106 protein-coding genes and 3 pseudogenes (1 of these 109 running past the window's edge) are annotated in these 88,582 nt (G+C 37.3%); 37 read left to right on the forward strand and 72 right to left on the reverse strand.

From position 1 onward, the window contains the following. Positions 1-835, reverse strand: the 5' portion of a protein-coding gene (locus AC07YC_RS17150) for a helix-turn-helix domain-containing protein (protein WP_494919962.1). Its footprint begins 35 nt before the window's first position; 835 of the gene's 870 nt are visible here — the first part of the coding sequence; its start codon is at positions 833-835; its stop codon lies beyond the left edge, outside the window. Between the two features lie 694 nt (positions 836-1,529). On the opposite strand from AC07YC_RS17150, the gene AC07YC_RS17155 reads away from it, so the two are divergent. Continuing rightward, positions 1,530-2,072, forward strand: coding sequence for a sigma-70 family RNA polymerase sigma factor (locus tag AC07YC_RS17155; protein ID WP_336634868.1), 543 nt, complete (start codon positions 1,530-1,532; stop codon positions 2,070-2,072). Further along, positions 2,056-2,736, forward strand: a complete 681-nt coding sequence (locus AC07YC_RS17160; protein ID WP_336634869.1) for a DUF4179 domain-containing protein — start codon at positions 2,056-2,058, stop codon at positions 2,734-2,736. Before AC07YC_RS17155 ends, AC07YC_RS17160 begins: the two co-directional genes overlap by 17 nt. A gap of 334 nt (positions 2,737-3,070) precedes the next feature. Here AC07YC_RS17160 and AC07YC_RS17165 read toward each other — a convergent pair. The 3 genes and pseudogenes from AC07YC_RS17165 to AC07YC_RS17175 form a co-directional block, all read right to left on the reverse strand. Then, positions 3,071-3,265, reverse strand: a pseudogene (locus AC07YC_RS17165) (aminoglycoside phosphotransferase family protein); the annotation flags it as partial. 9 nt (positions 3,266-3,274) lie between these two features. Further along, positions 3,275-3,667, reverse strand: coding sequence for a glyoxalase superfamily protein (locus tag AC07YC_RS17170; RefSeq protein WP_494919963.1), 393 nt, complete (start codon positions 3,665-3,667; stop codon positions 3,275-3,277). A 91-nt stretch (positions 3,668-3,758) separates the two neighbouring features. Then, positions 3,759-4,202: an Lrp/AsnC family transcriptional regulator gene (locus tag AC07YC_RS17175; protein ID WP_494919964.1), complete on the reverse strand. Its 444-nt coding sequence runs from the start codon at positions 4,200-4,202 to the stop codon at positions 3,759-3,761. Between the two features lie 239 nt (positions 4,203-4,441). Between AC07YC_RS17175 and AC07YC_RS17180 the strand changes: the two genes are divergently transcribed. Beyond that, the gene (locus AC07YC_RS17180; RefSeq protein WP_494919965.1) at positions 4,442-5,653 is read left to right on the forward strand and encodes an MFS transporter; all 1,212 of its coding nucleotides are present in this window, start codon (positions 4,442-4,444) and stop codon (positions 5,651-5,653) included. Between the two features lie 476 nt (positions 5,654-6,129). Here the strand turns inward: AC07YC_RS17180 and AC07YC_RS17185 are convergent, their stop codons facing one another. Continuing rightward, entirely contained in the window at positions 6,130-6,753 is a 624-nt protein-coding gene (locus tag AC07YC_RS17185; RefSeq protein WP_336634873.1) for a flavin reductase family protein, read from the reverse strand. 163 nt (positions 6,754-6,916) lie between these two features. Between AC07YC_RS17185 and AC07YC_RS17190 the strand changes: the two genes are divergently transcribed. Further along, the gene (locus tag AC07YC_RS17190) at positions 6,917-7,258 is read left to right on the forward strand and encodes a winged helix-turn-helix transcriptional regulator (protein WP_051998194.1); all 342 of its coding nucleotides are present in this window, start codon (positions 6,917-6,919) and stop codon (positions 7,256-7,258) included. Positions 7,259-8,419: 1,161 nt separating this feature from the next. Here AC07YC_RS17190 and lpdA read toward each other — a convergent pair. The 11 genes from lpdA to AC07YC_RS17245 form a co-directional block, all read right to left on the reverse strand. Then, positions 8,420-9,814, reverse strand: coding sequence for a dihydrolipoyl dehydrogenase (lpdA, locus tag AC07YC_RS17195; protein WP_494919966.1), 1,395 nt, complete (start codon positions 9,812-9,814; stop codon positions 8,420-8,422). Further along, positions 9,801-10,673: an alpha/beta hydrolase gene (locus AC07YC_RS17200; RefSeq protein WP_494919967.1), complete on the reverse strand. Its 873-nt coding sequence runs from the start codon at positions 10,671-10,673 to the stop codon at positions 9,801-9,803. The genes lpdA and AC07YC_RS17200 overlap by 14 nt, the downstream gene beginning before the upstream one ends. Positions 10,674-10,740: 67 nt before the next feature. Continuing rightward, complete coding sequence (locus AC07YC_RS17205) at positions 10,741-11,334, reverse strand: TetR/AcrR family transcriptional regulator (protein ID WP_336634877.1); 594 nt, start codon at positions 11,332-11,334, stop codon at positions 10,741-10,743. Positions 11,335-11,508: 174 nt separating this feature from the next. Further along, complete coding sequence (locus AC07YC_RS17210) at positions 11,509-11,676, reverse strand: TnsA endonuclease C-terminal domain-containing protein (RefSeq protein ID WP_494919968.1); 168 nt, start codon at positions 11,674-11,676, stop codon at positions 11,509-11,511. A gap of 340 nt (positions 11,677-12,016) precedes the next feature. Further along, positions 12,017-12,913: a hydroxymethylglutaryl-CoA lyase gene (locus AC07YC_RS17215; RefSeq protein ID WP_494919969.1), complete on the reverse strand. Its 897-nt coding sequence runs from the start codon at positions 12,911-12,913 to the stop codon at positions 12,017-12,019. Positions 12,914-12,932: 19 nt separating this feature from the next. Further along, positions 12,933-14,288: a tripartite tricarboxylate transporter permease gene (locus tag AC07YC_RS17220; RefSeq protein WP_008175065.1), complete on the reverse strand. Its 1,356-nt coding sequence runs from the start codon at positions 14,286-14,288 to the stop codon at positions 12,933-12,935. Then, a complete protein-coding gene (locus tag AC07YC_RS17225; protein WP_336634880.1) occupies positions 14,285-14,725 on the reverse strand; it encodes a hypothetical protein in 441 nt (146 codons plus the stop codon). The genes AC07YC_RS17220 and AC07YC_RS17225 overlap by 4 nt, the downstream gene beginning before the upstream one ends. A gap of 1 nt (position 14,726) precedes the next feature. After that, positions 14,727-15,983: a hydroxymethylglutaryl-CoA reductase, degradative gene (locus tag AC07YC_RS17230; RefSeq protein WP_494919970.1), complete on the reverse strand. Its 1,257-nt coding sequence runs from the start codon at positions 15,981-15,983 to the stop codon at positions 14,727-14,729. A gap of 138 nt (positions 15,984-16,121) precedes the next feature. After that, on the reverse strand, positions 16,122-16,670 hold the full coding sequence (locus tag AC07YC_RS17235; protein WP_336634882.1) for a helix-turn-helix domain-containing protein: 549 nt from the start codon (positions 16,668-16,670) through the stop codon (positions 16,122-16,124). Between the two features lie 293 nt (positions 16,671-16,963). Continuing rightward, positions 16,964-17,848 carry a ribokinase gene (locus AC07YC_RS17240; protein ID WP_494919971.1) on the reverse strand — a complete coding sequence of 295 codons (885 nt, stop codon included), beginning with the start codon at positions 17,846-17,848 and terminating at the stop codon, positions 16,964-16,966. A 17-nt stretch (positions 17,849-17,865) separates the two neighbouring features. Then, the gene (locus tag AC07YC_RS17245; RefSeq protein WP_494919972.1) at positions 17,866-18,819 is read right to left on the reverse strand and encodes a nucleoside hydrolase; all 954 of its coding nucleotides are present in this window, start codon (positions 18,817-18,819) and stop codon (positions 17,866-17,868) included. 92 nt (positions 18,820-18,911) lie between these two features. Here AC07YC_RS17245 and AC07YC_RS17250 point away from each other — a divergent pair, with 92 nt between their 5' ends. Beyond that, on the forward strand, positions 18,912-19,544 hold the full coding sequence (locus tag AC07YC_RS17250) for a Crp/Fnr family transcriptional regulator (protein ID WP_494919973.1): 633 nt from the start codon (positions 18,912-18,914) through the stop codon (positions 19,542-19,544). A 152-nt stretch (positions 19,545-19,696) separates the two neighbouring features. Here the strand turns inward: AC07YC_RS17250 and AC07YC_RS17255 are convergent, their stop codons facing one another. The 7 genes from AC07YC_RS17255 to AC07YC_RS17285 form a co-directional block, all read right to left on the reverse strand. After that, complete coding sequence (locus AC07YC_RS17255) at positions 19,697-20,239, reverse strand: histidine phosphatase family protein (protein WP_494920021.1); 543 nt, start codon at positions 20,237-20,239, stop codon at positions 19,697-19,699. A 377-nt stretch (positions 20,240-20,616) separates the two neighbouring features. Continuing rightward, the gene (locus AC07YC_RS17260) at positions 20,617-24,054 is read right to left on the reverse strand and encodes an immunoglobulin-like domain-containing protein (RefSeq protein WP_494919974.1); all 3,438 of its coding nucleotides are present in this window, start codon (positions 24,052-24,054) and stop codon (positions 20,617-20,619) included. Between the two features lie 541 nt (positions 24,055-24,595). Next, positions 24,596-25,387: a nucleotidyl transferase AbiEii/AbiGii toxin family protein gene (locus tag AC07YC_RS17265; RefSeq protein WP_494919975.1), complete on the reverse strand. Its 792-nt coding sequence runs from the start codon at positions 25,385-25,387 to the stop codon at positions 24,596-24,598. Further along, positions 25,366-25,746: a hypothetical protein gene (locus AC07YC_RS17270; RefSeq protein ID WP_494919976.1), complete on the reverse strand. Its 381-nt coding sequence runs from the start codon at positions 25,744-25,746 to the stop codon at positions 25,366-25,368. Before AC07YC_RS17270 ends, AC07YC_RS17265 begins: the two co-directional genes overlap by 22 nt. A gap of 214 nt (positions 25,747-25,960) precedes the next feature. Next, entirely contained in the window at positions 25,961-26,521 is a 561-nt protein-coding gene (locus AC07YC_RS17275) for a hypothetical protein (RefSeq protein ID WP_494919977.1), read from the reverse strand. Positions 26,522-26,585: 64 nt separating this feature from the next. After that, positions 26,586-27,374 carry a class I SAM-dependent methyltransferase gene (locus tag AC07YC_RS17280; protein WP_144787881.1) on the reverse strand — a complete coding sequence of 263 codons (789 nt, stop codon included), beginning with the start codon at positions 27,372-27,374 and terminating at the stop codon, positions 26,586-26,588. After that, complete coding sequence (locus AC07YC_RS17285; RefSeq protein WP_144787882.1) at positions 27,362-27,793, reverse strand: BrxA/BrxB family bacilliredoxin; 432 nt, start codon at positions 27,791-27,793, stop codon at positions 27,362-27,364. The genes AC07YC_RS17280 and AC07YC_RS17285 overlap by 13 nt, the downstream gene beginning before the upstream one ends. Positions 27,794-28,707: 914 nt before the next feature. Between AC07YC_RS17285 and AC07YC_RS17290 the strand changes: the two genes are divergently transcribed. Both AC07YC_RS17290 and AC07YC_RS17295 read left to right on the forward strand, forming a co-directional pair. Beyond that, entirely contained in the window at positions 28,708-29,238 is a 531-nt protein-coding gene (locus tag AC07YC_RS17290) for a GNAT family N-acetyltransferase (protein WP_494919978.1), read from the forward strand. Between the two features lie 1,441 nt (positions 29,239-30,679). Continuing rightward, positions 30,680-30,802: a YjcZ family sporulation protein gene (locus AC07YC_RS17295; protein WP_080709324.1), complete on the forward strand. Its 123-nt coding sequence runs from the start codon at positions 30,680-30,682 to the stop codon at positions 30,800-30,802. A 201-nt stretch (positions 30,803-31,003) separates the two neighbouring features. On the opposite strand, the gene AC07YC_RS17300 is transcribed toward AC07YC_RS17295, so the two are convergent. The 5 genes from AC07YC_RS17300 to AC07YC_RS17320 form a co-directional block, all read right to left on the reverse strand. Then, positions 31,004-31,231 (reverse strand): hypothetical protein, encoded by a 228-nt coding sequence (locus tag AC07YC_RS17300; RefSeq protein WP_036125478.1) that lies wholly within the window; start codon positions 31,229-31,231, stop codon positions 31,004-31,006. A gap of 193 nt (positions 31,232-31,424) precedes the next feature. After that, positions 31,425-31,625: a cold-shock protein gene (locus AC07YC_RS17305; RefSeq protein ID WP_008175097.1), complete on the reverse strand. Its 201-nt coding sequence runs from the start codon at positions 31,623-31,625 to the stop codon at positions 31,425-31,427. A gap of 303 nt (positions 31,626-31,928) precedes the next feature. After that, a complete protein-coding gene (locus tag AC07YC_RS17310) occupies positions 31,929-32,489 on the reverse strand; it encodes a DUF4256 domain-containing protein (protein ID WP_494919979.1) in 561 nt (186 codons plus the stop codon). Between the two features lies 1 nt (position 32,490). Continuing rightward, entirely contained in the window at positions 32,491-32,793 is a 303-nt protein-coding gene (locus tag AC07YC_RS17315; protein ID WP_025117081.1) for an RNA polymerase alpha subunit C-terminal domain-containing protein, read from the reverse strand. Between the two features lie 91 nt (positions 32,794-32,884). Next, positions 32,885-34,321: a hypothetical protein gene (locus AC07YC_RS17320; RefSeq protein WP_494919980.1), complete on the reverse strand. Its 1,437-nt coding sequence runs from the start codon at positions 34,319-34,321 to the stop codon at positions 32,885-32,887. 434 nt (positions 34,322-34,755) lie between these two features. On the opposite strand from AC07YC_RS17320, the gene AC07YC_RS17325 reads away from it, so the two are divergent. Both AC07YC_RS17325 and AC07YC_RS17330 read left to right on the forward strand, forming a co-directional pair. Next, a complete protein-coding gene (locus tag AC07YC_RS17325) occupies positions 34,756-35,739 on the forward strand; it encodes an AraC family transcriptional regulator (protein WP_494920022.1) in 984 nt (327 codons plus the stop codon). Between the two features lie 30 nt (positions 35,740-35,769). Beyond that, positions 35,770-36,564 (forward strand): SDR family NAD(P)-dependent oxidoreductase, encoded by a 795-nt coding sequence (locus AC07YC_RS17330; RefSeq protein WP_217580989.1) that lies wholly within the window; start codon positions 35,770-35,772, stop codon positions 36,562-36,564. A gap of 166 nt (positions 36,565-36,730) precedes the next feature. On the opposite strand, the gene AC07YC_RS17335 is transcribed toward AC07YC_RS17330, so the two are convergent. Next, on the reverse strand, positions 36,731-39,949 hold the full coding sequence (locus tag AC07YC_RS17335; RefSeq protein ID WP_494919981.1) for a collagenase: 3,219 nt from the start codon (positions 39,947-39,949) through the stop codon (positions 36,731-36,733). Positions 39,950-40,353: 404 nt separating this feature from the next. On the opposite strand from AC07YC_RS17335, the gene AC07YC_RS17340 reads away from it, so the two are divergent. Together AC07YC_RS17340 and AC07YC_RS17345 are read left to right on the forward strand one after the other, a co-directional pair. After that, a complete protein-coding gene (locus tag AC07YC_RS17340; protein WP_175423118.1) occupies positions 40,354-40,485 on the forward strand; it encodes a YjcZ family sporulation protein in 132 nt (43 codons plus the stop codon). Between the two features lie 102 nt (positions 40,486-40,587). Continuing rightward, positions 40,588-40,815 carry a hypothetical protein gene (locus AC07YC_RS17345; RefSeq protein ID WP_336634934.1) on the forward strand — a complete coding sequence of 76 codons (228 nt, stop codon included), beginning with the start codon at positions 40,588-40,590 and terminating at the stop codon, positions 40,813-40,815. A gap of 556 nt (positions 40,816-41,371) precedes the next feature. Here the strand turns inward: AC07YC_RS17345 and AC07YC_RS17350 are convergent. The 3 genes from AC07YC_RS17350 to AC07YC_RS17360 form a co-directional block, all read right to left on the reverse strand. Continuing rightward, entirely contained in the window at positions 41,372-41,497 is a 126-nt protein-coding gene (locus tag AC07YC_RS17350) for a hypothetical protein (RefSeq protein WP_494919982.1), read from the reverse strand. Between the two features lie 66 nt (positions 41,498-41,563). Further along, a complete protein-coding gene (locus tag AC07YC_RS17355; protein ID WP_031419964.1) occupies positions 41,564-41,761 on the reverse strand; it encodes a hypothetical protein in 198 nt (65 codons plus the stop codon). A gap of 9 nt (positions 41,762-41,770) precedes the next feature. Beyond that, entirely contained in the window at positions 41,771-42,466 is a 696-nt protein-coding gene (locus tag AC07YC_RS17360; protein WP_336634935.1) for a hypothetical protein, read from the reverse strand. A gap of 329 nt (positions 42,467-42,795) precedes the next feature. Between AC07YC_RS17360 and AC07YC_RS17365 the strand changes: the two genes are divergently transcribed. Then, positions 42,796-43,266 carry a DinB family protein gene (locus AC07YC_RS17365; RefSeq protein WP_494919983.1) on the forward strand — a complete coding sequence of 157 codons (471 nt, stop codon included), beginning with the start codon at positions 42,796-42,798 and terminating at the stop codon, positions 43,264-43,266. A 35-nt stretch (positions 43,267-43,301) separates the two neighbouring features. On the opposite strand, the gene AC07YC_RS17370 is transcribed toward AC07YC_RS17365, so the two are convergent. After that, positions 43,302-43,922 (reverse strand): HAD family hydrolase, encoded by a 621-nt coding sequence (locus tag AC07YC_RS17370; RefSeq protein ID WP_494920023.1) that lies wholly within the window; start codon positions 43,920-43,922, stop codon positions 43,302-43,304. A 16-nt stretch (positions 43,923-43,938) separates the two neighbouring features. Continuing rightward, the gene (locus AC07YC_RS17375; RefSeq protein ID WP_494919984.1) at positions 43,939-44,337 is read right to left on the reverse strand and encodes a pyrimidine dimer DNA glycosylase/endonuclease V; all 399 of its coding nucleotides are present in this window, start codon (positions 44,335-44,337) and stop codon (positions 43,939-43,941) included. Positions 44,338-44,415: 78 nt separating this feature from the next. Here AC07YC_RS17375 and AC07YC_RS17380 point away from each other — a divergent pair, with 78 nt between their 5' ends. Next, positions 44,416-44,877, forward strand: a complete 462-nt coding sequence (locus tag AC07YC_RS17380; RefSeq protein ID WP_402797569.1) for a GNAT family N-acetyltransferase — start codon at positions 44,416-44,418, stop codon at positions 44,875-44,877. A gap of 101 nt (positions 44,878-44,978) precedes the next feature. Here AC07YC_RS17380 and AC07YC_RS17385 read toward each other — a convergent pair whose 3' ends face one another. From AC07YC_RS17385 to AC07YC_RS17395, 3 genes are all read right to left on the reverse strand, one after another. After that, the gene (locus AC07YC_RS17385) at positions 44,979-45,746 is read right to left on the reverse strand and encodes a copper amine oxidase N-terminal domain-containing protein (protein WP_494919985.1); all 768 of its coding nucleotides are present in this window, start codon (positions 45,744-45,746) and stop codon (positions 44,979-44,981) included. A gap of 177 nt (positions 45,747-45,923) precedes the next feature. After that, a complete protein-coding gene (locus tag AC07YC_RS17390) occupies positions 45,924-47,696 on the reverse strand; it encodes an oleate hydratase (RefSeq protein ID WP_494919986.1) in 1,773 nt (590 codons plus the stop codon). Between the two features lie 302 nt (positions 47,697-47,998). Then, positions 47,999-48,253, reverse strand: a complete 255-nt coding sequence (locus tag AC07YC_RS17395; RefSeq protein WP_336634940.1) for a hypothetical protein — start codon at positions 48,251-48,253, stop codon at positions 47,999-48,001. A gap of 200 nt (positions 48,254-48,453) precedes the next feature. On the opposite strand from AC07YC_RS17395, the gene AC07YC_RS17400 reads away from it, so the two are divergent. The 5 genes from AC07YC_RS17400 to AC07YC_RS17420 all read left to right on the forward strand — a co-directional run bounded on the left by AC07YC_RS17400 (position 48,454) and on the right by AC07YC_RS17420 (position 50,933). Beyond that, positions 48,454-48,855 (forward strand): CBO0543 family protein, encoded by a 402-nt coding sequence (locus AC07YC_RS17400; protein WP_336634941.1) that lies wholly within the window; start codon positions 48,454-48,456, stop codon positions 48,853-48,855. A 263-nt stretch (positions 48,856-49,118) separates the two neighbouring features. Beyond that, positions 49,119-49,427, forward strand: coding sequence for a hypothetical protein (locus AC07YC_RS17405; protein ID WP_494919987.1), 309 nt, complete (start codon positions 49,119-49,121; stop codon positions 49,425-49,427). A gap of 107 nt (positions 49,428-49,534) precedes the next feature. Next, a complete protein-coding gene (locus AC07YC_RS17410; protein WP_336634943.1) occupies positions 49,535-49,729 on the forward strand; it encodes a hypothetical protein in 195 nt (64 codons plus the stop codon). A 110-nt stretch (positions 49,730-49,839) separates the two neighbouring features. Beyond that, positions 49,840-50,469, forward strand: a complete 630-nt coding sequence (locus AC07YC_RS17415) for a LysE family translocator (RefSeq protein WP_336634944.1) — start codon at positions 49,840-49,842, stop codon at positions 50,467-50,469. A gap of 233 nt (positions 50,470-50,702) precedes the next feature. After that, entirely contained in the window at positions 50,703-50,933 is a 231-nt protein-coding gene (locus tag AC07YC_RS17420) for a hypothetical protein (RefSeq protein ID WP_494919988.1), read from the forward strand. A gap of 68 nt (positions 50,934-51,001) precedes the next feature. On the opposite strand, the gene AC07YC_RS17425 is transcribed toward AC07YC_RS17420, so the two are convergent. Beyond that, a complete protein-coding gene (locus AC07YC_RS17425) occupies positions 51,002-51,430 on the reverse strand; it encodes a HEAT repeat domain-containing protein (RefSeq protein ID WP_336634946.1) in 429 nt (142 codons plus the stop codon). A 337-nt stretch (positions 51,431-51,767) separates the two neighbouring features. On the opposite strand from AC07YC_RS17425, the gene AC07YC_RS17430 reads away from it, so the two are divergent. The 4 genes and pseudogenes from AC07YC_RS17430 to AC07YC_RS17445 all read left to right on the forward strand — a co-directional run bounded on the left by AC07YC_RS17430 (position 51,768) and on the right by AC07YC_RS17445 (position 54,941). Next, a complete protein-coding gene (locus AC07YC_RS17430) occupies positions 51,768-52,727 on the forward strand; it encodes a bile acid:sodium symporter family protein (protein WP_494919989.1) in 960 nt (319 codons plus the stop codon). A 63-nt stretch (positions 52,728-52,790) separates the two neighbouring features. Continuing rightward, positions 52,791-52,979, forward strand: a complete 189-nt coding sequence (locus tag AC07YC_RS17435) for a hypothetical protein (protein ID WP_336634948.1) — start codon at positions 52,791-52,793, stop codon at positions 52,977-52,979. Between the two features lie 203 nt (positions 52,980-53,182). Beyond that, entirely contained in the window at positions 53,183-54,055 is an 873-nt protein-coding gene (locus tag AC07YC_RS17440; RefSeq protein WP_336634949.1) for a DMT family transporter, read from the forward strand. Positions 54,056-54,439: 384 nt separating this feature from the next. Then, positions 54,440-54,941: pseudogene (locus tag AC07YC_RS17445) on the forward strand (DinB family protein). Between the two features lie 66 nt (positions 54,942-55,007). On the opposite strand, the gene AC07YC_RS17450 reads toward AC07YC_RS17445, so the two are convergent. Further along, positions 55,008-55,811, reverse strand: coding sequence for an SDR family NAD(P)-dependent oxidoreductase (locus AC07YC_RS17450; protein ID WP_336634951.1), 804 nt, complete (start codon positions 55,809-55,811; stop codon positions 55,008-55,010). A gap of 163 nt (positions 55,812-55,974) precedes the next feature. On the opposite strand from AC07YC_RS17450, the gene AC07YC_RS17455 reads away from it, so the two are divergent. Beyond that, on the forward strand, positions 55,975-56,175 hold the full coding sequence (locus AC07YC_RS17455) for a hypothetical protein (RefSeq protein WP_336634952.1): 201 nt from the start codon (positions 55,975-55,977) through the stop codon (positions 56,173-56,175). A 492-nt stretch (positions 56,176-56,667) separates the two neighbouring features. Here the strand turns inward: AC07YC_RS17455 and AC07YC_RS17460 are convergent, their stop codons facing one another. Together AC07YC_RS17460 and AC07YC_RS17465 are read right to left on the reverse strand one after the other, a co-directional pair. Further along, positions 56,668-57,216, reverse strand: coding sequence for a DUF1697 domain-containing protein (locus AC07YC_RS17460; RefSeq protein ID WP_336634953.1), 549 nt, complete (start codon positions 57,214-57,216; stop codon positions 56,668-56,670). A 96-nt stretch (positions 57,217-57,312) separates the two neighbouring features. Then, a complete protein-coding gene (locus AC07YC_RS17465) occupies positions 57,313-58,350 on the reverse strand; it encodes a threonine aldolase family protein (protein WP_494919990.1) in 1,038 nt (345 codons plus the stop codon). Positions 58,351-58,752: 402 nt separating this feature from the next. On the opposite strand from AC07YC_RS17465, the gene AC07YC_RS17470 reads away from it, so the two are divergent. Next, positions 58,753-59,250 carry a DUF2798 domain-containing protein gene (locus AC07YC_RS17470; protein WP_336634955.1) on the forward strand — a complete coding sequence of 166 codons (498 nt, stop codon included), beginning with the start codon at positions 58,753-58,755 and terminating at the stop codon, positions 59,248-59,250. 69 nt (positions 59,251-59,319) lie between these two features. Here the strand turns inward: AC07YC_RS17470 and AC07YC_RS17475 are convergent, their stop codons facing one another. The 4 genes from AC07YC_RS17475 to AC07YC_RS17490 form a co-directional block, all read right to left on the reverse strand. Then, a complete protein-coding gene (locus tag AC07YC_RS17475) occupies positions 59,320-59,538 on the reverse strand; it encodes a hypothetical protein (protein WP_427417668.1) in 219 nt (72 codons plus the stop codon). Between the two features lie 248 nt (positions 59,539-59,786). Then, complete coding sequence (locus tag AC07YC_RS17480) at positions 59,787-59,969, reverse strand: hypothetical protein (RefSeq protein WP_230584799.1); 183 nt, start codon at positions 59,967-59,969, stop codon at positions 59,787-59,789. A gap of 72 nt (positions 59,970-60,041) precedes the next feature. Continuing rightward, positions 60,042-60,599 (reverse strand): integrase, encoded by a 558-nt coding sequence (locus AC07YC_RS17485; protein WP_494919991.1) that lies wholly within the window; start codon positions 60,597-60,599, stop codon positions 60,042-60,044. Positions 60,600-60,790: 191 nt separating this feature from the next. Next, positions 60,791-61,075: a KGG domain-containing protein gene (locus AC07YC_RS17490; RefSeq protein ID WP_371861927.1), complete on the reverse strand. Its 285-nt coding sequence runs from the start codon at positions 61,073-61,075 to the stop codon at positions 60,791-60,793. A gap of 271 nt (positions 61,076-61,346) precedes the next feature. Between AC07YC_RS17490 and AC07YC_RS17495 the strand changes: the two genes are divergently transcribed. From AC07YC_RS17495 to AC07YC_RS17505, 3 genes are all read left to right on the forward strand, one after another. Beyond that, positions 61,347-61,967: a hypothetical protein gene (locus tag AC07YC_RS17495; RefSeq protein ID WP_336634959.1), complete on the forward strand. Its 621-nt coding sequence runs from the start codon at positions 61,347-61,349 to the stop codon at positions 61,965-61,967. A gap of 154 nt (positions 61,968-62,121) precedes the next feature. Further along, on the forward strand, positions 62,122-62,829 hold the full coding sequence (locus AC07YC_RS17500) for a DNA alkylation repair protein (RefSeq protein WP_494919992.1): 708 nt from the start codon (positions 62,122-62,124) through the stop codon (positions 62,827-62,829). 277 nt (positions 62,830-63,106) lie between these two features. Further along, positions 63,107-63,709, forward strand: a complete 603-nt coding sequence (locus tag AC07YC_RS17505) for a copper amine oxidase N-terminal domain-containing protein (protein WP_494919993.1) — start codon at positions 63,107-63,109, stop codon at positions 63,707-63,709. Positions 63,710-63,751: 42 nt separating this feature from the next. On the opposite strand, the gene AC07YC_RS17510 is transcribed toward AC07YC_RS17505, so the two are convergent. Next, positions 63,752-64,036 (reverse strand): hypothetical protein, encoded by a 285-nt coding sequence (locus tag AC07YC_RS17510; protein ID WP_336635010.1) that lies wholly within the window; start codon positions 64,034-64,036, stop codon positions 63,752-63,754. Positions 64,037-64,147: 111 nt separating this feature from the next. After that, the gene (locus AC07YC_RS17515; protein WP_494919994.1) at positions 64,148-64,927 is read right to left on the reverse strand and encodes an N-acetylmuramoyl-L-alanine amidase; all 780 of its coding nucleotides are present in this window, start codon (positions 64,925-64,927) and stop codon (positions 64,148-64,150) included. 398 nt (positions 64,928-65,325) lie between these two features. Here AC07YC_RS17515 and AC07YC_RS17520 point away from each other — a divergent pair, with 398 nt between their 5' ends. Then, a complete protein-coding gene (locus AC07YC_RS17520; RefSeq protein WP_494919995.1) occupies positions 65,326-66,216 on the forward strand; it encodes a phosphotransferase family protein in 891 nt (296 codons plus the stop codon). 5 nt (positions 66,217-66,221) lie between these two features. Here AC07YC_RS17520 and AC07YC_RS17525 read toward each other — a convergent pair. The 6 genes and pseudogenes from AC07YC_RS17525 to AC07YC_RS17550 form a co-directional block, all read right to left on the reverse strand. After that, positions 66,222-66,596 (reverse strand): annotated as a pseudogene (locus AC07YC_RS17525) (DnaD domain-containing protein); the annotation flags it as partial. Positions 66,597-66,623: 27 nt separating this feature from the next. Further along, positions 66,624-67,034, reverse strand: a complete 411-nt coding sequence (locus tag AC07YC_RS17530) for a helix-turn-helix domain-containing protein (RefSeq protein WP_494919996.1) — start codon at positions 67,032-67,034, stop codon at positions 66,624-66,626. 200 nt (positions 67,035-67,234) lie between these two features. Continuing rightward, positions 67,235-67,654 (reverse strand): hypothetical protein, encoded by a 420-nt coding sequence (locus tag AC07YC_RS17535; protein WP_025117043.1) that lies wholly within the window; start codon positions 67,652-67,654, stop codon positions 67,235-67,237. 108 nt (positions 67,655-67,762) lie between these two features. Next, complete coding sequence (locus AC07YC_RS17540) at positions 67,763-68,071, reverse strand: hypothetical protein (protein WP_494919997.1); 309 nt, start codon at positions 68,069-68,071, stop codon at positions 67,763-67,765. 107 nt (positions 68,072-68,178) lie between these two features. Continuing rightward, the gene (locus AC07YC_RS17545; RefSeq protein ID WP_336634965.1) at positions 68,179-68,385 is read right to left on the reverse strand and encodes a hypothetical protein; all 207 of its coding nucleotides are present in this window, start codon (positions 68,383-68,385) and stop codon (positions 68,179-68,181) included. Positions 68,386-68,419: 34 nt separating this feature from the next. After that, positions 68,420-68,704, reverse strand: coding sequence for a DUF5316 domain-containing protein (locus tag AC07YC_RS17550; RefSeq protein ID WP_336634966.1), 285 nt, complete (start codon positions 68,702-68,704; stop codon positions 68,420-68,422). A gap of 196 nt (positions 68,705-68,900) precedes the next feature. Between AC07YC_RS17550 and AC07YC_RS17555 the strand changes: the two genes are divergently transcribed. The 3 genes from AC07YC_RS17555 to csaA all read left to right on the forward strand — a co-directional run bounded on the left by AC07YC_RS17555 (position 68,901) and on the right by csaA (position 70,328). Then, positions 68,901-69,422 (forward strand): hypothetical protein, encoded by a 522-nt coding sequence (locus tag AC07YC_RS17555; protein WP_494919998.1) that lies wholly within the window; start codon positions 68,901-68,903, stop codon positions 69,420-69,422. A 297-nt stretch (positions 69,423-69,719) separates the two neighbouring features. After that, the gene (locus tag AC07YC_RS17560; RefSeq protein ID WP_008179752.1) at positions 69,720-69,896 is read left to right on the forward strand and encodes a hypothetical protein; all 177 of its coding nucleotides are present in this window, start codon (positions 69,720-69,722) and stop codon (positions 69,894-69,896) included. 99 nt (positions 69,897-69,995) lie between these two features. Further along, a complete protein-coding gene (gene csaA, locus AC07YC_RS17565; RefSeq protein ID WP_036125406.1) occupies positions 69,996-70,328 on the forward strand; it encodes a chaperone CsaA in 333 nt (110 codons plus the stop codon). A gap of 11 nt (positions 70,329-70,339) precedes the next feature. Here csaA and AC07YC_RS17570 read toward each other — a convergent pair whose 3' ends face one another. From AC07YC_RS17570 to AC07YC_RS17585, 4 genes are all read right to left on the reverse strand, one after another. Beyond that, positions 70,340-71,224: an AraC family transcriptional regulator gene (locus AC07YC_RS17570; RefSeq protein WP_494919999.1), complete on the reverse strand. Its 885-nt coding sequence runs from the start codon at positions 71,222-71,224 to the stop codon at positions 70,340-70,342. Between the two features lie 407 nt (positions 71,225-71,631). Next, positions 71,632-72,189 carry an isochorismatase family protein gene (locus tag AC07YC_RS17575; RefSeq protein WP_494920000.1) on the reverse strand — a complete coding sequence of 186 codons (558 nt, stop codon included), beginning with the start codon at positions 72,187-72,189 and terminating at the stop codon, positions 71,632-71,634. A 61-nt stretch (positions 72,190-72,250) separates the two neighbouring features. Continuing rightward, a complete protein-coding gene (locus tag AC07YC_RS17580) occupies positions 72,251-72,889 on the reverse strand; it encodes an O-methyltransferase (RefSeq protein WP_494920001.1) in 639 nt (212 codons plus the stop codon). Next, positions 72,873-73,220, reverse strand: a complete 348-nt coding sequence (locus AC07YC_RS17585; RefSeq protein ID WP_336634970.1) for a hypothetical protein — start codon at positions 73,218-73,220, stop codon at positions 72,873-72,875. Before AC07YC_RS17585 ends, AC07YC_RS17580 begins: the two co-directional genes overlap by 17 nt. Positions 73,221-73,367: 147 nt before the next feature. Between AC07YC_RS17585 and AC07YC_RS17590 the strand changes: the two genes are divergently transcribed. Together AC07YC_RS17590 and AC07YC_RS17595 are read left to right on the forward strand one after the other, a co-directional pair. Further along, the gene (locus AC07YC_RS17590; RefSeq protein ID WP_036125393.1) at positions 73,368-73,568 is read left to right on the forward strand and encodes a hypothetical protein; all 201 of its coding nucleotides are present in this window, start codon (positions 73,368-73,370) and stop codon (positions 73,566-73,568) included. 81 nt (positions 73,569-73,649) lie between these two features. After that, complete coding sequence (locus AC07YC_RS17595) at positions 73,650-73,781, forward strand: hypothetical protein (RefSeq protein WP_494920002.1); 132 nt, start codon at positions 73,650-73,652, stop codon at positions 73,779-73,781. Between the two features lie 633 nt (positions 73,782-74,414). On the opposite strand, the gene AC07YC_RS17600 is transcribed toward AC07YC_RS17595, so the two are convergent. From AC07YC_RS17600 to AC07YC_RS17620, 5 genes are all read right to left on the reverse strand, one after another. Beyond that, the gene (locus tag AC07YC_RS17600) at positions 74,415-74,951 is read right to left on the reverse strand and encodes a CueP family metal-binding protein (RefSeq protein WP_494920003.1); all 537 of its coding nucleotides are present in this window, start codon (positions 74,949-74,951) and stop codon (positions 74,415-74,417) included. Between the two features lie 311 nt (positions 74,952-75,262). Continuing rightward, positions 75,263-76,096, reverse strand: a complete 834-nt coding sequence (locus tag AC07YC_RS17605) for a GNAT family N-acetyltransferase (RefSeq protein ID WP_494920004.1) — start codon at positions 76,094-76,096, stop codon at positions 75,263-75,265. 466 nt (positions 76,097-76,562) lie between these two features. Beyond that, positions 76,563-76,718 carry a hypothetical protein gene (locus AC07YC_RS17610; protein ID WP_336634975.1) on the reverse strand — a complete coding sequence of 52 codons (156 nt, stop codon included), beginning with the start codon at positions 76,716-76,718 and terminating at the stop codon, positions 76,563-76,565. Positions 76,719-77,060: 342 nt separating this feature from the next. After that, complete coding sequence (locus tag AC07YC_RS17615) at positions 77,061-77,681, reverse strand: NAD(P)-dependent oxidoreductase (RefSeq protein ID WP_494920005.1); 621 nt, start codon at positions 77,679-77,681, stop codon at positions 77,061-77,063. A gap of 79 nt (positions 77,682-77,760) precedes the next feature. Further along, the gene (locus AC07YC_RS17620) at positions 77,761-78,147 is read right to left on the reverse strand and encodes a hypothetical protein (protein WP_036146115.1); all 387 of its coding nucleotides are present in this window, start codon (positions 78,145-78,147) and stop codon (positions 77,761-77,763) included. Positions 78,148-78,427: 280 nt separating this feature from the next. Between AC07YC_RS17620 and AC07YC_RS17625 the strand changes: the two genes are divergently transcribed. Both AC07YC_RS17625 and AC07YC_RS17630 read left to right on the forward strand, forming a co-directional pair. Next, on the forward strand, positions 78,428-78,550 hold the full coding sequence (locus AC07YC_RS17625) for a hypothetical protein (RefSeq protein ID WP_494920006.1): 123 nt from the start codon (positions 78,428-78,430) through the stop codon (positions 78,548-78,550). 11 nt (positions 78,551-78,561) lie between these two features. Continuing rightward, positions 78,562-78,738: a hypothetical protein gene (locus AC07YC_RS17630; RefSeq protein ID WP_494920007.1), complete on the forward strand. Its 177-nt coding sequence runs from the start codon at positions 78,562-78,564 to the stop codon at positions 78,736-78,738. Between the two features lie 80 nt (positions 78,739-78,818). Here the strand turns inward: AC07YC_RS17630 and AC07YC_RS17635 are convergent, their stop codons facing one another. Both AC07YC_RS17635 and AC07YC_RS17640 read right to left on the reverse strand, forming a co-directional pair. Further along, positions 78,819-79,118, reverse strand: coding sequence for a hypothetical protein (locus AC07YC_RS17635; RefSeq protein ID WP_336634979.1), 300 nt, complete (start codon positions 79,116-79,118; stop codon positions 78,819-78,821). A 163-nt stretch (positions 79,119-79,281) separates the two neighbouring features. Beyond that, positions 79,282-79,482, reverse strand: coding sequence for a hypothetical protein (locus AC07YC_RS17640; protein WP_336634980.1), 201 nt, complete (start codon positions 79,480-79,482; stop codon positions 79,282-79,284). Positions 79,483-79,557: 75 nt separating this feature from the next. On the opposite strand from AC07YC_RS17640, the gene AC07YC_RS17645 reads away from it, so the two are divergent. Then, on the forward strand, positions 79,558-79,854 hold the full coding sequence (locus tag AC07YC_RS17645; protein ID WP_494920008.1) for a transposase: 297 nt from the start codon (positions 79,558-79,560) through the stop codon (positions 79,852-79,854). A 5-nt stretch (positions 79,855-79,859) separates the two neighbouring features. Here the strand turns inward: AC07YC_RS17645 and AC07YC_RS17650 are convergent, their stop codons facing one another. Genes AC07YC_RS17650 through AC07YC_RS17660 form a run of 3 tightly spaced genes read right to left on the reverse strand, consistent with a single transcriptional unit; the run spans position 79,860 to position 81,727 of the window. Further along, a complete protein-coding gene (locus tag AC07YC_RS17650; protein ID WP_494920009.1) occupies positions 79,860-80,543 on the reverse strand; it encodes a DUF1963 domain-containing protein in 684 nt (227 codons plus the stop codon). Beyond that, positions 80,540-81,106 (reverse strand): DNA-3-methyladenine glycosylase I, encoded by a 567-nt coding sequence (locus tag AC07YC_RS17655; protein ID WP_494920010.1) that lies wholly within the window; start codon positions 81,104-81,106, stop codon positions 80,540-80,542. Before AC07YC_RS17655 ends, AC07YC_RS17650 begins: the two co-directional genes overlap by 4 nt. A 24-nt stretch (positions 81,107-81,130) precedes the next feature. Then, complete coding sequence (locus AC07YC_RS17660) at positions 81,131-81,727, reverse strand: class I SAM-dependent methyltransferase (RefSeq protein ID WP_494920011.1); 597 nt, start codon at positions 81,725-81,727, stop codon at positions 81,131-81,133. A gap of 170 nt (positions 81,728-81,897) precedes the next feature. Here AC07YC_RS17660 and aac(6') point away from each other — a divergent pair, with 170 nt between their 5' ends. Next, positions 81,898-82,332: an aminoglycoside 6'-N-acetyltransferase gene (aac(6'), locus tag AC07YC_RS17665; RefSeq protein WP_494920012.1), complete on the forward strand. Its 435-nt coding sequence runs from the start codon at positions 81,898-81,900 to the stop codon at positions 82,330-82,332. 70 nt (positions 82,333-82,402) lie between these two features. On the opposite strand, the gene AC07YC_RS17670 is transcribed toward aac(6'), so the two are convergent. The 5 genes from AC07YC_RS17670 to AC07YC_RS17690 form a co-directional block, all read right to left on the reverse strand. After that, positions 82,403-82,594, reverse strand: coding sequence for a hypothetical protein (locus AC07YC_RS17670; protein WP_036125370.1), 192 nt, complete (start codon positions 82,592-82,594; stop codon positions 82,403-82,405). Positions 82,595-83,072: 478 nt separating this feature from the next. Next, on the reverse strand, positions 83,073-84,605 hold the full coding sequence (locus AC07YC_RS17675) for a right-handed parallel beta-helix repeat-containing protein (RefSeq protein ID WP_494920013.1): 1,533 nt from the start codon (positions 84,603-84,605) through the stop codon (positions 83,073-83,075). A 235-nt stretch (positions 84,606-84,840) separates the two neighbouring features. Then, positions 84,841-85,788, reverse strand: a complete 948-nt coding sequence (locus AC07YC_RS17680) for a hypothetical protein (RefSeq protein WP_494920014.1) — start codon at positions 85,786-85,788, stop codon at positions 84,841-84,843. A 73-nt stretch (positions 85,789-85,861) separates the two neighbouring features. Then, positions 85,862-87,544: a methyl-accepting chemotaxis protein gene (locus tag AC07YC_RS17685; protein ID WP_494920015.1), complete on the reverse strand. Its 1,683-nt coding sequence runs from the start codon at positions 87,542-87,544 to the stop codon at positions 85,862-85,864. A 160-nt stretch (positions 87,545-87,704) separates the two neighbouring features. Further along, positions 87,705-88,142 (reverse strand): hypothetical protein, encoded by a 438-nt coding sequence (locus tag AC07YC_RS17690; RefSeq protein WP_494920016.1) that lies wholly within the window; start codon positions 88,140-88,142, stop codon positions 87,705-87,707. Between the last annotated feature and the right edge of the window lie 440 nt (positions 88,143-88,582).

Genomic DNA, 88,582 nt, shown 5'->3' on the forward strand with positions numbered 1-88,582 from the left:
CGTCCAGCAGTTCACCATGCACCTCTAAATTAGTTGTTGGAATACTTTCATTCACTTCTTCAAAAGCAAATTGATCTGCCCATACAGTTCCTTGTCCAGACAGAATGATACCAAACGAAATAACAGCACTTTGGGTTGGAACATCTAAAATAATAGAATAATGGTTCCAGTTTGTTGTTCCTTTAATGGGGCGATTACTCATATTATCAAATTGAAGAACATCTTCCATTGTGTCGTCTACTCGCATCCACATCCCAGCGTACGTATCTACCTCTTCCGTACGGATGAAACAAGAGAGTCTAATGCGCTTTCCAACAAACTGATTAGCCTTAAATGTTTGCATCATGGTAGCGAATTCAGTTGAATCTAACACTGTTTGGGATTTTAAATAACCTGATGCTTTCCCCTGATGAACAACTTCATGGTCAATTCCCATTTCGTAATTAAATGGATTTAATCCACTTAAAAACCAACCTTTCACCTTTGTATCCATATTTGTTTCCTCCTTAATTTTAATCACGTCTGACATCATTCTGCGATATTTGCCAGGTGGTAGCTTATAAATCTCTTTAAATGCTCTTGTAAATGATTCTTGTGATTCAAACTGATAATATAATGCGATATCAAGAATGCGTTCACTGGTGTAAAGTAAGGTGGAAGAAGCATTAGCCAATCTTCTTAACCGAATATATTCAGTTACTGTCATGCCAATCGTGGATTGGAATATTCGATGAAAGTGATACTTTGAAAAATATGATTGTGCTGCTATATTTTGCAAAGTAAGTGGTTCATGTAGGTTTTCTTCCACATACAAAATGATTTTCTTAATTATCATTTCATGGTTATACAACAAAGGCACCTCCTTTAAATATAGGATATCAAGGTTCTTCATTCGTTTTTTGATATATCTTGCGAAGTAATCGCTGCATCCTAAAAATCATTAAAAAGAGGTTGATGTAATATCAACCTCTTTTTATATCTGCAACAATCTGGCCCTTTTCATGAATAAAGACGCATTCCTTATTACAGAAAAGCGCCCGATTGTAGAATAAGAAAAAAACCTTTATATATCAACCAAGGATTTTTCTAATCAAGCTTTATGACAAATTTTCAATTTTTATTTTAATAATCGCATTTTGTTTCAAATGATCAACCTTTTTTATAAAACTACATTTATCAACTGCATCCTTGTTTAAAAAATGTTTTACTAATCCAAATCCAATTGTTTTTTTATTGAATAAATAGTGTTCCTAGCAAAACCTGTTTCTCGATGAATATTCACTACTGATTCATTTTGAATTAATAATTGGACCCCTACATTTAGATAAGACGTCCATTTCCTTTGCTTCAGCATGATATTTTCTAGGCTTCCCTTTGAAAGCTCCACGCTCTTTTGCAATAGCGATGCCTTATGACTGTGCAGGTGACGGCGCACGCCCGAGTCACTTACTTTATTTTTAAAAAAATTTTTTCAAAGTGAAACTTTTTCATAGAATTATTGACTCTAAGTATCGAAAGGAGGGAACAGCGTGGAACATGACTTATCAATCGTAAAACAGGCTATTGCAGGTAATAAAGAATCGTTTGAACAGCTACTCATATTAGAGGAAGAAAAATTATTTTATACTGCTCTTTCTTATGTTGGTCAAAAAGAGGATGCACTAGATGCAATTCAAGAAGCAGCATGTAAAGCCTATCTAACTGTTCATCAGCTAAAGCATCCAGAATTTTTTTCTACATGGCTGTTTCGAATTTTAATACATGAGTGCTACCGATTACTTAAGAAAGGGCAGAAAATCATGCCCTATGAAGAAAGTGAATTAGTAAATCGTTTACAGGAGCAAGAAAATGTTATGGCGTATCCAATCGATTTATCGGATGCTATACAGCATTTAAATCATTCACAGCAAATGGCTATCATTTTATTTTATTATCACGATTTACCGATTAAAGACATTGCAGAAGTAATGGAAAAGCCAGTTAGTACTATTAAAACGTATTTACATCGTGGAAAAAAACAATTAAAGCGAGAATTAGAAAGGAGTGAAACATTTAATGAAAAAGCTATTTAATGAAAACGGACCCCTTCCAGAATTCCCTAGAGATGAGGTGCGATCAGCAATTACCAAAGGAATCAAACAAGCAGAGGAGCAAACACAAATGACTCAAACCCCTATTCAAATGAAAAGAAAAAGCAAACGTAAACTATTATTATATCTAGCAAGTACTGCAGCAGCATTTAGTATTATAGTTGGTTCGGCCGCTTATGTCTCACCAACATTCGCGAATACATTATCACAGCTACCAATTGTCGGTTCAGTATTCAGTAACTATGATTTTCTCGGGCTAAAACAAGCTAGTGAACAAGGGTTAACAAGCTTTATTGGAGAAAAGCAAACAATCAACGGTATATCTGTAACGATAGACGAAGTCCTTTATGACGAATCTAATATTTCGGTTGGATTTACAATTGATTCTGAAAAGGAATTAAGTATTGATTACTTCGGTGCAGGACTAAGCTTTACTATTAACGGTGCAAACCCTGAAGTGAATTATGAACGCTACGGTACAGTAGGTAGTCATACAGGTGTTGCAAGATTTCGTGTAAAGGACCAAATGCCGGATTCCTTTGAAATGGGCTTAATCTTAGAAAGTAAAAAAGGAGAGAAATGGGAATTTACGGTTCCTGTTAAAAAGGTCACAGATCCTCATTATGTTCCGGTTAAACGTAAGTAGCAATCAGAGGGCATTCAAATGGTCTAAAATTTCATTAAGTTCTACAGGTATTGCAGCTTTGTGATAAAGATGGATTAACAAATAGCTCTTAATCCTAATCTAATAGCAACATCAAAAACTCCATTTTGAAAAAAGATTAATCAAAATGGAGTTACTCGCTTTAGATAAGTATGAGATTTTTATAAAAAAGTTTGATCATTTTTCAGCTATGTTGTTCCACAATTGCGCTTAATGAAAGATCTTTATGCACACATACGCTTCGAAATCAATGCGTAAACTTGCCTTTAATAAAATATAAACATTTCCATTGCTTTTAATTAAGTTTATTTTGGGATTATTCTAATTCATAGTCCTGTTCGATTATTTTAATTACATTATAGGATGCTTCTGCTATTACTTTGTTAGAATTTATATTAGAATTGTAAGTAATTAAAGCCTTCCAAAGCCCACCTCTTGCTCGATTCGAAGTGCCTTCATCCATATTTAATGTATTCTTGAATACTTTTCTACTTGTATCATCAAAATAAGTCACCCAATGTTATTTTTGAAGGTTCTCAAAAAAGACAATTCTATTTCCAAATGGGTCTCCAATGCAAACTTCCTGAGAATTCCAAGGGGTTGTTTTGATGCCAGGACGCGTATATTTGTATTTCTTTGATATAAGGTTTGAATGGAGTAACTCTAGGTTTTCTACTTCAATTCTTATAGCACTTCCTGGACAGCAATCTCCATGATGTTCTGAAAGATGAATAATACAATTTCCATAAGAAATTTGCATGTATAAAGGTAGATCATCCTCAAATCGATGTTCCCAATCCAATGTAAACCCCAAAAATGTTAAATAAAATTCTTTCGCTTTCTCCTCATTAAAAATACGGAATATTGGTATGGTGCTTTTCATAAATATTTCAGATGTACTCATTACATACATCACCTTTCCTTAATCATGTTTCCTATTAAACTTTACATAAATAACTGTATCTAGATGATTCTTTTAATAAATGGTTATAAAAATTATATTATTAATTTTCAACACTTAAATTTGGTATCAACGGCTTGTCTTCAATAGGTGATGATAAGGAAATCAATGTAGTTGAATCACCATACTTCATACTAGCATTTTCAAATAATTCGAGTTCCTTTGTTGAATTTACTACTACTTTAATCAAATAATTGTATTCCCCGCTAATTCGATGACATTCTACTACTTGTGAAGCCTGCTTGCAATAATCAACGAAATTATTGCACTTTGTGGTACGGAAAAGGACAAAAGCAACAATGGATTTCCCAACTTTCTCATTCGATACTTTAGCTCTGTAGCTTTTTATCACGCCTTGTTCCTCTAGTCTTTTTACCCTCTCTGTTATTGCTGGTTGAGATAATCCTATAAGTTTTCCGAGTGCAGTCATTGACAACCGAGCATCTGATTGTAAATGCATTAATATATCTCCATCAATACTATCCATTTAAGCACCCCTTCATATAATATACTATACTAATATTTACCAGTTAATAGCTATTTTAACTAATCAAATTGTAAGACGAATATGATCCCCTAATCATTATATTATACTTCAAATGTAATATCCCTAAAATACATTGATTTTATAGGTAAATATGAAATTATTCCTTTAATATCAAATGTAAAATCTAAAATACAATTTGTATAATTAATCCTATCAACTAATCAGGGGGCCTTTTATAAATGGATTATAATATTGATTTAGATAACCAAAATGAAAAACCATATGAAATACCATCAGAACGTCTTCCTTGGGCAGGTTTAATTGCACTAGCTATGGCTGGGTTCATATGTATCCTTACCGAAACTATACCAGCTGGTTTATTAATAGAGATAAGTGAAGGACTCGATGTGTCAGAATCTCTTGCAGGTCAACTAGTTACAGCTTATGCCCTTGGTTCACTAATTGCAGCTATTCCAATAACAACTGCAACACAAGGGTGGCACAGGAAGCCCTTACTGCTTTTATGTATTATTGGGTTCCTTGTATTCAATACTATTACAGCCTTATCTTCTAGTTTGACCTTAACTATAATAGCTCGCTTCTTTGCGGGTGTAACCGCTGGAGTCCTGTGGGGAATGACCGCTGGATATGCACGACTAATGGCACCAGAGTCACTTAAGGGAAGAGCAATGGCAGTAGCCATGATTGGTACTCCTCTTGCATTAGCTTTTGGTGTTCCTGTAGGGACATTTCTCGGTTCCCTTGTTGGCTGGAGATTTGTCTTCGGAATAATGTCACTCTTAGCCTTATTTTTGATTTTATGGATTATCTGGAAAATCCCAGACTATCCTGGGCAAACATCTGAGAAGCGAATGACACTTCTGGAAGTTTTCAGTACCCCTGGAGTTCGCCCAATTTTGTTTGTTGTATTAGTTTGGATACTTTCTCATAACATACTTTATACTTATATTGCCCCATACCTTTCCGAAGCAGGTCTTGCTCAACGAGTTGATTTGGTTTTACTAGTTTTCGGTATTGCATCTTTAGTTGGAATCTGGGTTGTAGGTATATTCATTGAGCGTAGACTACGTACTTTAGTTTTAATGAGTCTAGCCGGATTTGGGTTAGCATCATTAGCACTAGGTATCGGAATTAGTCATCCTATTATCATTTATATTGCAGTAACTTTATGGGGCTTAACCTTTGGAGGAGCAGCAACACTGACGCAAACAGCAATAGCAGACAATGCTAAAAAAGGGGCGGATATTGCCCAATCTATGTTAGTTACTGTTTGGAATCTCGCTATTGGTGGAGGGAGTGCAATTGGAGCAATTCTGATAGAATCATTTGATGTGGGTTCTTTTCCAGGGGTAATGTTTATCCTCATTCTTCTTGGATTCCTAATAGCTTTTCGTGCAAATGTTTATGGGTTTCCTCAAAAAACTCAATGATTTTGTAAAGAATGTAGTCAGCCTCCTTAGAAAAATTTATCTAAGGAGGTTCTATTATTTGATATTTGCTAAATCATATACCATGTCGCTCAAGGTAGAAGTTGATCTTTTATCGCTATTTCAAAGACTTTCTCTATCTTTTTAATGTGCCTACTTCTATAGTTTCTGCAACTATTCTGCGTCTTTACTTAAGTACATTTTTTCACAATATCTTTGGTTTAAAGATTAATCGGTTATTCAAGAATATGGCCCTTTAAATGAAAAAGACGCGTTCCTAAATAAACGCGCCCGATTGAAGAGCAAAAAAGCCATAGTTAGTTGGAAGATCTAAAGGAGTTAAGATTGATTAACTCCTTTTATATCTCCAAAAGTAATTTTCATATTGGGAGCCTATAATAAAGTGGTATCCGAGCTAAAAACTTGTGAAAACAAGTTTTAGTAATTCAAAATAGAACCCTCTCAGCTAACAAAATGATTTATGTACCTTTTTGCCCGTATGAAAATGAGGGCATCAGTCCAGCAAAGTCTCCTGCCAAACTAGCGAGCGGCTTCCACTTATCGATAGCTATTTTATAGTTTCCTGCATATATTGCTTCATCTATTTGGATACATTCAACTTTTCCTAGCACTAGATAATCTCCACCGATAGGGATAATTTGATCTAACTTAAGTTCTATTGAGATTGGTGCTTCTCGGACTGCCGGTACATTCAAAACTTTACCGTTCTGGACAGTTACTCCTGCAAGTTCAAACTCATTTTTCTCAGCTTCTACACTTGCTGATGTACGATACATCGCTTCTCCAAGCTGCTCAGGTACCATATTAATTATATATTCCTTAACTTCACGAATGTTCGTTAACGTATCCTTAATACTTCCCATTCGTTCATTAACACCTGGTCCTATTGAAATCAAAAGTGTTGGTGGATTTCTAGATGCTACAGTAAAAAAGCTAAATGGTGCTAAATTTAAAATGCCGTCCTTACTTTTTGATGAAACCCATGCAATCGGTCTAGGTATCACAGAGCCAATTAACAATTTATACATCTCATCCTCTCTCAAATCAATTGTATTAAATATTAGTTTCTGTTCTTTAGACATCTATTCATTCTCCTTCAACTTATTTGATTAAGTAATATGTCCACTTTATAATTGAATTATTATTGACTTCTGAAATACTCATAATTCCATTCCAAATTATAAACTTGAATACAAATAAAACTAGTATGCACTTTTTTGTTAGGTACTTACTTAAAGGAGAGTGATGTTATTGCCTCAATTAGGTAATAATTCCATAAGTTGCAACATTCAAAGACCCTTTGACTTCACATTATCGTTAATCGGTGGCAAGTGGAAAATGAAAATAATGTATGAATTATCTTCCGATACGATATTACGTTATGGAGAGTTAAAGCAGAAAATTCCAACTATCACACACAAAATGTTAAGTTCTCAGTTAAAAGAACTAGAGAACTCTGGAATTGTTCACAGAAAAGAATACCCTCAAATTCCCCCAAAAGTGGAATACTCCTTAACACCAAAAGGAAAGAGTTTAATGCCAATATTAGAGGAAATGTGCAAATGGGGCGTAAAAAATCAAATATGAGAATCTTATAAGAGGTAAAAGCGTAGCACTATCCCGAGTGAAAATTGAATGAACTTTGCCGATATTGTTTTCCATTTATGAAATGCAGAGAGCGTGGAAATCGAGCAAGAGAAGTCCGTGCAGGTTATAACCTTCTACGTCACAGAATCACCTATGTTTTAACAAAAGATCAAGATAACTTGTTTATCTTGATCTTATAAATTTCAATTACTGTAAATTCATACTTTTGTATTAAATATAATTAGTGGTTATCTTCCATATATTAGCCTGAAGGATAAAGCAAGAAAATCAAGCCCTTAACACCTTAATGAAATCAATTAAGTAATAACTATTAACTCAATTAAAAAATTGCTAAGTGGTGTAGAATATAGAATTTATACATTAAAAAAGCTGCAGCGTCGAAAGAACAGGTATGGTTATTGGTGTGATTGGATGAAATATACTTCACTTTCCGCATTTTGTTGGTGGGGCCCCTATTACCATCAAGCTAAAACGCAATTTTGGGGCTTTATTGCGAAAAAAATATTTATGTTTTGGGATGACCTTTTTTCTTCGGTTGTTGGCAAAATGGTGCTACCCAAAATCACAAAATTCTCCTTCAAAAAAAGAAAGGAGCCTACGCCCTTTCTTTTGTAATTCAATTGTACTTCTTCAGCATCCAAAATTCCTTCTGAATCAAAAACTTCCAAATTGATTCGGAGGGTTTGGTGAACTTTGGAAATACCTCTGCTGCTACAATACCTTTAGCACGTTATATTGAAATACGTAAAGGAAAGTAAAAAAGGGGGATCGGGTTCTTATGTACGGATTTGGAAATGGCTTAGTTCACGCAGGACAACTTTTAGAAATAAATTTTGATGAGTAAGCTTAGATCTGAAGGAATACAAGACTACAAGTATAAATTTAAGTAGAGTTATAAGTATTAAAGATAGAAAATTCGAGAATTAAATATAACAATCAAAACTAGTTATTCAGCAATCGGGCGTTTTAATGGAACAACGAAATAGCCTAATTTCTTAATTTTAATAAGAAATTAGGTTTTTGTATTTACAAAGTGCAAAATAACTCTTAGAGTAACAGATTATTTTTTCAGAACAAACTTTTTTTGTTCAATTAGCAGGAATATTAGAATCGTTGATAAAACTTTCTATTAAAGCAAAATTATGCTTTCACAACATGAATTAGCCTCCCCATAATTACCTCAGCAGCTTCCATTGTCATTTCACCTAAAGTTGGGTGTGCATGAATTGTTAATGCTACATCTTCTGCAGTCATACCCGCTTCGATCGCAAGACTCAATTCAGCAATCATATCGGATGCACCAGTACCAACAATTTGAGCACCGATTAATATTCCATCATTTTTACGTACAACAAGTTTCACAAAACCTTCTGCTGCATTTAAAGCTAATGCACGACCATTTATTGCGAATGGGAATTTCGCCATTTTCACCTCAATACCTTCAGCTTTTGCTTGCTCTTCATTGTAACCAACAGTTGCAAGTTCTGGATCAGTGAAACATACAGCTGGGATCGCTAAGTAATCTACTATTGATTTTTCACCAGCAATTGCTTCTGCAGCTACTTTACCTTCATAAGATGCTTTATGGGCAAGTTGTGGACCAGATACGATATCACCAATGGCATAAATGTTTGGTACTGAAGTACGACATTGTTTGTCTACTTTTAGTAAGCCTCGTTCTGCGAATTCAATGCCTATTGCTTCAAGACCCATTTCATCTGTATTTGGGAGACGACCTACAGTTACTAATACATAGTTAGCTTCAACTGTTTTTTCTTCTCCGTCAGCTTCATACGTCACCACTACGCCTTTTTCATTTTCTACCACACCTTTAGCTGATGAGCCAACAACCACTTCTACGCCTTTTTTCTTCAAGCCTTTTTTCACAACTTGTGTCATTTGCTTTTCGAATCCAGCTAAAATGTCTTTGCCCCCTTCAATGATTGTTACTTGAGAGCCTAAGTTAGCGTAAGCAGAACCTAGCTCAGTGCCGATGTAACCCCCACCAATGACAACTAATTTTTCTGGTACTTCCGGTAAAGAAAGTGCATCAGTTGAGTTGATGACGCGCTTAGTAAATTTGAATGTTGGAATTTCAACCGGTCGAGACCCTGTTGCAAGGATAGCATTTTTGAATGAGTAAGTTTGTGCCTTGTCGCCATCTATTACACGCACAGTGTTTGCATCTATGAAATATGCTTCACCTTTCACAATGTCAATCTTGTTGCCTTTTAATAGACTTTCAACACCGCCGACTAATTTAGAAACTACGCCTTTTTTGAATTCTTGCACTTTTGTCCAGTCAAGTTTTACTTCTTGTGCGGCAACACCCATATCATCTGAATGCTTTGCTTGCTCAAAACGGTGACCTACTGAAATCAGCACTTTTGATGGGATACAGCCGACATTTGAGCAAACTCCTCCTAAATACTCTCGCTCTACAATTGTTACGTTTTGCTTCATTTGTGAAGCACGGATAGCTGCTACGTATCCTCCTGGACCTGCACCAATCACAAGTGTATCAATATACTTCATCTATTATTTCCCCCTTATTACTTGTTATAAAATGAAAAACATTATCCCAAAAAAATTCATCTTTCACGCAATTATTGTGACCTTTTGTTTCAACTATAATTACTTGTTTAAAATTGCTATCTTTTATTAAGACATCCACATTTGAAATCGGAACTTTTTTGTCCTTAATTGAGTGTATGGCAAGAGCTGGAGACTGTTGTTTTTTTAATATATTTTCTAGACACCATTCTCTTCTTGCCTTTAAAAAAACACCTCCCCGTAATAAAAACCAACTGACAAAAAGCCAACCAAATGGAATATACGGTATTTTTACTTTTTCTGCCATTGATTGGCTAATACTTTTTAATGATGTAGGCATTGAATCGGTAATAAGGGCTTGTAACCTCAAATCTATAGAATTCACAATACTTGCGGCAATCCCCCCCATTGAATGTCCTAAAACATAGATTGCATTACTATTAATATCAGGTCTCATGCATACATAATCTATCGTCGATGTTATACTTTGAACAAATGATGCAATACTTACTTGTTTTTGTTTTGACTCACTTTGCCCATGACCAATAACATCCACAATTATTACGTCATAACCGTTAGCTAATAAGGGATCGACATACCGCAACATGTCTGATTTATTAGAGCTCCACCCGTGAATTAATAGAAAACAACCTCTAGCCTGCTCACTTTTAATAAGCCATCCTCGAATTGTCCCAATGCCGAGTACTATTTCAATGTTTTCATAAGTCGAATTCGGATATTTTTTACACTCTTTCATTTTCGGTGTAAAAATAAAAAAAATGATATATCTCCTTAGAAAGAGAATAATTGCTATGAAAGCAACGAATAAGAAATATTTCATAAAAACACCTCCACAAAAGATACCATTTAGTCTCTTAGTGATTATAAAAAAGACGGCTTTATTGCCGCTAGTTAGAAATCATTGCAATATATTGCCTCAAATTATTTATTATGACATCTGTTAATTGTCCGTCATTCTTTAATCGATCTAATACGAGTCCACCTTCAAGTGTTGACACAATATAAATCGCAGTGTCGTATGGCTCCACTGACTGCTTCAACTCCTGGTGCTTAATTCCATCCTCTATAATATTCATTATCCACATTATCAACGTATCCATTGCTTCATTGATCGATGGCAGTAATGTATTCCCTTCTAAATCATCCATTTCTATAGCTGCGTTAAAAATAGGACACCCACCTACTATGGGTTTTCCTGACCTTAATTGTAAAAAGGCCTCCACAAATGCGATTAATTTATCTGTTGCATTTTCGTGTGTTGAAACACTCATCTTTAAATGCTCCTGCATGATTTCAGTAGCAAAAAGAAAAGACTCAACCATCAACTGCTCTTTATCCTTAAAGTGTCGATATATCCCCCCTTTCTGAATATTTGTTTCCTGAATAATGTCACTCATCGTTGTTGTCATGTAACCTTTTTTGTTAAAAATCGCAGAAGATTTTCGAATAATATTGCGCCTAGTTAATTCACCTTTTTTCATTTAAACCTCCAAAAAGATACTATTCGGTCTCTTTTAATGTAAATGAACTTGAATATAATTTCAACAACTATTTAACAAAATTTTATACAAAGTTCTATTTTCTTTTGCAAAGGGCAAATAGAAAGTATGCGCCTCCTTCAACTTGCTTTCATCAATTGACTAGATAACAATAGGTTATTCTACGTTTAACAGCTCAAGTATATCTACACGAATAATTTTCTGGGGAAGTAAATGATAAAATAGCTTCGTACCACTTCCCAAAGGCATATGTGTCTCTTTATCAAATACATTTGTAATTTCTCTAATACTTTGGCTTTCATTTAATATTCTAACAGCAATCATAATCTAGATTGCTGTATAAATTTTTGACTGAACGTTCTAAAAAAATGGTTGAATTGATCAATAGAACTTGATTTGTGCAAAAAAGTATTTTCGTCGGGATCGTAAAAGTAAAGGGCGGTCGAATTCCAACTTTCAAACGGAAATTCGTCTTGTCCATGGTGGATTAAAAGGACCTGTATATCAATGCGTAATCACCTACAAAATTAGGGCAATTAAAATAGGAATAGCGTATAACAGTTTGAGCTTTACCTAGCAGTATATTCCCTCAAAAAACTGCACCCCCAACTAGTAGCGTATAACTAACAATTGGGGGCGCTGATTGATTCCCATATTCTCTTTCCTATTTACTTTGCACTTTATAAACTTTACTATCAGGCTGTCTGTTCATTGCCTGTTGTAAAAATTGAGTTGCGGTAAATAATTTGTCTTCATCAATAGTTGTTTGTATGCCTAAGCGATGTAGGAAATTCACTAAATCATTCGTTGAGACATTGCCACTTGCACCAGGGGCATATGGGCAACCACCCAAGCCACCAATAGCACTGTCGTATTTTGTGATCCCGAGTTCAAGAGCAGTATAAATATTGGCTAAAGCGCGTCCATACGTATCATGAAAATGAAGGGCAAACAGATTACTGTCGTATTGCGTGAGTAGCTCTGTTAAAATAGCCTTCACTTGTACAGGGTCTGCTACACCGATTGTATCGCCCAGCGAAATCTCAGAAACGCCCATTTCTATATAGGCATCAATGATTCTCTTGACTGTTTGAATTTTTACCTCGTCCCCAAACGGACTGCCAAATACAGTTGAAATATAGCCTCTTAACGCTATACCTTCACGATTTGCCGCTTCCGCTACAGCCTTTAGGTTTTTCAAAGATTGGTCGATGGAAGCATTCAAATTACTTTGATTATGCTCTTCAGAGGCAGAAATGAATAATGCAATTTCATCAACTTTTTGTTGGATGGCCCCTTCTATCCCTTTTAAGTTAGGGACAAGCGCTGCATACGTTATCTTTTCATTACGTTTGATTTGCTCGAACACTTCATGATGATCGGCCAAGGCTGGTATCCATTTTGGACTAACGAACGAGGATACTTCAATATGGCGGACACCTGTTTCACTGATTAAGTTAATCCATTGCACTTTCAAATCAGTAGGAATAAATAAATTCTCATTTTGTAAGCCATCACGCGGGCCGACCTCTCTTATTTCCACTTCATTTGGTAAAGTCATAAAGATACACCTCCTTTAACTAAATGCCGAACAGCTGTAGCATAATCCAGCTTGATGCGTAGAATACCATGAATTGCACACCGGCCCCTACACCTAAAATACGATTTAATAAACCACCAACCGTTGCAACTGTAAATGTTAGAACTACCCCTAACAATTGTGCCTCGTTATAGGCAAGCAAAAACGCTAATCCTATGAACATGGCTACGATTGCTTCCTGGCTAATATATTTTAATACTAATACAGACGCTTTACGTGCATAATTCATCGCAAACGGATAAGCAATTAAAGCCGCCACACTAATACCAATTAACCCGAAAATGAAAAAGTCCCATGAAGACATTAACGTGTGTAGGTTGTTTACCGGATCCACAGTAAAAATCGGTGGTGCATTAAATAAAGGTGATGCTGGTCCAAGTGCTACTGGGCTTAACGGAATACCGAATGCAATTAATGGAATAATAGCTTCAGCGATATATGTCGATTCCGTTACTCCATTCATGACAGTAAGACTCGTTGTTGATTTTTTATAGGCACCTTTTGTGCGAGAACCTACAATTTCCCCCATTAAAGACGTCATCCCTACAGGACTAAAGACAAATGTTAAGGAAGAAAGGAACGTTGTAATGCTCGTGAAAATCGTCTGCCTTTTTGATAAAATTTTAAATGGATTTGGAAAATATCCTTTCCATGATTTCGTTTCAGGTGCAAGATTATATTGATTTTGCTTACTCCGCGTTAAATCATTTTTAGCCACAGGAGATGCAGCCATTAAAATATTACTAAACATTGGTCCAATGGCAATTCCTAAAAAGAATGTAATACTTAAATGTTTATCAAGCATCGCAAAGCTAACACTATCTAAAGCTTTAATGAAAAACGCAAATGGAATAATGATTAAAAGACTTGCCCATTTCCCTTTTGAAAAGAATGCGATTAAAATAGCGGCAAGTGTAAAAATAATGCCTGACGAAGATTTAAAGAAGTCGGCAAATTGACCTAAAAACTGACCTAATAGGACGGCAGTTGGTAAGGCGATAAATGCACCTATGACACCGCCTGAAATCATTTTACGTAGTGCAACGTGCGGCATACCTAAACGGCGTAATGTATTTGCATGGTCGATTAACGGTACAGCCGTTGTATCACCAGGAATACCTAATAGCGCAGTGGGTACAGCATGTGTTAAATGCTTAGCTAATACCCCCGCCATGAAAAATGCGAATACACCTTCAGGAGGCGCACCCAGTAAAATAACTAGCAATGTAATGGGTACCATAATGGCAGTTTCATCTGTACCTGAGATAAGACCAATGACAGTAAAGATAGCTGCACCTAGAAGAGCAAATAGCAGAGCAATTAAATAAATACTCATTTTTTATCCGCTCCCTTCAAGCCTTGTAAGCTAGCAAGAATACCAAATTCCTCGAGCTCTTTTTTTGTCACCGGATCTTCCTCAATTAAGCGTATTTCCTCATCGATATCGATTTGTAAATCTTCAAACGCTTCCTTTAAAGAATGACTAGATGTTTCATCCTCTACTAAAATACGCTTTGGTTTAAATAGAATGGTATTGATAACGACAACCATCAAAATACCTGCAATCCCTGTTAATAATGAATAGGAGTTAATCATTTGAGGGTCTGCAAACTTCGGAAATATCCACTGACCTAATTGATAGCCCAAAAAGCTGGCTGCAACGCTTAATATAATTGAAATGATTAACTGATTACCAGAAACCGTGTCACCTAAAATTTCGATAAACTTTTTTTCATCTACATTTTTTTGCTCATTATTTGGAGTATTCGCCAAGTTATTCACCTCGCAGAGAATTTGTAATCTCTAAAACACGATCATAACGGAAATCTTTCTCTTCAACTGCCTGCTGCACAACACGATCAATAATATCACCTGTTGCTCCTGCCATTACAGCCAAGTTTTTAGCATGCAGACGCATATGACCTGATTGAATACCTTCTGCGGAAAGCGCTCGTAAGCTAGCTAGGTTTTCTACTAATCCTACCGCGGCAATATAGCTGGCTAGTTCCTCTGCAGATTGCACATCCATAATTTTTAGCGCGGCTTTTGCAACAGGATGAGTCTTTGTAGCCCCTCCCACAATACCAACAGCTAACGGTAATTCCAATGTACCAACAAGATTGCCTTCTTTATTCAGCTCCCAAGTCGTTAAAGAACGATATCTGCCAGAGCGAGCAGCATAGGCATGAGCGCCTGCCTCAACAGCACGTGTATCGTTACCCGATGCTAATACTGCAGCAGTAATTCCATTCATAACTCCTTTATTATGGGTAGCAGCACGGTACGGATCAGCATCTGCAAATTCGTAAGCACTTACAATATTTTTCGCAATCTCTATTCCCCCAAGCATTTCTGTCGAGAATTCACCACGAGCACGAACAATACGCTTATCTGCTAAATTTGAAATTATTCGGAGCACAACTCGTCCATTTGTAATCCGTTCGATTAATGGTGACACCGATTCTGCCATCGTATTGACAGCATTTGCCCCCATCGCATCCTTCGTATCTACGATTAAATGCACAACAACCATTGTTTCTTTTGCTGTGTCGATTAAGTGCACCTCTACATCCTTTACTCCGCCGCCTAGCTTGACTAACGTCGGATCTTTTGCATTACAGTGTTCGATGATTTCATCTTTATGTTCAAAAATTTTCGCCCTTGCTGCATGAGGGTCATCAATATTTAATACTTGAATCTGTCCACGCATAACTGTTCCTGAGCTGGAAGTAAAAATTCCGCCTAACTCATATGCTGCACGTGCAGCGTTACTAGCTGCAGCAATCACAGACGGTTCTTCCGTCGCCATTGGTATAAATACCTCTTTACCATTTACTTTAAAATTGGCTGCTACCCCTAAAGGAATTGAAATGTGGCCAATAACATTTTCAACCATTGCATCTGCAAGCTCTAATGAAATTCCACTGTTTAAAGCTTCAACTTCCTCGTTTGTTAACTTTGATTTTTCAGCGATTAACTTAATTCGCTCTTCCACTGAAAGTAAATAAAATCCTTTAATTCGTGAAGTCATCCCCATACCCCCAAAAATATAAAAAGTGTAATAAAATTCAACTAAGTTGAATAGCATTACACCAATTGTAAATTGTCTGAATAGTATTGTAAACAAGAAAATTGTAATTTCGATCATATTGACGTTTAAAAGATAGATTTAATCCTCTACATAAATTGTTAATACTTTTGAGTTTTCCGTAGAGTTGTTAATAAAGATATGTTCTTTTTTTCCTGAAAAATACGCAGAGTCACCTTCTTCTAATTGGTAAAACTTATTATCGTATTTCAAGATGATACTACCCGAAATGATGTAAATGAATTCATCATTATCGTGTGTATAAAGGGCCAAATTTTCTGCCCCATTATGTACAGTGACAATTGAAGGATTGATATTGCTCATATAGCTCTTATTTGCTAACAGCTCGTATTGATAACCGAGCTGATTCGTTTCAACCGTCTCATTGCGCTCTCTCTTCGAAACAATAGAAATGCCATCAAATTGATCCTGAATAACAAACCAAGCCATAGGCACATCAAATATTTCCGCAATTTTGGACAATGTCACTAGGCTCGGTGTCGCTTTGCCATTTTCTATTTTAGAAATATGACTTTTTGTTAAATTGATCTGCGAAGCTAAATCATCCTGAGACATTTTATTTTTCTTTCGCATCTGTTTTATTTTTACTCCCACTTCTAGTAAGTTCATTCATTCCAGTCCCTTCGATCAGTTAGGCTTTTTACATAACTATACTATATTTTTAAATGAAGGATAGAAAATACGGAAAGTAGCTATTTAATGTCTTGAAATTAGAACAACTAAAGGGTGTGCAATGTTGTTCACTACACACCCTTTACTATGTTTTATGAGATCGATTTATTAGCAGTCTGTCCATGCATTGCGCCTGTTTTGTGAATAGCTAAAAAACGTAAAAGTTTGTAAAAAGAGCCCAAAAGAGTGGAGTCATAGCCATGATGAAATATCGGCAATTTCCCTATTTATTAGGCATCTTTACCAAGTACCTCCGCCAAAGTCGGGATAGAGGAAGAGGAGCCTTTTCTAGATACGGCAAGGGAAGCAGCTTTTGAGGCTATATTTAGTGCGGATTGAATGTCTGCTTTCTGAGAAATCATACTAAGGAAATAGCCTAAAAAAGTATCCCCTGCTGCTGTCGTATCCTTCACTTTCACCTTATAGATTTCTTGCTTATGTTCTTGAATATGGTCTCTATAAACGACGCCATTTGTACCTAAGGTCAACACAATTTTTAAATTGCTATTGTTTGATAGTAAATGATCGAGTATTTTGTTAGGTGATGTTTCTCCACTAATGGACTGTCCCTCAATCTCATTTAGTAGTAAAAAATCAATTTTCGAAAGGTCAACCTCCTTCATCGCATCACTTATTGGAGAAGGATTTAACGCAATGGTTAAACCCTTCCTATATGCCGCATTGATTAGATACTCTAGACCATTTATTTCGTTTTGTAGAACGAGGAAATCTTTCGCATTGAAGTTCTCTAGTACTTGATCAATTTGTTCGACAGTTATTTCTTTATTCGCTCCACCATAGAGGAAAATACAATTTTCACCTGTCGGCGTCACTTGAATAATGGCATGGCCTGTAATCAAACCGTCCTCAACTATTCCCTCAACATTAATTCCTTCTACGGCTAATGTTTGCTTGAGAAATAGACCATCTTTGCCAATTTTACCTGCATGAAACACTTGAGCGCCCGATTTTGAAAGGGCCATGGATTGATTTAATCCTTTTCCACCGGGATATTGTTCAAAGCTGTCCGAAGATAATGTTTCTCCTTCTTTCACAAAGTGAGGAATTGTATAAACCTTATCAATATTTAATGATCCGAAATTTAAAAATTTCATCTACCCACCCCATCCTATTAACTTATCAATAATGCTAATAGACGTTTCTTGAATAATGGATTGTCAATCGTCTTACATACTGTGGCATTAGGCGTGTGTCCTGCGAATCCATCCGAAATGGCAAGTTTACTACCGTCATTTAAGATTACTTGACCATAGGCAGCAGCTTCTGTCGTACACACATAGCAATAACATAATTTGTCCTCCAAAACGATTTCATCCCATAACACAACCCCCATTGCTACGGCATCTGGTAAATCAACAATATATTCATTACTTCTTTCTAAATTATACGCAAGCAAGGAACGGTTACATTGAACAGAGAACACAGCCTCTTCTTTACCACTTGCCAGTAATACATCCATATCTTCCTTATTCCATGCTGCTTCGCCTAAACATACATCAAATCCAATGATGGTAGTAGGTATACCCGAATGAAGCATAATACTATAGGCCTCTGCATCTACATACACATTAAATTCAGCAACAGGTGTTGTATTTCCAGGACCAAAGCCAGAAGTACCCATTGTGTAAATATGCTTGACCTTTTTCATTGTCTCTGGTGCTTTTAATAGAGCAAGGGCAATATTTGTAACGGGACCAATCGTTACAATTTCGATTTCTTCAGGGTTATTTTCAATCAATTCAAGAATCGCATCTACAGCATGCTTGCTTTCTGGCAAAAGTGTAGGATGTATTAACTGACAATCGCCCATTCCATCTTCACCATGAACATTCACAGCTGTAACTAAATCACGCATAAGTGGCTTGGCTGCTCCAACAAAAAGCGGTGGTTTTTGACCATTCGCAACCTCAATGGTCATTAGTGCATTTTTTGTCGCTAATTCAATCGGGACATTGCCACAAACAGTGGTGATCGCCTCTACTTTTAGATTAGATGATTTTAATGCCATAATTAAGGCTACCGCATCATCACTTCCAGTATCTGTATCAATAATTAATTTCCTCATATCAAAACCCCCATTCATATTTGCTCTGATTATATAATTCCATCTATAATGAAAAAAGGTCAAATGACCAAAACTAAAAAGATGGTGAATATATGGATTTTCAAGCTATTGTGAATGATGCACCAGCGCCGATTAAGAAAGAATTTATTTATAGAAAACATACAAAAGGCAGCCCTATCATTCACCCGCATGAACAAAATAATTATCTTTATATCCTAACTACAGGAACGGCAGAAGTGTATAGACAAAGCTATGAGGGAGCGATGCTGTCGCTTTATATTTATGATGCATATAGTTGTTTTGGGGAAATAGAAATTTTTAATGAAAAGATGAAAACACTCGGTGTAATCGCGAAACAAAATTGTGAAACGATAGCTATCCATAAAACAATCGTGTATGAATGGATGAAAATCGATTTTAATTTTAATGTTTATATCGTGAAACAACTTGCCTCCAAGTTAACATTAAGCTCAGATACTACAGCAAAATTATCATTGCTAACTGTTAAAGACCGTATTTTATTAAGCATACATAATCACTTTAAAATCGGTGATTTAGACCATCTTACAAAGCAAATTTTATCAAGCGAGGTCTGTGCCCCTATTAGAAGCCTAAATCGTTCAATCAGTCAGTGCATCAATGAGGGCCTTATACAGTATAAAAATAAAAAATTCTCTATTCATTCATTAGAAGAACTAGAAAAACACCTTAAACATTTTTTATAAAGTTTTCGATTTGTTTTCATTTGGCAACGGTAGATTATTCCAGCACATAAAAAAGTCAGTTTCCTGTGCGCTCAGGATACCGACTTTTTTTTGCTTCATCTAATTTGGTCCATTACCTAAGGAAACATGTATTAACCGTCCTTACTACATTCTTAGAGCCTTTTCACCCCTACTAATTCCTGTCGGTTAAATTCCATTTTGTATATATCGGGCTTGGTTGTTTGTAGCAAAAAATCTACATTGTACGCTTCATGATAGTATCCCATCATCAAGGTCATGACTAATGCGTGAGTTCCTATTACTACTTTTTGTCCCTCATAGGTATTTAATAGCTCTTTTAAAGCTTTTACAGCTCTTTTTTGACACTCGTTATTCGATTCTCCACCCTCTAATGCTAAATTGGGGTCCAAAAAGGATTTCTCTAATAGCGGAAATAACTCATTATCAGGTAATCGCCTTTCTTCTGATGAAAATATTCTCTCTTTTAATTCTTCATATACGATTACTTCTTGACTCAGTTGTTTAGCTAATGGCTCAACAGTTAAAATGGAACGAGTATACGGACTGGATATTATAGTATCAATTCCCTCACCCCTTAACACTTCAGCTATACTTTGAGCACCTAATTGGCCGTTCACAGTTAACCCTCTTGTCCGGTCAATTCCCTCATACGGAGATTCACCGTGCCTCACCATATAAATAAACGTCGTTTTCCCCTTAACAAATGCCACTAATCATTCACCTCATGTATTATTTAGCAGGAACAATATATTATAGGTATTTCAATGAAATTCCCAAAAATATATGGTTTATCCTTTTTTATGATCTATTTTATAGAACGAATCTGGATGAAATGAGTTTCAAAAAATGTAATTTAACACCAAATCAATTACCCTGCACTGATAATTCGATAAAGAAAAAAGAGTAGCCTACAAGACTCAAAATGTTCTCATTCAACATTAAAGAGCATCATTCTTTTTCAGGAATGATGCTCTTATAAAACCAAATTTACTGATGCTCGAGTGTCTTTCTACGTATAATTGACAATTGTTAAATGAAGCTCCAAGCGTATTTACATATATCCTAGCTTGTTAAGAAGACGGTTCATTATTATCGCCATTTCAGCACGGGTTGCAGTTTGATGTGGTTTAAAATCACCTTTATTATCACCTATCATAATACCGTTGGAAATGATTGTTTGTACTGCCTCAGTAGCCCAATTGGATACTTCTTTTGAATCATTGAGAGATATCGAATAGTTTACAGAAGCATTTGAAGAAGTGCTGCTACCATATTCAAGTACTCTCGAAAGGATGACCGCAAGTTCTTCCCTTGAAACAAATTCATTCGGTCGGAAACTACCGTCCTCATACCCATTCACCAATCCAGCTTCTGTTGCAGAGGAAATCGCCTCTTCGTACCATTGACCAGAAATATCGGTTAATGTTGCCGTATGCGCTGGCTCTGGGATGCCTATTGCCCTAACCAAAAGTGCTGCTGTCTCCGCACGCGTTAAGTGGGCATTCGGATCAAAGATTCCCTGTCCTTTTCCCTCAAAGATAAGCATTGAAGCCAACTTTTCCGCTTCTTTTTTGGCCCAATGTCTGTTCATATCAGCAAAAGTTTGTTGGCTATCCATATTTAAGTACAAGCCATCGCTGCTGGCGGGCAGCACCGCATAGACATGACCTCCGATATTTTCATAACGGACCGGAACATATTTCAGTTGCTTAAGCTGCTCATTCCATAACGCTACAATCGTATCTGTAGGGTTAGTGGAAACGGCAATGCGTCTTTCAACCTCGCTGCCTAATTGTGTGATAGCAATTCCAGCTTCGTCTCCAATACTCATAATAATTTTAAATTGAATAGGTCCAGACAATAATTTTGCACCTCGAGATTTTAGATTATTTAATAAAGGAACTGGAGCTTCCGTCTCTCCAACGTAAATTGAAAAGTTGATTTTATCGCTGTTTTTCCCTACAAATTGGTTATTTGCAGAAGCAATCAATTTAGAGACAGGCAGTTTCATTATGCCACCAGCCGTTGTTATTTGAAACGCAAACGAAGGATTCAACTTGAGTAATTTGTGTGCCGTTTCTCCGCTCACCTCGAAATATCCCTTTGCTGTCTTCTTATCGAGCTCAATAAAGCCAGATTTCACTTGAGACTGGGTAAGGTTCATTCTTTCCTTTTGATTATTCTGGTCAATGAAATCAATGTAAAATTCCGATTGTAGCTGTTCAGATTCCTTAGTAGGTTCCTGACTTGGTTCTTTAATAGGTTCTTTTGGCTCCTCAACATTTGTATTATTCCTTAAAACTATCAAATGAAACTGTCGACTGTCTGATTCCAGTCCTTTTGTTACCGTAGCTGTGAGGGTAACTGTTTGGTCTCCTGATGATGGCTGAGAAACTGAACCGTCGGCAGGATTAATCAGCTCTGCCCGACTAGAAGTCCATGTAATGGAAGAGCCATTCTTCCCTATAGCTGGAAGACTCAACCGATTTCGTACGTGCTTTTCATCATCACCAGCTGTGTAACCAATCGCAAGTAGCTTTATGTCTTGAGCCACAGCCTCTTTATCCATCATATCGGTAGCTAAAATCGTTAGGTTATATCGGATTTTATAAGTTGTCTGATTCGCATCAACCTCTGCCTCCAGCGTTATAGCTGAGTCGCCAGCTGGGTAAGCCGGCCGATGCACGGCTCCTGTTGTTGCATCAAGTAAGCTGTTGTCCGAAGACGTCCAGCGAATGGGACGACCTGCATCATCTGCACTTGGTAACCCAACATTTGACTTCACCGCATTGGACGTTTCTCCTGTGGCGAACACTGGTTTTGGAGCAGCATAAACGGTTAGCTGGCCTATGTCGTTTATCACCTCGTAATTGGACAAGCGGTTCAATGGATCAAGAAGCTGTGCAGTAATATCATAAACACCTTCAGCGCTATCTTCCCTCGCTACTGAATCATACTTTGCCGTAATGGAGTCATCGGCAACAGCGCCTGTAAGATTACCAGTGAATGGAGGATTTGCTTTACCTACCCAGCGTGATACTGAATCTGTCGCAACGTGAAGCTCAGCTTTTGTAACTGTTAGCACTCCCTCTTCCATCACAACCTGATAATTACTAAGCTTGTTTTCACGATCAGATAAGGACGAAACGATTTGATACAATCCTACTGAGCTTGATTCGGTTGCTGCTGTCGAATAGGACGCTAGAATTTCATCTCCATTCACAATTCCAGTAATTGAACCACTCAAAGGCGGATTGCTTTGTCCATATGCCCGGGATTGATTCGCAACCATGACGGTTAAAGGAGCTGGTGTCACAGTTAAAGTACCTGGTGAATAAGTGATTGTGTACTTCGTTGATGCCAAACCACTGGCTGTTATATTATAATTGCCGATTGAGCTTGAAGAATCAGCCGATGTGAAATATACTGGTTGCCCGATGGAGGCAGCTGTGTCCCATGGCATCAGGCCGTTATAATTCAGTGTAAAATTGTTATTCGATGCTCCATATTGTCTCGTCACATTGTTAGGCGATACAGTGAGCGGGGCTTTGTTGACCGTAAGTGTTGTTGTCTGTTCTGCCGCAGGATAAGGATACGAAGCTTCTGTCGATATTTTCAATTCATAGCTTCCCGCAGCTTGCCTAAGTGAATAGGAGCCCGAACCAATACCTGCTGAATTGGTTGTGATAAACCCTATAGTACTTCCATTAATGGAGACATTCATTCTTTTTCCTGCGATAGGCCCATCAGGTGTTGTCAGCAATGCCGAAATAACTACCGTTTGGCCGTATGTACCATTTAAAGGAGATACTGCAAGCGTAGTTGTATAATCTCTTGGTGATTGTCCGACATAGGTATTAAAGCCGAAGTCATAATTTGTCCAATTGTTTACCGTATAGGCTTTGCCTCCTCCATATACGTCGGAAGTATAAACCTTCCAAGACGTTTGCGGCGTATCACCGATTGAGGATGTTAACAGCATCGTATATTGCTGTCCCGCTTGTACTTGCGTCGGCTTATCGAATAATACGCTCACCCAGCCCCCTGGATTATAAGGGATATCAATGCTCTTAAATGTCGCAGTTGCCAAAGCGGCTCCGGTAACACTTTCACCATCATAAATACTAAGCGTAAAAACAATCCCTGAGCTTCCGTAATCTACCATATACAAATCGATTTTATTCAAATAACCGGACAAGCCGGCCGTAAAGCTTTGACCATTTCCGTGCGCACGATAGATGCTTCCTGGATCCCCTGCTCCGGACGTTTGGTCAAGCGTATCAGCAGCCGATGCAGAACGAAGACCATTAAGTCTTTCTGGAATGACCACATTTTCCTCTTGTCCAGTATCATCCGTTAACATGACATCCGAATCGATAGGTGTCACCACAGCATCGTCATCGTTTGTATCATTTGCATTGGCAGACATATCCCCCCAGGGTAAACCAAATAGTAATAAAATGATGAAGATGTTACTTATTTTTTTCAAATATAAACGCCCTCCTTACGTGATTTGTCGCTTTTCTCTATGTATCATTACAGAAATACATACATTTTCACTATACTATAGAAAAAAAAAGAGTAATACTGAATAATGTTAATGATTAGCAAATTAACATTCAAAATTAATAGATTTTTGTATAGCATCTAATGTAAAGTGGACTGTAAGTAATAATCCGTTACTTAAAACCCTAAAGAGGTTCATTCACACGACCACTGCAACTACTCCCAAGAAACCTACGAGAATAGTCACCTGCAAACCTATAAAAAAGGTAGCACCTGAAATTTTTCCTGATGCTACCGACAAATTATCATATTTCTATCGTTTTTAAAACGGGACTTAGTACAAATTCATATATTTACATACATAATTTATTGAAATTGCTCTATGCATATCTTTGTACAACTAGCGAGAAGATAGTGCAACGACCGCTCCCTAGCAAATGCGTTTATCATCTCCCTATCCCAGATACACGAAATCATTCTATGAAAAACCCCGCGAACTTTTATTGTTCGCAGGGTTTCTATCGCTATTGCCAAGCTTGCTCCGTACCATTCCACTGTTTAAAAAACTCTTCATCTGCCAATAGGACTTCAACTATTGGGTTGAAAAATTGTTTAACAATTCCTTTTTCTAGTATAGGCGTTGACTCCCATGTCAGGTGACGTTGGTCAGACAATTCCTCAAGATAAGCCTGTAATTTACGACCCTCTATGTTTTGTGTTTGTAATACCCTCTCAATATCTTCTACTATTTTTGAAGTCATAGAGGGATATTGGAAAATGTCAAGCAAGCCTTGGGCAACTACAAATTCGACTGAAGAGGTAGAGAGCTCCGCTGGCTTCATGTCAAGCATCGACGGGAAAGTAATGGTCATCGGCGCTATACAATTTTCTATAAAGGTTATTTTAACTTCTATGTATGTAGTGATGTTGTCCAATATTACCGGTATCTTTAAGTGAATATTCGTATCCGTTATTATACTTTCGATGTCATTTTCTAAAAATTGAACGCCGTCCTCTTGTATTTCGATCGAACAAATTTCTGTAAATGCCTGTTGGACTATGTCGTTTTGATTCGCGCTTTTTCGTGCTGTGAGTGTTAGTTCATTCGGCGGCATCCCTACCCCTTCAGCTAATGTAAAGAAGAAAAGATCCCCTTCTATGTAAAATTGATCATAATAGGATGATGTTGATAAACGGTAGAGAAGTCTTTCCTGACAATAAAATGCTACTAGTTGCTCAATGCTTACTTTCTTCATTTCTGCCATTTTTGTTAATTGCGTGATTACATCTGCTGTTATTGTATTGATTTTCTCCATAAACTTCCCTCACCTTTTTGATTTTTCAGATTTTTAATTACAGAATTTAGACTTTTACTAAAATTCTTGCTTTTATTATTACTTATTTTACTAACATAGTAAACGGCAATGTATACCAGCCTAATTTTGGCAACAAAAAAAACTGCCAGCAGCTCATGCGACAGCGTCCAACAATTAGACAAGGGGCAGCCTCGCTCATGCGAAACTACCCCTTTAGTATTTATAGGTAACATTTTCGTAAATTGTAAAAGTCTCAACCCAATCATCTGGGGAATATTATCTTGAAACAATAGTTGTTTCATCACCGCGGTAAAATTCCACTGTGTGCTCTCTAACTTAAGCAACGCAAACCCTACCATCTTTTGCGTCCTTGCAGCCCCAAAGCATGCGCCAGTGTGAATAAGTATCTACAAAAACAAAAAGCAGAATGCCAGATTACTGAAATATGCCACCTAAAATAGCACGTTTTTAATTATAGCACTCTATATTAAAATTGTAAAGCACTAATTATAAAATCTCTCAAACATCAACCAAATTATCGTTCAAAAATAAATAGAGTTATCAAATGGACTGTCATTCTTTTCTCGAATAGATTAAAGCACCACCTGATCCCATCATCATTAAATGTTTACCAGAAGGAGAAAATCCACATTTTATAGCACCATCCAAACGCTGTATATCAATAGCTGTAGCATTGCTTAAATAGCTATAACGGGGTGTAAATAGATAATCGAGGACTACGGTTACACGTGGCCACCATGGGTAAATGACGTCAACCTGCCAGCCATCTAATGTCACATGTATCCCATCCCCCGCTTCCAAGCCAAAAATGGCGATAGGTTTCTTTAATAATGGAGAATGAAAGGTTAAGCGGTCCTCACTGATACAGTCCTCCGTCCATTCCGCATCTCGTTCACGATGAAGGCAAAGACCCGTTATCGGTTCAGTAATACTATAGCCTGACCCACTTATGAGGATGATATTTTCATCTTGATCCCATCCACAGGCTAGTACACCATTGGCAGGAATGATCGTTTCATGCTCCCACGGACTCGGAGGTTTTGTAGCTTTCAATGATTGTGCTTTGGCTAATAAATCTAGTTCAAAAGCGGTTCTAATTTCGCTATTCGTCATATAGATTTGGAGCCTCCTTATTATTTCCCTATAATTAAATAGAGGCCTGTCTTAAAACAAGCCCCTACACTTCGAGAACACCATAATGAAACTTAGCTGTCACTCGCTCATATTGCTGAAAATGATACTTCGTAAACCATTCTGATCGAAAATGAGCCTTCAGCACCACACGCTTTTTCGCGACCCGCTTCGCTTCTTGCACCCATTCATCGGTTAAAGTAACATGCTCACCCGCTAAGCGCAATGCCTCGAAATTATTGGACTCTTCAATAACTTCCTCGAACATAGGATCCATATAAACGACATCAAACGCATTCGCTGGTAATGTTTTTAAATAATGAACTGCCTCGGACTGAACGACCTCGATTTGTCGCATACAGGCCGTTAACGGTAGCTCTGTTGTATCATAACTTTGCATGCCCTGCCGGACAATAAAGGCGACATTTGGATTTGCCTCTAGGCCTACAATGCGCCCAGTTTCCCCAACGATATAAGCGGCTAACATCGCATCCGCCGCTAGTCCAAGCGTACAATCCAGCACTGTGTCTCCTAGCTGAAGCTGCGCGGCCTCTAAAAATGGCTCTGCCTCACCTCGAGCAATCCGTTTTAAGCGAAATGCCGCAGAATTGGGATGGAAGAAAAACGGCTCCTCTGCCCCAAAAGCATAATAATCATAGCGATTTTTCCCCGCCACTATAATATTTGCCTGAAACGCCTGTGACATCTTCCGAACAGAGCGCTTTTTCCTCGGCTCAAATGCAGCCCCTAATGTTTGACACGCAAAAGCAGCGAGCGCCATCGATTCATCGTCTGGTCTGCCCGCTGTTGTTACAATCGTATTTATTGCTCGCATGTTTGTTCTAATACGCCAGCTAAATGGGAAACAATTTGCTCCACAGGGAAGCCTTCAATTTGTTCACGTGGAATAAAGTAAGCCAATTCCCCATCCTTTAAAATCGCCATGGAAGGTGAGCTTGGTGGTACTTCATCAAAATAACCGCGCATTGCTGCAGTCGCCTCTGGGTCCTGCCCCGCAAACACTGTCACAAGATGATCCGGCTTCACTGCCGCAATCGCCTCACGCGCTGCTGGACGAGCAAGCCCTGCCGCACAACCACACACAGAGTTAATGACTACTAACGAAGTCCCCTTCGTCTCTGCCATAAATTCATTTACCGCTTCAGCCGTCGTCAGCTCCGTAAACCCAGCTCCCACTAGCTCCTCACGCATCGGTTTCACAACCTGCTTCATATATTCATCATAAGCGTTCATGCTTTTACCCTCTTTCATATGTATTCGCAAACCTTATTATAGCAAGGTTTTGTGTGAATGTACAAAGACATGCTTTTTGTTTGATTTCGGGGGTTTTCGGGGGAAATGTGATTGTTTCGTAAAGAATCGTATTTTTTATTAGAGTTGTTACACAAAAAATGAAATTAGCAAAATCATAGTGACTTTTTTCATGGTAATAAAAAAAACCAGGCTCACAAAATTAATTGAGTCCTGAGTTTAAGTGCTTTAAATTATTTATTCTAATTCATGATAAATATTAGATAAAGTGTTTCCATCGATTGTAGCATTTTCAAAAAGTTCATCTATACTATTAAAATCCTGAGCAAAAGAATCTTTTACCTAGATAAATAATACTTTTTTAAATCCTGGCCCAATTGATATTTTTTTGCAATTCAATGTATTCTTCTAGACTCATTTTTAATAGCCCGCTCCTCTTTGTCCATTCAGCCAATCATGTCTATGCGAAACTTTAGGGTGTGCTTTGGGATTCCCATGGTCTGTATAATCGAAGTCCATATTAGCGTTTTTGCAGGTAAACTGCATCCTTAACTAGATGAAAGATTTTTTGCTTTTTCACCATCATTTTTTGCATTTCAGTAAGCTTTAGCTTCAAAAAAATCTACCATTTAATTATAAATCCATGCACCTGCTACTATTATAACACCAGCTACAGTCTAGACGTACTGCAACTTTAAGTTCCCGAAACGAGAGCCCTCCACTCTTCAACCATATATAATAGCTAGAACGTCGGTCTGTCCTCCCCCCAAACTTTCAATAAACATCAAAAGGTACAGGGTCATATTTTTTACTCATATGTAAGGTTTTCATTAAGCACCTGAACATTGTAGGTTTTGGTTAATTTTGTAGAATGAATGAAAGGGAGGCGAGCTAGCTTGGAATTCACAACAGAAAGATTAATAATTAGACCTTTCAAGAATACCGATTTACAGGATGTATTTGCGATTTATAATAATGAAGATACTTGTAAATTCCTATTACATAATCAATGGACACATGAAAATAAGGAGAAAAATTTTAATAAGAAACTAGCAAATATTTTACTCTCTCAAGAGTCAATGTTAAGTTTGGCAGTTGTCTATAAGAATAAAGTCATTGGTGATTTATCTGTATGGTATACAGATATGAAAGATACTGTTGAAATTGGATATAGCTTTTCCAATGAAGTGGCTGGGAAAGGTTTGGCAACCGAAGCAGTAAGTAGTTTAGTAGTTCAATTATTTGATGTTTTTAATATACATCGTCTACAAGCTATGCTGGATGCACGAAATATCGCTTCACAAAAATTATGTGAACGAATAGGCATGAGAAAAGAAGCCCATTTCACACAAGATTTTTGGAGTAAAAATGAATGGACGACCGATAGCATTGTGTATGGCATGTTAGCCTCTGATTTGAAGAAGTAGAATTAGTTATTTACTGTGCTAACGGAGGGCTCATACTTTACCATTTACCATTTGTTCAGCCCTCCAGTTAGATACATATTAAAAAGCATTCAAATTATCGGAGGATGCTTACTAAAAAAGATTATTCAGCTTTAAGCTTCGAAGTCTTCATCCAATTGACGCTTTACTGAATAATGTAGTGTCATCCCCTTCCCTTGCTTTTACTATTTATTTTGTAATCTGAAATAAAGAAAAAGAGGGAAAGCCCTAGTAAAATAACGGGGAGGAAAAAGAGTCCTGCATCATATTTGACGGAATGCTCCATTTTTATGCCAAACAAATAGATGAATAATGTAAATGAAAAACATAATGATAGTGTCCCTGCTAAACTTTTCATTCAAATCCTCCTTCTATCAATCAGATAAAATAAAACATGAATAAGTACCTGGCCCACTTCTAGTTATTTTCGTTTTACAGCCCCATCAATTGCAGCTATCCACTCCTTTCCACCATAACGACAATGGTGGTTTCCATACCTTCCCTATCAAACATCTTCATTCTTTGAGAGATAAAAAAGTTTAAATCAAGCACGGCTCATCTACGTCAGCCAGATGTATTCCACACTATAAATTTAGATTCAGATTCCATGCATGAGCGGAAAAATCAGACATTGGTGGGCTTGAATTTCGTTTAAAGGCATATTATGTAACTGCCACAGTACGCACATATAAAGCGTTGTGAATTATACGTTGCAACACAGTTTGCCAAATAAAAGCTTAACCACCTACCGTTTCATCGCCCCCATTGATTATTTACAGCACATTTTATAGTATACTTATCATTACTTAATATTCCAATATTAGGTTAATTGAAAGCCCTATGCTTCCTTTTGACATTCTTCATCAGCCTGTATTTTAGTGGTTCCCCAAATAAAATATAGTCCCATAAAAAATGAAAGAGGTGGTTAATCATTAGTGAGCATGACTATAAAAAGTATAAAATTTATCCAAAATCAGAAAGATATACGGCTGTGTTTTTATTAGCCTCTGTAATGGTTTGGGGAATTTATGATCGGATTACGACAGGGGAGATCGGGGCTCCTTGGTATATAATTATTTCCACTTCTGTATTTAATACCATCCTTAGAACATATTATGCAAGAAAAGAAAAAAGGCGAAACATGAATATGTAATGATGGTTCAAATAGGTGTAGTCTCTATCTGAAGCATGTGCTCGTGCGCTTGCATTTTTTGATCGTCGAATTTCATACAGTTCGTTAATCGCTTAGTCTCCGTTAAAAATATCCACACCGTTCCACTTTATCTGTTTCCTTTTGTATCCCATTCAATTTCTCCTTCATGAATTCAATTTTTAACTTTTTTCTGATGTGTCCTATGACATTTATCGCTAATCATCTGGTTAGGCATACATATTATAAATTATCGAAAGGAGGTTTATCATTATGTCTGGATACTATGGTGGTAACGGTGGAGGCTACGGGAATGGTACAGGGTTTGCACTTCTCGTTGTTCTATTCATACTTCTCATAATCGTTGGAGCTGCTTTCCTGTATAATTCATATTAATATCTTTATAAGGGAACACCCTATTAATCCGTCCCGTGAAAACAATAAATCCTCCAATACTGGTAATAACAATAATCCATGTACCTATCTATTTTTTGAGTCACTTTCGGGTGACTCTTTTAATTTTTTCCGCCTCCCTTTTCATTACGGACGACATGATAAAAAGCCACTCCGACATGGGATATGGCCTTCGACATAAAATTAATCAAATTGGATAGTCTGTTGCACGATGGATACCTTATAAACGTCTTTCGTATTAATTAATATCGATTTAAAATGTTCTGTTTCCGTAAAGGTATACCATGGTTTCTCGTTGAACCCATTAAAAACTTCTTCTGTAAAAGTTTCTTGTCCAATATTAGTTTTAATTTTATATTCTTCTTCGCGACTTTCGTTAAAGTGGAACTTCACTGTATATTCATAATCCATGAACCAACACCCCCCATCTATCTTTATCATGGGATAAATAGTGTAGAAGTAATCATAAGACATATAAATGTAATAAAATCCCACTCTATTGTAAGAGCTCTTATGTAATCCATAGAAAAAAACCAGGTACTCATTATAAATGAGCGCCTGGTTTTATTATTACCCGATAATGGGTATTGAAAGCATGCAAATATTAAAGTTTTACGATGTTTGCAGCTTGTGGTCCACGTTGACCATCTTCGATTGTGAATTCTACTTTTTGGCCTTCTTCAAGTGATTTGAAACCTTCACCTTGGATAGCTGAGAAGTGTGCGAATACGTCTTGTCCGCCTTCTACTTCGATGAATCCAAAACCTTTTTCTGAGTTAAACCATTTTACTGTACCTTGTGTCATTTGAATGACCTCCATTAATTGTATTAAATAAAATCTTACATCGTTCAAGAAAAAATTCACATATTGCAAAAAGTATCAAAAAAACACGATTACTCTTTGTAATATGTGAATTCATTGTTTCTTTAGGACCGATTTTATTAATATCATTGTATAATAAAAAACCATATTTGTCTAGTACTAAGTAAAAAAAACCATAAACAATTATTTGGCTCATTATATGTTTGCGTGTATTTCTAAAAAAACTCAGGTAATCAAGTCAATTGATTACCTAGAGAAAATTGTTTTTTCATGATTATTTTCCACTTAAACCTTCAGTGATCCTCGAAAACCTCTAGCTGCATAATAAGAATCTGCCCCATTATGATAGAGGAAGATTGTGTCGTAGCGACGATCACAGAAGATAGCCCCGCCCAGTTTACGGATTTTTTCAGGGGTTTGAATCCAGCTTGATGTTTTTAAATCGAATTTACCTAGTTGCTGTAACTCTCGATATTGTTCTTCCGTTAAAAGCTCAATCCCCATTTCTGCTGCCATATCCATTGCGGTCGTTTCGGGTTTATGATTTTTTCTTGCTTCCCATGCCTCTCGGTCATAGCATACACTTCTGCGACCTTTTGGACTTTCTGCCGAACAATCATAAAACATATATTCATCCGAATTTGGATGATAGTGAACGACATCCGGTTCTCCGCCAGTTGCTTCCATTTCATGGAGCGACCACAGTTTGTCTACATTCGCTTCCAGCTTAGCCTGTATATTTGTCCACAGAAGGCCTTCGTGGCGATTCATATTTTTCTCAAATCGAGCTTGCAATGTTTGCAATAGTTCCTCGCGTTGTTCAACTGATAGTTCTTTATTTGTCATTTTAGTTTTCTCCCTCACGCTTAAATGATAGTCCCTCTTCTTCCAATGAAGCCCTCATCATGGGGATTGACGCTGGTCCAATTCCATGAATTTTTAATAGATCTTTTTCGGTGTATTTGGATAGTTCATGCAAGGTATCAATCCCCTCGTGAACTAAGGCATTTCTTGCAGGAGAACTCAGTTTTGAAAGGAAACCACTCGTAGGCTTATTTTCTTTATCGCAGGTCGGGCAGCTTGGACAATCCGTGCTTTTGTAAAAACTATGTCCTTTTTCGCAAAACCTTAAACGTTTTTCTGCTTTCACTATTATCCCTCCAACATACATACTATTAGTTTATAGTATCATATTTCACCTGTCGGAATGATACGAAGAACTGTATCAAAATTTGTTTGATTTAAAACGTTTGTAATTGGTTATCTGTTAAATTTTGTACGCCCATATATTGAACTTTTGGTTCTCCATCCACATATTTAACCACCGCATATCTTTGTATATTTGGCTTTAGCAATTCCCGAGCATCCATTGGCCAACTTGCAATGTCCTTCTTGAACATTTCCTCAGAAGTGACCGTCACATCTTTTGTTAAGGAATAATCTAAGCTATTGAATTCAGAGTCAAGAAATGTTACATAATATACATCATTAGATACCTTATAGACATCTTGATAATTACGATGAATGGAATCGAAATAAAAGCCAGTGGGATAGATATAAAACTTACCTAACTCATAGGTTACAATGTCTTGGCTATCTCTCGATGGAAAATTCATACTATCTATAGCAAGTTCAACACCGAATGCTTCTTTATATTTCGCTTGAACGATAGCTCCATCGAAAACCATTTCGCCGTTTTCCGAATACTCATGATCAATATTGTACCTTTGGACAACGTCTAACACTAAAGACATGACAATTTGCAGGTCATGATGATTAATTTGTCTCATACTACTAAATTCATCTAATGCATCAACAATCTCTTTCTTTTTATCCTTCTCAAGTAATTCTTCTTTGCCTACAATATTATTTACACTCGGCGCAAGAGTTGCAAGGGTTTTTCCAACAATAGTGGCTGGACTTGAAGCGTCAAAGCCGTAATTTTTCTCAGCAAAATTACTAATCAGTATGGGGCGTTCCTCTCCATCATATCGTGCAAATTCTTCTTCGAACGTCATTCGATCTGTTTCCTCATCATTTAATGTATAAAAAAGGTCGCCTTCATTATTATGACCGAAATTACCGGACACAACTAAGTCCATCTCTGATTTTTTAGGATCCTTTGCGTAAACCCATATGTTGTTATTAGCAATACCTTGACTCATTTGATGGGAAAACATTTTAAGGAAAGTACGACCATCCTTCCCCTTTACTAAAGAAACATTCATGTCACAAGCGGAACATACTAATTTGTCAATTTCACTTGAAAAAGATAGCAACGCATCTTCTCCATTAGCATTTCCCGTCCAAATTTCTTGTATGTAATTATCTTTATTACGATGAGAATAGGCGGATAATGGGTAGTCAATTCCTTTCATGAATGTATAAACCTCGTTAACACCATCATTATCAAAATCGACTAATTCCGCATACAAAACTCCTCTATCATGTTCATTTTCTGCAAAAGTATGCATGTCATATGTATAACCTAATGTTTCAACTGCTTCAGAGAGTTTTTCGTATAATTGACGATTGACCACTTGCTTTTGCCTTTCTTGATCGTTTGTGACTATTTTTTCAGCATCCTCAGCTTTAGCAGTAGGTGTCTCCTTTACTCCGTTAGAACATCCATACATCAGTACAACTAAAAATAATAATAATAAAAAACTTTTTTTCATTTACAGCTACAACCTTTCAAACCTTAATAATATCTATATCAATTTCCTATATTTACTACTTTATACCAATATGACTAGGCTGTATCTAGTAAAATTTTGATTTTACGTAAACACTATAAGAAAATAACCAAAAGGATGTTTATAAAAATATGTTACACAATGTAATTCCGTTCCTAGTAGTAGAATAACTTGATGACAATTAAATTCTTTCTGATACTTCTATATATGTACCGGTTATTTTCGAAAAGTAATGCCCCGTTGTCATTCAAAAAAATTTGGCGCAATTTGCAAGTTGGTAGTCAGCGTTTGCTAGTTACATGGCGTGATGAAAAAGATACTATATATACTGTTCCGTTTAAACGAAACTTCTTAAAGACAATCAATGAATAAAGGAGCCTGATACATTGACGTTACATACCTCTACTCGTATTAAAATGCCGGTAGGATTTTGGGAGGGGCTCCGTCAATTAGGGATAGCCCCTCACGATGTCATGCGAAAAGCACAAGTACCTATCACTTTGATGACTGAACCAACTGTTTCGCTAGCACAATATTACGCGATTTGGCAGGCATATGCCGATCACATGGACGACATGGCTAAAGGAATCATCCAACTGGCAACTAGCTTTGATAGCAAGCATTACCCACCAACCGTCTTAGCAGCTTACCATGCTCGTGATTTCCGTGATGCTCTCAAGAGAATGGCACGCTACAAACAATTGTGCCCGCCTGAGAGCCTCCGTATTACGGAGGAGGGAGAGAATTGTACAATCGAGCTGCAATGGTCAGATAGGGAGCAGCCGGGTCCGCCGATGCTTGTTGGCCTCACACTGGCCTTTCTTCTTGAGCTTGGACGGCGAGGAACGGATAGTCCCTTGACAGTAAAATGCGTTGAATTTTCACATTCAATGGGTGATATACAAATACTTGAAGCCTATTTCGGTTGTCGTATCCAGATAGGTACAAAATGTACCCGGTTGACGTTACATCGAGCGGATTTAGACCGTCCCTTTTCTTCATATAATTTGGAGCTATTAGAGATGCTGACTCCGCTTCTAGATCAATCGTTGAGCGAGCACCAACAAAGCCGTTCGCTTACCGAGACGGTCAAGTGGATGATAAAACGTAGCTTAATGGGAGGACGCCCAGACATTCAGACGGTTGCCAGCGAGTTAGGGATGAGCGACCGTACTTTACAGCGTCGACTTTCAGACGAATGTACGAGCTTTAAGCATCTGTTAATGGAAGTTAGACAGGAGCAGGCGCAGGTTTATTTAGCAGACCCCTCTCTTGATATTAAAGAGGTCGCCTTTTTAATTGGCTATGAAGATCAAAACTCGTTCTATCGTGCCTTCCGCCTTTGGAAAGGTGATACACCAGCAAATTGGCGTACTAAACAGATAGAAACAAATGATTAAATTACTATAATAATAAAGGAGAAATAGCGTATGGATATGGGATTGAACAATAAAACAGCTTTAGTTACTGGATCAACGAGAGGTATAGGGAAAGCCATTGCTTTTGAGCTTGCCAAGGAAGGTGTTCATGTACTCATTAATGGGCGAAATTATAATGAGGTAGAACGCATTGTAAATGAAATAAAGTCAGCTTACCCATCTACGTCTCCTCAAAATGCCACAGCCGATCTTGCAGATACCCAGCAAAGAGAAGCTTTATTCGAAAAGTATCCCCATATAGATATACTCGTGAACAATATGGGTATTTATGAAATGATGTCCTATGAAGATGTTGACGATGAGATATGGGAAAAATACTTCCGTACGAATGTTTTGGCAGCTAATAGTCTATGTAAATTTTACTTACCTACAATGCTAGAAAATGAGTTCGGCCGCATTATTTTTATCGCCAGTGAAGAAGCCATTATGCCTTCTGGGCAAATGCCTCAATATTGTATGACAAAAACGATGCTCCTCTCTTTGTCAAAAAGCCTATCTCAATTAACCAAAGGAACAGAGGTTACTGTCAATACAATTATGCCTGGCCCAACACTTTCTGAGAATGTGTATGCAATCATTGATAGCATGTATGCTAATCAAGAGATGAGCTTTACCGAGAAAGAGCACAAATTTATGACTACAAACCTCCCTCAATCGGAAATACAACGATTCATCAAACCCATTGAAATTGGGCGAATCACGACCTTTATTTGTAGTCCCTATGCTTCCGCCTTTAAAGGCTCTCCGATTCGTATGGACGGAGGTATGATACCGACTATCTTTTAATATGTAGAGCTCAAAAACATATAGCCGATGATCACCACTACGGCGAGTCGAGCTGCCTATCTTATGTGTCGCTGCCCTTTAACTTATGCTATAAAAGCCATCAAGAGTGTGAACTCTCGATGGCTTTGTCATATTTTTAAACTGTTATTTACCTTCTATCCATTCATTACTGTACATGAACGGTATATGTTCCGTTCTCATTCTCAAATTTATAAACATATAAATAATACTTTCCAGGCTTTGCATTCAATTTACCGTTTATCATGTTTCCGTCTTCCTGTCCAAAAGACGCATAATTTTGACTATCAGATTCATGATATAGCACCCATGTCATGCCAATTTGATTTTCATTTACAACAGAAATATCTATTTCTTTAGGAGATGTAACATTGAATTCGTATACATCCGTATGATCATCCTCCATTAAACTACCGTTTAGTGGTGTATGAAATGGAAGCATAGTGGCTTCTTCTGGACGATTGTTTGGTTCAATCTCCGTTTTTGTACTATTTTGTACTTGAACAGTATATGTTCCATTTTCATCATCAAACTTATAAACGTATAAATAATACTTTCCTGGTTTCGCATTGTACTTACCTTGTATTGTCTGTCCATCTTCCTGTCCATACGCTACATAGTTTTGCTTATCAGATTCATGATAAAGCACCCATGTCATGCCAATTTGATTTTCATTTACAACAGAAATATCTATTTCTTCTGGCGATGTAATGTCAAATTGATAGATATTTGTATCATTATCAATCAAACTACCTTTTAGTGGTTTATTAAATGGAATGATCGTCGCATGTTCTTGCCCTGTCTGTCCTCCTTTCCGTATAGTGGCAGTTGTTTGCCCTTTACTTTCTTGTCCCTTATTATTTTTCACAGTTAACGTCACTTTGTAAGTTCCTTCATTTTCGTAAACATGCGTAGGGTTTGCTGCTTCACTTGTTGCGCCATCACCAAAATCCCAAAGATAAGAAACTATTTCTCCATCCGTATCCTTTGACCCATCACTGTTAAATTGAATTTTTTCATTGATTATGCCAGTATACGGACCATTTACCTGTACAATTGGTGCTTGCGTTTCTCCGTCATCAGTGGAAACGCCGTGGAATACTACATCATACTCGAACTGGTTTGCCGCATTTACTCGATAGTTGACAAAGTACGCAGTCATTGTTTTATAGCCGCTCCACTCTTTTTGAGACAGTTGCGCTAGCACTTGATTTACTTGCTCACTCATCGTTTTCCAATCTTGAGATTCACCCTGTGTAGCACCACCTACATATGTTCCCTCGAGTGTAAACGTATTAAAAAATTGAGACTGGTGTTTCGTCATATTTGCATCTTTCACATGTGCAATATCGACAATTTCTTGCTGTACTTCGGTTAACGCTTTTGGTTCATGCGGCATTAAATAATCCTCTGCTACTTGTGGTACCTCGTATGTTTCTTGGTTATCGATCAATTGCTGCATATACGCTTGGTATTCCATATTCAGCTGTGAATCTTTACTCAAAGTGTCACGATAGGCATCATAATTTTTCACATCGTTCGCGCGGATTAAATCTTGAATTCTATCAAACATATCGAATTGATGCGTATACATATAAGACTGTAATGCAAATGAATAATTATAAAAATCCCAGGAACCATATGTGGCAAACATTGTTTGTTCAGCAGTATAGCGTTGTGATGGATCCTGTGACAGCCCACTAATAATGCTCTTACGAGGCACAACATCATTTGTACGTGTTGACCCTGCAAAAAATTCTGCATTCCCTTCCTGGAACCATGTTAGTCGCTCATTTTGATACATATCCCCCGTCCCGAATAAACCAGGCACCTCAAATCTACCTTGTAAAAAGTGCGTATATTCATGACGGAACAGCTCTTCCAAGCTATAAATACTTTGCTCGGGTGTTCGTTCATATGTAAAGAATGTTCCAGTCTCTTCTATATAAATACCACCATTATTTGTTTCATATCCGTACAATTGACGGTTTAGTCGGTACTGATCAGGAGAGTTATAAATGACAACGGTTAAGATATCGTCAGCATTACCAGGCTCTAGTGCTTGATCATTCCCGATGACACGATGATATTGTGCCTTTACCTCTTTTGCAGCCCAGTATAATCTTTGAATTTTATCTTCTGTTACTTGATCTCCCGTTTTGAATACAATGGATCCATCATCAAATGTATATGTTTTCGGTAGATACTGTTTTTTTCCTTCTTCGCGTACTTTTTGTAAATCAACCGTATTTCCGTTTAAATCACGTCCACCATAATTTGTCGTAATTTGCTCTACTGCCACAAAATAAGCTTCACTTAAATAAGGATACATATGCATCGCTTGTGTAACCACTTCTAAACCTTTATTTGGATTGCTATGGAATTGCCCTAAACGTCCTGCATAATAAATGCCATTATTAATTAACCAACTATTGCTATCCGTCACATTATGTAGTAGAGCAATGTTATTAACTTCCTCTATGAAGCTATCAATCTTCCCATACCACATCGTTGTATTGGCCTCTTTACGAGTCTCATATAAATACGACTGCATATCATAATCAATGCCGTGTATTAAATCGTAAATAGCTTGTCCTTTTGAATTCTCACTTTCATAGGTAGAAAGATTTTCATTATATTGTTTTAAAATGTTCGTAGCATGTTGAACGGTTTCCACATCACTAGAAGCATTACCTATTAATTTTCCATAGGCAGATACAACTTTATCTTGCTCATCTGTACCAAGTTTAAAGTTTGGATTTTTGGCTATTTCATTTAAGGCTGGTAAACACTTATCTTGAAAACTTCTCTCATTTAAATAACCTAGTTCATCATTATAGAACGCTACATAAAAAGCAGAACGCAGTACCTCAACAAATGTTTCAATCCCCTTTGAATCATCCTTCGTAAATGAATTCCCTCTATTCCCTAATTCATTAATGATTACTTGCATACGCTCTTCATTTTGATAAAAAGCTTTTGTGTCATCATTAAATTGGAATAAGTCTGTAATTTGGTACCAACGGATACTGCCCAGCGTATGGATGAGGTCACGATCGCTCATTTTATTAAGCTCTGCCATCGAGTACTGCTCCTGCAATTGCTGTGTATCCATCTGTTCCATAATTGGTGCTGGATGTTGTGAAAAATCTCCAATTTCTAAACGTTCTTCATAGGATAATGTTTCTTCAGCCATTGTCGAATGCACCATTTCATCTTTCGACATTTCTATGCCAATGGGTTTCATTTGTAATACATTATACGGCGTTTTTTCTGCTGCCGATGCTTCCGCCTGTAGTCCACCTAACGAAATGGCCATTGTACTAACCCCAATTAACAACTGATTGAATGTAAATTTTTTCTTCATTCTATATCCTCCTATAGTCCTATTTATAATTTTCGTCAATATAGTTATTATTTGGTACTATATTACCTATATTAAAATAACATATTATGTAAAAATATCAACATCAAATGTTATATTTAGGAATATTTTCTTCCATATTTTGAACACTAAGACACATTTAGATCGTTTCCTTATTAAAAAAAGAACCCGAGATGCGGATTCTTTTTAGGCGTGATCATACAAGCGGAGAGAATACCCTTCTTTTCCTTTTGGCTCGCTAGATTTCCTTACATTATGATATTCTTGAAAATAAATAAGCTAGTACAGGGTAAATACCATTTCTCTGCCCTCCCCTCCTACATATTATAGGTTGTAGAAAGGGGGGATCTTCAATGGGATACGGATACGGCGGAAATGTAGGTAATATGAACAACGGCGGTTGTTATTATGGCGGCGACAATGGCGGCAGCTATAACGGTTCATCTTTTGTATTAATCGTAGTTCTTTTCATTCTTTTAATTATCGTTGGCGCTAGTTTTATGAGTGGTGGATACTAATACATCCCATTAGCACCTAAAAAAATCCCTTCAATATAATGAAAGGGTCACTTAAACCAGCCTAGTGATCCTTTTGCTTTTCACAAAGGAGCGATTCGTTTTTTGCAGCATTATAAACCGAGTATTTTTATGAGAATAATAAAAGGGCTCATTGGCTCTGCATTACTAACGATGGGTCTCATGTTCGTCGTAATCACTGTAGACGACAAGCAATTTCTCCAAAATGTATTAGTAAGAATTATCGGTGTCAGCAGTATTTTTATAGGCATCCAATTATTACATAAACAATTTCATCCTCATTCATACAATAAACCAGGTACGCCTAAATAAAGGGTACCTGGTTTATTTTTTTACATTTATCCTAAAGTCGATAAATAGATCCCTTTTTTATTGCGAAATCGTTATGATGGTCTATAAATCCTAGTTATCTTATCATATAAATAGTAATGTTAAGCGAAAAGCGTTTAACTAGGCATCTCCTGATTTGTTACTATGGGGTACTTCCTATGAGTGCCCCTCCCATTTTTCGGTCATTGAATATGCGAGATAAGAACGGTCTACTTCATTCATTTGGTTAATCGTTATTAACATTGAAAGTAAGCATAATAATATTGTTTTGCCATAACTAAAAAAAGTGAACATAATCAGTTGTAAATATAGTAGGTTTTTTGTTTTTGAGTAAATCCTCATCGATATAAACTTAGGAATTTTCCCAGAACCATCAATAATGAAGCACAATATAATACAAATAAACAAAAAATCCCCTTATTAAACCAAAATATTCTATTAATTCGCTACCAAAAGGAAAGCGAAAATGGTAGCTCTATTTACGAATACATGCACTCCTAATATTTTTTTGTGACTAGTGTTTAATTTATTATTGTTTTCATTGTTTTTGTTCTTTATTTCCTTCTTCGATATATAAAACATTATAAATCTTTAATTTCCATTTTCTAATAGCTTCAGATAAAAATTTAAAGCCTGTGAATTTTAACTGTTCGTCAAAATTCACAGGCTTTTTAAGTAGAGATTGTTTTTCCCAACCCCTTTTATTCTCTTTATTAATTTAATAAATATATTACTCTCTTTTTGCATCTAATCGCCGACGAAATACTAAAGCTGCAACAGCGAATATAATGAATGCTATTGTTGAAGCAGCTGTAACCATCAGTACCACATTTCCAATTGGAGATTTGAATAACAACGCGACCGAGATGATTAAAACGGCCCCAGTTATACCCATTCCCAAAATCGAGATTGCCAAAACCTTATGCATCTATTCACCTCACAGGTAATTGAAACAAGCTACCGCTCCGGCAATACCACCGGCACCAATAACTGCATATGCACCAATACATGCAGCACATATCGCAGCAGTCACTGGTGTCGGTGTTGCACACGAACCACCACACGCAACTGCAATAATATATGCCGCCGTAGCACCAATACCAAGTACTGCACCCAGACAACTTGCCACTGCTCCTACACCCGTCGCTTCCATAACTGGCTCCTCTGCAAGCATCTCTTCATCTGTAATATATGCAAGCTCAGTATCCACAGAATTACTACGTGATCCATCCAAATACGTCTCAACTCGGAAGTTTCCTAAATCATTCTTGGTAACCAACATTTCATTTGTTTGTAATACAGTATTATCCTCATCGAAGAATACTGTTATATTACTAGGAAGGCTATAATCCCCATGCAAAGGAACTGTAACAACCGTAACTCCACCACCAACAGTGTACACACTCGAACCTTCCAAATCAAAAGCAGACACAGGAGCTACATTCTCAACTTCACCCTCCTTGACTGCTCGGAGCGTCGCATTTACCAGTTCCTTAGCAAGTTTGCCAGAAACTACAACAACACTCGAAGAATCCTTAGCTTGCACGGACATATCTTGAGCTGGAGAAAAACCTAAACAAAAAATAGTAAAGATCATTAATACTGGCAAAATTATTTTTTTCGCCTTCGACATAATAAAACCTCCTATTTTTGGTATTTTGTTACACACTTTATTAATTCAACACCCAATTGGAATATACCTTCTATAAAAAGTAATTTTTTACATTTAATCTTAAAAAGAATTATCTGTTGCTACTCTCAATCCTTAAAGATTTGGGACAAAAAGAAAAAATGTTAGAATTGACGAGTCAATCAGATGATGAAGAAAAAAAGAGCGCAAGCCAAGTTTATAGATTTTTTACATAAACAATTGAAAAACCGTCCTCTAGATTGGTAGAAATAACTTCCAACGGAACATATATTCGTGTATAATTTTAGTATATTAGCGAATGGAGGAAGAATATGAACGCAATTGATCTACTTGTATTAAATTTCGAGGAAGTGCGGAGACGTAGTATTAAGCTATGGACATCTATCCCCCAAGAACAGTTACGTTGGAAGCCCGATCATGAGGCAATGTCTTGTATCGAGATGATACGACATGTGCTTGAAAGTGAACATTATTACCACCAGGCGATTAAAAATAAAGGCAGTCTAGCTACGTATGAATCTCCATTTGAAAACCGGCCTTACACCACTGTTGAAGCAGAACTATTATGGGCAGAGCCTTATCGACTTGAATTTATGGAAATGGTTCAATCATTCGCGAATGAGGATTTAACAAGGATTCAAATTGACCGCTCAGATGTAGGATACATAAGAGATTTGGGAGATATGTTGCTGAGGGTTGCCTACCATGAATCCGTTCATACGGGGCAATTACTGGATTATTTACGAACAGCAAAAGTGACGATCCCGAAAATTTGGGATTAATGATGAAAGGTGTATCACTAGTAGATACACCTTTTTTAAATGAGCGTTAAAATATCCTTCGGTTCCTGTAAAACATAATCCGCCTCTTCGTACCCCTTAGTCGTTTTGGCCCCCCACAGAGCAAGGGCAAATTTGGCTCCTGCTTGTTTTGCGCATTGCAAATCATATATCGAATCCCCAATATAAATAGCATCCTCAGGGGTTACCTGCAATAATTCCAGACAGGCTAAAAGAGGCTCTGGGTGAGGTTTATGTTGCTCCGTATCACTGGCACTAATAATTTGCGTGAAATAATTACTTAACCCAAAAGGATCAAACTCATCTGTTACTTCTTGTCTTGTTTTCGATGTAACAATGCCGAGCTGTATCGGTTTACTTGCTAAGGATTGGATGACCGCTTCCAATTTGGGAAAGACCGAAACCTCCTGTGAAAAATCAAGAACAGCTGTAGACCATTTTTGATGAACCGTCTCTATATTATCAACGTTTAGCTGTTGTAATGTGTCCTTCCCTGGAATGCCTAGGGCAAACCTTAATTCATCCAAAGCATACTCTTTTGCTGTTTCCTCACGCAATGTCCTTTGCAGCGATTGTAAAATCGCTTGTTCTGTATCCAAAATCGTTCCATCTACATCAAAAATAATCGCCTGTAGCATGACCATTCCACCTTCCTTATAAATGATTGCTTTTGACAAACATACATAATTGTTGGTACCTGTCCTCATCATAATCTTTCTGACCGCGTATAAACTTCTCTTTTAAATTATAAAAACAAATGTCAAGATATTCCTTATTATGATGCTGCTTGAAAGGTATTTTTTCCTCGACTGCCCCTAACTCCTCAAAGTATTTGTTCATCTTTTCAAATGTTCTAATTTGATAGCCACGCTTTTTCATTTCGCTAATGACCATTTCCGTATAAATAAACAAGTCGTCTTTAGGATATTCGTATAGATAATTAATGAGTATATGCTTATCTTCCTTGGCAAATATACTATTTAATTCTCGCCATTGTGAAAGTAGCTGCCCTTTTGGTAGGAAGGCTATTAAATCTACATGCCATAATCTCATGCTCTCTCCCCTTTCTATTACTCACCCAATCATGTAAAATATTCCATATTAGTAAAACACAAATGGAGGTATATTACTATGGAAATAAAAATTGCCACACTTGATGCCATTCCACAAATCGAGGTGTTATACCAAGAGCTCTTTTTAGAAATGTCCATTCTACAACCTAAATATATCAGACCTACTAAACAAGATGTCAATTTTATTCGCTTTACAATTATCGAGGAAGATTCCGATATTTTAATTGCTGAAAAAGATCATGAAATCGTTGGGTTTTTATTACTAAAGGAAATGACGACCCCTCGCTATACATGCATGGTTGAATACAAATACGCGTTTATTATTGATGTCATTGTTGGCAAGCGATATCAAAGTAAAGGAATTGGAACGGCCCTACTGCTAGAAGCGAAAAAATGGGCTGATACACGCAAATTGGATTATTTGGAGTTGAACGTTCTGTCTGGAAATAAAGGAGCTATCGCTTTATATGAAAAACTTGGGTTTCAGGATATGAACCATACGATGCGCTTTGAGTTGTAGAGAGCTCTCAAGCAATGAAAAACTTGCGCTCAGCCCTTAATATGCATATAATCAAAAAGTCGCCTATACGAAAGGGCGACTTTTTTGATGTTTATTTCGTTTTATGGCATAGGCTGATAAATATTTTCGCTCAAAGAACCTATTACCCATTGATTATTTCTCTTCGTTATTAAAATCTGCTGAGAAATTTCATTAGATTGATTAGGTAAACTCTCTCTACGATAAATATACAAATTTGTTTCTTTTGGATAATAATAATTATAACTTGTTGTATATGGAGCTAAATCTGTATAGGTTACATTTCTCATAATAATTAAATTAATCATTTCATCAGTAAAGTATGGCTTTAAGTATTGTCTTTTTTGCGCGACATTCGACAAATTCTTCACTTTGTTAATCGCCTCATCGAGTAGCTTATAGCCATCTCGATAAAACAGTGGTTGTGCATAAACAACGAATCTATTTTGCTCTGAATAGGAACTAGCCATCCGAGCTTTTTTATCCCAATACGTACTATGTCCTAATGCATCACCAATAAATCTAATGGGTAAAAAAATACTGCCATTTTCTAAAAGTAATGAGACATCCATTTGAATTTGCTCATTATTGACTTTTAATACCTTTGAGCCAAGTGTCATTTTCATCACCGTCTTGTCAGTGATGACCGTAGCCGTTTTTGTAGCATTATCCCAATTTACCTTGGCTTTTAGCTTTTCACCTACAGCTCGTATAGGCGCATACAGTCTAGCATTCACGACTTTACCATTGTAGATTTCATAATCCTTTTCACTGGCATAGGCAGTACTTTGGACAGTGCCTACCTGAAATAAAACGACCAGCGCCAGTAAACCACTCACTATTTTTTTCATGATTCCCACTCTTTCATCTTGTCATTATCCGTGTCTTAATATATCATATTTTTACTAAATTTAATAGTTTTATTAAATTCCGTTAAATCTTTCTAGGCTTTTAATAGAAAAAAATAGACAAAGTCCTATTCAAGACTTTGTCTATTTTCTGAGCTGATTTCAGCCAGTATCGCTTGTCTATATTAATTCACTTTCTTTCAGTAAGTCATAAATAATCGTATCTTTTGTTTTGTGAATTCCTAATTTACCAATTTGTTTTAAAATAAATGGTGCATCAATATCTGTTAATTTTTTGCCATCTAATAAGCGAGCAGTTGAAGCTAATAATGTGCGAACATCAAAAGAAGATGCGAATACTTCTGGAACTCCACGATCAATATTTAATAATTGATAGACTGCCTCCATCGCAGTTCTTACTGAATATTCAGTTGTAAAAACGGTATCTCTTACAGTTTCACTAAAGTTGCCAATGAAGGCTAAATTAGCAGACCCTTCTGGCACAACTAGTGGACGATCTCCCATGGCTCTTGGCATGAAGTAAGAGGTGATATAAGGCATATAGCACGGAATCGTATTACAGGAATTTTCGGCGATGTCTGGAATTTCATCAACCGGTACACCCATATGGTAGAGCCACTCTTGTGCTATCTCAATACCTGAACATTCCGTAATGCTTTTTTTAATAAAATCACCTGGTTTATTTGATAGTAAACCATAAATCCAAACGACTAATTGGTCTTTTGGTTGATGTTTAAAGTGAGGTTGTCGGTTTAACGTATAGCTTAGCATCCAATTAGAATCTGTAGCTGTGACAATCCCTCCAGTCACTACTTTGCCTGCATACGGGTCTCTTTTACTAATTTTTTCAATATAAGGTGCCACTCGATCGTCTAAAGTTGTTAGGGTGGCGGAAACAAACCAGCTTTCTTCTGGAAGATGATCACAGAATTTTTCTGGTCGTCCAAAGTCAGTATCCTGGGCAGCGATGTTTTTCCACAGTGACCAGCTTCCACCTAATTCTTTATTAACAGGGGCTGGTGTATAATTATCCCCGTATGTTGTACTCTCCGTAATACTACCATTTGTCACAAATACCAATTCATTTTCTGTAAGTTCAATATTCTTTTTCTCACCATTTTTTCTTAAAACTAATGTATGAGCTACTTTTTTGTCGCCCACTTTATCGACCAAAACATTCTCCACTACCGTATTATATTGAAAATCAACATCATGACCTTCTAAATATTTTATCATCGGCAGCACTAACGATTCATACTGGTTATATTTCGTAAATTTCAATGCTGATAAATCTGGTAATCCACCAATATGGTGAATGAAACGCATAATATAACGGCGCATTTCCATTGCTGAATGCCATTTTTCAAACGCAAACATAGTGGACCAATACAGCCAAAAGTTCGATTCAAAAAATTCCTCTGAGAAAACATCTGTAATTTTTTTATCCTCTAGCTTTTCCTCAGGTGTAAAGAATAATTTAATCATTTCCTCAGATGACTGATCCGATAAGGTGAACTTGCCATCATCCTCAAGTCTTTGACCTCTATCTTTTATTAAACGACATTTTGAATAATTAGGGTCCTCTTTGTTTAACCAATAAAATTCATCTAACACAGAAGCATTGTCTACCTCTAATGAAGGAATGGAACGGAATAAATCCCATAGGCATTCAAAATGATCTTCCATTTCTCGACCACCGCGAATAATAAATCCTCTCGTCGGATTAAGTATGCCATCAAGACTACCTCCTGAAATATCTAACTCTTCCAGAATATGAATGTTCTCACCTTTCATTTGGCCATCACGAATTAAAAAACATGCTGCTGACAGCGAGGCTAGGCCTGAACCAATGAGATAAGCAGATTTTTTATCTACTCCCTCCGGTTTTTTAGGACGTGCGAAAGCTTCATAGTTACCATTGCTGTAATACATATTACCGCCTCCATATTTATTATTCCAATATAGAATAACATGAATTACCACAGAAATGGTAAAATAAGCGAATGATTAACAAAATATTCAAATTCAAAAGAAAGCACTCCATTTGAAGTCCCCTATAATTGGACATAACAGTCGTTTGTATTTTTATAAGTGGATGATGAAGTATGAAAAATCACGATCTACGCCTAGCTCAATGCCTTAAAAAGGAAAATAGAATACAATAATTGGATGTTCAAATTGCATAAATATTATATCGAAAAATCATTCGTCACATAAATTTTGATTCTCCATCGCTAAAACTCTCTTTTATGTTGACCCATTTTTTCATTACCTCTTTTAAAATTGCCTGTCATTTTCGCTAATAATAATTGAACTTCTATTGTCTGTTGTTCCGCTTCATGGATTTTTGCTAAAAGACGCTCTGCCTCTTTTTCCTTAACCACTTTAATTTGTTTCCCCTCGTAATAAATAGCGACAGTCCCTTTTTTCGTAATTTGATATGTAAATGGCTCCTCGCTTAATCGATTTCGTTTATCAATTCCACTCACTTTGTCCAACTCCCGTCCTCATTATTGTCCACATCCATAAAATATTTTTGACGTCTTGTTATTTTCCACATCACCAACATCTGTATGTTTCTACGGTTCTGCAGTAATACTAATTAAGATTAGATTAGTTAGTAATGAAAGGGTAAAAGATGATTTTACATTTATTTTTAGTTTTTCTAATTCCTTGGACGATTTGTCTCATGCATCTATACAAAAAAGATAAAGTATTGCTTTTTTTAGTGGCTCCATTTTTTAGCGTCGTGGCTTATCTCATGAATGCTCTCGGCTTTTATTTCGATTTTTGGGAGGTGCTACCTTTTCCCGAACAAAAAAGTTTTGCTTCACTCCCTTTTGATGTTGGCATATACCCTGTCTTATCCTGCTACTGTATCTATTCCATAAAAATAACGAACAAACCTTTTTTGATTCTATTATTAATGACATTGCTCACCACTCTTTTAGAAGGGATATTTGTTTTCTTTGATAGGGTCATCTATCAAAACGGATGGAATATTTATTTTACCTTTTTCTCCTATTTGCTCCCTTATTTATTTTTGTATGGGTATTATAGATTTTTACTGAAAATACGCGTCCTCCAATAACTTATAGTTTTAATTTCTACTGAAGAGGCAATCAACTAGATATACTAAGCGAACTCAACATATATATAGTAGTAGTTAAGCTAAACTAGTTTAACAACCTCCTGATTTGTTACTTAGGGTCACTTCTAACCAAAGTGACCCTTCATATGTTTAATAGGATTTACATAAGTTATTAGGAAGATTTAGCAAACGTAAAATTTACAATATATTGAAACTTTTCCCTTCCTATTTTCGTTTTCAAATTAAAAAGGAGGAACTGTTCCATGATGAGTATGCTAAATGTGGGAAGCCTAGTCCTTGGATTAATAGCCATATTGTTACCCATTGCTAGTCTTTCAGCTACTTCGAAACTAAGCCAACATTATAGATTAATGTTAAGCATACTAAGTCTAAGTGCTTGTGCTATTTCGATTAGTTTCCAATTATTTTATAATTTCCATCTTGTGAAGATTGAGGATTGGAGTGCTCTTATGGATATTACAAGAAGTTCCGTACTGGCTGTCCTATTCTTATTAGTAAGTACGATTCTATTAAATATCCTCATTCTTATTTTTAAACGAAATGGAGTATAAGACCGAACACGTAGTAACGCTGTTATGAGGCTACTACGTATTTTGTATGATTTCCCTTCTCCACATTTCTATAAATTCAAATAGTTTTTATAAAAGGAGGTGGATGTATGTCAAAAATACCTATTTATATAAAGCTGCTCATTGGTATTGGGATGATTATTATCCTTACCTCACTGTTTCTGTTAAAGGAGCATCCCTATTATTTATGGCTAAGATGGACAGGCAATATTTTATTGATCGTCGGTATTGTACGAATTCCTTTTACAAGGGAAACTGATAAAAAACAAGTCAATATTCGATAAATCCCTTGGACTTTTAGGTAAATTTTCACATAAATAAATCCTTTTATTTCTAAGTCTTTTCCTTTATTATCAATAAGGGCACCCTAAAATAGAGAGATAGAGGTGCTGACATGTTTGGTATTATTCATTATGAAATGTTTTTATTAACAGGGATTTTATTAAATCTAGTTCCTGGCGCAGACACTATGTATATAATTGGACGAAGTATTGCCCAAGGGAAAAGAGCGGGTGTATATTCTGTTTTTGGAATTATTACTGGCTCCCTAATTCATACGTTATTGGTTTCTTTTGGTCTATCACTCATTCTGACAAAATCAATTGTATTATTTACAATCATTAAGGTAATGGGTGTTATATACCTCGCTTATTTAGGAATAAAGATGATACGCGATCAGTCAACGATCGATTTTGAGTCATCTACTAGGACACTAAACTTAAGAAAAATTTATATACAGGGCCTATTTACAAGTTTGACGAATCCAAAGGTTTCCTTATTTTTCATTGCGTTTCTTCCGCAATTTATTGATGTTCACGCATCTGGGCCCATTCCATTCCTCCTTTTAGGCCTTACTTTTACAGCAACTGGACTTGTCTGGTGTTTAGTTGTTGCTTACTTCTCCTCGTATATGACGACAAAATTACGAGGCAATCAAAAGTTTGGACGCCTTCTAAATAAGGCGACAGGAATACTATTTATTTATATGGGCTTCCAATTGCTGCAAACAAAAGCTCCGCATTAATACGAAATTTTACAACTATGCCCCCCACGAACAGCCCCTTCCATTTTGAAGAGGCTGTTTGACTATAAAGTAGGCAACTATCAAAAGAAATGATGCAAATGAGACAAGCGAATTGATCATTTATAAAGTTTACTTAATAATTCTGTGTTGATAGGCAGAATCTTTTCTTCTACAATCAGGTTAGAATGTTGAAGATCATTCTTTTAAGAAAAATTTTCAAAGGGAGAGTGAAAATGGACCTATTACTTTGGATAACTATTGGCTTCACACTAATTGGATTTGTTGTTCTCACTTCTATGAAAAAAGGGATGGAAAGTAAGATCACTTTTATAAAAGCAAATAGGGAAAACGAGGGAAACTCATCAAAAGCTACATCCGTAATTTGGTGGATATGGGGTTCCACTGCTTGGGGGATAGTGAGTATGTTTCTTGTAATTTGGTGGTTGCATAATCATTTTAGATGAACCGCAAAAAGCCATCCCCTCCACAAGCGGAGAGAATGACTTTCCTTCATAAAACGTATTACGACAAATTACAGCTTTGCCCAACGTTCCTCTAACCAGTTCATAAATTGTTCACCTTTGTCGCCTTCATACGCATCAAAGACATCTAAACGCATCCGTTTTAGTTTATCCGCAAAGTCTGCCACTGTATGGTCCTTCGGCAAGCTCTTTTTAACGCGCAGGAAAATTTTATCTGTCCCTTTGATAATATCAAAACGTGCTGGTGATGGCTTCTCTACGTCCTCGCCAAGCGCCGCAAGTGCTTCATAGGCTGCTACCTGCACCTTGTAGACAGTATCATGCTGCATACGATTTATTAATAAATCTATGATATTGTCATGTTGATAAGCCGATAACTTTTCGACTGCATCTAAACGCTCTCGCCAGCTAGATGTATAATTGGCCTGTTTTTTTAATGCTTCATACTGCTCAGGTAATGCTGTTTCAAACTGTTTCAAATAATTGCACCTCTTTTTTTAACTAGAGGAAAAATAAATTCTTTTTCTTCTGCTTCACTTATTATACGTTGTCTTGGTGAAAATAGCGATAATTCGTTAGTAAGGACACATACAGAAAGCTACATTAAGGTGAACCGTATTATAGGGTGCAATCGTTAAACAAGAAATATACTAATCATCTCCCATAATCGGGCGAAATTCTGTATGAAGGATTAGCGCTTGTTTTCATTTGACCGAGGGCTATCGGACCTTCTGCTTTTTTATTTGCTTATCCTCCTATTCTCCTTGTTATTCTTAACATAAAGTTATAAAATCAGATGAAAAAGAAGGTCTTTTGATGTTAGAAAAATTAAATGTATTTCTCCAAAAATACATTGCGATCTTGACACCATTAAGTTTAATTTTAGGTGTATTATTAGAAAGGATAGGACAAAGCTTATTATTCCTCGTATCATGGCTATTTGCTTTCATGACATTTTCAGGAAGCTTACATATGAAATTTAAAGATGTAAAAATCTTTGTGAAGCATCCCGGACTTATTATCTTCTCCATTATTTTTCTTCACCTATTCATGCCATTATGGGCGTATTTCTTATCTACTGTTATCTTTGACGACCATTTGTTAACGGTCGGATTTGTTTTAGCGGTTGCACTTCCAACAGGCGTTACAAGTGTTATTTGGATCAATATTTGCAAAGGAAACTTACCGTTAGGCTTATCGATCATTTTAATCGATACGCTCCTATCTCCATTTATTCTCCCTTTCATTCTTTTCTTTGTGTCGGGTGAAAAAATTGAATTAGACGTTCTCTCGCTTATACTTAGCTTACTCTTAATGATTGTCTTGCCGACGATTCTAGGTATATTCGTGAATGAATGGTCAAAGGGAGAAATACCAAAGAAAATTGGGAAGAAGCTTGCACCTTTTTCAAAGCTATGTTTATTTGCCGTTATTTTAATTAATAGCAGTGCGATCGCTCCATACTTGAAAGATTTTAATCTACACCTATTGTTCGTAATATTATTAGTGTTTCTGATTGCTGTTTCAGGCTATGTTTTCGCCTTTCTAATTGGTCGCTATCTGCTAAAAGACTATTCACATATGGCTACCTTTGTCTATACTGGCGGTATGAGAAATATTGCCGTTGGAGTCATTGTGGCCACAACATACTTCCCAGGTAAAGTAGCAATGCCTGTCGTGTTTGGGATGTTATTTCAACAAGTCCTTGCTTCAATTTTTAGTAAAATGGTGATAAAAAGAACCGCTGTAATGGCTGACAATCAAGTTTCACATTAGGTGGTGTTTTCATAAAAAAAGAATCAAGCTTCATTCGCTAATCTAATTTTTAGGGGGGATGTTATGACTGTTAAAAATAGGAATTTCATTTGTTTCATTAGTGGCTTAGCATTATTTTTAGTAGGAGCCTATAAAATCTTTACCGATCACTTGGAAGCTATGTCCCTACTGGTAGCTTATATATTCTTCGTTTGTGGATTCATAGGGTCTGTTTTTAGTATTCTATCGTTATTTAGAGCAGCTCGAAATTAGCGTGGCTATTCAATAGGAATGGCTTCTATGAAATCATAGACTTTTCCCTTATACTGATAAAAATATATGAATAGGATGGTGTGATCTAGATGATGTATGCTCCATTATTTGAACAGGACGTTCCAGCACTTCTTCTTCCTTAACGGTAGAAGCGCTTTTTCTCCGTTAAGGACATAGGTAACTATGAAAACGGAGGAAAAAACATGAGAAAACAATTAATCGGCGCCCTCTTTTTATCGCTTGCGGCGAGCATTTGGGGTGCTATGTATGTAGTTGTCAAAGTTGTGGTGGAGGTCGTGCCACCGTTAGAGCTTGTTTGGATTCGTTATGTAATTGCCGTCTTTGCACTTGGTTTGATTGGCATTATGACGAAACAATCTTGGAAAATCGCTAAAAAGGATTGGCTCCTTATTTTTCTTGTCGGTCTAATCGGGAATACGATTTCGATTGTTACTCAAGAAATGGGCACCATGCTTTCCACCGCACAAATGGGTGCGATTATTACGGCTACAACACCTGCTTTTATGGTTGTCTTTGCACGTGTCCTATTAAAGGAAGACATAACCGTGAAAAAATGCTTGTCTATTATCCTAGCAACGATTGGTGTTGGTGTCATTGTAGGCCATGGCGGAATTGATAGTACCCAGCAATTAGGTGGACTCTACTTATTGCTTGCTGCCTTAACATGGGCATTGATGTCTGTTCTAGTAAAAAAAGTTCCAAGTCATTACTCTCAAATTGTGGTGACAACCTATTCTTCCTTCATTGCCGTCATCCTATTGACGCCTTTTGTCATTCCAAGGTTAATAGAGATGAATCTATCCATTGTTGTGCAGCCAACGATTTCAGGTGGCTTGCTCTATTTAGGTATTGTTTCAACGGCTGGTGGTTTTTTATTGTGGAATAAAGGGCTTCAACTAATGAATGCTTCTAGTGGGGGCTTATTTTTCTTCTTTCAGCCCGTTGTCGGTACATTTTTAGGCTGGCTCCTTTTAGGGGAGACGATTGGTCTTTCGTTTTGGTTGGGCTCGCTTTTCATTTTTAGCGGTGTATTTATGGTCATTCGAGAAGAGTAAAAGAATGTGCGTTTCTATCTTGTATAGAGGCGCACTTTTTTTATTCAGCTACTGACGGTTATGCCGTGTTTGTAGTCATGTTCCTACAGCTCTCCTCATATATTGCAACAGTTTAAAGGAGCTGATGATTTGATTCCCCTTTTAGAATCCATAAAGGAACTATCATTTCTAGTTATACTTATTTCTAGTATGGTGTATTGCAGACATCTTAAATTAACAAAATGGAAAAGAAAACTGACGATTGGTGAATGGACAATGTATATCGTTACTTCCACCGCACTTTCTGTTTATGCCGTACTTTATTTTGCTTTTCTATTGGGAACAAAATAGAGGGAAAAATAATACTAGTTAACCTTAAAGACTTCATTTTAGGAGGGGTTTTTTATGTTTCAAACAGTAGAGCATTTTTTACAATCTTGGACATTTGAAGCTACTGCTACACAAAATTTACTTCACCAGCTTACCGATGAATCGCTTCATCAAGCAATAACGGCTGAACATTGGACCTTAGGACGTATCGCTTGGCATACTGTCACAGCTATTCGAATTATTTCCGCCAATACCAATCTAACATTCGAGGCACCAGCAGAGGATTTTCCTGCTCCCACTTCCTCAATTGATTGCAGATAGTTATCATCAAGCGAGTAATGCCTTTATTGAAGCAATAGAAACACAATGGACAGACCAAACCATGAATGAAATGATTGATTTTATTGGTCAATCCATCCCTAACGGCTCTCTTTTATTATTTTTATTGCAACATCAAAGTCATCATCGTGGACAAATAACTGTGCTCATGCGACAAGCCGGCTTAGCTGTTCCAGGCATTTATGGTCCCGCCAAAGAGGAATGGGCACAGTTTGGGTTACAAGCCCCCAAAATGTAAATGAAGCTAGACAGACACTATTCAAAGCGAGGTTGCCCATTAAAGGACAACCTCTTTTTTGAGAGCTTATTTAAGAGTAGCTAACCAATTATTTGTATCTGCAATAGTTGGGTTTGCTAAATAATGGCCACCTTCAATTTGCATTGTTTGACCTGTCATAAATTTTGATTCGTCCGAGGCTAAAAATACCACTGCGTGACCGATATCATCTGCTTCACCATGGTAGGGTAGGGCATTAAATTTAGAATAGATTGCTAGCAATTCATCTGGCATATTATTTTTGGCTGCTGGTGTTAAAATGAGACCTGGTGCGACCGCATTACAGCGAATTTTATCTTTGCCATATTGAGTGGCAATGTTCTTAGTCATATTGACCACGCCTGCCTTTGTAGCACCATAGGCTGTACGGATTTGGTCACTAGCGAATGCAGCCATGGAAGCTGTGTTAATAATAGAGCCCCCACCTGCCTTTTGCATATGTGGAATCGCAAAACGACTTCCAAGTAAAATGGATTTTAAGTTCACATTGACTAAACGATCCCATTCATCTAAGTCGATATTCACCACATCTAAATCCTTCTGCAAGTTTGTTAAACCAACATTGTTAAACAATACAGTTAATGTACCGTATTGTTCCACCGTGAAGTTCACTGCCGCTTCAATTGAAGAAGCATCCCCTGCATCAAGGAAAATCGCTGAAGCCTCGTAACCTTCTTTTACTAAAGAATGTGCCGCTTCTTGAGCACCCTCAATATTGAAATCAGCAATAACCACTTTTGCGCCTTCCTTGGCTAATAAGATTGCTGCTGATAAACCAATTCCTGATGCGCCACCTGTTACTAAAGCTACTTTATTTTGTACACGATTCATATTTAATTCCTCCTTATAACAAAAAAGAGCAACACACTCTTTCTTTCAGATAAATAGTTTAACACTAAACTATTTATTTTTAAACTAAAAAGACTAGCCCATTGATTACCTGTGCCATCTTTTTTATGTTATATTTACATAAATTACATAAAGAGGTGTTTATATGGAAAATGATAAAATGAATTGTAAAGCATGTGGAAACGATGCCTTTGCTTCAGGACAAATTGGCAGCTTCACGAGTGAAGGAAATATACGGCCTTTCGGTTCAATTATGGCTACTGGATCTCCACTTATTTTAACGTTTTGCACAAATTGTGGGGAAGCTGCATCCATTAAAGTAGCTAAGCCGGAGAAATTTAAGTAAGGTAGCGAGTAGGTGAATATATGCCTCATTGATAGACAGTTCATGGTGGAAAGTTGATGGCGTGTTACAATGCAAGACACCTCAATCCTCCCCCTTCTATGCAAGAAATAAATAATTATGCTATAATACATTGGAAAACCTCAAAGGGTCAACCAATTCTTGTCTGTAGCGAATAACCTCGCTACAGCTTTTTTATATGATCGCTTACTTATTTATTAACACAATTTAAAAAATAAAACGAGAGCATCCATCCTTTCAAAAGAAGTGAAAATTGCTCCCGTTTTTATGTTTCCTTATTATTTTTCTTCCCCCATTGATACGGCTTTTTCGACCAATTCCACAGAAAAATAAAGAGATATAGGATGACCATCGTAATTATCATCATTGTCACGTTTTCGCCCCATGTAATAGATGCTTGTTTCCTCCATTGATTGATTGTTCTTACGATGAAGTAGGTAATTGGATAAATGAAATAACTTAATTGAGCTCGTTTCATGATTCAAACATTGACGTAAGCTTCATGGTAGTTTTCCAATTACGAACCGTTGCGGGCATCTCGAGCTTGGGCAATTGTTGGCTCAGTTTAGCATTGCGGATGCTCTTGTAAAATAAAAGATAAACGTCTCTGCCAATGATGACGCAACGCTCTTGATCATTTTCATAGGATAAGTACTTATGACGAATCTCTTCTGTTGGGACAGCAGGTAAAAAGGCAACATGTAGGCTTTCCCCAACTGCTGTGGCACTTGCTTCAGCGATGTCTTGCTGAGAAAATGGGCAATTGTTGACGATATGCTGAAGTTCCTCAGCGCTTCTAATGATAACTGTGCTTGTAATATCAAAATTCATTTGGATTGTTTCATGAATTTGCTTCTGCAAAACTTCCTCTAATTCGGTCGATTCAAAAAGAATATTTCCACTTTGAATATAGGTACGAATGTTTTGCAATCCTAGCGGTATAAGAGCTTCTCTTAAGTCAGCCATTTTTATTTTATTATGTCCACCTACATTAATCCCTCTTAGTAATGCTACATAGTTCATGCTACACTCCCACCTTTCTCTCTACTCTCATTATAGCCATAATTAGGGAATAATAGGGGAAAACTGCACCTAGGAATTCTAAGTGCAGTTTAATCCTTATGCTAAACGCTCAATGTCCTTTATTAAACGCTCCACATTTTCTTTTTTTGTTGCCCAGCTTGTACAAAAGCGAACAACCGTATGTGTTTCATCGAATGTTTCCCAAACGGAGAATGAATATTTTTCGCCTAATGTTTTCAGTAAATCATTCGGCAAAATCGGGAATTGCTGATTGGTTTTCGAATCATAGCGTAATGCAAAGCCTTTATTGATAAATGCCTGTTGAATGAGCATCGCCATCTCTACTGCATGTTGGGCAATATCCAAATAAAGATGGTTCTCCAATAATGTTTCAAACTGAAGACCTAGTAATCTACCTTTTGCCAGTAGCCCACCTCTTTGCTTGATCATATAGCGAAAATCTCGTTGGTAGGCAGGATTTACGATTACGACCGCCTCGCCGAATAGTGCCCCCATTTTTGTACCACCTATATAAAATACATCGCAAAGCTGAGCAATATCTGCTAAAGATAAATCATTATCCTGTGCTACTAAACCATAGCCTAAACGGGCGCCATCTAGAAACAATGGCAATCCACAATCCCGGCAAACTTTACTTAATGCGGTTAATTCAGCTTTACTATAAGTTGTTCCATTTTCTGTTGGATGGGATATGTACACTAAGCCTGGCTGTACCATATGTTCATGTGTGCTGTCTTGCCAGTGTGCGTCATAGCATGCTTTAACCTGTGCGGCCGTTATTTTGCCATCATCACTAGGCAAAGTAAGCACTTTATGACCGGTCGCTTCAATTGCCCCCGTCTCATGGATAGCAATATGGCCTGTAGTTGCAGCAATAACGCCTTGATGAGGACGTAGGATGGAGGCGATTACAGTTGTATTTGTCTGCGTGCCACCAACTAAAAAATGAACGTCTGCCTGCTCGGCTGCTATCGCTTTTTTGATATACGCTCTAGCTTTTTCAGAATGCTCATCCATGCCATAGCCCGGTGATTGCTCTTCATTGGTTTCCACTAATTTTTGCAAAATTTGCGGATGGGCGCCTTCTGCATAATCATTTTCAAATCGTATCATATCTTTCCCTCCAAATTCTCTCTGTATCTATCCCTTATTTTACAACCTTATGATGGTAATAATCTATGGTTAGTTAGTCGGAAGGACTTATTTAGCTTTGGAGGCTGCTAACAGAAAGTTAATCCACATTCAACAACAAGGAAAAACTACGGGCATAGATAATACAGGACAATCGCTCTCAGCTTAATATATTGCTGTATATTCGCTATGCTCATTCCACCTCTATATCCTTTAATTCATAATTTTTATTTGTTTAACTGTAAACTAACTGATATACTTATTGTATCAATGCGCAGTAATGGGGCGAATTTATATCAAATTTTGCCCTCACGCATAGTGTACAAGCCGACTTGTTTCACAAATCTCTGCCATCTGAAAATATTGAAAATGGAGAGGATAAGTATGTACAAAGAAGATCGGCTACCACAAAACCAAAAAGAGGGTATTTTATTTTTATTGATTGTTTCAGTTATTTCTGTCAATACCATTGCACCCATTATTGTTGGGCTAGAACGAGGTTTTAGTATAGCTGTATATACGGAGACACTTAAAATTATTCCCATTATGTGGGTCATTGTCATTTTATTAGTGAGCGCTGTTGCGGGTCCCTTAGTTGGAAAAATAATGCCTGTTATAATAGGCCCAACAGATGGGTTCAATGCACGCGTGCTATTGGATACATTATTACATGTAACGGTATTGTCTATTTTTTTATCAATCATTGGTCCTTGGGTCGGAACCAAGCAAATTAGCTTAGAGCCCTTTCAACAATTTCTTCACATTTGGCCAAGGAATTTTGCTGTGGCTTTTTGGATTGAACTTTTATTAGCACAGCCTATTGCTCGATTTGTGATGAAAAAACTACATCAAAGACAGTCCATTCAAGCACATCAATTATAAATATGAATTTGCCTAATGAGTATTATTGATCATTAGGCTTTTTTAATCCTCTTCCATTCAACTGATTGATCAATCCCCTGAAGGACCGCATGACGAATCATGAGTTGTTGAACTATTGTCAGCACAATGATGGTTCTCCTGAATAGTAGTATGTGAATGATGCCCATGGAAATCGTTTGTTGCATGTAGATCATGTATTTGCTCATTGGATTCGTTAGATTTTTTGCTAACATTACTGATGATGCTGACGACTACGACAATGCCAATAAATATAATAAAAAATTCCATTTTTACCATACCTCCCTCTTCCATTATAAAGATTATAACATGGCGTTGATAAAAAAATGATAGTTATTCTTCTATGTAAATTTCCCCATTCCCCCTTTAGAGGACAGGTCGTTTTAGGAACCATTCTCAATGAATGGCTCTCTGTTATGTTATGAGACGATTTGATCCAACTTCTCTGGCTTTCGTCTATTTATGGTGAAATGACGGACAAAAATAATACCACAATCGAATGGATTGTGGTGTGTGAATTATGATTGAGATTTACGTGATGATGATTCGTTCGAACAATGAGTATCGTTTGAATTTTTCTTTTGTTCTTTTGTTAACGCATTATCTTCACGCACATCTAAATCATCTGGACTTAAATCTGTCGCTAATTCCGCCAACTCTGATTGACGTTTATATTGCTTGCCCTTTGTCAAAATGATCACCTCCAAGTAATATTACATTGCCCTAATTGGTTTGATCTCATTCTTGGAAAGGTATGAAATAATCATTTCTAGCTATGCTAATTGAGGGACAGGCTGGTTCAAAAGATGGTGATATGCCTGTAAATCTTGCTCATATATTTTTTTATAGGTCGCCAGGCTATGCTGCTTTATAAAATCAAAATCCTCATCACATACGAAGTGATGTTTACGATTAAGAGCCCGAGCATTTTCCCATGCTGTTTGCTCAAATTGAATATTCATGTCATGTTCCTCCAGCAACATCGTTAACAGATGCTTATGAAGATAAATTTCCTGTAAGGTATGTTGTTTTTTCATTGTAAAAATTTCAATAGTACGTGGAAGCGATGTTTGTAATGCTTCACGATCCACCGCATGACCCAGTTCATGTAAGGTCATCGTTTTTACATACACTTCTAGTGATAGTGGATATTGCAACTCATTCTTTGCCTCAATTAAACGTTCAGCATCAAAGCCTACATAATCCCCAATAAAGTTATAACTCATATTTACGCCTGAATGGTCCTGCTTTATAGTCATCGTCATGCCCACAGCCTGCACAACGGAGTTGATGATTTCATATAGGTCTTTCTCTTTACGTTGTTTTGTCATGAACCGTCCTCATTTCCTCTGCAAACATTCTCATGTAACGATACTAGAAACGGATTAAATATATACTACAATTCATATAAATTCAACCAATTCATCCTATACATATAGAGGAAATACTCAACAAAAAAAGGCGCTTGTAGTAAAAACTACAAACGCCTCGTGTGTGAAGGGTTTTATTTTATTTAACGTAATTAGCGATTATTGTTACTTCGGCGATTTTGGTTACTGTTGGTGTTAGTACTACGCTGTTTGCTGCGAGCCTCGCCGCCTTTACGACCTATTTCCTCATAAAATTCCTCGCCGTGGTTGTCAGCTGTAGCTTCTCCACCCTTTTGACCAATCTCTTGATAAAATTCATGTCCATGATTTTTAGACGTAGCCTCGCCGCCCTTACGTCCTATTTCTTCATAAAAATCACGATCATGATTTTTGGAGGTAGCTTCTCCGCCTTTACGTCCCGCTTCTTCGACAGTCATGTTTTCATTGTTGTTTCTGTTGCGATTGTTTTGCTTGTTAGCCATTTTCTATTCCTCCTAATTATTTTTTGAGCTATTGACTAGCTCGCTATTTATATTCCCAGCGCCATCCTATCTAAACATCCTTTTTTCAAAAAATTAATTTTTCTATAGTAGTAGAACCCCTCAATGCTAGCGTTCATCAGCCTTTGAGCAATCATATAAATTTAGCCATTCCAATATAATACTAATCTATAACATTGTAATTTTTTGAAGGAAGGGTGATGTGAAAATGACGATTTTGACAAAGCCATCTATTGGCTTAACACAATTTACGGACTTCACGATGAAGGGAAGTACCGCCAAGACGAAGTTTGTGAAAGATATTAAATATCAGGGTGATTATCATCCAATTAAGGATTATTGGAAAGCATTACGCGAGGGATTAAAAAAATACCATGAGCATCATTTTAATGACTCCTACCTTTTCGATATGATAGACAATGCCCTCCCTGCTCGGCAGAAAAATTATCAAGAAGCAATGAAAGCTTATTTAAAATTTTTTAAAAACAAAAATGTGCAGTGGTTTGAACCAGGTAAATCTAATTGGGTTTGTGGTGACTTAATCGTGCGTTCAAACCCAGAGCTTGGTTTAATCATCGATGACACCCCCTACCTTATAAAATTATATTTCAAAGGAAAAAATGAACGCATTGATAAACATAAATGTCGCTCTGCCCTGACACTCCTTAAGGATTCTCACTATTCCGTTGAACATCCCGATTCTGTTAAGCATGCCATTTTAAATGTTCAAAAGGGTCGCTTAATTACTGAGGATGAATCGACCGAGTATCACCAACTAGCTCTTGAAGCGGATGCAGCACAATTTATGTTTATTTGGAATAGGCTTTAATCATTCAACTATATTTGAATAGGGATTCTAATCGCACGGAAAGTATAAGCAGCCTCTCCTTCTCCAGATGAAACGAGTTCAACCATGACAAAAGGACATTCCATATAGGATAATAAGGGATGGCGTTGAAATTAGATAAAAAGGAAGTGCTTCTATGAATGCAGAAATGGTCATGCAGGAGCTGGAGGAGCTAGGCAAAGAACGTACGAAGAAAATGTATATGTCGAATGGGGCACATGAGCCGGTTTTTGGCGTGGCAACTGGAGCGATGAAGCCGATTGCTAAAAAAATTAAAATCGATCAGGCTTTAGCAGAAGAGCTTTATGCTACTGGCAATTATGATGCCATGTACTTTGCGGGTATCATTGCAGATCCAAAAACGATGACGGCGGCTGACTTTGATCGATGGATGGATTCTGCCTATTTTTATATGCTATCTGATTATGTAGTGGCAGTCACTTTAGCCGAATCCCCCATTGCACAAGAGGTGGCAGATGCTTGGATGGCAAGTGGTGAGGAACTGAAAATGTCAGCGGGCTGGAGCTGCTATTGCTGGCTTATAGGAAATCGCAAAGATAGCGAGTTTTCTGAGAGCAAATTAGCGAGCATGCTAGATGTTGTAAATCATACGATTCATACTGCCCCCGAACGAACAAAATCTGCGATGAATAATTTCCTTTACACAGTCGCGATTTCCTATGTACCCCTTCACGATAAGGCAGTGGCCACAGCACAGGCAGTTGGTCCTGTAGAAATGAAGCGTGACAATAAAAAAAGCACGACATTGAATGCGTATGAAAATATTCAAAAGGAACTCGATCGAGGGAAGCTTGGTTTTAAACGTAAGTATGTAAGATGTTAATGAATGCCTTTTTAAAATACAAAAATGGTTATGGATACATTTTGTTTTAGAAACTTTTCTGCTGTCCTCCATCACCTCTTACAAAAAAACAGGGAAGTTAAAATGAACTACTCCGTTTAAATCAAGTTGGCACTAATAATTGATCTGTTAGTGCCTTCTATTTTGTATATGTAACAGTTTCATTGTTGTTTTTCACGACTAATTTACTATAAAAACATTCCAAATTCCACTTTTTGATAGTATAATAATTACATATTTTGATAATAGGAGGATATATATGAAAAAAATGGTCTTGTTTTTAGCGATGGTTACACTATTCTTCACTACTACCTCGATTGCTGACGCGCATCCAGGGCGTCTCGATAGCAATGGTGGTCATAATTGTTCAGAGAAATCAAAGGCAAAGGGTCTTTGTACAGGCTATCATTATCATAATGGGAATAGCGGCGGTGGTTCGTCCTCAGGTGGTCAAAGCAACTATACACAGCCGACAACAGCAGTACAAGCACCGGCATTGACAAAAGTAGCCGTTTATTTGAATAATGTAAAACAAAGCTATACGCCAAGCGCCTACATGAAAAATGGCACAACATTGGTACCGATGAAACCGATTTTTGAAGCACTTGGTGCAACAGTTTCTTATGAGAGTGCTACTAAAAAAGTGACTGCGACGAAGGACAGCAAGAAAATTGTCATCGGCGTTGGTAACAAAACGGCTTATGTCGATGCAAATGGAACGACATCTACTATTAACCTTAGTCACCCAGCTGAAGTTTATCAAGGAACAACAATGGTCCCTTTACGTTTTGTAAGTCAAGCACTTGGCGCAGAGGTAACATTTGATGAAGCCAAATTAACGGTCTATATTACAACAAAATAATGGACAAGCAAAAAGCAGCTTCCCCTGAAGGATGCTGCTTTTTTAGTGTTGTTTTAACTCGAACTCATATTTTTTATTAATTTTATTAGCAATTTTCTCTAAAAATGCAGCAACAGTCATATTTTCAACTTCATTTGTATACCATGCCAGTTTAGCGCCATAATTTTTCTTATTATAATTTACTTCTAATGGCCAGAAGTTTTTAGTCTTATACGTATAATCAAATCTAACATATAATTGCTTTCCCTCTGGACATTCCATGACTACATTGTATAACGGATTTTTTCGTTCCTGCTCAAATTTTACTTTTCTAATTTTTGTTAACATCCTAACCCCCGCCTCTCTTCTATTTATTTCGACAAAAGTTCTAAAGATCTTAAAAAAAAAGATAAAGCACGCTGTTTCAACGAACTTTATCCTTTCTATATTATAGCATAGTTATTTATTATCGACAAATTTATCGTAATATCGTTTGAGCATAGTAGCCATTTGCTCCCGCGTGAGAGCGCCTGCTGGATTCATATTTTTACTACCATCTCCACGGATAATACCTTCTCGAACGGCCCAATCCCATGCTTCTTTGTAAGATGCGCCTACTTCTCTGTCGGATTGTAAACTGGGTTTAGTCGCTAATAGGTTTTTTAATGCCTCTATTTCCTGCTTCAACTCATTATATTGTGACACGGTTAACTCCTCCTCCAGGCCATTTTTTATATCTTGTTGGAACTGTGCTTCGGTAACACCCATACTCATTAAATAGGCAAACGGATCTTTGTGTGTGGTGCCGCCCAAATTATCGGCAATCCATCGATGGGATTTAATGCCGTTGCCGGTACCGTCTAAAATAGTTGGTACTCCTGCTTCTATAGCCATTTTGCGTAATAACCAAATATAAGCCGCATAATCCTTTTTAAATTGTTCCTTATCGGAAGTCCGCGCTAGCTCTACTTGGGCATAGCTATATGGATTCCCTTTTGGTCCACAGCCATATTGGACGCGGTTAACGGGTGCTACTTGCACAATACGTCCACCTCCCCCTACCCAGTGAGAAACGAAGGCATTGGCTTTATTTCTATTCATATAGGCAATTTCATTGTCTAATGCGTTTGGACCTGTGTTTGTGCTGTTACCTGATTCATGCGCTACCACGTACTTGATAGCGGTAAGCGGCTGATTCGGTAAACCTGACATTATTTGCATTTCAATAACAAAACTCATTATGCACCATCCTTTCCTACCATTTTTTTGCGAATGACAACCATGTTATTCATTAGTTAGTCGATTTTAGGGGAGAATCAACAACTAGTTATAGGGCGATATTCTAACTATTTGCCATGGTTGACTGATGGGGCTGAATGGGTGACTGCTCTATTTCACCTTTTTTTGCTGCTACACATGTCAAGCTAATGACCGTGAATGAAAGAACATTCACTTATTCTAGTAAATGCAAGCTACACCATTTTTTCTAGTTAGTTGTGCTCATGAATATTATTTAAAATGATGAATAAATGATCATTTCACTTCAACAGGTGCATTGACAAAAGACAGCTCCATATAGTATTTTGTATCTTCTAAACTGATGGAAGGAGAGCGATAAAATGGTTGTAGAAAATATCATGAATCGATTAACTAGCTTACAAGGTTACACGGCTATTGATAAAATCGACAATGGTTATTCCTCTGATACCAAATATGTTGTAACAGTTGATGATACACCTTATTTTGTACGGCTATCCGATCTCGCACATCACGACAAAAGATGGATTGAGTTTACTTTGCTACAGGACTTAGAGCTACAAGGAGTTCAAACACATAAGGCCATTGAATATATGGTCCTCCCTGACAACGATCTTTCAGCAATGGTTATGAGCTATTTAATAGGCACCCCTGCGGATGAAATCATTTCTCACCTTTCGGACACAGAGCAGTACCATCTCGGTCTCGCAGCTGGGAAAGAATTAAGAAAAATTCATCAGGTGAAAGCACCAAAAACTGTCCAATGGGAGACGTTACAAAAAGAGAAATTTACTAATTATTTACAAGCCTATCAACAGGATTCTTATCAAATTCCGCAAGAAGCTAAATTATTGAGCTTTATCGAAGAACATTGGCCGCTATTAAGACAACGCCCTATTACGCTTCTCCATGATGATTACCATCTTGGTCACATGATTTGTCACCAAAGCAGCTTCAATGGGGTTATTGATTTCAATGGCTATGATGTCGGTGATCCCTATCATGATTTTTATAATCTAGCGCTGTTTAGTAGACGGCATAGTGTCCCCTATTGCATCGGGCAAATAAATGGGTATTTCACAAAGCCACCAGATGATCAGTTTTGGCGCCTTTATGCCTTATATGCCGCGATGAATGTCATTGCAACTATTGCTTGGACACGCCAATATGATCCGCAATCCTTTGACGATGCATTAGCCAGAATTCAGCTAATTTTGGAGGATCATGCTTACTTTTCATCTGTGAAGCCTTTATGGTATGCCGAAAATTAGGTCGTTTAACCACTTTCAAGCAGCGCTAATATTTTTTGTCGTTCTGCTTCAAAATTAATGGTTGGCTGCTGTGGCCGTTCCTCTTCATGTCGATGATGAAACCACTGCGGAATAATCTCTTGTCGTCTATTGGCTGGAATGTCCGTCACTTTTACCTTCTTCGCCTGAAAACGCCTTTGATCTGAAGCAATAGCTGCCATGGTCTTTAGTTGTTTATGATGCCAATTACGCAATATCTTCTCAACATACCGCCAGCGCAATACATTGTGTTCTACAGCTAGCTTCATCGCATGAATGACGATTTCCTCTGAAAAAACGGTAAGCCAGGAATCAATTTTTGCCGTAATATACGCCGACAGTGAGCCAAAGCCTTGCTGTTCGTAAAAGTAGTAGACTGTATGTGATGGTTAATCATCATCTTTATTTTTTAGTAATTGGTTATTTAGTAATTTATTATTTAGTTGTGTAGGCTTTTCCGTTTGTGGTGCGGCCGTTGACGGATAACCCGTTGACGGCTGGGCAGCACGTTTTGATACTTCAAAAACGACAAACTCCACCTTGCTGAATTTCCCATCCTTTGTTCGCTCCTGCACCTTTTGAAGATAACCTGCCAAAATCAGTTCATTGATAATGCTAGCGGTTGCTTCACGTCCACATTTACTACGTGTCGCTAAATCAGTCAGACAAAAATCCCAATCATCTGGTAATGACAGCATATAGGCAAGTAACCCCTTCGCCTTCCAACTTAATTGATCATCATTTAAAAAGCCCTTGTCCAATACGACAAAATTTTCGTTCTTTACTACTCTGTAAATCATAGCTACCCCTCTCCCCTACAATTAATCTCTGTACCATCTATATAAACGGGCATGCTGTAAAAGGGGACAATTTTTCTAACTCACTAAAATTTTTGGTCGTTTTCAGAGAATGGCCCTCTGTATACATGTACAGAAAAAAGACACTTACCATTTAGTAAGTGCCTCTGCTAGGCTAAATGCCCAATTAGCGATTGCCTTGTTTATTCGTACAGTTCTTTATAAATTATCACTTTTAATGCAGCTATTTCTTCATCTGATAATTTTCCTTCTACCTGTTGCAATGCCTCTTCCTTTGTCATGGAGCCATCTTGTAATTTCACACGAATATCATTGAGCTCTGTAATACCAACCTTCTGAATGATTACTTTCGTAGCATCTTCTTTTGATGTAAACGGTAACGTACTACTATCAACCGTTTTCGCCTCTTCCATATAGGCCTTTAGCTCCGGATCATTTTCAATCGTATTTTTTATTTCTTCCATTTGTCCACTATTCTCTAATTCTGTTGAGAGTGTATTGACAATTTTTTCGGACGCAAATTTCGTGCCAAAATGTAATACGCCATAGCCAACTATACCAATGAAAATAATAAAAACAACTAACCATTTAATGAATCTCAAAATCGCTTCACTCCTTTATCCACGTTCATCATACTATAAGGAGTGGGATATTGAGAAACAATTCTCCCTAGAAATTATGTAAAAAAACCCCATTCAATGATGAGGCTTTTATTTGACGTATTTCAAATACTTGCGGACAAATTCTACAATATACAGTACTTCTTCATCCGTCATGCCTACAAGATTGCAAACACGTTGTAGTCTTGCGGGTGAAGTTAATTGTTGGCGAACTTGGTGGATATACATGTATTTGCATTTACGCGGATTGACCTTATCCCGTATTTGCTTGTATCGAAGATATGCATAGCGTGCAAAGACATTAAGCATCTCCCGCTCCTGCTCATCACGTTCCTTTTTTCTAGCAGCTTCATCAATTATATCCGTTTCAAACGTCCGTGTACCATCTGTTAATTGCATAGTACCACCTCTCTATTGCAAATGTACTCTTACTTATTAAATGCAATAAAAAAAACCACACCTAGGGTAGATGTGACACTTTTTTGATTATCTATGTAAAGATTATTTTAAGAGAGCTTTCGTTTTTGATCTCGTTTTTTCAAAAAAAAGCGTGTAATCCCAAGTGTGATAACAATTTCATTTATTAATAAAAATTGAAAACCATTGGGTGTTGCATTTCGCCAATCATAGATGCCCCAAATAATGAGTGTGAAGAGAACAACTGCAAGTGTATATCTAGATGCTTCTGAATAATAATCTTTTTCTTTCTCCAAGGTACACAACATCCTTTCCTTTGAGCTGGTATGTTCACATATAATACGCAAAGATAGCGACAATAATATTCGGTAATGCTAACAATAAAGCGTTATTCATGATATGATTGCGTTCGTCCCTATCTTCTTTTGTTTCTGTTGCAAAATTAGCCCGCATTCTATCCCCACTGCCCATTGAACCCGACATTAATAGACCGAATATTATGAATATTCCACCTACCAATCCAGAAAGTAAATGCGCTTTTTCTGTACCCCATATTAGGATTGAAAATACTACACCTAGGATGGACAATATTGTACCGATGCCTACATATTTCATTTCCGCACCCCCTTCCTTTACTATACGGTAGATGCTTCATTTTCGTTTCAATAAATCCAAAATTTTCATATTTACTACAACAACTATTTAATAGAAAGTGGAATTTGCTTTTTTTGCAAATTATTGTAATGTACGAAATCGTCTATTCATGATAAATACAGAGATTTTACAATGAATAAGAAAGGTGTAGATACGATTGAAAAAAGTATTTGTTCCATCGCTATTGCTACGTACAGTTATATTTTCAGGATGCCAATCAGATCAAAAAGAAGAACAAGTTTCGAAGGAAGCCCACAGCCCAACACATATGGATGCCACTTTAATTGGGGCCTCTGACAATCAGGAAGTAAAACTGTATAAGAAAGGAGATGGCGTAAAGCTAGAAATTAAAGGGCAGGTGAAGGACTTTAACTGGAACAACCCTAGTGATACAGAAACCGAACCACAAGTGTTTTACATAGATATGACGGAGGATGGCAAAGAAGAAGCTGTTATCATCATTCAAACTGACAGAGGAACAGGGCTAGATAATTATAATATTCATATAGTAAATCAGGACTTACAAGAAATAAAGGTCCCCCATTATGAGGAAATTGTTGCTCAACATATTGAGTCCAACGTTGTGAAAAAGGATTATGAAACATTAACGATTACGGGCCGAGCACTAGGCAAGAAATATCACGTTGACTATCATGTCGATCCAGAGATAGAATTGTAGCAGGATGAACTAGGCTTTGGTGGGATAACGATTTATTATGTAGAAAATCAAAAGATAAAATTGACCCTTGCGGCTAGTGTCTTTCCTATAAAGGTGGCTGATTTCCACATTACCTATCAATTCGATCATACGAAGAACGAATTGATGGTCGAGCAAATAGAAGTAGCACCTATTCAACAATAAATGACAGCCGTATATTTTCAACCTATTATTTATTCGTATAGGATACGCTACAAACGTTCATAGTAAGTATGGTATGAAACTTATACCGAATCATACGACGGAGGGATCAATTTTATGAATAATGTTCGTGAAGGTTTAATCCCAACTATTCTCGGGTCGGCTGTCACAGCGGCAGGATATGCCATGAAGCAAAAGCATGGCTCTAATAAAATGGTGGCCAACACCATTTTTGGCTTTGGTTTAGCTCATATTGTGTTAGGAGCTATTGACCTGGTAGAGCATCGTCGTTAAGAAAAGAAGGGCACTCTTTGTGCTCTTCTTTTTTATTTTGAATAATTTCCCACATAATGTTAGCATTGTTATATAGCTGAAATGAAGGAGAGTTGTATAATGGCCACATTTGAGGATTTTACAGCGCTTGATCTACGAGTGGGTACGGTCTTGGACGCACAGGAGCTACCAAAAGCGCGTGTTCCAGCAATAAAAATGAACATCGATTTTGGTGAGGAGCTCGGTATTAAACAGTCTTCCGCCCAAATTACAAAACGTTATACGCCAGAGGTAATGGTTGGAAAGCAAGTCGTAGCAATAGTTAATTTCCCCCCACGCCGCGTTGCCGGTTTTAAGTCAGAGGTGTTAGTCATTGGTGGAGTGCCCGGTGAGGGAGACGTCATCCTGTTAACACCTGATCAGCATGTACCCAATGGAACAAAAATACATTAAAGAGCCATGCATTACGCAAGAGGCTCTTTTTTGTGAATGGGTATCCATATTTCACTTGTAAAGGTTGGTGATGAAAAATCGGTGCTCGTATGACTGACAATTTCAGGGCCAGCAACCTGTTCATAGCTAGAAGATGGAAACCACTCAGCATAAATGCGGCCCCATGTCTCCTGAAGTGTTTGCGGGAAAGGTCCGACCACTGTAAAGACAGCCCATGTATTCGCTGGGACAGCAAGTTGGCAAAAGCGTTCAGGGGTTGTTGCTGTAGTAGCCACGCCAATAAAATGATCGAGTTCTCCCTTTTGCTCCATTCGCCCCTCCGAAAAATTTGTAGAAGCTTGGATGATGCCCTTTGGCTCCATATTAGACAGCTTTTTAAGCTGCTCAATATCTGTGGTTGTTAGGGATTGCGCCAATTTTACAATGTCCGGATTTTCTCCGTGAAAAATAATCGGTACGCGTTTCATCAAACCAACGATGTGAAAGGCTTCCCTTTGCTCGAGTCGGTAATTCATTTCAATTCCTCCTTGGATGGTCAATTGGAAGGTCATCCGTGGAAAAGCTTTGAATGTTTGGCCAGTTTGCCTCGCCTCTGACGGTGTAATCCCATGTAAATGCTGAAAGGCTCTTGTAAAAGCATCTGCTGAGCTATACCCATACATTACAGCTATATCGAGGATTCTCATTGAGGCGTTCGACAATTCAAGAGCGGCCAGTGTCAAACGTCTCCGACGAATGTATTCGGAGAGCGAGATACCTGCGAGAAATGAAAACATTCTTTTAAAGTGATACTCCGAACAATACGCTCTTCTTGCCACTTCCTTCATATCAATGTCATTGGTCAAATTGGCCTCAATATAGGCAATCGCTTCATTCAGTCGTGAACATGAATCCACTTGAATAACCTCCCTTTTCACAACAATAGCAAGAATAGAATTGAGTCATCCGACATATTGTGCCCGATTTAGTCGCCTTTCAAAAAAATAATCTATCGAACAGGCAGATAACTAACTTTCGAAGTTACTTTCACATACATATAATAGTGTAAAGCTAATTTTAGCCTTACACCTCCTGACTTGATACTTAGGGTCACTGCTCGCACAGTGACCCTGAATAAAAAGGATTAAGTATAGCTTGTATTCCAGTTTTTGGAGCAAAAAATGTGTTACTGATTTAGATTTCTGAAAAAACACTATCCTTTTGGACAAGCTTTTGCTCTATCATAACGTCTTCTATGTAGTAGTTTGAACATTAAGAACATAAAAGAAAAGACCAAGAACTAAAATTCTTGGTCATTATTATATTAGCGGTAGGTTGAATGGCTAGGCTCAAATAAGTCTTCGTCTGATTGACGCACCAGCGAGAAATGGTCAACATTGTAATGACCGTGTAATATGTCATTATGATGTGCGATCATGGCTTCTGGTACTAAATGCTTGGAGCCGTTCGTGGAATGTCCATCAGCGACAACTGTGACATCGAAGCCGTGAACAGTGGCAGCTCTGACGGCAGTATCCATACAATGCTCGGTTTTACATCCCATCATTACCAAATGCTGCACGTCATGATCCTTTAAATAGTCCAGCAATCCAGTTTTGTAGAATGCATTGGTAGCGAGTTTATCAAAAAAGACAGCCGATGTTGGAACATGGATTTTTTTATGTACTTCAAAGCCATCTCCCTCTCCACCAGCCACATCTTGATCACGCACAAAAATAATTTGAACATTTTCCTCGATAGCCTTTTTAATTACCTTATTAATGGTCTCTAGTAATTCTTCTTTGCGATAAACTGCTTGTTCCTCCTGATTACCTTCTATCAGTTCTTGCTGTGCATCAATCACAACTAACGCTTGTTTCAAACGCATCTCTCCTTTTTCAGTTACTAACCATACTTTACCATAAAAGGAGGAGTAATCTTTATTATTTTTTTACCTTAGAAACGGTTATGCCATCCCCAATGGGTAAAAGGATCGACTCCAATTGTGGGTGGTTCGCCACCAGCCGATTAAATTTCTTCATGATGGCTGTATATCGTTTCGGTGTCACTTCTGGGTCTGCAACACTACCCGCTGCCAATACATTATCCGTGACAATTAATGCACCAGTATTTGCTAGTTTTATACAATATGTTAAATAATGCTCGTAATTTTCCTTATCCGCGTCAATAAAGAAAAAATCAAAGCATTTTCCATCCGCTACAAGCTTTTCAAGGCTTGCAAGGGCAGGCCCAGTGAGATAGGTCACTTGTTCAGCAAAGCCTGCATTGGCAAGATTTTGTGCAGCTAACTGTGCATATTTTTCCTCTAACTCTAGTGAGGTTAATGTGCCCTCCTCTTCCATTCCTCTCGCTAAACAGATGCCACTATAACCACCTAACGCACCGATTTCTAAAATATCCTGAGCCCCTGTAATGGATACGAGCATCGTCAATAGCTTTCCTGATGAAGGAGAAACAGAAATGGCTGGCATACCTTGTTCCATAATGGAAGCTATAACATTCTCAAGAATGGGGTCCTGCTGGGCAAATACCGCATCAATATAGTTATTCACTTTTTTCATGCACAGGATCTCCTTCTTCTATCTGTGAATGATCAACAGCAGTTTCTACTGTTTCGCTTTCATGTATATCAAACAGCTGGCTAAATTCTTGGATCACCATATCAATAGCCTTTAACTCACCTACTAAAATTTGCTGAATGGATTGAAACTCGGGCTGTTCTAATTGCTGTTTAATCGTTGCACGTTTCACATTTAACGTTTCTAAAAAGGCAATGGCTCTCCCTCTTCGGAACGTTTTTGCTCCACGTGATGCAGTTCCCTCCATTCCTCTGTGACGACCACCTCGATGATGACCTTCCTTCATATGCTCTCTATAGCCTGAACCTCTCATTCATTAAACACTCCTTTTGTATACAAACGTATACGTTAATTTAAACTTATTGTATACAAGTGTATACAATAAGTCAATAAACATATTGCTTTCATCGTTCAACATATACTAGGGATAGCGATTACTTTTGAAATGGAGGTACGTGTATTGAAAAGAGTCATAAAATATGTTTTGGCGATTGGCACATTATTGATACTGTCAGGCATATTTTTAATTGGTGCGCAATCTCACTATAATCAGAAGGAAATTAAAATTGCGAGTAAACTTTGTCTTGAAAATGGCGGACATCCTAAAATCATTCGTGATTATTTGGCGCTTAACTATTCCTTTTCATGTCAAAAGGATTGAGGTTTTACATAAGATAGATACTCCAGTCATTTTTAACTATCGTTCGGACAAAAGGCTAGCTGGAAAATATACTTTCCATATATGTATAGAATTATGAAATCCCTCGGTCATGAAAAGATAGAAACGACTATCATTTATATGGAGAAGGTGTTGGAGACAGAACAGCATGCTATTCATGAATGGGAAGCGGAGAATTTTAGTGGTTATATCTAAAAAGATTTAAGATCTGACTTTTGTTTGATTAACTAATTTTTTTCAATAATTAGGGGGGAAAATAATAGTTGCTCCAGTTTCTACATCTACGGAAGGGATTCCGGCAGTTCCATGGTAGTTATTATTCATTGACTCTTATTCTTCAATCCAGCACCTATTTCATACCTCTCGCTATATTTTCATGTAAATACCATGCTATATATTAAATAAATAACTTATATTAATAGATATTTCAGCTACGTCTGAAGAAATTTCTGCAAGTGCTGAACAGTTGCTGGTTCTGTATCAGAAATCGCATATGGAGCTGCTACGAGTAGTTCCAATACTCAAATTTTCACGATAGCAATTAAGGATCAAGTCGAAACAATGCTACAAGTAAATTTAGTCGCTACACATTTAAGTAAAAAATCCGCGTCTTTACAAAGTAAAATAAATAAATAAATAAATTTAAGTTATAAATTAGCAATGAGAGTTCCATTTATACTATTCGAATATGCTAAAAAAATACCATCTCTTTTTTATAAACAATGCAACTTAAATGCAAAATCTAAACCTATAATTTTTAAAATATAAATAGTAAAGGGCTGCCACAAATAATCAGCTTTTACTGACTTTTTGGACAACCCTACTTTTTTATTTTAATTGCATTGTTGTAATGCAAGTGCCATCGCTTTCATAAGTAGAAAATGACGATTTTACAGTTTTGCCTTTGTGCTCCATTTTTATGTTATACGTTCGGTCACGAGGTAGCCATAAATCAATAAATCCATTAGCTAGAGTTTTCATGGTTTCGTTCACTAGCACATTACCTTTTGAGTCTTCAATATAGACAGCTACATCCTTATTAGCCAGCTCACCTTGGCAACCAGTCAAGCTATGGTTAGTACAAGGGTGAGTTTCATTTATGTAAGGAGCAACAGAAACAAAAAATTCGTCTTCTGGCAAAGCATATGCTGACTCTTTTCCTTCTTTATCAGTTAAAATCAGCTGGTTCGATGTGATTGAAGCAGATTTGTCTTTAGTTTTTTCCCCGCTATATTCATTCACCAACTCCTTAATATTTTGCATCTCCATTTCTATTCTAGAGTTATTGTCATTAGAACTTTCTCCATTGCAAGCACCTAGTACAACAGTAGTAAGCAAAGTTACAGCAAAAACTTTTAATTTCATTTTATTCACCCCTAATTTCTTCATTCTTTCTACGTCGTAAAACGCTGACGACTTATACTATAAACTATAAATAAGAAGAAATTGTGCAGAGGGAGAATAGATTAATTACAAACAAATTTAATTTATTTGAGTATTAGTGACTCAAATTCATTCCAATGAAACAAACGTGACAATGTCGTGGATTGTATGATTGATTTTTCAAAATTACATTAGAAAACACATTTTTTCTAGCAAAATGTACCGTTTCTATATATTTAATATCATTCATAAAATTATAATTCATTTCTGGGCTTATGAAGAGTATCTCATTATCATTCCCATTCAAACTCTAATGTTTTTAGTTTTGACTCAAATTCAAAGCCCAGTTTTTTTGCTAAACGTTTAGATTCAAGGTTTGTTTCCATCGTTGACCATTGGGGTATTAGTCCATTTTTTATACAATCATCTAAATATGCAGAACACACTAAAGTTGCTAATCCTTGATTCATGTGTTTCTCGTCATATGTTTCAACACTAATTTCATGTTTATTCTCGTGTACGCAGCAAGAAAAACATGCACTTACTATTTTATTATCCTTGATGATACAATATCCCAGTCCATGAGTATTAAAGTCATCAATTGTATACCAAACCTCTTCTAATACTTCAGAAAGAATTCCATCTGGATCGTTCTTAATGACTTCAGTATCAATTTTTTTTATGAGATAATGATCCGGTAAAGATTTGTATTGCTCTTTTAAAGAAACGAAAGCTTCAGGATTGAATTGATAATACAACTCATAATCTGGTTCGTATTCTTTATGAGCAATAACATTTTCTAATACTTGTTCCCATATCTCATCTTTTATGACTGCAATAAACCAGGTTCCACCACACGATTCATACGTATCAATTTTTAATTCATTATCAAGAAAATCACGTAAAGAATTAATAAACTGTTTATTGGTCGCATTCCCAATAAAAATACTGCTAATTCCTGTTACATCTATTAGAGCTGTATTGGGTTCTTGCAGATTGTCTACATAAATTGTCCCTCTATTCATACCATTAATTATTGAATTTAATGTTAAATCATTCTTTTGATCAGGTGTTTGTAGTAACCTTTTTATTTTGTAGTAGTCTTTTTTATCCAATTTATAAATCATAAAACAGCTCAGCTCCTTTCATAATCTAGATAAAATATTTTTTGTATTTTAATTCCTAAAGTTTTTTCTTAAGAAAAAATTGCTTTATACAGGCAACTACGATAAAGGTATATGAAACTTTAGTAGCACCAAGCCCTTTGACCCGATTTCGGACGGTGTTCATTCATCTGAAATAAAAGAAAGATTAGCACCTTTTGTCAAAAACTCGGTTGCAAAGGTATGTCTAAACCGGTGAGGAAGTAGGGACCTCTTAATTTTTGCATCTATTCCTACTTGCTCCTCAATTTTTCATTTGCCTAATACCTAGTCTAGTTCCCATTCATAAATAAAAAGTGCAGGATGCTAAGGGTTTGAGCCTATGATATCAGTTTAAACAATTCAGGTTACATACAGTAATGTGAAGCAAATTTAGCCTACTCAAAAAATTTTTTTGGGGCCACTTCCCCAATATAAGTGGCCAAAGACTTCAGGTAGACGCCTTTAATGTTTGATCGATATCCTCAATCAACCTATCCACTTGTTCCTTCGTTATCTTTATGACATATAACTCTGTCTTTTCGATTCCATCTTGATTGGCTAGGTGTTCAGGATATTGATAGTTGTTTGATATCTCTTTGTCCATACAATCACCTCTTCAATGATATATATTCGACATAAAGTATAGCAAACCTTCTATAAAAAGGAAAATATCCATATACTTTCTCACCCTTAGAAGCTAAGTATCCGCTATTCCTATTAAAACCCTGTCCATTGAAGGAACCCATTCCTTAACGATGCTATTACCTATCCAATTTTGCCATTTCTTTAAGATAAAACATCCCAACAGACATAAGGTTGAAGCCCTATACTTTTACCATCCTATTTCGAATGGCAGATCCATCGTTATATTGAGCAGGGCAAGCCCAATAAATGTAATGAGCAGGCCAATGATCGTATGAATGATTCTCATTTTTCTACCCTCTTTTTAATAGGCAATCCCTACTCGCGTTTTAATGAATTCCTTGCTGAAGATTTGTTGATAAGCAAAGGAGGCTGTATCGGCTACTGATATTTCACTGCCTCCTTCGGGTAAAAAATTGCGCTCCACTCGATAGACTCCTGTAAACGATCCATCTGGTAAATAGGTTGGACAAACGATTGTCCAATCAACATTGGAAATGTGTAATTGTTCAAAAACATACTGATGCTCCTTAGCAGCAAACGTAGATTTTCGTTTGGATTCCGTTGATTGATAACGAAGAATCGTTGGTGACACTCGACTTTGTAAAATACCCGCAGTGCCAATCGTAATGATTCTCTTAATCGTATGCTGCTCCATCACCTCAAGTATGAGCGATATACTAGAAGATAAAGTATCGTTACCATCTGTATTTAACGCACTTACTACTACATCCACATTCACCATAGCCTGTTCGAGATCTTTCTTATTTAAGACATTTCCCTGAAACATATGTAAGTTCTTATTGTCTAGCTGTAATTTATGGGGATCACGGACAAATGTCGTTACTTCATGTTGATCTTTTAACGCGAACTCAACAATTTGCCTTCCCACACGTCCTGTTGCACCCAAAACTAATATTTTCATAGACCCTCACCTCTTCATTCCATTATACCATGCCCCTACTATGCAAAAGAGACACATGCATTATGTGTCTCCCGCTTTCTTATTTTATTTCTAGTAGCTCCACATTCACTATAAATGCTCCCATATTATCTTCTTTGGCTAGCTCATGGATAATCGATTGAATCTCACTTTCTGTGCTTTTTTCTATTTCACTACCATCATGTAATTGGATAGTGATGATTTGATGGTTGGGGGAATCTACTAAATAGCCTACCGTACTATCTGGAGAATATCCTGCCTTTCGCACCGCTTGTATGATTTTCTGTGTAAAATTAGTCACTTGTAATTTTTCACTAAACTCTTCAGCATAGGTCGGAGAATTAGAAGTACTTACGGGTATTGGTGAAGGCTGTTTTTCTACAATCAGCCACGATATCACCACTATAGCGAACATTAATAAAAAGAAACCTTGAAGTAATCTCTTCATATACTCGCTCCATTTCACCTTCTTATTAACAGGCAGAAATCTAGTAGTTCACCCCTAAAAACTGTTAGATATGTACGACAAAGTTTCCATTTTTCTATTCAAAGGGCAAATTACCAAGAACTCTATTTGATTCGTTCATAGATTAGAGGTGTAAGGGTTGCGCGACCACTACTAAAAATTAACCATAAGGGAGATTAAAAAATGCAAGATTGTAGATTTAATCATTATATGAACTGGGGTCAACAAAAAGACGAATCGAAAAAATGCTGGGAGAAAAAATGTGAGCATATGTGTAAATGCGAACATAAGGAAGAAAAATGCCCTTGCCAGAATGAAGAAAAATGCCATGAAAAAGATTGTTGTTCCAAAAACGATTGTAAGGGCTGTATTTGCCATCAATTAAGATGTCTGCCTATGGGCACACTTGTAGACGTAGTGCTAGCAGGTGGGTTTAGCTTAGCTGATGTCTTTTTCATCAGCCTAGATTCTAAAACGTGCTGTGCCACATTCTTGGACGTCACAGATGAAGCAGCTTCTCCTATTATCGTTGATTGCCAACAAATTATTGTCATCAGAAGAAGCATTGCTTAAAGTTTTCTGGAATCGGATAAATGGTAACGAACTTTTTATTTTATTGTCTGCCAGGTTGAATCCTGGCAGAATTTATTGGCTTATTCATTAATAATTACTTTCACGATGGGCTCTAGTTTTCCTCGATAAACGTCGCCCAAATAATCAACTTCCACTACAACCGCTCTCGGTTCAAAACGCTGGATACACTCAATCAAGCGTTTGGTATTCAATTTTTTCATACGTTGGAAGAGTTTACGGATATCTGATCGAATACTCCATTCCCGTTGCGGGCAAGAGACCGTAAACGTCGATAAAATAAATGCTACATTTTGTAAAATACCTTCCACGCCGGTAGCTTTTCCATTTACATTACTTAATGCCGTTACTTGATGTGTCATACTATCAACCTTTCTTCTACGTTCATACTGATAAGTTTGTACTCTCGAAATAGAGCACTTTGTTATTTATGCTTGTTAGTCAATATTTATGAACGTTACTTTGTTTGTACCCCATATTATTTTGGATTAAACAAATACTTAGCTGATAGGTATGCTTTAAAGTTTAGCGAGTAAATGCATAATAGAGAACGTAGAGCCAGCTAAAGCAGCCATGAATGATTGCCCATATGATGGAATGATGGACACTCCATGAAATTGTGATCGCTAAAACAGAACCAAAGCCTATACCATTCTTGACGACTGTTTTGTGCTCCATTTTCTTCATCTTCTTTACTTGTTTCATCTCCCCATCTTGCCGTCTCACCTTATTCCCCTCCTCTATATCTTTGGTTTATGTACCAGCTAACAAGGGCATCCTGAGAAAAAAGGATGTGTGTTGATGAACGTATTCATACTAGTTACCATCATTGTCATACCTGCTCTCATGGTCTATCTTCAGCAAAAAAGTGATAAAATGCGTCTTGTTTTCAATGCATTAGGTGCCGTGTCTGCCATTCTTTTTGGCTATATTGCCGCTACCTCTATAACGCAGATTATTCTGGAGGATGTGGTCTTTATGACAACGATTCACGCTGTTTTCCTAAATCCCATTTTTCTACTGACAGGCGCGTATTTAGGTTTATTTTTCATTCAAAACATGATTGATATCACAATCCATTTTAGGGCTAAGCGTTAACGATATTAATAAAAATCACAATAGACGTGCCATGTCTGTGCTGTTGGATTATAAAAGAAATAAAAATTGCCATTATCCACAATATTCAGTTGTGCCTTGGCATCTGAGGCAATTTGGAAGACAAAAGGTGTATCTTCACCAAAATCATAGCCACTTTGACAAAAGGTCGGGTAGCCGCCAATTTTGTGTTGCGGATACATGTCTTCAAGGATGTCGTCAAAATAATTTAGGCCCTCTTCATGCTCCAATCTTAGTATGTCCTCTTCTATTTGTGCAGGTATACCCCCGCCATCCCATACTGGATAATCATTGTGAATATGCTCTGCCTGCAAAGGAAAGGCTCGAATACGGTCGTGCTGCCAGTCCCGCTGTACTAGGTTTTCTAGGGTGGTGTAGGCTCTTATTTCAAAATAGGTGCTCAAATCATCCTCCATGAGATGATCGAAAATATTCTCATGGACAAATAGAGTGACCAATTGAAACGGCTGTAAAGCTTGAGGAACATAGGGCAAATCTTTTAAAAATAGTGTAGCAAGCGGTTGAAAATCGGAAGGTCGATTCTCCTCTAGTAAAGACCATCCCACATAGCCAATCCAACTTTCTAAAAGCTCATGGGTTGGACGGAAGCCACCCGTCTGGAATATTGTCGCTTGCTTGGCTAGCTGAGATTGGATATGTTTAATGCTCATGCAAGTTCCTCTTGTCGACAGCAGCAATCCGTTATATGATCATTGACCATACCGACAGCCTGCATAAATGAATAACAAATCGTACTACCCACAAATTTAAAGCCGTCCTTCTTCAATTGCTTACTCATCCGATCACTGCGATCTGTTGTCACTGGTACCTCTGCCATAGATGACCATTCATTGATGATTGGTTGATGATCGACAAACCCCCAAATATATTCAGAAAACGAGCCATATTTTTCTTGTATTTGTAGAAATGCTTTCGCATTCGTCACAACGCTAGCTATTTTTAATTTATTGCGCACAATCCGTGTGTCTTGCTGTAATTCCAAAAGCTTGTCCTCTGAATAAAATATAATTTTCTTCGCATCGAATTGGTCAAATGCCTCTCGATAGCCCTCTCGCTTTTGTAAAATCGTCCACCAGCTAAGTCCTGCCTGTGCACCCTCTAAACAAAGCATCTCGAATAAATGCTGATCAACATAGACGGGTACTCCCCATTCTTTATCATGATAATCTACATATAACGGCTGATCTAGCTTGACCCATGAACATCTTTTCATCGTATAACCTCCCACGTTTATGTATTATTTAATGGCCGTGATACATAACCATCCTTTACTTGTTTTTTCACTTATATATACCGTTTGGAAACCGGTTTGTTTCAATAATTCTTTCATAGCTGCGGGTGTTTGGAAAGCCTCCATATGGTAATTCATTTTGTAGTACTCGGCGATGACAATAAATTTCCCACCATTTTTCAATACTCTCCAAACTTCCCCAACATCATGTTCCAATGAGGGCCAAAAATAATGGGTTTGAAAAGCTGTTATGGCATCAAAAAATTGGGCCTCATATGGTATTTGAGACACACTTGCCTCCTTAACAATCATACTGCCACTTGCGACATTCGCTTCATTCATTTTGATGGATTCCTTTACTGCCTGTGCAGAAATATCAATCCCATAAATTATACCATTGGGATTCAATTTCGATAAAATCCGGAGTGTTTTCCCCCCGCCACAGCCAATGTCTAACACATGGTCCCCATCATTGATGGCACCTTGTCGAATAAACCAGCTATTCATGCCATGATGAGCGATATTCATGATCCGTAGCATCCATGAGCCAATCCATCCTTTTGGGTTTTTAGCCTGTTCAATTAACGATTGTAATAATGACATATCGGTTCCCCTCTCTTCGCAGTCGATGTGGATTTATCCCTTTTTTTACATGTATTCCCTGTATATAATGGTAGAAAGCACATCAACGACAGAAGCTCTTACTAGTTTGTACGTGTAAATTAGATTTTTGTTTCGTTTTTTATTGAATGAAAAGAATGGAGGAATAGTAGATGATTCTACAAGCAAAGCAACAGGATGCTCTTACTGCTGCCACATTAGCTTTATTATTGTGGCCCAATCATACGGTAGAGGAATTTACGGAAAGCATGACACAAGTATTGAAGGATGACCAGGCAGCCATTTTCTTAGCTTACGACGATGACAAGGCGATTGGCTTTGCCCAATGTCAGCTACGAACAGATTATGTAGAGGGTACAGACTCTAGTCCAGTCGGCTATTTAGAAGGCTTATTTGTTATGGAAAGCTTTCGACAGCAAGGCTATGCTAGACAGCTTGTGGTGCATTGCGAACAATGGGCCAAGCATATGGGGTGCTCAGAGTTTGCCAGCGATTGCGAATGGGACAATATTGAAAGTCTACAAGTACATGTACAACTCGGGTTTACGGAAGCGAACCGTATCATTTGTTTTACTAAAAAATTATAATAAAGGCAAAAATAAAAAATCACAAGGGCTTACGAATTTGCCCTTGTGATTTTTTGCATCTATATATAGGTTAATTTAAATATGTATGGTTAGAAATAGTTCGTTCGCGCTCATCGATAATTAAATGGATCAATAATGCCAGCTGTTGTTCTATTCGCATATTGTTTAGATGTAAGATATCAGCAATCGCACTTTTTTGCTTCTCTGCTAATTCAATTTCCTCTAACATTAAAAGAATTTCCTCCTTTGTCAGCCCAAACATCTCTTATCACCTCCACTCCTTTTTTATTATTATTTTAAACAAATTACACACACTTCACAAATAACATATTATCATCTTTAGATATGAACCATTTTTACTAATTATAGGCTAATTTATTGAAACTAATCAATCTATTATCTATAATTTCTTAATATTTTTTTTACATCAATTTGAAACTTTATTATATAAAAAATAACATTTACAAAAGATTATTCCATTTTACTCCCTAATATTTCGGAATATTACAGAAATTGAAAAGAGGTTGTCTATACCATTATAAAAATAATCAGTCAATTTGTCGAATTATAGAGTTTTCACTGCCATTTATCACATCATTTTTGACCCAAACATATTACTTTACCCATTTATTTAAAATCGAAACTTTCTCGATGCCGCCATAAAAAAAGTAATTTCAAAATTGAAACTACTTATCTTAGTTGTATAATCGGTTATTAAATTATTTTTTTAATATCATTTTTCAGCATTTCTTTTTGCTTTCATAATTTGTTTGTACCCTCTCTATTTGTGATACTCTAGAAGTCGTATCCTTATGCCAAGTTGTAGTTTGAACATGCTTTTGCACATATAACTGACTGTTCTCTTGTACCACCGCAGGAGCTTTTACGGCACTTAAATCTGTATCACGTATTTCTAGTAAAGATTGATTGGACACCGCTAAAAATGGGCGGGCTGCTTCATCTACTTGGCAATGCTCAATACGTCCCATAGAGCGATCAGACCACATAATCGCATACGTACTGTCCTGACAGTCTTTGAAATGGCTGTTAGCTACCTCAAAAATGGCATCGATACATGTAATCCCGTTGCCTTTCATTTGTTCAAATGTACAATGCTGTGTAAATAAACGCGCATTGTTCATATAAACATGATGCCTTTCTAGTTCACGTATGTTTGTATGTTCAAGCATAATTTTGGCATGATCATTGCCATAAATACCACCAGATTGCCCTAATTGAATTGTCGATTGATGAAGCTGTAGCCCGCTTGCATCCACAATAATATGAAATTGCTGATGGTTTTGAATTAGACATTCGGTCATCGAAACGTCTGCTTCATCTACGATGGACATACCCACCGCCAATCCATTAAGGACGTGACATTTGCGAAACTCTGCCTTGCTGTTTTCTATCAGCATTTGTGCTTTCACATGTCGATGAAACTGACAGTCATAAAACTTAGCCACTGTTTTTTCTCCCAAGTACAGCCCGAGTCCCTGCCCATCTGAAAAAATTGAATCAGATACCATCACCTCGCTACAGTGCACGATCATATTCGTGTCTTGATGATGGTTGATTTCACAGCCATCCATCCGTAAAATCGCATCATCAAATAGCTGAATACCTACTCCCTGTCCTTGATGAATCAAGCAATTAGTTATTTCCAGCTCACTAGACGCCGCTACAATTTGCTCCTTTTCATGACCATGAATTTCACAATCCTCCATGACCATCTTCACATGACGAATCGCAAAAATACCATGTTTCTTCCCTTCGAGCAGCAGACAATTGCTTAATGTCATCTCACAGTTTTGCGCAATAATTTGAGCTTTCACATGATGCTCAAGTGTTGTATCAACGAGAATAACACTGGAACCATTAGCAACACGTAGACCAAAATGATTGAGCGGTGTAGCAAGCACAGCACAATTTTTCATCAGTAAACTACCATAGCTGACCATAATCTGCGTGCGAATCAATTGCTCCTCAATAATACAATTTTCTAGCTGTAAATCTCCTTTTACATAAAGTCCCTGCCCTTGGCGAAAACGTAAATTGCGCATATCTACATGGGTCTGGTAGCGAATAAAAACGCCACCTTTAATTGTGACATTGCCAACTCCGTACAATGTAAGCCGCTTCGAAATATCCAAGCTCTCCTCATAAATTCCATCCCGAATTTCAATCATATCCCCAGGCATAGCCTCTTCAATTGCCTGCCCAATGCTTTGGTACCGATGCATAATACTTCTCTTTACTACAAGTGTTGCCATTTACACACTCCTCAGCCTAAAAATGATCGTATCCTATTTATATACCGAACAGGCTTGTGGTTATTCAATTTTGTGTAAAATTACTGGATTATGCATGAAATTCGCTTGTGAGGGATGAAGATTTTATGACGGTTCATGGCTGTCATACCACGATTCCATGTATACCGTATATGAAGTGAATCAAAAAAACCAACAAAGGATGATGTCCATCTTTGTTGGTTCTTATGACTCTCAATTATTTTTTTCTCTTCACAAAAACAAAGGCAAAAATAGCCGCGAGCACGACTAGGATAGCAATGATCCACACTGTGTTTGAGTTAGATGATGTTGTTTCATCCGTTTGCTGCTCTTCTCTTGGTGTGGCATTCGAAGACTGTACTTCTTTCGTGTCATCTGCTGCTACCTGAGCAGAGCTGATTTGCACATATTGAAGTGTGGCTTCATTGGATGCTGGCGCATCATGGCTGTCGCCATGTCCTTCTGCATGATCCCCATGTCCTTCTTCTTGATTGTCATCATGTCCATGATGGTGATCGCCTGCTGTCGTAAAAATAGAACGTTCTAGCTGTTGACCTACCCAGCTTTTAGCATCCGTTGATTCCGCAAAAATGCGAGGATGTCCTGACAGCATATACGTTTTACCGTTGATGATAATGCCCGTTTCATCACCTGTCACGACATCTTCAATAGTACCAGTTGGACCTTCAGCGAAGCCACCCATTTGAAGAAGCGTATGGCCGCCCATATCAACATCTAGGTGTTCCGTTAAGAAGGTAATATATTCCTCCTTCGTCATCGTCGCATCTGGGTTTTCTACTTCAAGTTTATGATGAAAAAGTGCTGTATTTATTTCCTTGTATGTAAGGTCGCCCTCTAAGGAAGAAATGTATTCTTCTTTTTGTGCTGCTTGTGCTAATTCATCCACCGTTGCTCCTTCAAGTCCAAAGAAGCCACCAACCCAGCTTGCAAAATCTTTGCGTGATAGGTTGTCAGTTGGGTTTAAGGCCATATCTTTGCCATTATACCCAAGAAGCCCAATACTATGTAACACCATTATGTCCTGAATAGTTGAAGTTGTTTCAGGGACATCCGTAAATAGTGTACTTTTATCCATCGTATGGGCGTAGGCAGCAGGTGCCATGAATAAAGTACTCATTAGTAATAAAAGTAAATATTTTCTCAAAATGATTCCACCTTCCAATACATTAGTATACAGCGTAAATGTGATGGAAGTTTGAAATTCACGGGACAAATCGTTACAGTTTAAATCGACGTATTAAACCATTTAATTGCTCGGCCATCTCTGCTAGATGCTCAGCACTATGTTTAATTTCTTCCATAGAGCTAGCGGACTGTTCAATCGTGGCAGAGGTCTCCTGTATGCCTGCAGCTGACTGCTCGGAAATAGCTGCCATTTCATCTATGGATTGATTAATCGTGACAGTATTGTGAACGACATCATCTAGCTCAGAGGACATCCCCTCAATATTTGAAGCAATGGCCTCAATTGTGTCGGCAATATGATGGAACGTTGCGTTGGTCGTTGTAATTTGCAATGCCCCTTTCTCCACTTCACTATAGCCCTGCTCAAGAGAAGCGGTCACTCGATTAGAACCATCCTGAATATTACGGACAATACCCGTAATATCTTCCACAGAATATGACACTTGCTCGGCTAATTTTCGTACCTCATTGGCCACTACGGCAAATCCTTTGCCCTGTTCCCCCGCTCTGGCTGCTTCAATGGCTGCGTTCAAAGCTAGTAAATTTGTTTGTGCTGCAATAGTTTGAATGACCGTGACAAGCTTTGAGATTTCTTGTGTTTGCTTGCTTAATCCATCGACCTGATCTACTGCATCCTTCACAATATGTTGAATCGTTCCCATCTGCTTAGTAGAGGAGGACATTAAGTCCCGTCCCTCCTTTGTTAAAGCTATAACATCCTGAGAATAGTGCTGAACGTCTTTATTGCCTTGATGAACAGAGGTTACTTTTCCTGCAAAGTCATTCATGGAAGTTGCAACATCTGTCGTATGGCTGGCTAGCTCATCTGTCCCACTTGCAATTTCTGTCATCGTATGGACGATTTGGTCTGTCCCCGTCTTTACTTCTGATGTTGATTGCAATAGCTCCTCACTATGGGCGGCTACGTCATTCGATACCGTTTGAATATGCTTCAATAAACGATTCAAAATATCCGCCATCGTATTGGTTGCCTCCATTAGCTGACCCACTTCGTCTTTCGATTGAATCTTTAAAGGAGGACCGCTTAAATCCCCATTCGTCATTCGTTGCATTCGCTCCGTTAATGTCATAATAGGTCTTGATATACCGCGGGCACTCAACAACTCAACAATAATCGCTATGACAAAAATGAGTATACCTACGACGATGCCAATAAGCTGCTTATTCTCTCCAGCAACTATCATGTCAGCGCCTACTTCATTGATCGCTTGCTTGCGTTGCTCTGCTAAACCTTCATAGCCTTCACGAATGGTTGTTGCTGTTGCATCCATTTTTGTGATGTTTTGAATCGCAAGCTCCACATTACCTTGATCATAAACAGCAAATACTTGTTGTTCAATATAGCGATTCCATTCCTTCGCCATTTCTGCAAGTTTGTTGAAATCTTCAGAGCTTGTTATGGCTAATCGTTGTTCTTCGCTGCTCGCTGCACGTGCGACATTATCTTGAAAAATAGCTTTATACTTTTCATCGCCAGATAATACATAGCCTCTAGCAGCAGCTATTCTTAAATCGATGGTTTGCGCTTGCTCGTAATCTGTCGTTAATAGCTGTAATTCTTGCTCAACAATTTGTTCTGTTGCATGGTTACTTTGCTTAATAGCAAAATAGTTGTACACGATATATAACGTCATGATCGTAATGACAATGCTAAAGGAAAAAACAATTCTTCTACTGATTGTTTTGAATGACATATGCAAAAACTCCTTATTTTCCGAATCTATTCCATAAAAAGTAATCTATCATTTTCAAAGAAAGATTGGTGGCTTTAGGAATTTTTGCTATATTTCCAGAAATAACTTGGTCAATTTTGTGTATTTTATAGCAACTTTCATCATGAGTAATTGGTCCTAATCAATCACAAGCATGAAACATGACGTCCCCAATAGTTTCACTTTTGAAATAGGCAATGTTCTTCCACTCCATAGCAGATAGACTATGCAAGGCACGGTCTTTTTCCAGTAACGTATTCAGTGTTGCTGCTTCCAAACATTTTCGCATCGGAAAATATTTGTGTAGCTGTTGCCTCGATAAAAAGGCAAAGCAAAGCTCTTCATCCAATTTTGCAAAGGCAATATACGGCATCCAGCGATGGTGAAGAATGGTCACCAATTCCCCCTCCATTTCCACTACTGCTTGCATATAGACAAAATGCGGCTGATCAATAAAATGTCGTACTTTCGCTCGCTGTTCACTTGTTGCTAAATGGTACACCATCGATTGAAACATGCGCATATCTTGTTCGATTAAATGGTCGGCATCAAAACCAGTAATTCCTTTTGTTAATCGCATCCAATCACTCCTTCATGTTTGTCTCTCTATGGACCTTCTATTTTAACTAGTCCTATTCCTTCCAAATCGTTCAAATTCATTACTTTACTGAAAATAGCCGTCATAAAGTGAATGAGATAAGCAAGATGTAATAGAAAGCGGCTTTTCCTTCCGATAGCTTGGTTGCTATTGTTTTACTTGGCAAGTAGCGCAATAGGAAATAAATGTATAATGACACAAACAAAAGTGAGGGGATTTGTCAAATCTTCAATTTTTAATGCTGATGTTTATTTTATTGATAGTGATTGTTCGTTTAATTAAAGTTTATCAGAGTAAGCAAGAGCCCATCGTTAGAAAGAGAAATATAAAAACGCATCCCAGTTTTGAACTGCACCCCAATTGTTAGACACAACTAACAATTGGAGGTGTAGTTTTTTTATGACGAAATTTACAAATGAACA

The sequence above is a fragment of the Lysinibacillus sp. GW247-5R2A genome (genome assembly GCF_059424475.1).

What these genes read in the sequence shown, in the direction of transcription:
- AC07YC_RS17160 (WP_336634869.1), top strand. Translation starts at nt 2,056, where the DNA reads ATGAAAAAGCTATTTAATGAAAACGGACCCCTTCCAGAATTCCCTAGA.
- AC07YC_RS17170 (WP_494919963.1), bottom strand. Translation starts at nt 3,667, where the DNA reads ATGTATGTAATGAGTACATCTGAAATATTTATGAAAAGCACCATACCA.
- AC07YC_RS17175 (WP_494919964.1), bottom strand. Translation starts at nt 4,202, where the DNA reads ATGGATAGTATTGATGGAGATATATTAATGCATTTACAATCAGATGCT.
- AC07YC_RS17180 (WP_494919965.1), top strand. Translation starts at nt 4,442, where the DNA reads ATGGATTATAATATTGATTTAGATAACCAAAATGAAAAACCATATGAA.
- AC07YC_RS17185 (WP_336634873.1), bottom strand. Translation starts at nt 6,753, where the DNA reads ATGTCTAAAGAACAGAAACTAATATTTAATACAATTGATTTGAGAGAG.
- AC07YC_RS17190 (WP_051998194.1), top strand. Translation starts at nt 6,917, where the DNA reads ATGTTATTGCCTCAATTAGGTAATAATTCCATAAGTTGCAACATTCAA.
- lpdA (WP_494919966.1), bottom strand. Translation starts at nt 9,814, where the DNA reads ATGAAGTATATTGATACACTTGTGATTGGTGCAGGTCCAGGAGGATAC.
- AC07YC_RS17200 (WP_494919967.1), bottom strand. Translation starts at nt 10,673, where the DNA reads ATGAAATATTTCTTATTCGTTGCTTTCATAGCAATTATTCTCTTTCTA.
- AC07YC_RS17205 (WP_336634877.1), bottom strand. Translation starts at nt 11,334, where the DNA reads ATGAAAAAAGGTGAATTAACTAGGCGCAATATTATTCGAAAATCTTCT.
- AC07YC_RS17210 (WP_494919968.1), bottom strand. Translation starts at nt 11,676, where the DNA reads ATGATTGCTGTTAGAATATTAAATGAAAGCCAAAGTATTAGAGAAATT.
- AC07YC_RS17215 (WP_494919969.1), bottom strand. Translation starts at nt 12,913, where the DNA reads ATGACTTTACCAAATGAAGTGGAAATAAGAGAGGTCGGCCCGCGTGAT.
- AC07YC_RS17220 (WP_008175065.1), bottom strand. Translation starts at nt 14,288, where the DNA reads ATGAGTATTTATTTAATTGCTCTGCTATTTGCTCTTCTAGGTGCAGCT.
- AC07YC_RS17230 (WP_494919970.1), bottom strand. Translation starts at nt 15,983, where the DNA reads ATGACTTCACGAATTAAAGGATTTTATTTACTTTCAGTGGAAGAGCGA.
- AC07YC_RS17235 (WP_336634882.1), bottom strand. Translation starts at nt 16,670, where the DNA reads ATGAACTTACTAGAAGTGGGAGTAAAAATAAAACAGATGCGAAAGAAA.
- AC07YC_RS17240 (WP_494919971.1), bottom strand. Translation starts at nt 17,848, where the DNA reads ATGAAATTTTTAAATTTCGGATCATTAAATATTGATAAGGTTTATACA.
- AC07YC_RS17245 (WP_494919972.1), bottom strand. Translation starts at nt 18,819, where the DNA reads ATGAGGAAATTAATTATTGATACAGATACTGGAAGTGATGATGCGGTA.
- AC07YC_RS17250 (WP_494919973.1), top strand. Translation starts at nt 18,912, where the DNA reads ATGGATTTTCAAGCTATTGTGAATGATGCACCAGCGCCGATTAAGAAA.
- AC07YC_RS17255 (WP_494920021.1), bottom strand. Translation starts at nt 20,239, where the DNA reads ATGGTGAGGCACGGTGAATCTCCGTATGAGGGAATTGACCGGACAAGA.
- AC07YC_RS17265 (WP_494919975.1), bottom strand. Translation starts at nt 25,387, where the DNA reads ATGGAGAAAATCAATACAATAACAGCAGATGTAATCACGCAATTAACA.
- AC07YC_RS17270 (WP_494919976.1), bottom strand. Translation starts at nt 25,746, where the DNA reads ATGGTAGGGTTTGCGTTGCTTAAGTTAGAGAGCACACAGTGGAATTTT.
- AC07YC_RS17275 (WP_494919977.1), bottom strand. Translation starts at nt 26,521, where the DNA reads ATGACGAATAGCGAAATTAGAACCGCTTTTGAACTAGATTTATTAGCC.
- AC07YC_RS17280 (WP_144787881.1), bottom strand. Translation starts at nt 27,374, where the DNA reads ATGCGAGCAATAAATACGATTGTAACAACAGCGGGCAGACCAGACGAT.
- AC07YC_RS17285 (WP_144787882.1), bottom strand. Translation starts at nt 27,793, where the DNA reads ATGAACGCTTATGATGAATATATGAAGCAGGTTGTGAAACCGATGCGT.
- AC07YC_RS17295 (WP_080709324.1), top strand. Translation starts at nt 30,680, where the DNA reads ATGTCTGGATACTATGGTGGTAACGGTGGAGGCTACGGGAATGGTACA.
- AC07YC_RS17300 (WP_036125478.1), bottom strand. Translation starts at nt 31,231, where the DNA reads ATGGATTATGAATATACAGTGAAGTTCCACTTTAACGAAAGTCGCGAA.
- AC07YC_RS17305 (WP_008175097.1), bottom strand. Translation starts at nt 31,625, where the DNA reads ATGACACAAGGTACAGTAAAATGGTTTAACTCAGAAAAAGGTTTTGGA.
- AC07YC_RS17310 (WP_494919979.1), bottom strand. Translation starts at nt 32,489, where the DNA reads ATGACAAATAAAGAACTATCAGTTGAACAACGCGAGGAACTATTGCAA.
- AC07YC_RS17320 (WP_494919980.1), bottom strand. Translation starts at nt 34,321, where the DNA reads ATGAAAAAAAGTTTTTTATTATTATTATTTTTAGTTGTACTGATGTAT.
- AC07YC_RS17325 (WP_494920022.1), top strand. Translation starts at nt 34,756, where the DNA reads ATGCCGGTAGGATTTTGGGAGGGGCTCCGTCAATTAGGGATAGCCCCT.
- AC07YC_RS17330 (WP_217580989.1), top strand. Translation starts at nt 35,770, where the DNA reads ATGGATATGGGATTGAACAATAAAACAGCTTTAGTTACTGGATCAACG.
- AC07YC_RS17335 (WP_494919981.1), bottom strand. Translation starts at nt 39,949, where the DNA reads ATGAAGAAAAAATTTACATTCAATCAGTTGTTAATTGGGGTTAGTACA.
- AC07YC_RS17340 (WP_175423118.1), top strand. Translation starts at nt 40,354, where the DNA reads ATGAACAACGGCGGTTGTTATTATGGCGGCGACAATGGCGGCAGCTAT.
- AC07YC_RS17355 (WP_031419964.1), bottom strand. Translation starts at nt 41,761, where the DNA reads ATGCATAAGGTTTTGGCAATCTCGATTTTGGGAATGGGTATAACTGGG.
- AC07YC_RS17360 (WP_336634935.1), bottom strand. Translation starts at nt 42,466, where the DNA reads ATGTCGAAGGCGAAAAAAATAATTTTGCCAGTATTAATGATCTTTACT.
- AC07YC_RS17365 (WP_494919983.1), top strand. Translation starts at nt 42,796, where the DNA reads ATGAACGCAATTGATCTACTTGTATTAAATTTCGAGGAAGTGCGGAGA.
- AC07YC_RS17370 (WP_494920023.1), bottom strand. Translation starts at nt 43,922, where the DNA reads ATGCTACAGGCGATTATTTTTGATGTAGATGGAACGATTTTGGATACA.
- AC07YC_RS17375 (WP_494919984.1), bottom strand. Translation starts at nt 44,337, where the DNA reads ATGAGATTATGGCATGTAGATTTAATAGCCTTCCTACCAAAAGGGCAG.
- AC07YC_RS17380 (WP_402797569.1), top strand. Translation starts at nt 44,416, where the DNA reads ATGGAAATAAAAATTGCCACACTTGATGCCATTCCACAAATCGAGGTG.
- AC07YC_RS17385 (WP_494919985.1), bottom strand. Translation starts at nt 45,746, where the DNA reads ATGAAAAAAATAGTGAGTGGTTTACTGGCGCTGGTCGTTTTATTTCAG.
- AC07YC_RS17390 (WP_494919986.1), bottom strand. Translation starts at nt 47,696, where the DNA reads ATGTATTACAGCAATGGTAACTATGAAGCTTTCGCACGTCCTAAAAAA.
- AC07YC_RS17400 (WP_336634941.1), top strand. Translation starts at nt 48,454, where the DNA reads ATGCATCTATACAAAAAAGATAAAGTATTGCTTTTTTTAGTGGCTCCA.
- AC07YC_RS17405 (WP_494919987.1), top strand. Translation starts at nt 49,119, where the DNA reads ATGATGAGTATGCTAAATGTGGGAAGCCTAGTCCTTGGATTAATAGCC.
- AC07YC_RS17410 (WP_336634943.1), top strand. Translation starts at nt 49,535, where the DNA reads ATGTCAAAAATACCTATTTATATAAAGCTGCTCATTGGTATTGGGATG.
- AC07YC_RS17415 (WP_336634944.1), top strand. Translation starts at nt 49,840, where the DNA reads ATGTTTGGTATTATTCATTATGAAATGTTTTTATTAACAGGGATTTTA.
- AC07YC_RS17420 (WP_494919988.1), top strand. Translation starts at nt 50,703, where the DNA reads ATGGACCTATTACTTTGGATAACTATTGGCTTCACACTAATTGGATTT.
- AC07YC_RS17430 (WP_494919989.1), top strand. Translation starts at nt 51,768, where the DNA reads ATGTTAGAAAAATTAAATGTATTTCTCCAAAAATACATTGCGATCTTG.
- AC07YC_RS17435 (WP_336634948.1), top strand. Translation starts at nt 52,791, where the DNA reads ATGACTGTTAAAAATAGGAATTTCATTTGTTTCATTAGTGGCTTAGCA.
- AC07YC_RS17440 (WP_336634949.1), top strand. Translation starts at nt 53,183, where the DNA reads ATGAGAAAACAATTAATCGGCGCCCTCTTTTTATCGCTTGCGGCGAGC.
- AC07YC_RS17450 (WP_336634951.1), bottom strand. Translation starts at nt 55,811, where the DNA reads ATGAATCGTGTACAAAATAAAGTAGCTTTAGTAACAGGTGGCGCATCA.
- AC07YC_RS17455 (WP_336634952.1), top strand. Translation starts at nt 55,975, where the DNA reads ATGGAAAATGATAAAATGAATTGTAAAGCATGTGGAAACGATGCCTTT.
- AC07YC_RS17460 (WP_336634953.1), bottom strand. Translation starts at nt 57,216, where the DNA reads ATGAACTATGTAGCATTACTAAGAGGGATTAATGTAGGTGGACATAAT.
- AC07YC_RS17465 (WP_494919990.1), bottom strand. Translation starts at nt 58,350, where the DNA reads ATGATACGATTTGAAAATGATTATGCAGAAGGCGCCCATCCGCAAATT.
- AC07YC_RS17470 (WP_336634955.1), top strand. Translation starts at nt 58,753, where the DNA reads ATGTACAAAGAAGATCGGCTACCACAAAACCAAAAAGAGGGTATTTTA.
- AC07YC_RS17475 (WP_427417668.1), bottom strand. Translation starts at nt 59,538, where the DNA reads ATGGAATTTTTTATTATATTTATTGGCATTGTCGTAGTCGTCAGCATC.
- AC07YC_RS17485 (WP_494919991.1), bottom strand. Translation starts at nt 60,599, where the DNA reads ATGACAAAACAACGTAAAGAGAAAGACCTATATGAAATCATCAACTCC.
- AC07YC_RS17490 (WP_371861927.1), bottom strand. Translation starts at nt 61,075, where the DNA reads ATGACTGTCGAAGAAGCGGGACGTAAAGGCGGAGAAGCTACCTCCAAA.
- AC07YC_RS17495 (WP_336634959.1), top strand. Translation starts at nt 61,347, where the DNA reads ATGACGATTTTGACAAAGCCATCTATTGGCTTAACACAATTTACGGAC.
- AC07YC_RS17500 (WP_494919992.1), top strand. Translation starts at nt 62,122, where the DNA reads ATGAATGCAGAAATGGTCATGCAGGAGCTGGAGGAGCTAGGCAAAGAA.
- AC07YC_RS17505 (WP_494919993.1), top strand. Translation starts at nt 63,107, where the DNA reads ATGAAAAAAATGGTCTTGTTTTTAGCGATGGTTACACTATTCTTCACT.
- AC07YC_RS17510 (WP_336635010.1), bottom strand. Translation starts at nt 64,036, where the DNA reads ATGTTAACAAAAATTAGAAAAGTAAAATTTGAGCAGGAACGAAAAAAT.
- AC07YC_RS17515 (WP_494919994.1), bottom strand. Translation starts at nt 64,927, where the DNA reads ATGAGTTTTGTTATTGAAATGCAAATAATGTCAGGTTTACCGAATCAG.
- AC07YC_RS17520 (WP_494919995.1), top strand. Translation starts at nt 65,326, where the DNA reads ATGAATCGATTAACTAGCTTACAAGGTTACACGGCTATTGATAAAATC.
- AC07YC_RS17530 (WP_494919996.1), bottom strand. Translation starts at nt 67,034, where the DNA reads ATGATTTACAGAGTAGTAAAGAACGAAAATTTTGTCGTATTGGACAAG.
- AC07YC_RS17540 (WP_494919997.1), bottom strand. Translation starts at nt 68,071, where the DNA reads ATGCAATTAACAGATGGTACACGGACGTTTGAAACGGATATAATTGAT.
- AC07YC_RS17550 (WP_336634966.1), bottom strand. Translation starts at nt 68,704, where the DNA reads ATGAAATATGTAGGCATCGGTACAATATTGTCCATCCTAGGTGTAGTA.
- AC07YC_RS17560 (WP_008179752.1), top strand. Translation starts at nt 69,720, where the DNA reads ATGAATAATGTTCGTGAAGGTTTAATCCCAACTATTCTCGGGTCGGCT.
- csaA (WP_036125406.1), top strand. Translation starts at nt 69,996, where the DNA reads ATGGCCACATTTGAGGATTTTACAGCGCTTGATCTACGAGTGGGTACG.
- AC07YC_RS17580 (WP_494920001.1), bottom strand. Translation starts at nt 72,889, where the DNA reads ATGAAAAAAGTGAATAACTATATTGATGCGGTATTTGCCCAGCAGGAC.
- AC07YC_RS17585 (WP_336634970.1), bottom strand. Translation starts at nt 73,220, where the DNA reads ATGAGAGGTTCAGGCTATAGAGAGCATATGAAGGAAGGTCATCATCGA.
- AC07YC_RS17595 (WP_494920002.1), top strand. Translation starts at nt 73,650, where the DNA reads ATGTATAGAATTATGAAATCCCTCGGTCATGAAAAGATAGAAACGACT.
- AC07YC_RS17600 (WP_494920003.1), bottom strand. Translation starts at nt 74,951, where the DNA reads ATGAAATTAAAAGTTTTTGCTGTAACTTTGCTTACTACTGTTGTACTA.
- AC07YC_RS17605 (WP_494920004.1), bottom strand. Translation starts at nt 76,096, where the DNA reads ATGATTTATAAATTGGATAAAAAAGACTACTACAAAATAAAAAGGTTA.
- AC07YC_RS17610 (WP_336634975.1), bottom strand. Translation starts at nt 76,718, where the DNA reads ATGGACAAAGAGATATCAAACAACTATCAATATCCTGAACACCTAGCC.
- AC07YC_RS17615 (WP_494920005.1), bottom strand. Translation starts at nt 77,681, where the DNA reads ATGAAAATATTAGTTTTGGGTGCAACAGGACGTGTGGGAAGGCAAATT.
- AC07YC_RS17620 (WP_036146115.1), bottom strand. Translation starts at nt 78,147, where the DNA reads ATGAAGAGATTACTTCAAGGTTTCTTTTTATTAATGTTCGCTATAGTG.
- AC07YC_RS17630 (WP_494920007.1), top strand. Translation starts at nt 78,562, where the DNA reads ATGGGCACACTTGTAGACGTAGTGCTAGCAGGTGGGTTTAGCTTAGCT.
- AC07YC_RS17635 (WP_336634979.1), bottom strand. Translation starts at nt 79,118, where the DNA reads ATGACACATCAAGTAACGGCATTAAGTAATGTAAATGGAAAAGCTACC.
- AC07YC_RS17645 (WP_494920008.1), top strand. Translation starts at nt 79,558, where the DNA reads ATGAACGTATTCATACTAGTTACCATCATTGTCATACCTGCTCTCATG.
- AC07YC_RS17650 (WP_494920009.1), bottom strand. Translation starts at nt 80,543, where the DNA reads ATGAGCATTAAACATATCCAATCTCAGCTAGCCAAGCAAGCGACAATA.
- AC07YC_RS17655 (WP_494920010.1), bottom strand. Translation starts at nt 81,106, where the DNA reads ATGAAAAGATGTTCATGGGTCAAGCTAGATCAGCCGTTATATGTAGAT.
- AC07YC_RS17660 (WP_494920011.1), bottom strand. Translation starts at nt 81,727, where the DNA reads ATGTCATTATTACAATCGTTAATTGAACAGGCTAAAAACCCAAAAGGA.
- AC07YC_RS17670 (WP_036125370.1), bottom strand. Translation starts at nt 82,594, where the DNA reads ATGTTTGGGCTGACAAAGGAGGAAATTCTTTTAATGTTAGAGGAAATT.
- AC07YC_RS17675 (WP_494920013.1), bottom strand. Translation starts at nt 84,605, where the DNA reads ATGGCAACACTTGTAGTAAAGAGAAGTATTATGCATCGGTACCAAAGC.
- AC07YC_RS17685 (WP_494920015.1), bottom strand. Translation starts at nt 87,544, where the DNA reads ATGTCATTCAAAACAATCAGTAGAAGAATTGTTTTTTCCTTTAGCATT.
- AC07YC_RS17690 (WP_494920016.1), bottom strand. Translation starts at nt 88,142, where the DNA reads ATGCGATTAACAAAAGGAATTACTGGTTTTGATGCCGACCATTTAATC.